At 45.1% G+C, this 115,343-nt stretch carries 101 protein-coding genes (2 of these 101 running past the window's edge); 36 read left to right on the top strand and 65 right to left on the bottom strand.

The window, feature by feature from the left end; translation table 11 throughout:
* Together G367_RS0120325 and G367_RS0120320 are read left to right on the top strand one after the other, a co-directional pair.
* Positions 1-282, top strand: the 3' end of a protein-coding gene (locus tag G367_RS0120325; protein ID WP_020415004.1) for a hypothetical protein. It extends 588 nt beyond the left edge of the window; the window shows 282 of its 870 coding nt (coding positions 589-870); the start codon falls outside the window, past its left edge; it ends in the stop codon at positions 280-282.
* A 220-nt stretch (positions 283-502) separates the two neighbouring features.
* A complete protein-coding gene (locus G367_RS0120320) occupies positions 503-991 on the top strand; it encodes an AAA family ATPase (RefSeq protein WP_020415003.1) in 489 nt (162 codons plus the stop codon).
* A 222-nt stretch (positions 992-1,213) separates the two neighbouring features.
* Here G367_RS0120320 and ahr read toward each other — a convergent pair whose 3' ends face one another.
* Positions 1,214-2,233 carry an NADPH-dependent aldehyde reductase Ahr gene (gene ahr, locus G367_RS0120315; protein ID WP_020415002.1) on the bottom strand — a complete coding sequence of 340 codons (1,020 nt, stop codon included), beginning with the start codon at positions 2,231-2,233 and terminating at the stop codon, positions 1,214-1,216.
* Positions 2,234-2,398: 165 nt separating this feature from the next.
* Positions 2,399-2,794 (bottom strand): hypothetical protein, encoded by a 396-nt coding sequence (locus G367_RS0120310; protein ID WP_020415001.1) that lies wholly within the window; start codon positions 2,792-2,794, stop codon positions 2,399-2,401.
* Between the two features lie 393 nt (positions 2,795-3,187).
* Here G367_RS0120310 and G367_RS0120305 point away from each other — a divergent pair, with 393 nt between their 5' ends.
* Positions 3,188-3,838, top strand: coding sequence for a cytochrome P460 family protein (locus tag G367_RS0120305; protein ID WP_020415000.1), 651 nt, complete (start codon positions 3,188-3,190; stop codon positions 3,836-3,838).
* Here the strand turns inward: G367_RS0120305 and G367_RS0120300 are convergent.
* The 8 genes from G367_RS0120300 to G367_RS0120265 all read right to left on the bottom strand — a co-directional run bounded on the left by G367_RS0120300 (position 3,831) and on the right by G367_RS0120265 (position 10,687).
* Positions 3,831-4,760: a LysR family transcriptional regulator gene (locus G367_RS0120300; protein WP_020414999.1), complete on the bottom strand. Its 930-nt coding sequence runs from the start codon at positions 4,758-4,760 to the stop codon at positions 3,831-3,833. The two genes, G367_RS0120305 and G367_RS0120300, sit on opposite strands and share 8 nt — an antisense overlap.
* Positions 4,761-4,871: 111 nt before the next feature.
* Positions 4,872-5,591 (bottom strand): hypothetical protein, encoded by a 720-nt coding sequence (locus G367_RS0120295; RefSeq protein ID WP_020414998.1) that lies wholly within the window; start codon positions 5,589-5,591, stop codon positions 4,872-4,874.
* Between the two features lie 56 nt (positions 5,592-5,647).
* Complete coding sequence (locus G367_RS24480; protein WP_020414997.1) at positions 5,648-6,154, bottom strand: DUF2878 domain-containing protein; 507 nt, start codon at positions 6,152-6,154, stop codon at positions 5,648-5,650.
* 1 nt (position 6,155) lies between these two features.
* The gene (locus G367_RS0120285) at positions 6,156-7,424 is read right to left on the bottom strand and encodes an SAM-dependent methyltransferase (protein ID WP_020414996.1); all 1,269 of its coding nucleotides are present in this window, start codon (positions 7,422-7,424) and stop codon (positions 6,156-6,158) included.
* Entirely contained in the window at positions 7,421-8,266 is an 846-nt protein-coding gene (locus G367_RS24475) for a DUF1365 domain-containing protein (RefSeq protein ID WP_245556726.1), read from the bottom strand. The genes G367_RS0120285 and G367_RS24475 overlap by 4 nt, the downstream gene beginning before the upstream one ends.
* Positions 8,226-9,476, bottom strand: a complete 1,251-nt coding sequence (locus G367_RS0120275) for an NAD(P)/FAD-dependent oxidoreductase (RefSeq protein ID WP_020414994.1) — start codon at positions 9,474-9,476, stop codon at positions 8,226-8,228. The genes G367_RS24475 and G367_RS0120275 overlap by 41 nt, the downstream gene beginning before the upstream one ends.
* Positions 9,476-10,252, bottom strand: a complete 777-nt coding sequence (locus G367_RS0120270; RefSeq protein WP_020414993.1) for an SDR family NAD(P)-dependent oxidoreductase — start codon at positions 10,250-10,252, stop codon at positions 9,476-9,478. Before G367_RS0120270 ends, G367_RS0120275 begins: the two co-directional genes overlap by 1 nt.
* A gap of 3 nt (positions 10,253-10,255) precedes the next feature.
* On the bottom strand, positions 10,256-10,687 hold the full coding sequence (locus tag G367_RS0120265; RefSeq protein WP_040629362.1) for a nuclear transport factor 2 family protein: 432 nt from the start codon (positions 10,685-10,687) through the stop codon (positions 10,256-10,258).
* A gap of 157 nt (positions 10,688-10,844) precedes the next feature.
* Between G367_RS0120265 and G367_RS0120260 the strand changes: the two genes are divergently transcribed.
* Together G367_RS0120260 and G367_RS25365 are read left to right on the top strand one after the other, a co-directional pair.
* Positions 10,845-11,462, top strand: coding sequence for a sigma-70 family RNA polymerase sigma factor (locus tag G367_RS0120260; RefSeq protein ID WP_020414991.1), 618 nt, complete (start codon positions 10,845-10,847; stop codon positions 11,460-11,462).
* A gap of 7 nt (positions 11,463-11,469) precedes the next feature.
* A complete protein-coding gene (locus G367_RS25365; protein ID WP_020414990.1) occupies positions 11,470-12,156 on the top strand; it encodes a ChrR family anti-sigma-E factor in 687 nt (228 codons plus the stop codon).
* A 25-nt stretch (positions 12,157-12,181) separates the two neighbouring features.
* Here G367_RS25365 and G367_RS0120250 read toward each other — a convergent pair whose 3' ends face one another.
* Positions 12,182-15,688 (bottom strand): indolepyruvate ferredoxin oxidoreductase family protein, encoded by a 3,507-nt coding sequence (locus tag G367_RS0120250; protein ID WP_020414989.1) that lies wholly within the window; start codon positions 15,686-15,688, stop codon positions 12,182-12,184.
* A 631-nt stretch (positions 15,689-16,319) separates the two neighbouring features.
* Between G367_RS0120250 and G367_RS0120245 the strand changes: the two genes are divergently transcribed.
* A complete protein-coding gene (locus G367_RS0120245; protein ID WP_020414988.1) occupies positions 16,320-16,811 on the top strand; it encodes an Lrp/AsnC family transcriptional regulator in 492 nt (163 codons plus the stop codon).
* A 416-nt stretch (positions 16,812-17,227) separates the two neighbouring features.
* On the opposite strand, the gene G367_RS26990 is transcribed toward G367_RS0120245, so the two are convergent.
* Positions 17,228-17,362 carry a hypothetical protein gene (locus tag G367_RS26990; RefSeq protein ID WP_281165951.1) on the bottom strand — a complete coding sequence of 45 codons (135 nt, stop codon included), beginning with the start codon at positions 17,360-17,362 and terminating at the stop codon, positions 17,228-17,230.
* 192 nt (positions 17,363-17,554) lie between these two features.
* Here G367_RS26990 and G367_RS0120235 point away from each other — a divergent pair, with 192 nt between their 5' ends.
* Entirely contained in the window at positions 17,555-18,379 is an 825-nt protein-coding gene (locus G367_RS0120235) for an alpha/beta fold hydrolase (protein ID WP_083922815.1), read from the top strand.
* Between the two features lie 83 nt (positions 18,380-18,462).
* Here G367_RS0120235 and G367_RS0120230 read toward each other — a convergent pair whose 3' ends face one another.
* From G367_RS0120230 to G367_RS0120215, 4 genes are all read right to left on the bottom strand, one after another.
* The gene (locus G367_RS0120230; protein ID WP_020414985.1) at positions 18,463-20,124 is read right to left on the bottom strand and encodes a D-arabinono-1,4-lactone oxidase; all 1,662 of its coding nucleotides are present in this window, start codon (positions 20,122-20,124) and stop codon (positions 18,463-18,465) included.
* A gap of 42 nt (positions 20,125-20,166) precedes the next feature.
* On the bottom strand, positions 20,167-22,035 hold the full coding sequence (locus G367_RS0120225) for a carotenoid oxygenase family protein (protein WP_020414984.1): 1,869 nt from the start codon (positions 22,033-22,035) through the stop codon (positions 20,167-20,169).
* 1,329 nt (positions 22,036-23,364) lie between these two features.
* On the bottom strand, positions 23,365-23,829 hold the full coding sequence (locus G367_RS0120220; RefSeq protein WP_020414983.1) for a GNAT family N-acetyltransferase: 465 nt from the start codon (positions 23,827-23,829) through the stop codon (positions 23,365-23,367).
* 277 nt (positions 23,830-24,106) lie between these two features.
* Complete coding sequence (locus tag G367_RS0120215; protein WP_020414982.1) at positions 24,107-24,880, bottom strand: hypothetical protein; 774 nt, start codon at positions 24,878-24,880, stop codon at positions 24,107-24,109.
* A gap of 478 nt (positions 24,881-25,358) precedes the next feature.
* Between G367_RS0120215 and G367_RS0120210 the strand changes: the two genes are divergently transcribed.
* The 4 genes from G367_RS0120210 (at position 25,359) to G367_RS0120195 (ending at position 30,602) form a co-directional block, all read left to right on the top strand.
* On the top strand, positions 25,359-26,309 hold the full coding sequence (locus tag G367_RS0120210) for an alpha/beta hydrolase (RefSeq protein WP_020414981.1): 951 nt from the start codon (positions 25,359-25,361) through the stop codon (positions 26,307-26,309).
* Positions 26,310-27,224: 915 nt separating this feature from the next.
* Complete coding sequence (locus G367_RS0120205; protein WP_157533691.1) at positions 27,225-28,145, top strand: right-handed parallel beta-helix repeat-containing protein; 921 nt, start codon at positions 27,225-27,227, stop codon at positions 28,143-28,145.
* A gap of 151 nt (positions 28,146-28,296) precedes the next feature.
* Entirely contained in the window at positions 28,297-29,061 is a 765-nt protein-coding gene (locus tag G367_RS0120200) for an amidohydrolase family protein (protein WP_020414979.1), read from the top strand.
* 629 nt (positions 29,062-29,690) lie between these two features.
* On the top strand, positions 29,691-30,602 hold the full coding sequence (locus G367_RS0120195; RefSeq protein ID WP_020414978.1) for a hypothetical protein: 912 nt from the start codon (positions 29,691-29,693) through the stop codon (positions 30,600-30,602).
* A gap of 206 nt (positions 30,603-30,808) precedes the next feature.
* Here G367_RS0120195 and G367_RS0120190 read toward each other — a convergent pair whose 3' ends face one another.
* From G367_RS0120190 to G367_RS0120175, 3 genes are all read right to left on the bottom strand, one after another.
* Complete coding sequence (locus G367_RS0120190; RefSeq protein WP_020414977.1) at positions 30,809-32,212, bottom strand: MFS transporter; 1,404 nt, start codon at positions 32,210-32,212, stop codon at positions 30,809-30,811.
* A 450-nt stretch (positions 32,213-32,662) separates the two neighbouring features.
* On the bottom strand, positions 32,663-33,736 hold the full coding sequence (locus tag G367_RS24465; protein WP_020414975.1) for a LacI family DNA-binding transcriptional regulator: 1,074 nt from the start codon (positions 33,734-33,736) through the stop codon (positions 32,663-32,665).
* A gap of 79 nt (positions 33,737-33,815) precedes the next feature.
* Positions 33,816-35,078 (bottom strand): MFS transporter, encoded by a 1,263-nt coding sequence (locus G367_RS0120175; RefSeq protein ID WP_020414974.1) that lies wholly within the window; start codon positions 35,076-35,078, stop codon positions 33,816-33,818.
* A gap of 431 nt (positions 35,079-35,509) precedes the next feature.
* Here G367_RS0120175 and G367_RS0120170 point away from each other — a divergent pair, with 431 nt between their 5' ends.
* Positions 35,510-37,861 carry a glycoside hydrolase family 65 protein gene (locus G367_RS0120170; protein ID WP_020414973.1) on the top strand — a complete coding sequence of 784 codons (2,352 nt, stop codon included), beginning with the start codon at positions 35,510-35,512 and terminating at the stop codon, positions 37,859-37,861.
* Positions 37,861-38,532, top strand: coding sequence for a beta-phosphoglucomutase (gene pgmB / locus G367_RS0120165; RefSeq protein ID WP_020414972.1), 672 nt, complete (start codon positions 37,861-37,863; stop codon positions 38,530-38,532). The genes G367_RS0120170 and pgmB overlap by 1 nt, the downstream gene beginning before the upstream one ends.
* A gap of 160 nt (positions 38,533-38,692) precedes the next feature.
* Here the strand turns inward: pgmB and G367_RS0120160 are convergent, their stop codons facing one another.
* From G367_RS0120160 to G367_RS24455, 6 genes are all read right to left on the bottom strand, one after another.
* Positions 38,693-38,977: a hypothetical protein gene (locus G367_RS0120160; protein ID WP_020414971.1), complete on the bottom strand. Its 285-nt coding sequence runs from the start codon at positions 38,975-38,977 to the stop codon at positions 38,693-38,695.
* Positions 38,978-39,019: 42 nt separating this feature from the next.
* A complete protein-coding gene (locus G367_RS0120155; RefSeq protein WP_020414970.1) occupies positions 39,020-39,478 on the bottom strand; it encodes a cupin domain-containing protein in 459 nt (152 codons plus the stop codon).
* On the bottom strand, positions 39,468-40,505 hold the full coding sequence (locus G367_RS0120150; RefSeq protein ID WP_020414969.1) for a hypothetical protein: 1,038 nt from the start codon (positions 40,503-40,505) through the stop codon (positions 39,468-39,470). Before G367_RS0120150 ends, G367_RS0120155 begins: the two co-directional genes overlap by 11 nt.
* A gap of 281 nt (positions 40,506-40,786) precedes the next feature.
* Positions 40,787-41,194: a PaaI family thioesterase gene (locus G367_RS0120140; RefSeq protein WP_020414967.1), complete on the bottom strand. Its 408-nt coding sequence runs from the start codon at positions 41,192-41,194 to the stop codon at positions 40,787-40,789.
* Positions 41,195-41,282: 88 nt separating this feature from the next.
* The gene (locus G367_RS25360; RefSeq protein WP_020414966.1) at positions 41,283-42,056 is read right to left on the bottom strand and encodes a thiaminase II/PqqC family protein; all 774 of its coding nucleotides are present in this window, start codon (positions 42,054-42,056) and stop codon (positions 41,283-41,285) included.
* Positions 42,057-42,338: 282 nt separating this feature from the next.
* Positions 42,339-42,869, bottom strand: a complete 531-nt coding sequence (locus G367_RS24455; RefSeq protein WP_020414965.1) for a P-loop NTPase family protein — start codon at positions 42,867-42,869, stop codon at positions 42,339-42,341.
* Positions 42,870-43,203: 334 nt separating this feature from the next.
* Between G367_RS24455 and G367_RS0120125 the strand changes: the two genes are divergently transcribed.
* On the top strand, positions 43,204-43,755 hold the full coding sequence (locus G367_RS0120125; RefSeq protein ID WP_040629214.1) for a peroxiredoxin-like family protein: 552 nt from the start codon (positions 43,204-43,206) through the stop codon (positions 43,753-43,755).
* Between the two features lie 132 nt (positions 43,756-43,887).
* On the opposite strand, the gene G367_RS0120120 is transcribed toward G367_RS0120125, so the two are convergent.
* From G367_RS0120120 to G367_RS0120100, 4 genes are all read right to left on the bottom strand, one after another.
* On the bottom strand, positions 43,888-44,370 hold the full coding sequence (locus G367_RS0120120; RefSeq protein WP_020414963.1) for an N-acetyltransferase: 483 nt from the start codon (positions 44,368-44,370) through the stop codon (positions 43,888-43,890).
* Between the two features lie 82 nt (positions 44,371-44,452).
* Entirely contained in the window at positions 44,453-45,061 is a 609-nt protein-coding gene (locus G367_RS0120115) for a macro domain-containing protein (RefSeq protein ID WP_020414962.1), read from the bottom strand.
* A 126-nt stretch (positions 45,062-45,187) separates the two neighbouring features.
* Positions 45,188-45,523 (bottom strand): DMT family transporter, encoded by a 336-nt coding sequence (locus G367_RS0120110; protein WP_020414961.1) that lies wholly within the window; start codon positions 45,521-45,523, stop codon positions 45,188-45,190.
* A gap of 1,082 nt (positions 45,524-46,605) precedes the next feature.
* On the bottom strand, positions 46,606-48,888 hold the full coding sequence (locus tag G367_RS0120100; RefSeq protein WP_020414959.1) for a TonB-dependent receptor: 2,283 nt from the start codon (positions 48,886-48,888) through the stop codon (positions 46,606-46,608).
* Positions 48,889-49,288: 400 nt separating this feature from the next.
* On the opposite strand from G367_RS0120100, the gene G367_RS26875 reads away from it, so the two are divergent.
* Positions 49,289-49,645 carry a hypothetical protein gene (locus G367_RS26875; protein WP_083922811.1) on the top strand — a complete coding sequence of 119 codons (357 nt, stop codon included), beginning with the start codon at positions 49,289-49,291 and terminating at the stop codon, positions 49,643-49,645.
* 287 nt (positions 49,646-49,932) lie between these two features.
* Here the strand turns inward: G367_RS26875 and G367_RS0120090 are convergent, their stop codons facing one another.
* The 8 genes from G367_RS0120090 to G367_RS0120055 form a co-directional block, all read right to left on the bottom strand.
* A complete protein-coding gene (locus G367_RS0120090; RefSeq protein ID WP_020414957.1) occupies positions 49,933-50,700 on the bottom strand; it encodes a reprolysin-like metallopeptidase in 768 nt (255 codons plus the stop codon).
* A 978-nt stretch (positions 50,701-51,678) separates the two neighbouring features.
* Positions 51,679-52,449, bottom strand: coding sequence for a M12 family metallo-peptidase (locus G367_RS0120085; RefSeq protein ID WP_020414956.1), 771 nt, complete (start codon positions 52,447-52,449; stop codon positions 51,679-51,681).
* Positions 52,450-52,685: 236 nt separating this feature from the next.
* Positions 52,686-53,363, bottom strand: coding sequence for a protease inhibitor BamI-like protein (locus G367_RS25355; RefSeq protein WP_020414955.1), 678 nt, complete (start codon positions 53,361-53,363; stop codon positions 52,686-52,688).
* 1,269 nt (positions 53,364-54,632) lie between these two features.
* A complete protein-coding gene (locus tag G367_RS0120075) occupies positions 54,633-55,457 on the bottom strand; it encodes a zinc-dependent metalloprotease family protein (protein WP_026305280.1) in 825 nt (274 codons plus the stop codon).
* A 246-nt stretch (positions 55,458-55,703) separates the two neighbouring features.
* On the bottom strand, positions 55,704-56,318 hold the full coding sequence (locus tag G367_RS0120070; protein WP_020414953.1) for a protease inhibitor BamI-like protein: 615 nt from the start codon (positions 56,316-56,318) through the stop codon (positions 55,704-55,706).
* Between the two features lie 390 nt (positions 56,319-56,708).
* On the bottom strand, positions 56,709-60,659 hold the full coding sequence (gene cobN, locus G367_RS24445; protein ID WP_211214963.1) for a cobaltochelatase subunit CobN: 3,951 nt from the start codon (positions 60,657-60,659) through the stop codon (positions 56,709-56,711).
* 2 nt (positions 60,660-60,661) lie between these two features.
* Positions 60,662-61,009, bottom strand: a complete 348-nt coding sequence (locus G367_RS0120060) for a DUF2149 domain-containing protein (protein WP_020414951.1) — start codon at positions 61,007-61,009, stop codon at positions 60,662-60,664.
* Complete coding sequence (locus G367_RS0120055) at positions 61,009-61,539, bottom strand: MotA/TolQ/ExbB proton channel family protein (RefSeq protein WP_020414950.1); 531 nt, start codon at positions 61,537-61,539, stop codon at positions 61,009-61,011. Before G367_RS0120055 ends, G367_RS0120060 begins: the two co-directional genes overlap by 1 nt.
* Before the next feature lie 229 nt (positions 61,540-61,768).
* Between G367_RS0120055 and G367_RS0120050 the strand changes: the two genes are divergently transcribed.
* Complete coding sequence (locus tag G367_RS0120050) at positions 61,769-63,940, top strand: TonB-dependent hemoglobin/transferrin/lactoferrin family receptor (protein WP_157533690.1); 2,172 nt, start codon at positions 61,769-61,771, stop codon at positions 63,938-63,940.
* Positions 63,941-64,277: 337 nt separating this feature from the next.
* Here the strand turns inward: G367_RS0120050 and G367_RS0120045 are convergent, their stop codons facing one another.
* Positions 64,278-65,198, bottom strand: coding sequence for a LysR family transcriptional regulator (locus G367_RS0120045; RefSeq protein ID WP_026305279.1), 921 nt, complete (start codon positions 65,196-65,198; stop codon positions 64,278-64,280).
* 126 nt (positions 65,199-65,324) lie between these two features.
* Here G367_RS0120045 and G367_RS0120040 point away from each other — a divergent pair, with 126 nt between their 5' ends.
* Positions 65,325-66,062 (top strand): glycine betaine ABC transporter substrate-binding protein, encoded by a 738-nt coding sequence (locus G367_RS0120040; protein WP_020414947.1) that lies wholly within the window; start codon positions 65,325-65,327, stop codon positions 66,060-66,062.
* 33 nt (positions 66,063-66,095) lie between these two features.
* Positions 66,096-67,202, top strand: a complete 1,107-nt coding sequence (locus G367_RS0120035) for an L-dopachrome tautomerase-related protein (RefSeq protein WP_020414946.1) — start codon at positions 66,096-66,098, stop codon at positions 67,200-67,202.
* A 98-nt stretch (positions 67,203-67,300) separates the two neighbouring features.
* Here the strand turns inward: G367_RS0120035 and G367_RS0120030 are convergent, their stop codons facing one another.
* Positions 67,301-67,507, bottom strand: a complete 207-nt coding sequence (locus tag G367_RS0120030; protein ID WP_020414945.1) for a DUF2905 domain-containing protein — start codon at positions 67,505-67,507, stop codon at positions 67,301-67,303.
* A 187-nt stretch (positions 67,508-67,694) separates the two neighbouring features.
* On the opposite strand from G367_RS0120030, the gene G367_RS24440 reads away from it, so the two are divergent.
* The 6 genes from G367_RS24440 (at position 67,695) to G367_RS0120000 (ending at position 74,679) form a co-directional block, all read left to right on the top strand.
* Positions 67,695-68,855 (top strand): PQQ-dependent sugar dehydrogenase, encoded by a 1,161-nt coding sequence (locus G367_RS24440; RefSeq protein WP_020414944.1) that lies wholly within the window; start codon positions 67,695-67,697, stop codon positions 68,853-68,855.
* A gap of 112 nt (positions 68,856-68,967) precedes the next feature.
* On the top strand, positions 68,968-70,620 hold the full coding sequence (locus G367_RS0120020; protein ID WP_020414943.1) for an amidohydrolase: 1,653 nt from the start codon (positions 68,968-68,970) through the stop codon (positions 70,618-70,620).
* 947 nt (positions 70,621-71,567) lie between these two features.
* Positions 71,568-72,578, top strand: a complete 1,011-nt coding sequence (locus tag G367_RS0120015; RefSeq protein WP_020414942.1) for a DUF4062 domain-containing protein — start codon at positions 71,568-71,570, stop codon at positions 72,576-72,578.
* A gap of 178 nt (positions 72,579-72,756) precedes the next feature.
* On the top strand, positions 72,757-73,449 hold the full coding sequence (locus G367_RS0120010) for an RraA family protein (protein ID WP_020414941.1): 693 nt from the start codon (positions 72,757-72,759) through the stop codon (positions 73,447-73,449).
* 2 nt (positions 73,450-73,451) lie between these two features.
* The gene (locus G367_RS24435; protein WP_245556725.1) at positions 73,452-74,048 is read left to right on the top strand and encodes a GNAT family N-acetyltransferase; all 597 of its coding nucleotides are present in this window, start codon (positions 73,452-73,454) and stop codon (positions 74,046-74,048) included.
* Positions 74,049-74,256: 208 nt separating this feature from the next.
* Positions 74,257-74,679, top strand: coding sequence for a hypothetical protein (locus G367_RS0120000; protein WP_020414939.1), 423 nt, complete (start codon positions 74,257-74,259; stop codon positions 74,677-74,679).
* Positions 74,680-75,263: 584 nt separating this feature from the next.
* On the opposite strand, the gene G367_RS0119995 is transcribed toward G367_RS0120000, so the two are convergent.
* The 3 genes from G367_RS0119995 to G367_RS0119985 form a co-directional block, all read right to left on the bottom strand.
* On the bottom strand, positions 75,264-77,462 hold the full coding sequence (locus G367_RS0119995; protein WP_020414938.1) for a M3 family metallopeptidase: 2,199 nt from the start codon (positions 77,460-77,462) through the stop codon (positions 75,264-75,266).
* Positions 77,463-78,362: 900 nt separating this feature from the next.
* Positions 78,363-79,043, bottom strand: coding sequence for a glutathione S-transferase family protein (locus tag G367_RS0119990; protein ID WP_020414937.1), 681 nt, complete (start codon positions 79,041-79,043; stop codon positions 78,363-78,365).
* Between the two features lie 52 nt (positions 79,044-79,095).
* Positions 79,096-79,890 carry a class I SAM-dependent methyltransferase gene (locus tag G367_RS0119985; RefSeq protein WP_020414936.1) on the bottom strand — a complete coding sequence of 265 codons (795 nt, stop codon included), beginning with the start codon at positions 79,888-79,890 and terminating at the stop codon, positions 79,096-79,098.
* A 456-nt stretch (positions 79,891-80,346) separates the two neighbouring features.
* Between G367_RS0119985 and G367_RS24430 the strand changes: the two genes are divergently transcribed.
* Together G367_RS24430 and G367_RS0119970 are read left to right on the top strand one after the other, a co-directional pair.
* On the top strand, positions 80,347-82,143 hold the full coding sequence (locus tag G367_RS24430) for a hypothetical protein (protein WP_020414935.1): 1,797 nt from the start codon (positions 80,347-80,349) through the stop codon (positions 82,141-82,143).
* A 956-nt stretch (positions 82,144-83,099) separates the two neighbouring features.
* Entirely contained in the window at positions 83,100-84,071 is a 972-nt protein-coding gene (locus tag G367_RS0119970) for a right-handed parallel beta-helix repeat-containing protein (RefSeq protein ID WP_169337141.1), read from the top strand.
* Positions 84,072-84,656: 585 nt separating this feature from the next.
* On the opposite strand, the gene G367_RS0119965 is transcribed toward G367_RS0119970, so the two are convergent.
* Positions 84,657-86,096, bottom strand: a complete 1,440-nt coding sequence (locus G367_RS0119965; protein ID WP_020414932.1) for a serine hydrolase domain-containing protein — start codon at positions 86,094-86,096, stop codon at positions 84,657-84,659.
* A 348-nt stretch (positions 86,097-86,444) separates the two neighbouring features.
* Between G367_RS0119965 and G367_RS0119960 the strand changes: the two genes are divergently transcribed.
* Positions 86,445-87,245 carry an IclR family transcriptional regulator gene (locus G367_RS0119960; protein ID WP_020414931.1) on the top strand — a complete coding sequence of 267 codons (801 nt, stop codon included), beginning with the start codon at positions 86,445-86,447 and terminating at the stop codon, positions 87,243-87,245.
* 76 nt (positions 87,246-87,321) lie between these two features.
* Here the strand turns inward: G367_RS0119960 and G367_RS0119955 are convergent, their stop codons facing one another.
* Both G367_RS0119955 and G367_RS0119950 read right to left on the bottom strand, forming a co-directional pair.
* Complete coding sequence (locus tag G367_RS0119955; RefSeq protein WP_020414930.1) at positions 87,322-88,449, bottom strand: acyl-CoA dehydrogenase family protein; 1,128 nt, start codon at positions 88,447-88,449, stop codon at positions 87,322-87,324.
* A gap of 27 nt (positions 88,450-88,476) precedes the next feature.
* Positions 88,477-89,676 (bottom strand): acyl-CoA dehydrogenase family protein, encoded by a 1,200-nt coding sequence (locus G367_RS0119950; RefSeq protein WP_020414929.1) that lies wholly within the window; start codon positions 89,674-89,676, stop codon positions 88,477-88,479.
* A gap of 457 nt (positions 89,677-90,133) precedes the next feature.
* On the opposite strand from G367_RS0119950, the gene G367_RS24425 reads away from it, so the two are divergent.
* The 5 genes from G367_RS24425 (at position 90,134) to G367_RS0119915 (ending at position 96,995) form a co-directional block, all read left to right on the top strand.
* Positions 90,134-92,011: an acyl-CoA synthetase gene (locus G367_RS24425; RefSeq protein WP_083922809.1), complete on the top strand. Its 1,878-nt coding sequence runs from the start codon at positions 90,134-90,136 to the stop codon at positions 92,009-92,011.
* A 56-nt stretch (positions 92,012-92,067) separates the two neighbouring features.
* Positions 92,068-93,270: a 3-oxoadipyl-CoA thiolase gene (locus G367_RS0119930; protein WP_020414925.1), complete on the top strand. Its 1,203-nt coding sequence runs from the start codon at positions 92,068-92,070 to the stop codon at positions 93,268-93,270.
* 60 nt (positions 93,271-93,330) lie between these two features.
* Positions 93,331-95,433, top strand: a complete 2,103-nt coding sequence (locus G367_RS0119925; protein ID WP_020414924.1) for a 3-hydroxyacyl-CoA dehydrogenase NAD-binding domain-containing protein — start codon at positions 93,331-93,333, stop codon at positions 95,431-95,433.
* Between the two features lie 80 nt (positions 95,434-95,513).
* A complete protein-coding gene (locus G367_RS0119920) occupies positions 95,514-96,512 on the top strand; it encodes a DMT family transporter (protein WP_157533689.1) in 999 nt (332 codons plus the stop codon).
* 21 nt (positions 96,513-96,533) lie between these two features.
* Positions 96,534-96,995: a PaaI family thioesterase gene (locus tag G367_RS0119915; protein ID WP_020414922.1), complete on the top strand. Its 462-nt coding sequence runs from the start codon at positions 96,534-96,536 to the stop codon at positions 96,993-96,995.
* A 104-nt stretch (positions 96,996-97,099) separates the two neighbouring features.
* Here the strand turns inward: G367_RS0119915 and rho are convergent, their stop codons facing one another.
* From rho to G367_RS0119895, 4 genes are all read right to left on the bottom strand, one after another.
* Positions 97,100-98,038, bottom strand: coding sequence for a transcription termination factor Rho (rho, locus tag G367_RS24420; RefSeq protein ID WP_083922871.1), 939 nt, complete (start codon positions 98,036-98,038; stop codon positions 97,100-97,102).
* Between the two features lie 145 nt (positions 98,039-98,183).
* Positions 98,184-99,074 carry an alpha/beta fold hydrolase gene (locus G367_RS0119905; protein ID WP_211214962.1) on the bottom strand — a complete coding sequence of 297 codons (891 nt, stop codon included), beginning with the start codon at positions 99,072-99,074 and terminating at the stop codon, positions 98,184-98,186.
* A 59-nt stretch (positions 99,075-99,133) separates the two neighbouring features.
* On the bottom strand, positions 99,134-99,382 hold the full coding sequence (locus G367_RS26665; RefSeq protein WP_211214961.1) for a cupin domain-containing protein: 249 nt from the start codon (positions 99,380-99,382) through the stop codon (positions 99,134-99,136).
* 261 nt (positions 99,383-99,643) lie between these two features.
* Entirely contained in the window at positions 99,644-100,531 is an 888-nt protein-coding gene (locus G367_RS0119895; protein WP_020414918.1) for a LysR family transcriptional regulator, read from the bottom strand.
* Between the two features lie 126 nt (positions 100,532-100,657).
* Here G367_RS0119895 and G367_RS0119890 point away from each other — a divergent pair, with 126 nt between their 5' ends.
* Entirely contained in the window at positions 100,658-101,266 is a 609-nt protein-coding gene (locus G367_RS0119890; RefSeq protein WP_020414917.1) for a short chain dehydrogenase, read from the top strand.
* Positions 101,267-101,595: 329 nt separating this feature from the next.
* Here the strand turns inward: G367_RS0119890 and G367_RS0119885 are convergent, their stop codons facing one another.
* The 3 genes from G367_RS0119885 to G367_RS26985 form a co-directional block, all read right to left on the bottom strand.
* On the bottom strand, positions 101,596-102,303 hold the full coding sequence (locus G367_RS0119885; protein ID WP_020414916.1) for an alpha/beta fold hydrolase: 708 nt from the start codon (positions 102,301-102,303) through the stop codon (positions 101,596-101,598).
* A 277-nt stretch (positions 102,304-102,580) separates the two neighbouring features.
* On the bottom strand, positions 102,581-102,739 hold the full coding sequence (locus tag G367_RS26260) for a hypothetical protein (RefSeq protein WP_157533687.1): 159 nt from the start codon (positions 102,737-102,739) through the stop codon (positions 102,581-102,583).
* A gap of 21 nt (positions 102,740-102,760) precedes the next feature.
* A complete protein-coding gene (locus G367_RS26985; protein ID WP_020414914.1) occupies positions 102,761-102,883 on the bottom strand; it encodes a hypothetical protein in 123 nt (40 codons plus the stop codon).
* Between the two features lie 735 nt (positions 102,884-103,618).
* Here G367_RS26985 and G367_RS0119870 point away from each other — a divergent pair.
* The 3 genes from G367_RS0119870 to G367_RS0119860 are packed head-to-tail and all read left to right on the top strand — an operon-like array spanning position 103,619 to position 106,095.
* Positions 103,619-104,419: an iron-containing redox enzyme family protein gene (locus G367_RS0119870; RefSeq protein ID WP_020414913.1), complete on the top strand. Its 801-nt coding sequence runs from the start codon at positions 103,619-103,621 to the stop codon at positions 104,417-104,419.
* Complete coding sequence (locus G367_RS0119865) at positions 104,397-105,167, top strand: class I SAM-dependent methyltransferase (RefSeq protein ID WP_020414912.1); 771 nt, start codon at positions 104,397-104,399, stop codon at positions 105,165-105,167. Before G367_RS0119870 ends, G367_RS0119865 begins: the two co-directional genes overlap by 23 nt.
* Positions 105,160-106,095: a TauD/TfdA family dioxygenase gene (locus G367_RS0119860; RefSeq protein ID WP_020414911.1), complete on the top strand. Its 936-nt coding sequence runs from the start codon at positions 105,160-105,162 to the stop codon at positions 106,093-106,095. The genes G367_RS0119865 and G367_RS0119860 overlap by 8 nt, the downstream gene beginning before the upstream one ends.
* Positions 106,096-106,323: 228 nt before the next feature.
* Here G367_RS0119860 and G367_RS0119855 read toward each other — a convergent pair whose 3' ends face one another.
* The 13 genes from G367_RS0119855 to G367_RS0119800 form a co-directional block, all read right to left on the bottom strand.
* Positions 106,324-107,277, bottom strand: coding sequence for a hypothetical protein (locus tag G367_RS0119855; RefSeq protein WP_020414910.1), 954 nt, complete (start codon positions 107,275-107,277; stop codon positions 106,324-106,326).
* A gap of 669 nt (positions 107,278-107,946) precedes the next feature.
* The gene (locus G367_RS0119850) at positions 107,947-108,132 is read right to left on the bottom strand and encodes a hypothetical protein (RefSeq protein WP_020414909.1); all 186 of its coding nucleotides are present in this window, start codon (positions 108,130-108,132) and stop codon (positions 107,947-107,949) included.
* Between the two features lie 449 nt (positions 108,133-108,581).
* The gene (locus G367_RS26870; protein WP_245556724.1) at positions 108,582-108,812 is read right to left on the bottom strand and encodes a GFA family protein; all 231 of its coding nucleotides are present in this window, start codon (positions 108,810-108,812) and stop codon (positions 108,582-108,584) included.
* 543 nt (positions 108,813-109,355) lie between these two features.
* A complete protein-coding gene (ybaK, locus tag G367_RS0119840) occupies positions 109,356-109,823 on the bottom strand; it encodes a Cys-tRNA(Pro) deacylase (RefSeq protein ID WP_020414907.1) in 468 nt (155 codons plus the stop codon).
* Between the two features lie 258 nt (positions 109,824-110,081).
* Entirely contained in the window at positions 110,082-110,693 is a 612-nt protein-coding gene (locus tag G367_RS0119835) for a LysE family translocator (RefSeq protein ID WP_020414906.1), read from the bottom strand.
* A 96-nt stretch (positions 110,694-110,789) separates the two neighbouring features.
* On the bottom strand, positions 110,790-111,257 hold the full coding sequence (locus G367_RS0119830) for a GNAT family N-acetyltransferase (RefSeq protein ID WP_026305278.1): 468 nt from the start codon (positions 111,255-111,257) through the stop codon (positions 110,790-110,792).
* A gap of 109 nt (positions 111,258-111,366) precedes the next feature.
* Entirely contained in the window at positions 111,367-111,852 is a 486-nt protein-coding gene (locus G367_RS0119825; RefSeq protein WP_020414904.1) for a CYTH domain-containing protein, read from the bottom strand.
* A gap of 306 nt (positions 111,853-112,158) precedes the next feature.
* Entirely contained in the window at positions 112,159-112,401 is a 243-nt protein-coding gene (locus G367_RS26255) for a hypothetical protein (protein ID WP_157533685.1), read from the bottom strand.
* Positions 112,402-112,575: 174 nt separating this feature from the next.
* Positions 112,576-112,932: a hypothetical protein gene (locus tag G367_RS0119820; protein ID WP_020414903.1), complete on the bottom strand. Its 357-nt coding sequence runs from the start codon at positions 112,930-112,932 to the stop codon at positions 112,576-112,578.
* 117 nt (positions 112,933-113,049) lie between these two features.
* Positions 113,050-113,361 carry a hypothetical protein gene (locus tag G367_RS0119815; protein WP_157533683.1) on the bottom strand — a complete coding sequence of 104 codons (312 nt, stop codon included), beginning with the start codon at positions 113,359-113,361 and terminating at the stop codon, positions 113,050-113,052.
* Between the two features lie 459 nt (positions 113,362-113,820).
* Positions 113,821-114,135, bottom strand: coding sequence for a hypothetical protein (locus G367_RS24405; protein ID WP_020414901.1), 315 nt, complete (start codon positions 114,133-114,135; stop codon positions 113,821-113,823).
* A 32-nt stretch (positions 114,136-114,167) separates the two neighbouring features.
* Positions 114,168-114,761, bottom strand: a complete 594-nt coding sequence (locus tag G367_RS0119805) for a 2-hydroxychromene-2-carboxylate isomerase (RefSeq protein ID WP_020414900.1) — start codon at positions 114,759-114,761, stop codon at positions 114,168-114,170.
* Positions 114,762-115,238: 477 nt separating this feature from the next.
* Positions 115,239-115,343, bottom strand: the 3' portion of a protein-coding gene (locus G367_RS0119800; RefSeq protein WP_026305277.1) for a class II 3-deoxy-7-phosphoheptulonate synthase. The gene runs 1,263 nt beyond the window's last position; only the last 105 of its 1,368 coding nucleotides appear in the window; its start codon lies beyond the right edge, outside the window; it ends in the stop codon at positions 115,239-115,241.

Genomic DNA, 115,343 nt, shown 5'->3' with positions numbered 1-115,343 from the left:
GCCGTGGGAAACACGATTATCATTGCCTGGATGTATAGTGATACACGTGATTATATGAAGTTTCAAAAAACTGGTCAGCAACTGACTGAAAACAAACAAGATCTATTAAAAGCAGCAGATAAGTTTAGTGGCGACACATCAATTTGCGACTTCTATACCTACGTACTAGTGACAGCACTTGCAGAGCATTATGGCTTCTCACCAAACAACGGAATCAACTATAATCTTCAGCATGAGCATTTAGCTATGACCAAGGGAGTTCTGGCTAGAAATACCCTATAGCAACAGTTGTACAACCATAAAGCTGATTAATTCTGGCACAGGAAAGGCAATACTTAGATATTAGCACTGGCCGATGTATAGATCGGCCAGTGCTTTATTGTTACTATCTGTGCACTTGAAAGAGCAACTACTGGTGGCCTTAATCAATACTTACTGATAGCATATACATTAAAGATCCTACCTTTTAATACCCTATTCATCACAGAGATAGAATTTTCAATTGAGCAAAATATTAATTTTTGGAAACTCTGGTTCCGGCAAATCGACCTTAGCTAAGCACCTTTCAAATAACAAAGGATTAGCTCATTTGGATTTGGATGTTTTGGCATGGCTACCCACCTCCCCTCCCCAGAGAATGCCTTTAGAAGAATCCCGAGTTAAGATAGAGGTTTTTCTAAGGGAAAATGAAAACTGGGTGGTAGAAGGATGCTACACCGATTTACTTGAACTTCTAGTAGAAGAATCCACAGAAATAATATTTATGGATCTCAGCATAGAACAGTGTATAGAAAATGCCAGGAATAGACCCTGGGAGCCACATAAGTACGAATCCAAAGAGGCACAGGATTCAAATCTTGATATGCTGACACGCTGGATCAAGGATTATAAAGCAAGATCAGACACCTTTTCTTATGAAGCTCACCTGAGATTTTACAAAACTTATCAAGGCAAAAAAGCTATTTATGCAGAGAATAAAAATATAAAATGAGCCTGCCCTAATCCCACCGTTTTCTTTACCCGCGCAAAAACCAGCAGCAGCTAATTTAGTTGCGTTAATTCTTAATTTGGACACGCGGTTTAAACAGAAGCTAGTCTACTAGGGGCTACATACCTCCATCGATGAAAAGCATCAGTAAAAAACCCCATATTTAATGGTCAATATATCGACCCACACAGAGAAAGCACTTGATTACAGCTATCCAGCTGTACTCTATCCCTCTCCAGACAACACAATCCGATACTTAGACTTGCCAGATTTCAGGTGCTTGAACGCTTCTTCAATCTGGCTCATGGGAAATATTTCCACCTGGGGCCTGATTTGATGATGAGCGACAAAGTCGAGCATGGTTTCCATGGTAGCTGGGCTACCTACCGGAGATGCGGAGATGGAGCGCTGGCCAAATATCATTGGGAAGAGTGTAAACTGTATTGGATTTACAATGGCACCGACAAAGTGTAAACGCCCCTTAGGCTTTAGCGCTTGCAAATAAAGATCCCACTCCAGATTGACATTTACTGTAGAGATAATGAAGTCAAAGCTCATTGAAGCAGACTTGATCTCATCAGGATCACGGGAGTTGAGGGTTTTATGGGCCCCCAATGATAGTGCTTCTTTTCTTTTATGCTCACTGGAGGTAAAAGCGGTTACTTCACAACCCCAGGCATTAAGGAACATGAGCGCCAAATGCCCTAGTCCACCAATGCCAATTACTGCAACTTTATCAGTAGGCTTGATGTTGAACTGCACTAATGGGTTGAATACTGTAATTCCACCACACAATAAAGGGCCCGCAGAGACATAGTCGATGTCCTCAGGAATAATCACAAGACTGCACATGTCAGCCCTGACCTTATCTGCAAAGCCGCCATTAGTCAGAATGGTAAAGCGCGCTTCAGCACAAAGGTTGTGGTTACCCAAACGGCATGAGTGGCAGGTCTCACAATAACCAGAATTCCAACCCAATCCCACTACCATGCCAGGCTTAAAATGGCTAGCTTGCCTCCCCGCCGCTACGACTCGACCAATGACTTCATGGCCCGCAACCATAGGGTATTTGGATACTCCCCATTCATCATCAATCATACTGAGGTCACTGTGGCAAACGCCACAATAGAGTACGTCCAGCTCAACTTCCGTCGCGCCCAACTCACCCAACTCTATCTGATAGGGCTGAAAGGGACCGCCGGCTTCCATTACTGCATAAGCATTGATGGTACTGTTCTCCGGCATAAGGTACTCCCGTTACTGTTAACCTGATTCAGGTTCCCACCACAGAAAACCAGTGCTCATCCAAACAAAAAAGAGCCGGGATATTCCCGGCCCAAGCCAAGTCCTGTGAGGTTGCTGAATTTCAGAGGACCTACGAGAAAACCTGGCTAATTCCTGTGATAGAACTTAGTTCAGTACGCGGTAACCTCGGCCGCGCAGACAATTCTTGATGATCTGGTCAGCCTCAGCCCCAGCACTCCCCGCACCGGAGAGACCGCCAACCAGTGCTCCGGCACCAGCTCCTGCTGCTGCGGCTCGGCTACTATCACCCACAATAGCTCCAAGCGCCCCACCTACTACTGCGCCTCCAGCGGCTCCGGCCAAGCCTCGTCGGCCCTGATCGCTATAGGTGGAGTAGGCAATCCCCTTACACTCGGAAAGATCCATTTGGTATTGATTCATGTTGACACCCCAGGTGTCGATCACAATTCCTCCAGCACCAGGCACCTGCTCCGGCTGGGCGGCACAGCCAATAAGAAGTGTTATACAGAGTCCAGCAGTGGCGGTAATACCAGTATTCATCGGATACCCCTTCCAGCTAGTGCTTAGAGACAGAGGTGCTGTCACGTATTTCTACTTTAGGTTTAGCTCTCAGTTGAAGTTGGCGCCAGCGAGGAAGCACTAAAAGAGGAGAAAAGTGTGACCCTGCAGACAGGAAAACCCGGACCTCACCTTAATTCCAGGAGCAAGCATTCGGAGGGTAGAACTTATCATACGCGGTAGACCGTCCACTTTCGTATTGGCTACATAAGAAAATACACTCAGGAAAAGTCTCTCAAACTATAAGCATCACTTATTAATACTTTTCATATGCTTATTGGGCATTTTTTAAACTCTCCCATATATTCACAGTTAATTGATGGATTCACAAAATCCATTGGTGATACACCTGAAAATGGTTGAAGGATACTAAGAATGGAATACGGCATATTGAAAAAGGTAGTCTTTGTGGCTGCGATTATTTACTCTTCAATAACTTCGGCAAGCGAGGACTATAAAAACTCCCCTGCAGTATTTGCCAATAGTTATGAGCACATTATTATTGAACCAGAGTGGGCAGATGATAATAAACTGGAGTTAATTCAACCAAAAGAGTTTCGCCGCTGGGTATTTATTGGTTCGCCAATAACCCCAAATGGACTAAACGGGGGCAATGCCAGCTTTCCAGAATACCATAATGTTTATGTCCAACCAGAAGCCTTTCAATACTATCGGGATCATGGTAAATGGCCCGAAGGAACGATCATGTTAAAAGAGCTGCAACTTACCGGAGGAAAAGCAACAGAAGCCGATGGTTCGCGTTACGAATCCTCCGGTCGCGGTTATTTTCCCGGAAAAGTTAACGGCATGGACGTGTCTGTAAAAGATTCAACAAGATTTCCAGAGTCCAGGGGATGGGGATATTTTAACTTTGGTCACCATGCTCCCCCATATGCTGCCAGTACAGAAGCAATGGATATCTCTTCCTGCGCAGGCTGCCATATGGCCAATGCCACAGAAGATATGGTCTTTATGGATCTCTATCGGCCACTGATTTCCCCACTCAAGCTGCCAGAAGCTAAGTAGTCTCAGCAGAAAGCTTCACAATATCATCTGACCACTTAGCTTCCAAAGAGCTCCAATCATACCCAGATGTAGCAGCAATAAATTTTTCAAGAGCTGGAGACAAAACAGAATTATTGGTAGTAGCAAGACCTACTGTTCTAGATAATGGTGGGTCTGTAATTGGGAGGTAGTCAAGCTCCGGCTTAATTAATGAGTAAAGAGGAATCACACTGACTCCTGCTCCCTCTCTAATCAAGCATTGAATCCAGTCCTCTCGCTCGCTACGAAATACAATATCCAACTCCAGATCCTGCTCTCTATTGAACACTTGGCCTTTCTGACGGAATTCACAATGTAAACGCTCAACATAGGGTTGATTGGCAAGATCAGAAACAGAGATAGACTTTCGGCTTAAAAAATTATGGTTTGGAGGACAAGCCAAAACCAGCGGTTCCTGAAATAATTTCAGGAAGCGTATTCGTGAATGCGCCACACTTTGCGGCAGACAAAACACTGCATCAAGATTACCTGTCAACAATAGCTCTCCCAAAGCTGGTGGTGCGACATCATGAATCACCACGGATATCTGAGGATTATTTAATCGAAATTGACCCAACATCCCCACCAGAGCTTGCGGCCCAATGGTACACATGATCCCAATATTTAGCTCACCAGATTCCCCAGCTGTAATTGCGCGGGCTGTTAAGTTGACCAATTGCCGAGTATGATCAATTTGTTCAAAATTGCTCCGTAAACTACGGCCTAGCTCTGTCAACTCAATATATCGGCCTTCACGGTGTACTAAATTCCCACCGAGTTCCTCTTCTAACTTTTTAATACCTTGGGTTAAAGCTGGCTGCGACACATGGCACTGCTCAGCGGCACGAGTAAAGTTCAGCGTATCTGCCAGCGCAAGAAAATAGCTAACCTGCTTGAAATCCATTCTCTAGCCACACTCCCTTAAACCAATAAATAGTGACACCTTAGAGCAGGGTCTACTCCAAGGATTAAGTTATATATATCATTACAGATGATTAACCCGGCTGCTTTTTACTTAGAATGATCCGCCTAATGATTGGTACTGGTAAAAGATTTTCAAGCGTTGGCTCTGTGCCCTTGAATCGAGAATATTAACTACCCCCTCAAACCTAAGCAATTTACGACTGACTTTGTCATAAACTAAGTCGAGATCGCCGGCAAACAGTCGCAACAATGGCTGGGCTACGTCCACACGGATACAGGTATTCTCCAGCTGGTTTTGATTACAGGCTACTTTGCGCGCCCTCAGCTTGATTGCCCGCCCATGCATTGGAGAGGCAAAATTGAATTTGAGGACGTCACCACGCACTAATGCCTGCCAGTGTTCACGCACATATACATCAAAGCCAGCATCTACCACATCGATACTTTCCCGCTCTCGCATTACACTCTTCCAACCTGTCTGGCCGGACTTACGGTAGCGCATCAACCATTGCCCCTGCTCCCTTCGCACTTCACGTACTTCCCCGTGGCGAAGGTCGGTTTGTATAACTTCCGGCATAGTCGTGCCACCATGAGGGTTACCGGTATGATCCAGTAATGTCTTTTTAGCAAACAATTGCCCTTGAGCTGAAAAATACAGCACCTGTACCTGGCCATTTTCAGCGGGAAGATAATATTCACAGTATTCAAGGCTGTGGCTTTCTGGATCGAATGCCAGGCCCGTTGCAGAGGTCTGGCCTTGATAGCCACAGCCTGCCATTGATATCGCCAGGGCAGCCAGCAGCTCTAACATAGTTCACCCCATAGAAATATTTGATTAGCCCGGCCATCAGTGAGGCAACAGAGTAACTATTTGGATGCCGTATTCAGAGCACGTGCCAACCGAACAAAAACCGGCAACATCACAGCCCATAGTACTGACAGCACCATAACTGACTGCCATAAGGGCCGGTGTAGTTCCACGGTACCGTTTAGTAAAGCGCCGGTATAATAACTGAAAGGTCCAAAAATCCCACCTAGTAAGGCAGGCAGCCATAAATTACGCTGCAGCACTGCCAGGCTATAACGCAGTGTCATAGCAAAGTTCAACCATAGACAAATCAGCCAGACCGGCGGCCAGGAGCTACCACTGAGATTGCGCAACACACCAATATGGAAAAGCACAGAGTCCACCCCCACACCGAAAAGAAAGATGCCCGCTAACCAAAGGGGCTCCCTGCGCAGATTTGCTATGAAAAGCAGGTGAATACTCAAATTAACCAGAGTAAAAGGCACTACAATCCAGGGGCGGGCAACAATCACACAGAGAGGCCATGCTATATCAAATAGTATGGCATTGGCGAAAAATCGCCACATTTTAAAAGCTACCGAGAAACCGCGGCTTGGCAAAAATAAACTGTGCGGCACTGATCACTCTCTGCATAAATCCACCCTCGCAATAGCATAGGTAAAATTCCCACATACGAATAAAGCGTTCATCAAAACCAAGAGCTTGCATTGCATCCACCTGCTTCAAAAAAGCCTCGCGCCAGTGGCGGATAGTATGTGCATAGTGGATGGTAATATCTTCCAGATCGACCATCTGCATATCCGTGGCTGTCGCCACATGGTGAGCAACCACCTGGTTTGATGGCAAGCAGCCACCAGGGAAGATATAGCGCTGGATAAAATCCACTTCTTTACGATATTGCTGATAACGTTGATCCTGAATGGTAATGGCCTGCATCACCATCAAACCATTATCTTTAAGCAAATGGCTGCAAGTAGAAAAAAACTTACGATGGTATTCATGCCCTACCGCTTCCACCATTTCAATAGAAACCAATTTATCGAAACTTCCCTGCAAATCACGGTAGTCTTGTAAGAGCACAGAAACTTTATCTTGCAGCCCCTCTTTTTGTACCCACTTTCGGGCATAGTCATACTGCTCTTCAGAAATAGTGGCAGTAGTTACCCGGCACCCATAGTGTTTTGCGGCAAAGATGGCCATTGCGCCCCAGCCGGTTCCTATCTCAAGTAGATGGTCATTGGCCTCTAGCTGTAATTTTTGGCAAATATGCCCCATTTTGTGTACTGAGGCATCAAATAGCGGCGTTTTCTCTGAGGGGAATATTGCCGATGAATAGAGCATGGTCTTATCGAGGAAAAGCTGAAAAAATTCGTTACCCAGATCATAGTGTGCAGCAATATTCCTACGCGAACCGTTAGGATTATTCGAGTTTAATCGATGCAGACCTCGCAGGAACATTCGTGGTAACTGACTCCAACGCCCGTCCATATCCTCAATCAGATCCATGTTATCGACCATCAAACGAATTACACTCAGAAGACACGGTGAAGTCCAGTCCCCTTGCATGTAGGCTTCACCAGAACCAATAGTGCCATTGAGTAACACCTGAACGTATGCACTGCCATCCAGTACCTTTATATGTGCACGAACACAGGCTTGATCTATAGGTTGGCCAAATCGATATTTATTAACTCCCTCCTCGATAAGCAAATGCCCCCTATCAATTACCCGCATCTTACTCAACACTAGCCTGCGGGCCAGGCGAACCATCCATGACTCTGATAGCCCCGCTAAAGAAGTACTCTCTTCCCTTTGGACCTGTTGTATGACTTTCATAGTTGCTCTTCTCCTCCCTGAGTCCCACGCTTACTACCCGGATGGGAAAAAACGGGGGTGCGCTTAATCCATAATTTCAGCGCCTGCCAATAAATTGTGGCTATTACCTTTGCGGTCATGAATGGGTACTGGATCAGGATACTATTGAGCACCGCGCTACTCACTTCACGGCGACGCAAGCTCAGTACAGCATCAAATAGAGGGCGCTCACTCTCTCCCCCGGTACTCGTGTCAAAATTCTGCAGATAAGCCGTCAGTCGATCTCCTGGAGTGATACTGCGCCACCGGTATCCCTGGGTAATCGGCATAAAAGGGGAAACGTGGAAAGCTTTGGCAAATGCCACTTTCTGTACCCGGGCACCAGAGCGGCAATCCAACACATAACTATGGCGTTCATTCCAGGGCGTATTGTGCACATCCAGTAAAAGCCAGCGTACCTTATTGCCCTCTCCGTCAAAACAGTAATAGATGGTGATTGGATTCATGTTGTAGCCAAAATAACGCCAATTAGCCAATACACGCACAGGGCCCTGCGGACGCTCTCCACAAACATCTTCCACTCTACGACGCACGGCCTCATCCAGACTTAAAACCGGATCACCAAAGAAGTCCTTCCTGCAAAAACGCGCCGGTGCCCAACCCCGCGTTGACCACCACCGCGAAAGAGAACAAAAGCTATCCAATTCCGCCAGGTCCAGATACACCATAAACACTTTATAACGAAACTGATTCTGCCTAGGTGAAAAACGGCGATGCTGTACCCAGCCCGTATAGATGGCACTCTCCACTACAATTTCCCCTTCACCAGCAAACCCCCAGGCTTTCGGCCACTCGCAAAGCACTATTTACACCATCTTCATGAAAACCATTGGCCCAATAGGCGCCGCAAAACCAAGTACGGTTTACGCCATTGATACTGGCCCACTGCTGCTGTGCCCGCGAGCCAGCAACAGAGAATTGCGGATGGGCATACTCGAAGCGTGCCAGGATTTTCTCCTGTTGAATTCGCTCTTCCGCATTCAGCGTAACGCAGTAGGTTTTTTCTGTTTGTAGTCCTTGCAGGATATTCATGTTGTAGGTGAGAACTGGCAGCTGATCCTGCTCCGCGCGTAAGCGGTAATTCCAGCTAGACCAGCTGAGCTTGTGCTTCGGCAGCAGAGCGGTATCTGTATGCAAAACTACCTTGTTACAGGCATAGGGAATTGCTGAGAGGACTTGTTGCTCACGAACCGAAGCATCATCCAGGCATCGCAAAGCCTGGTCAGAATGACAGGCAAATATCACCCCATCAAAAGAATGTTGTTCACCGGCAGAAGTTAATAACTTCACACCTTGCTCTGTACGCCGCACAGAACAAACCTTAGTGGAGAGCCGTATTCTGTCGATATAAGGTGCTGCCAGGGGATCTATATAGGAGCGTGACCCACCCTTGATCACCCGCCATTGAGGCCTGCGCACTATATTGAGCAAGCCATGGTTAAAAAAGAAGCGTACAAAAAAGCTGACTGAAAATTCCAGCATCTGCGACACGCTAGCCGACCAGATTGCAGAGCCCATAGGAACCAGGTAACGATTGGCAAACTCTGATGAATAACCATTTGCAGGAAGGTATTCGCCCAGGGTCAGGCCATCGTGCAAGCGCCCTTCTCGCCAATCACGTAACGCGCCGCGGTTAAATCGCACAATATCCCAAAGCATTCGCCAGTGGCCGGCACTGAGTATGTTGGAGCGCTGGGAAAACAGCGTATTCAGGTTATTACCAGCGTACTCAAAGCCCTCCCGATCACAGCGCACACTGAATCCCATTGAAGTTGGTTGGGATTCAACTCCGAGTTCATCCAACAAGCGAATAAAGTTCGGGTAAGTCCAGTCATTGAATACAATAAAGCCTGTATCAATTGCCAGTTGGCGCTCACCCTCCTGTATGTCGATAGTAGCGGTATGCCCGCCCAGGCGTTCCTGTTCCTCAAAGAAGGTTATGTCATATCTGCGGCTTAGTAAGTAAGCTGATGTGAGTCCGGCGATACCGCTGCCAATAATGGCAATACGCATCAATTCTTCCTTAAAGTGCGAATCCTACTTATCCTGGGTGTGCAAAAACGAAACCAAATAAAACGAAAAAAGCCAAAAAATCGTAAAGGCCAACTCAAACGTCGGGGGAAATCGATTACTGATTTTCCTTTTGAAAGGCCGCTCTCTATATATATTGCAGCCCGCTCCGGGCTGATTAGAAAAGGCATATCGAAATCGTTACGCGCCGTCAGTGGAGTGTCTACAAACCCAGGACGAATACATACAACTTTGAGGTTTGTATGGCAGGAATCGGCACGCACCGATGCCAGAAAATAATCGAGCGCAGCCTTTGAACTACCATAGGCCTCCGCACGCGGAAAAGGGACAACCGATGAAAGACTGCCGAGGGCGGCAAATATCGGGGCAGGGCTTACACTCAGCAGTGGCAGAGCGATGCGCAAGGTATTTATGACACCGAAGAAATTGGCATCAAACACCCGTCGATACATAGCACTTTCAAGCTGTAAATCATTGTCATATTCGCAGGTACCCGCACAGGCAATCACCATATCCAAGTGGTCAATAAACTCATTAAGGCGGGCGGGAACTGCCGCCATGGCATTATCATCAGCAACATCACAGTCGAGTATCTGGATGCGGCTGGGCGCGCATTTTTGCAGCTCTACCAATGTCTCACGCCGGCGAGCGGAGGCAATTACAAAGTTATTGTGCCGAGCAAGGCGCAGGGCCAGCGCACGGCCAATACCAGAGCTGGCGCCGGTTACCCATACAGTCTTATCACGAATTTCACCCACCAGTCAGCCCTGGCCCAGCCGCGACTTGATTTTTCGAATCAGGGAACCCAGCAGAGGCACCTGCTCATAGACCATTGCACCCATGTCGTAAAAATCCTCGTGATAAAATACCTTATCCGAAAATCGCACCAAGCTGCAGCCCCGCAATCGCAACGGCCGCCCCCCTTTCAAGGATTGGTGGGAGTAGTTCATATACCAGGGTAAGCAGGCACTTTCATGGGTAATGGATGCCTCTTCAAAGCGGAAGCGACACTGGGTAAGTCCCCGGCTCATTTCACCAAAGTGCGCTTTTAACGCTGATAGCCCCTCAATTCGGTATAGTGGGTCGCGAAAAACAACGTCATCGCTATATATCGCAGATAAATCCGCTGGATCTCGCATCAAAAAATCTTGGTAGTAAGTCTGAAGTTCTTTTACCAGCGTTTGACTGCTCATAGCCTCTTCCACAATATCCCGCACTTCTGTCCCTTAAATCTACGCCCAACCACTGAGGATGGATCACAAGCAAGATACAAAATAAATTTCAAAAAACCACATCCATACCTTTCCAGTGAGCGTAGTAAGTATCGACAATACAGCAAAGAGCGCTAAGATGGCGCAGATACAAAAACTCAATAGCAATGGAATTGCAGTGAGAGCCACCCAGGACTGTGCAGATGACTGGAGTACATTACTCACGCGGGTCGGTACCCAGCGTGACAGGCAGGCATTTGAACGTGTTTTTCGGCACTTCGCTCCACTGATTAAGGGCTTCCACCACAGCCGTAGCACCCAGGCACTCAATACCGAAGCAGCTGATGAATTGGTGCAAGAGGTAATGCTCAAGGTATGGCACAAGGCACCCAGCTTTGACCAGAGTAAGGCCTCTGCCAGCACCTGGATCTATACGATTATGCGCAATTGCCGTATCGATATGCTGCGCCGCAACCAGCGCCATCGGCACCGGGAAGGCGATATAGATGTCGCTGACATCTGGGATGAGGCTCTGGAAAATCAGCCCCTGCTTTTCTTGCAACATAAACGCAATGAGCGGGATATTGCCGACGGTTTAAGTGCACTGCCGGCAGAACAAAGCCATATCCTGGAAAAGGCCTACATGGAGGGAAAATCCCACAGTGAAATATCACAAGAGCTGCGCCTACCGCTGGGCACGGTGAAATCCCGCGTGCGCCTGGCAATGAAGAAATTACAAGCTCGATTTGTCAGGTGATCGCCGTATGATTCGCCACCACCCCGATAATAACTTACTGTTGGAATACGCCGCCGGCAGCCTGGCACGCGGACCTAGCCTGGTAGTCGCCGCGCACATCCAGATGTGCGCGGACTGTCGCTCACACTACCACAGCCTCAATTGCCTGGGTGGCTCCCTGCTAAACCAAAGCCCCGCTCAACCCCTGAAGTCCAAGGCTTTCGAATGCTTAATTGCACGTATCGACCAGACCCAGGAAAAGATTACCGATCTGGAAAAACCTGCTAGACAACCAGACTTATCAATCAAGCAGGTCCCGGCAATGGAACATTTACCAAAAGTATTGAACAAGTTGCTGGAAAAAAACCCCAGCAGCAAGTGGAGAAAAGCTTCTCGCAATTTAGAAGTGTGTCGGGTGAGGACCGGGCAAAGAGAGTATGAAGTCGCCTTTCACCGTCTACGCAGGGGAGCCAAGCTGCCAGAACACGACCACAGGGGGCCAGAGTTTGCAGTGGTTCTAAACGGCAGCTTCTCTGACCACAATGGGATTTATGGGCCGGGAGATTTTGTATATCGCGAACCTGGCCAGATACACCGCCCAATTGCCACCCAGGACCAGGACTGCCTGTGCTTTTCTGCAGTGGCTGCCCCGGTAGCCATCACGGGGATCAGCGGTTTATTACTCAACCGATTGATCCCCTTCCGCCCAGGTTAATATAGCCAGAGAAAGATCCGGGCTATCAGGATGCCACCATCGAAACCTGATCTCCATCCACAAACAGCCCAAACAGCTCCTGCCAACGCTCTTTTACCAAGGCAAACTTCTGCTCACGCACATGGCCATAACCACGCACCTTGAGCGGGATCTCCAGCAGCTCCTGCGCAGTGGCAATATTGTCTGCTCTGAGTTGAGCTGCTACTCCCTCTACGGCCAGGGCCACCTGGTGTGCCCAGTCGCGCTCTGCGCGACGTTCCCCAGAGTAGCCAAATATATCCATAAAGGTACCGCGCAGTACCTTGCCCCGTGCCAATAATGGCATCAACTTACCCATCCAGGGACCAAACTGCATTTTTCGCACTGTGCCACTGGCATCCGGCCTGGCCAATAATGGCGGCGCCATATGGAACTTCAGGGTGTAATCACCGGTGAAAGTCTCGCGCAGCTGCCGCTGGAAATCGTCGCCACTGTAGAGGCGCGCCACCTCGTATTCATCTTTATAGGCCATGGCCTTGTAAAGACTATTAGCCGCAGCCCGGGTCAACTCTCCGGATGTGCCCTGCAGAGACAGCTCCGCCTGATGTAACTGCTTAATACGGCGGGTGAATTGATGGGCATAAGCTGCATTTTGGTACTCACTCAATTCACCTGCCAAACGGGCGATCAGCTGCTGAACACTCTCTTGGGGCTCAATCATTTTTACTGGCTGCGCTGGAACCGCCAGTTTTTCAATTGCCCTTGGGTCAGTCGCCAGCAGGCGCCCTGCACGGAACGCCCGCAGGTTATTTTCCACCGCGACGCCGTTTAACTGGATGGCCCGCTCCAGAGCTGCTTCACCGATAGGCAGCAGGCCCTTCTGGCAGGCAAACCCCATAATCATTAGATTACTGGCAACAGTATCCCCAAAAAGGGCCTGAGCGTATTTATTTGCATCGAAGGCAAAATACTCAGCACACAGGGACTCAATACTCTCTTGGGTCGCATCCGCCGGAAATGCCAGCTCATTATTGCGGACGAAAGCCGCTACCGGCACTTCTGCAGTATTAACTAGCGCTCGCATCTTTCCGGTGGCAAATTTCGGGCGCTGGCCTGCGGCCGTCACCATATCGCAGCCGAGTAATAATTCAGCTGCGCCATCGCGAATTCGTGCAGTGGTAATTGACTCAGGGCGAGCGCCCACTTTTACATGGGCTACCACCGCACCGTTTTTCTGTGACAATCCAGTGAAATACAGGGTGGTGCTGCCTTTATCTTCAAGGTGCGCTGCCATTCCCAGTAAGGCCGCCACGGTGAGTACACCACTGCCACCAATTCCTGCAACCAGAATACTAAGTGGCTGCTGTAAATCTGCAGCTGGGGCCGCCGGTAATTCGGCGATGGCAGAATCCAGGGATTCGGCCAGCGACTGTACCGGTGGCTTTTTCAATTCACCGCCCTCTACAGTCACAAAGCTCGGACAGAAACCATCGGCACAGCGCATATCCTTGTTACAGCTGGACTGGTTAATCTGGCGCTTGCGCCCAAAAGGTGTCTCCAGTGGCTCCACTGCAATACAGCTGGATTGCACACTGCAATCCCCACAGCCCTCACACACCCGCTGGTTAATCAGCAGCCTTTGGGCAGGATCAACCATCTGCTTTTTCTTGCGGCGACGGCGTTTTTCCGCTGCACACACCTGCTCATAAATAATCGCAGTGACACCGGGAGTCTCACGAAGGCGACGTTGAACTGCATCCAGCTCTGAGCGATCCAGTACTTCTATCCGGGCCGGTAACAAGTTGCGATGCTCGTGCCAGTGGTCCGGGTTTTCGCTCAATAAAACCACTTCCCCGACGCCCTCTGCCAACAGCTGGGCAGCCAGGCTTGGCGCGTTCACCTCACCATCAGCGGGCTGGCCGCCGGTCATGGCTACCGCATCGTTGAGCAGGATTTTGTAGGTAATATTGACTTTGCTGGCCACAGCTTGACGAATAGCAAGCAAGCCGGAGTGATTGTAGGTGCCATCACCCATATTCTGGAAAATATGCTCGGCACTGGAGAAACGGTGCAGGCCCACCCAATGGGCACCCTCACCCCCCATATGGGAATAAGTATCGGTGCGCAGGCCTTTACCCAACGCCATAATGTGACATCCGATACCGGCACTACCCAGGCTGCCCTCTGGCAACTTAGTGGAAGTATTATGCGGGCAGCCAGCACAAAATATCGGTTCCCGCGCAAGCAAACCGCAGGCTTTAGTTGGTACATTCCCACCCAGCTTCTCAGCCAGAGGAATCAGTGTCTCTGCCAGATCAGTATCTGACAGCCAACGGGCAATCGCCTTGGCTACCTGATCTGGCCCAAATCCCCAAATAGCGGGCAGCAGATCATCGCCATTCAGGTCTTTCTTACCGATCACTTTCGGCCGGCGTCCATCCTCCCAGCCGTAAAGCAGGTTTTTAAGCTGGTCTTCCACCAATGGACGCTTTTCTTCGACGACCAAAAGGCGCTCCATGCCATCGGCAAACTCACCAATGCCCTTGGGCTCCAAAGGCCAGGACATTGCGACCTTAAAGATGGAAATGCCCGCTCTGTTCAAATCTTCTTCGCTCAAATTGAGCAGTTGCAGAGCTTCCAGCAAATCACCGTGGGCCTTACCGACAGTGACAATTCCGAAGCGTTTGTGTTCAGCTTTATGGGTGGTTTTGTCCAGGCGATTTGCATAGGCAAAGGCCTGGGCCGCCGGCAGACGCTCCTGCAACATACGACGTTCATACTCCAAGCGCTCCGCCGGCCAGTTGAGGTGCGGGTCATAATTCAGGCCATGCGCTGGAACAGGAAAGTCTGCGGGAGTTACAAAATGAGGCAAACCGGGCACAACCAGGGAGGCCCCAGCTTCTACGGTTTCAGTAATTGTCTTGAAGCCCACCCACAAACCGGAAAAGCGGGATAAGGCGATACCGGCAAGCCCGAGTGTCAAATATTCATCGATTGAGGCCGGAAAGATTAGCGGCATCATCACCGACTCAAAAATCTGGTCGGTATTGTGAGAGAACATGGAAGATTCAGCCGTGTGATCATCGCCACACAGGGCCAATACACCACCGAGTTTGGCCGTACCCTGAATATTTGCCTGACGGAATACGTCTGCAGTGCGATCTACGCCGTGGCCCTTGCCATACCAGATCGAAAAGACCCCATCGCGTGTTGCCTGTTTGCGGTAATGATCGACCAGCTGGGTGCCCCAGATATTAGTAGCCCCCAGATCTTCATTGATACCAGGCTCAAAATGGATATCGTGCCCTGCCAGCAGCTTCTTGTGGCGCCACAGGGCCTGATCGTAGCCGCCGAGGGGAGAACCGCGATAGCCGGAGATAAAGCCAGCGGTGTTGAGGCCGGCCAATTCATCCATGCGCTTCTGCATCAAGGGCAGGCGCACCAGTGCGTCAATACCAGTCAGAAAGACCCGGCCAGATTCACGAGTAAATGCGGCTTTAAGGGAATACTCCGTATCAAAGCCAAGCTCCTGATCGCCTTCGACCATTGCCATGGGTACCACCTGTGTATTCTTTATTGCTTTTCTCGCTACTGGGTGCTTAGGATCTGCAGGCCACTTTTTTCAACTCAGCGGACGTAAAGCAGTTTGAAGGCAAACCAGAGCTTTTGATTAGCCGCTAAAATTAACATCGGCCGCCTGGGCAGGTCATACCAAAATAGGCCTGACTAGGGCATAATACGGACACAACTCGCTAAAGATCGCCAACTGATGGCAACAAATCACTCAAAATGCCACATTTTGGAGGATCTATCGAAGAGGGAGGGCCCAGATGTGCCACCACATTTGAGCGCTGAATACCCGGGCTACTGTCCACCGATACCTCCCGAGAGCTACAGCAACCGGGTGTGTGACGAAAGTAGCTAAGTTGGTCGCTACATGGGATGTAGGTAAGAGTGAGTATTTATAACAAAGACAAAACCGTTTCACAGCAACGCTACGGCAAAGGCTTTACCACGCTTAGCTCGAAGACTGAAGCTAGCAGGTAATTCACATTATCGGTTCATAAAAACCAACCGTTTACTGGAGACATGAATAGACGGGAAGGTTACCCGGTTTGCCAGGTTGAAAGTGAGACTGCCGGAAACCCGGTATACGTTCAGAAAGATGAGATACGGAAAAAACCATGGCCTATTTACTGGATGCCATCGATAAAAAGATCCTGGAAATTCTTCAACAGGACGCCACTATTCCCAATATTGAACTGGCAGAAAAAGTCTGCCTCTCCCCTTCCCCATGCTCGCGCCGAGTCAAGAACCTGAATGAACAAGGCTTTATCAAGCGTGCCGTGACCTTACTGGAGCCGGAAAAAGTAGGACTGCCGGTGAGCGTCTTTATCCAGGTTACCCTCAACCACCAGGTCAAAAAAGAATTACAGGATTTTGAATCCGTAATAGGCCAATGGCCGGAAGTGATGGAATGCTACTTAATGACGGGAGACTTCGACTACTTGCTCCGAGTCGTGGTCCCCAATCTACAGGCCTACCAGGAGTTCTTGGACAAGAAGCTCACCGAGCTACCGGGCATTGATCATATTAAGAGTAGCTTCTCCCTCAAACAGGTACGCTACCGAACAGAACTACCACTGGATCAGTTACTGGAAAAGAAGGGACAGTAAGAGAGAATTGCTCTCCTGCGAAGCTGGCAAGTTCATATCTTACTTCGCTTTAAGCGCCTGAGGAATAACCAGGCGCTCCCCTCAAGTAAACACCTAAGTCGAATCATACCCCGGCACCCACCATTTGTAGCGACCTAGAAATCCGCTCATTCACTTACTGCCCAAACCCAGCGGGATATAAACATGTGAAAATTTAAATAGCAAAAATACCTACGACTAGAAAACTACACCTTTTATAAAACCCGCAGGATAAGACAAGTGCAAACTTTTATTAGATCGACGTTACTCATTGCCTCTATCGGAGGTGGTTTTATGGGCTGTGTCTCAGCCCTGAATTATTTCTTTGCTTTCAGTAGCTGGACTATAGGTGGGGCTATTGTGAATGGCCTGGCCCTAACTGTCTTTATATATACACTCTATGCCGGACTGCAATTTTCTAAATCCGCTTCAAATACCAAACAGCTTTCACGCGCTTTTCTCCTCCAGGTTCCATGGCTTTCCTCACCAATCTTGATGTATAAAATTGGAACAGGAATATCCCTTACTTTCATGTACTCCTCACACGGAGGTAATTACTTCTTCAGCCTGGGAGCCAATTATTCCATGGCTATTTTCAGTGATAGGCCTTGGGGTATTGGGGTAAACTTAGCAGCTATCGGGTTCCTAATGCTAATCAAGCTTTACAAAAAATAAGTTGCCTCGAAATATAAAAAGCCCCAAGGTCTATCGATGCCCTAAATGTCATGACAAACAATTCAGAAACCAATAACAATACTCAAAAAATGGATCAATCCCAGAAAAAACCTGAAGACACCTTGATACTCCTTCATGGCGCCCTTGCAGATGAGAGGATGTGGGAACCGCACATCCAGCTCCTATCCAAAGAATTCACTGTGGTTAATTTTACCCAGAGACATTTTGGTGTAAATGGACAAGATTCAAATGGCAACTTTGGAATTGATACCCATGCCGAGGATCTTAATTCATTTATTAAGGAGAAGACCAGTAAGCCCGTGCATCTTGCAGCCTGGTCTTATGGAGCCGATGTGGCCTTGAATGCTGCAATTAAGTCTCCTACCTCGTTTAAAAGCCTATTTCTCTATGAACCAGGATATCCGGGACACCTGGATAATGAAGAGATGGCTAAGTATATGCAGGATGCCGAGGCCATGTTTGGCAAGGTGTTCCAGGCCGTTTCTGATGGGAATCTCGCAGTGGCAGTAGAGTCCCTAATTGACGGGTCCGGTAATAAGGTCGGGTATTTTTCTTCCCAGTCTCAAAATCACCGCAGCCAACAACTGGAAAATACCCATACCCTACCCCTACAATTGAATCAATCTGAACAGCCCTCTCTGGATAAAACCCACCTTTCGAGAATCCAGATTCCAACCACTATTGCCTTTGGCAGCGATACCAGGTCTCTTTTTCGAATAGTATCTAAATCTGCAGCCATCCACATCTCCAGCGCCAAGCTAATTGAAGTTCTTTCAGAAAATCATATGCTACCGCTGGAAAATCCGGAGCAATTTAGCCAGCTCATAAAAGAACATATAGCCAGGGAAGAATAATCGTTAGTCGATTTGGATGATTAAAGAAAGGGGGAGCATTAAATGCTCCCCCTTAGCAATTAATACAGCCTTAGTATCAGCGGCTACTCGGCCTTACAGATACGGGCATCAGAATACCAGTTGCCCGCCTGGCAGGTTGCGCCTGACTCACAATGAGAGTCACTCGTGCAATAACATTGGCCTTCCGCATTACATTCCGGGGTCAGGTAATTTTCCAAAGGATCTTGCCCACTCACCCTCTCCCAGAAGGGATTAGTAAATACGTTGTTTGGATCCAGTTCAGCCTTGGCATCCAGGAACTGAGACCACTTGGGGAAACGCGACGGCATATTTTCGAAGATCGCCACCGAATTCTTACCCCAATGGGGTCTGGCTCCATACTTGCGCAGAGACATCTGCTCAATTTCCAGGTTTACGAAGTAGTTCTTGGGCACTGCTTCGCCACGCTGGCGCAAGGTATATTCAATACCCACAAACGCAGTATCGCGGCCGGCGCTCATGCCCAGGTAGCTATCAGAAGCCTTGCCAAAACGGAAATAGATACCATTCAACGGGAAGCAGGTTCGCTCACTGTGTGCAATAATCTGACGTACATCCGCAATCCAGTTAGGCAGCTCTTCAAAGGGAATGGCAACTTCCTGCAGGGCAATCGGTAGCTTATCCCATACGCAGTTGTTAGGCTCCTTACAAACAAAGTGCTGCATCAGATCCGCATGACCAGTCGGCTTAATAAACTTCTTAAAGCCGCTATCTACATCCCTGAAATAAGAACTGGAGCGTGCGGTATAACGCAAGGACGCTGCAAAGCACTGTAAGGCAGAGCTGTCAGCTTCATGTAAGCTGTCAAAAATAAGACCGAAAAGGTATTCAGAGAAATCAGAGACATCCGCCTGGGCATTATAGGCATTGCCTTTGGTATCCAGGGGAACTTTATTATAGGTGGTTACCGTATAACGACCGAGTCCGGGGAACCAGGCAACATTGGCTGAGTGATTATCCCGGGCCAGATCCAGTATTACACTCTCAAGGTCTTCATCATCCCGGTGCCCTTTCACCTTGGCCTGAACTTTATAACCGGGTTCAGCCTCAATAGTGACTTCCACCACTATGCCGAGGACTCCGAGGTTTACTCGGGCGGCGTTGAGCATCTCCCCACTCAATACACGCAGATCTCCCTTGCCATCGACAATTTTTAGCTCAGTGACATAGTCTGAGATCATGTTGCTTTTTTGTGTAAAAGTTGAACCGTGAGTGCCGCTACCGAGCATGCCGCCAATTGTAAATATGGCTAGTTCCGTCACCATAGGAACGCTAAGCTCATGCTCTCGCAGGTAGGCCGTCAGGTCGTTAAAGCGCATTCCTGCCTGAACGGTCACCAGGCGGTTTTCCTTATCCAGGCTAATCACCTGATCCATATTTTTTAAGGTGACCTGAACTTCACCATTTCCTGCACAGGCAGCATCAATCTGGCTGTTAAATCGGCGAGTACCCGCCATTACCTTACGCCCCTGCGCAGCGGCATTGCGTACAATATCCTGAACCTCTGCTACCGATGAGGGATCATAGATAACACCTGGAAAACAGTCCTGGGTACCCTGGTAATTCTTAATTACCTCGGGAACCTCAATGGGTGGTGGCAATTGTGCTGCTGAAGCCCCTGCAGCAATAAACAGACCTGCCGCACAAAGTAAGTTGGTGGCCCCGCGCAACAAACGACATCGCCCGGAAGAAAGTAAATGGTACATGCCTTTGTTTCCTTGTGATTGCATTTCAATTGGATGAGTGAATTAACCGAATCGGGGCAGCAGCTCCCGGTTAATAATATCTTGTACATTACCGCTATGATCTGGAGCTTTACCGCGAAGGAAGTCTCCATAACCTGAGCGGTAAGCTGCAATGGGACGTCTCCCTATTGAGGGTACCCACAGGGCATGGTTGGTGGTGGCAAACTCCAGTGAAGTACTGGCGAGAATACAAAGTGGCCCACGGCTTAAAGCAGCCGCATCAAAAATCCAGAATTCCTTGCCATTGGAAGCTGAGGTGGTGGGATTTTTCCTGACCACAGCAGCAATCAGGTAACCGTCATTCTGTGCCGTGGAGCCGGGTCTGGCCATAAATTGAGGCGTGCGCATCACACAGTCATCCGGGAACTGATAAGCATCAGCAATACGCATTTGCTTACAATCCATATGAACCAGTGCTGAAGGCCGACTTTCCTCTGGCATATCCCAGTAACCAAAGTGGCGCTCTGGATAGTTCCGGTAGGCCCAGGACACACGCATAGAAACCAGATTGGGACGATAGCCAACTGCCGCCCAATACAGGTGTTCAAAAGTCTCGGGGAACTGGAAGTGGCCTCTGTAAGCAGGGTCATTCATATCCCACAGAAGACGCTCATCACGTATAACCTGATAGTCTTCTTTAATTTCCCTCGCAGAACCGGAAGTCACCTGAATACGAGCACGGACAAGCCCACCAACATCTACCGGTGCGGCAGGATAACCAGATAGCCAAGAGGGTACCAAACCACCCTCCTGCAAAATCTCGTAGCGGAACAGTTGCTCTGACTTATCCATAGCCCCCATGTACTGGCCATAGAGGGTAATTTCACCAGCGCTATCATCGTAGTTACAAACAATATCGGAAGTATCGAAACCCAATTCCAAGTAGTCGGCAACTATATCCTCACGGCCAGTTATCATATCCGCTTTGCGCAACACCCAGCAGCGCGTGCGATGCTCTTGCGGCAGTACAATTCGTGTGCCAAGTATTCGTGTGGACTCAACCCTTGCGGCTGTCTCAAAAATCACGACGTGATTGCGTGTTACCCCCAGGGAGTGTGAGCTGGCAGCAATATAGGCATTATTCCCTTGGCGATCACGAATATTCCAGCTTTTGAAAGCTCCCTGCTGATCCCAGGAAATCAGCCGGATAAACCCAGAGCGACCTGAGTCACCCATATTGCCACCATAATTAATAGTGATGCACTCTCCGGTTTCCAAGTCAAAGAAAGGGTGCCCTGTCGTACGAATCTGGGGAAACAGCCACTTTTTAGGTGTGAGATTCTCAAGTAGTGGAGGCAGGCTGGATTCCCACTCATCCACTTCACCAATAGGCGTGATCATCTCCAGAGTGGTTGCGTCAAACTCGTACGGCATACCGCCCTCATAACTCATCGCAAAGCGATTATCCCCCATATAATTGGGAGCCGTATTGCAATAATTCATGAAGCCCAGATTTGGACTGGAATAAATAGTTCCACCCAAGAGGTTAAATTTGTCAAAGCCACTAAGATCCTGCTCTTGCATAATGGCAGAAGCAGTTCGAATCATTTTCCGGGTATAAGCAACATTGGAGTTGTTACTTCGGCCGCTAAAATCCAGTCGTGTAAGCGCTCCTTTTCCGTTTGGTGTCAGGTGATTAGGAGCGATGGGGATTCCCTCAGCCATCAATAAATGACCCGTAACATCATCTGGCAAATTCCCCTGGATTACCGATAAATGTCCAGATGAATCCTCCAGGCTGCCATACATAATGGATTCTGGAAAATCGGTATCAGTTATCTTGCTACGTGCCTGAGCTGTCATTGAGGACATACCAGCAAGTGGTAATGCAGAGATAGCCCCTGCAGCTTTCAAAAGATCGCGACGTTTCATTACTTTCCCTGAATAAACGGCCGACTGCCTTTCTGACCCAATGTTTAATGGACTATTTGAACCAGTTAACGAAAAAATTAGATCTCAGACAGCGAGAGATAATTTTATATTTCTTATTACTCAATCAAGAAATATTTACAAAAATATTATTCTGCCAAACACAATAGCGAAGCAGTTAAATATATTAAACTGGAAAAATCAAGACTGGAACTGTGACAGAAACCACCAAAAGAGAAAGTTAAAAATTAATTAAAAATGAACTATACAGTCATGCAAATGAATATTGAAAACAACTCCATTAAAGAGATCGATCCTCAACAGATATCCAATAAAATACCATTTATCTAAAGATTTTAAAGAGCAACCATTGCTTATAACATCATAACTTTCGTAAATTTGAAGAAAAGCAACTCACCCGCAAGACTTACACAAATAAGCTATTAAAGGAATTATCCGCCACCCAAAAAGAAATAAATTTGAAGCACCAGGAAGCTCAAACAGGAATCTCGACGTTGATTTTTGTGTCATTACAAAAATAGCATAATCCTTGAATAAAGCCCCTGACGATTTTAAAACCTTATCAAGCCTTCATTTCTACAAAGCAACCTCAAACAAAGATACAACCATCAAGAGAAATTTTATTCATCACAAACTTTGTGAGTAATAGATGTGCCGAGAATCTAAAAAGAGGCTTGGAAAAAGTGGAAATTTATGTGTTAATTTTTATTGACAGGAATTTCAGGCAATATACCTGATACCCTATTTGCCGATTAGCTTATTGCTAACTCGAAAGCTCAACGGCCAGCTATACCTCTATCATAGACATTAACTCCATCTGCACTATTCAGCTTCACTCAGCCATTCATCCAGAAAAAATATATTTTAGAACGACAACAAAAACGACTCGCCGTCTAAAAGTTATGCTGGCAGCTTCCTTCCTTTATACCACTTACAATTTACAGGTAGTTATATATAAATTTTGCGGTAACTATTCCACAGATCGCAAAGCTGACAACAGATAGAAATTCATTTTCAGTTGATTGGGCAAGGCAGCATGAATCAAGTAGAAAGCCTGACTATAGCTATAGCCTGAAATTTTACTCTATTGACCTCTTCTTTTTTGAATACTATAGCTCCAAAACCATATTTCAGGCTCCCCCCAAAAGAAAACTACCAATGCGGACCTCTACGTCAAAAAGTCAAATTACAACGGCAAGACCTTCAATATAGCAATAGAGGACCTCACTTTGTAGGCCAACACTTAATAGCAATAAACAGAAAGAAGATAAATAGATGATTATCCAGCACAGGCCCTGAGTTTTTCTTACTTCACAAATTTAGTTTCAGTCTTTCCCCGATGGAATTATCGACAAACCCTTCTCTTCGGTAAAAATCTATCGTCCTCTGCCAGTGCTCTTTCTCAGGTGTACTTACCTCCAGTCGCGGCCACTCCTGCTCCCTGGCAAAGCTCACAACCCTGTTGAGCAAAGCCTTGCCGATCAATCTAGAGCGGTATTCAGGTTCAACATAAAGCTCTTCAATCACACCATAGTGCCCACCAGCATAAATAGCTGCAGACTGTGACACAGTAATTACCCCAACCTCAATACCTTCAACCAGATATAGGAAAACATGGAAGCCACTACCTTCAGACAGGAGGCTCTTGGAAACAGCCGTTAACTGCTCTAAGTCAATCTCCCGCTTATGACCTACAAGAGCCTGCAACAGCTTAGCCACCAAGCTGGCAACCTTAACACTATGTTCCGCAGAGGCTTTTATAATCCCATCGAGCATCAGTCGTATTCCTTTGCCTTCTTACTATTCCTCCCCATAAACATGACTCTAGTCACATTTTTTGGGTGTATTAAAAATGTGATCACATTTTTAAATTATCAGCAGATTGGAAAAGAAGCAAGTCCCTTCGCTTAACGCAATCAAGGCGGGACTAACACCATTCTAGTTACCTAAGGGATATGAAGCGCGCGGTAAACAGGAGATAAGAAAAGAGGTTGGCAGATATAAAATTAAGGCTCCCCTGGCAAGGGAAGCCTTTTAAAGTCATAGCCTGATGCTAGTCCCAGCGATTGAAAATAACATGCATTCCATGGTTGTCATCACTTACAAAGACAAAGAAACCGCCGTTGGTATGCCTTGAAGCACACACTTTGGTGCCTTTGGAAGTCTCTGAACACGCCATCTTATAGGCCTCAACACCCACAGTGTCGTACATACACTGGCCAGGCTGAGCTGCTATGTTTTGAACCAAATCGCGAGTTGTTCGAGCTAAGACATAGCGGTAATCACCAAAGTAACGGTAATTATATGCATCCAGATAATAGGCTTGTGAATCACCTCCAGATTCTAAAAGCTCTGAATAACACAGCTCTGGCTTTGCTATCCATAGCATATCCATATCCTTGGAAGCATGGATTTGCGGCCAATTTTGCTCGTCATGTTTGGAGAGCACTACATTAGTGGAGTCTACATAATCTTTCGATATCACATAGTCTCCTGTGTCACTCTCTATACGACACACCGGTGCGCCGCCAACAAAGTTGTCACACTGGATTTCCTCAAGGGCAACCGGAGTAGTTGATCCCAGGCAGCCAGGAGCATAAGTCTCAGCCCACTCCCTCACGGCAGTAATCGCATACTCTCTTTTATCTTCTATTTCATAATAGAAATCAGAAAAAAACCGGTATACCTCACGATCGTTAGTATTACTTTGAGTTGCAACCTTTGCGCATTGGCTAAAATTTGGAAGCTCAAAGGTGGCACTTGCCTGGGTAGGAATTACGGTAGCAACAGCCAGAATTGCTGCACAAAATGTAGCGACGGTTTTCATTCAAAATCCTCCATGAAATCGCTGTATCTTAAGTCGGCGCGGATTCTAGCAAAGAGACATACGCAAATGAAACATTTTTGTAATGTGATGACAGTGGCGATTGCTTACAGTAAGCAAGTATTATTCCGGGCAAAAGATCTTCCACTCCAATAATGTTGATATTCACAGTCGAATAAGCAACAGCATCACCACCTTCCAGCTATGGCTATAATACTTTCCAGATTCTTGAAGCAACTCTCAATCTCTTATACCTCAATAAGGTAATAAACCCGAACACCTTAGTGCCTGCACGATCTCTTTCTCTATGTAAACAAAGTCGAAATACTTGTCCCGATCGGCAATCCAAAATCCGCTAAATCCTTGATCGTAATCAAGTCAATCTTATGTGGTTACCACTTGCATACCAAGCTCGGCTTAAAGCTCATCAATTGCTTAGAGTTATCTATACTTCATCAGATTAAATATAAGGATAACGATCATGGCTTTTACATTTGATCCGGAATTCGTTCAGGCGACTGCAAAATACCAAGATCTGATAGACTCAATTGAGCCGATTCCTCCAGGAGATGTCATTACAAGGCGGGAAATCGGTGAAGGGGTTTTAAGAATGGTATTTAATACCTATCCAATGCCCAATGACGTGTTAAAAGATGATTTTCTAGTCAAGGCCTCAAATGAATCAAGCCTCCTGCTACGCTGGTATCACAAAAGAGATTCCACTCCAGGCCCTGCAATCCTCTATATCCATGGGGGCGGCTTAATTTACAATGATGTGGAAATATACGATAAAGCCGTTGCCAAGTATGTTTCTGATAGTGGAGTGCCATTCCTCTCCGTCGACTACCGCAAAGCACCCGAGCACCCCTACCCCACACCTATTGAAGACTGTTACACCGCGCTCAGCTGGTTGGTTAAGCACGCTGAATCAATGGGGGTCGATTCCACTAGAATCGCGGTGATGGGAGATAGTGCGGGTGGTGGGTTGGCAGCAGCACTAGCCATTATGAGTAGAGATCGCGGTGGACCTGCCATCTCGAAACAAATCCTTATCTACCCCATGCTAGATGATCGAACCACAACATCAAACCCCAGTCTGGCTCCCTTTGTGCTTTGGACCTTTGACGACAACCTTACTGCCTGGCAAGCCTACCTTGGCAAAGACATTGGTTCCAACAAAGTGAGTCCTTATGCTGCAGCTGCACGCTTAAAGGATGCCACCAACTTACCGCCAGCCTATATCGATGTTGGAGAGCTGGATATTTTTCGAGATGAAGATATTCAGTATGCTGGACTTCTAGGTAATGCAGGGGTCAGCACAGAATTACATGTTCACCCTGGCGTAATTCATTCATGGGAAATTTTTGCCCCTGAAATCTCTGTATCAATACGCGCTCACAAAGACCGAATACGAGCGATTCAATCGATATAAAGACTAGCTATATCCCCTGATTGGCTGGACCTTCCGATCAGGGGGGCAATTAGCATTTTGCTCAACGAGTACATCCATTTCCTACCAATTATCTACATCTATCGCAGGTAAAGCAATCACAATTCACGCCACCCAGAATGTAGCTGTAAACGGCAGTATAATTTTAAGCAAGCCCATATTACTTCCTTTGCGCTCTTAACTTGATTCAGACTAGGTAAAAATCCAGCCTTTCAATTTTTACATTTTTGAGAATCGAAACAATACAACCTGGCTAAAGACAACAGTATAACCACGAGAACTCAAAATTATATTTATAGGATAAAACGGAGAGCTAACCAGATAAAAGATACCCACGCGATCAAAATAGCCTTTTGACCAGGGTAATTCTTAGCTGAAACCTAAAACAATAATTGTTTATCCATTCGGACCAACAACATAAATAAATACCATCTCAAGTGGCCTAGACCGAACAACATGACACTCTAAAGTACCAGTTTTTTTGGCTAACTTAAGAATCACCTATAGAAACTGCGGAGGCAAAGCAATGATCCTTTAAAGTCAATACGTGCTTTTAACAAAAATCAGCATCAGTCGTTCAAACACCACAATTTCATCATTATCTTAAAAAATAATTTTCATAAAGAATTTCACTATAAAGGTATTTCCCGACAGCGATACATAAGGGCTCACTTGCAAATATGACTCTACCGCTACCATCTCAATCATAGATCCAATTTACAGTGCCAAACGACCACTCTCCAGAAAAAATATTTAGACGATAACTGTATGGGAATATATAAAACTCAAACTATATCGAATAGATATTTAAAGAAAAATAGCAGCTCAACTATGATGTAAGACAAAATTGACACTCAAGTACTTCTTTCCATTTACACCTCTGAGAGGGACATCAAGGTGAAATTCAAACATTCAACATTAATCGATACTTGTAAGACATCATCTATTTTAGCTGCTGTATTTTCCATTTCGCCATTTGTCTTTGCTGTGGAATGTGGCGACGTTATAAACTCCACTACTGTACTATCTGAGCCGCTTACTTGTGAATTGACACAAGATTCGCCCTACGCACTAACTGTTTTTGGCCCAAATGGAAACTTACAAATGGTTGGAGATGGAGAAATTATATGTGATACAGCCAGCCAGCATGGTATCGCAGGCATTCTGGTTAATGGATTCTCGGGGCTTGTCTCCGGGGGGACAATTACTAACTGCCCTGACGGCTTAAATCTGGAGGGTGATGGATTTCACATAATAGAAGGTATCAAAATATTAAGTTCCCCTAGGGAAGGCATCGTTATTGATAGCGACAGCAATACCATTGTAAGAAATCATATTATTGATACTGGCAATGACGACGGAATTGATATAAGAGGCGACAAAAACAAAATACTGCAAAATTATATAGAGTCAGCTGGTGATCAGGGAATAACAATTAATGGAGAATTCACTCTAGTCAATCTCAACCACATTGTAGGAAGCATTGATGGTGCCAGTGGAATTCAAGTCAATGCAGATCACACAACAGTATCTCAAAATTTTGTTACCAACAACTATAGCAATGGAATTGAAATAACTAGTGAATCAAACAATATTGTTAGTCAGAATTTCGTCACCAAGAATGGAACTAGCGGTTCCTCAGATGTTGCCGGAATAAATATATCTGTATTCAATAGCACCAACAATCAAATATCTGGGAACACCTCACTAGATAATAATGCCTTTGATTTACAGGACCTTTCCGACACAAACTGCACAGGCAGCAATCTATGGACAGGCAATATTTTTAAAACATCAAATCCAGACTGCCTAGATTAACAATGCTAAGCAATATCAAAGCTATTGAAGTGTTTAGTCTTGCGCCCTCAGAGTTTTAAATGGAGGCCAAACTTACATATAGACAAGACCTACAAATGTAGGCAGACTAAACTTATAAAATCACCTAAATACTTAGATATTAGATGGGAATATGAAGCAAGGTAGAATTACAATTTTCGATAGTCATCTACATATTATCGCACCAGGATTCCCTCTTTATTCAAACCAGGGATTCACCCCTGAGCCATTCACTACTGCTGATTACCTAAGCAAGCTCGATAATTATGAGCTGGCTGGTGGTGCAGTTGTTTCTGGATCATTCCAGAAACAGGATCAAACTTACCTTTTGGATGCTCTGGCACGATTGGGAAAAAACTACGTTGGAGTAACTCAATTACTATCAAGTACAGACAATAATACTATTCTTCGTTTAAATAAGGCCGGTATTCGTGCGGTACGCTTTAACCTAAGGCGTGGAGGCTCAGAGGACATTTCCAAAATTACACCCTTTGCCCAAAGAATTTATGAGGTTGCTGGATGGCATGTCGAGCTATATATAGATTCACAGCAATTAGATGCACTCATTCAAACCTTGCTGGCCCTGCCCAAGGTTTCAATCGATCATCTAGGGTTACGAAAAGCAGGTTTCAAATCAGTATTACAGCTTGCTGAGCAAGGAGTAAGAGTAAAAGCGACAGGGTTTGGACGCCTGGATTTTCAACCTGCCTCGGCTATTGCTGATTTATATAAAGCAAACCCAGAATGCCTGATGTTCGGATCTGACCTCCCCTCCACCAGAGCTCCAAGACCCTTCAAGTATGGAGACATTACATTAATTCAGGATACATTGGGAGAAGCTGCATCCAGCAAAGTACTTTGGAAGAATGCCAAAGCATTCTATCTGGGGCAAGAGTAGCTAAGTAAAGCCCTGCAAGTATTAGTTTTGCCCACCCAATAATTTAAAACTATGCGACGTTGTGGACTGCAACCTTTCTTCAATTCGTAACGACCATACCTTACTTCCTCGCCCAAGGAAAAATTAAACAACAAATAGAAATTTTCCCTAGTTGCAGCATCCAAAAGACCAACAACATAAACCTCTAAAAACCATTTATCAGAAATGGCCTTCAAAGAACCTCTAAACTCTAACATTCTAAAAAATACAAAGCAGGGTTAACCCCCTAAATATTTACCTTCCTTCCCACGCCTAGATATCAAGATTTTTAGACATCAGAAAGGAAAACTGCTAAAGAAGAACAAATGTGTCTTTCGTGACAAAATACAAAATTATAAATATTAATTCTTGAGCGTGTTTCTTCTCCTTCCACCCACAAAACAAGTACGATTGTTCGACTCCTTATTGCCTGCTGCATTTATGCATGCAATATTAGGGTGGATTTTTTACCTCATGAACTCTAGCAAGGAGAATTTTTATCCAAAAAAACTACATGATAGGTTTATGTGATCTTTCTCTGCCCTATTTATCGACTAAATTCTCACCCCATTAAGAATAAATAAAAAATTTACGGTTAGAAATACAATTTTATGAAAATTAAAGTCCCGTATGGAAAAGTTCTTTTACTCATACTTATTTCCCTTTGTTTTACCTCCACAGTAAATGCTCAGTCTGGTTTTGAGGCTGTAGTGCCAGGGCCGGTTCATCTGGGTGTAAATGTCAATACTGAAGATGTTCCGTTTTGGAAAACATTGGATAATGACCATCAAGATGACTGGGATGGACGTGTACTCCATTACCCTGCCGATTGGCGAATAGCGAAAGGCAGCGATGGTCGTTGGATCACTTTTCCCCATGAGTGGGATCACCGCGAGGGTTCGGATGGCCGAATTGTTGCCTATCCCCACGGTTTTTACACACAAGAAGGAGATGATGGAAGGGTAATTTCCTATCCTTATAGTAAATGGAGGTACTTTGAAGGGGGAGATGGTCGCGGCGTGGCAATTCCAGGCGATTGGGATGTAGATGAACACGGTAACAGACTGTGGGGAAAAAATGTTAAAGCAGGCAGTGATTACCGCAAGATTGTAGTACCTCCCGGCTGGGAATCCGATCAAGGACGCGATTCAAGATTGATAGCTTATCCTGCAGGCTGGCTAACAGACTCCGGTTTTGATGAAAGGCTGGTAGCCATTCCACCACTCTCACCATGGAAGACCACCTGGGGGAGGGATGGGAGAATGATTACCTACCATGAAGGTATAACATCAAGAGTTGTTGAAGGGAATGACGATAGAAAAGTCGCAATCACCAATAACTGGTACTATCGATCAGGTCCCGACGGAAGAATCAAACAAAGGCCCAAAAGTACAATTAAAACACCTTTAACTTTTGATAATCCAGCACAAATTGCACTGATTAAGAAGCTGAAGGAAGATGCCGAATTATCAGATGAGGAGTACCATGATTATCTGCTTTACACATATCTCAATAGTGACTAGATTTCACTAATAATACATCATCGTGAAGGCCACCCTTACAGCGGGTGGCCGCATGCCACTCACCAAGGGGTAATTAATAGTTTTGGCAGGATTCAAACTATCACGTTATTTTACTTCAATACACGTCGATTATTAGCGACTTCCAATTAGACACCGCCGATAGAAAAGTAAATTAATAGTTGGCTTTGGAAGGAGTTCTACTATTGCTAAAGGATGCCTTCCTCCTCTATCTCCACTTCTATAGTTTTACCACTCACAAACAGAATACAAACTATCAATCCCGCAAGAGCCAAGTAAGCATTGACTGTAAATGCACGGTCTATACCTGTTGGTAAATCCGGTGCCATAACTACAATAGTGGTATTCATTCCCAGTCCGAGAGCACCACCAGCAATTTGGAACATATAGAGAATCGCCCCGGCCAGGCTTGACCTGGATGGATCAACAACAGTAATTGCAGCTGTGGTAATGGTTGAATAAAAGAGCCCTATACCGGCTCCCAGTATCATTAGTCCGGGAATCATACTGGAATATTGGGTGTCTTCATGTAGGTGTGATAACATAAACATTCCGGCACACATACACACCGTCCCGGCAGAAACGATTACCTTGGCCCCTAACCGCTCATACAAACTTCCTGAAACGTAAGATACCAGGCCAAATACGATCATCATCGGCAATAAGCCCATACCTGACGCCATTGCCGAGTAGCCGCGAACCTTGGTTAAAAATTGCGGTACATACAAAAGTGCAGCAAAGAAGACCACTGAAAGCAGTAGAGTAGCAATACCGGCAGCAAAGAATTTGCTGTTACTCGCCACATCCTGAGGAATCAGTGCATCCTTACCAGCGTTGCGCTCAATGATCACAAATAAGCCTATAAACAATAAAAATATCGAAAACAGCGCTACTATTAACGGGCTCTTAAAACCAAAATCCACAGCGAGATCCAGGGCAACCAGCAGTCCAAATAGGGAAACTGTAAGAGCAGTTACTCCGGCATAATCTATACGCTCACGCACCTCTTCAGGACTGTCATCAGCTACAACCCGCCAACAGACAAAGCACGCCAAGATTGCTATAGGTACATTAATAAAGAAGATCCAACGCCAACTCAGTAAATCTGTCAGTGTCCCCCCCAGCATGGGGCCAATCGCATTTGATGCTCCACACACCGCCATGATCAAGCCACCAGCAAGACCTGAGCGATCCTCGGGCATCAAACCATAAATCATTCCCAGTATCGCCGGCCACATCATTGCTCCGCCGATACCCATTAATGCTCGCGAAATCAATAGCATCCAAACATCTACAGCCAGTCCGCCCAGAAGGGAGAAAAATACAAAAATAGCGGTACCTATAAAGAATATTCGTCGGCGCCCAAACATGTCTGCCAAACGACCACCGGAAATAATTAGAACACCAAAAACCAGGGTATAACCATTGATTACCCACTGGACCGTAGTGATATCAGAATTAAACTCTTTTTCCATGGCGGGTATTGCCACAGAGAAAGCGGTGAAATCATTCGCAATTAGAAATACAGCCAGGCTTAACGCTGTCAGGCCCAAGAATTGGGTCTTTGTGAGAGGCGTTCTTTCTTCCGCCATATTAATTACCAAAGTATCAACTTGATAGGAAAGTTATCTCGAAAGTGTGGCTCAAGGAGATGATTCCCGCATCCATATTACTTATCTAATCCTGGTTGCAATTGAATCTATGTCCTTCCTTGAAATTGAAACATTGAGTTACATGCTGCTGAGGATTTTTATAAGGTGTTTTTATCAACCGCAATTTGTATAGATAAGCCGAAAATATAACGAATACTGTTAAGTACCCAACATATTTATGGGGGTACAATGTCTGCCATAGCAGCGGTGCTGGTAATCACGCCCAGCTTGTAGGCATCGGACACCAACGGCACCAAAATACGATTGGAATCCACCTAAGAGGTGATAAATGGGCTCCACCGTTTCTGCGGAGCCTCAATTGCGGGACCAAGTAGAGAAGCCTCTGAGGAGAGGGTAATAACTGGCAAAGATAAGGGACTAGAGGTTACTTTAACCATGCCCCTCTTGAAAGAACTCCTGAACCGGCTGGTATTCGGGGTTTGCACCACAGGAAGCCCGCACCACCAGCTCAGTGGGCAAAACTTCTGGCTCAGCACTTTGCCCCCCTACAAGCCGCATAACCTTCTCAACCATCAACTCGCCAGCGCGGTGAATATTCTGGCGCACTGTAGTGAGAGGTGGGGTATAGAAAGGCGCGATGGGAATATCATCAAAGCCCACCACCGCTACATCTTCTGGCACCTTATGGCCCAATGCCTGCAAGCCCTTGATTGCACCCATGGCGATGCTGTCACTGGCTGCGAACACCCCATCGAAAGTCAGCCCCTCCCGACCAATCAAATCGATAATTGTCTGGTAACCACTCTCGCTAGAGAAAGACACCGGAATCTGTCGTTCAGTTTTACCCAGCCCAGTATCAGTCAGTGCCGTGCGGTACCCCTCGTAGCGACCATTGATTTCCGGGTGAGCGGTGTCGCCCAAGAAGATCACTTTTCTGCGCCCCAGGCTAAGCAGGTGCTTAGTTGCCTGGTGCCCCCCCATCTGGTTGTCACTGCTTACAATGCAGTATTCCGAGCCCGGCTTGGTGGTGCCCCCCCAAACCACTAGGGGATCTCCCAGTTTCTGTAACTCCCGCAGCGGGTTGTCATCCACGCCCTGGCCAATCACTATGACCCCATCGGCACGACGAGAACCCATCAGGTAGGAGTGCCAATCGTCATTGCTGGCAATACTATTAGAGAACAGCAAATCGTACTTGTACTGTGCCAATTTATCGGCAATGGCACCAATCATGTCCAGCATAAAGGGATCGGAAAACGTCTGGCCACCCGCGCAACCGGTATTGATCACCACTGAAATGGTATGGCTACGCTTCAAACGCAGGTTGCGCGCGCTCTCATTAATCTTGTAATTCATGCTCCGCGCAATCTGCTGAATACGCTCACGGGTCTTTTCGTTGATCAGCGGATTATTGTTCAGAGCGCGGGAAACCGTGGATTCTGAGACTCCCGCCAACCGTGCAATATCTGACATGGATACGGGAGAGGAGGAATCCTTCGGCATGACGTACTTCACCTTGTTCACGGGAAATACGCCATCTTAGGGGTGTGGTAAATATTTGTAAAACAGGGACAAATTTCGATCAGGTCACCGGGCTGGCCGGTAGCGCCTGCTCACCAGGTACCTGCCGCTCCACTGCACGACGGAAGAAGAATAAGCTAATAAGAATCACTGAAATAGGAACCAGCGACAGATAGAAAGCCACCTGGCCATCGAATACCTCAAAAACGGTTCCTGTTATTAGTGAGCCCGTTGTCCCCCCCAATGCAGAGAAAATCACCAGTAACCCGGTCATTGCGGAGTGTTGGTGTGTGGGCAGTGAGCTCAGCATCACTGAGTTGATCGCCGGATATACGGGGGCCATAAACAAGCCTATCAATGGGAGGACAAATGCGGCTATCGGCGCATTGAGCCAGCTGATATCTGGATCTGGCTGGACATTACTCGACAATGGCAAGGTTAATACTACCAACAGCGCCATTGCCAACAGGCAGATATTGAGAACCGGGTACCAGTGCAGACGCCGCATGATAGCCCCCGCACCGAGCCGCCCTATCGCCAAGCCTGCTGCGAAAATACTGGCCGCCTGGACACTCATAGCAGCCGGCAGCTTAAGAATCTCATTGTTAAATGTAGGCAGCCAACTGCCGATTCCCTGCTCAATCAGCACATAGATAAACACAGAAATCACATAGATATATACCAGCGGTTTGGCCATTAGCTTGATCATTGCCAGGAACTCCTGACGAGGGCTGGCCCCCTCAATACGAGTCCCCGATTCATTCATTTCAGTAGTCCACAGCAGGACGAAGGCGACAGCACAAATAGCTGCCAATACCCAGTAGACGCTTAACCAGGTAGTTGAGCCAGGGTTGGCGGAATCAATGAACGCACTGAAAAGCCAATAGCCCCCCAACACACCCACCATAAAAACCCCCTCGAGGGTATTTAGCAGGCTCGCATGTTCTTTGCGATCTCTCGCAAGCAAACCAACGGTTGAATAAACAGCGACTTTGACCAAAGCGAAGGCGACACCAACAGACAGAAACAGCAGTTTGGCTGTCCAGAACCCCGGCAGTATCGGCATAGCGGTACAAGCCACAGCAACAATCGCCAGACCTATCAACATCGCTTTCTTGAATCCCAAGCGTGGCAACTGTGAAGCCACCAGGAATGAAACCACACCGATAGGGATATCCTTAAAACCCTCCAATACACTGGCGGCAGATTTACTCACACCATAAGTATTGATTACCTGCATGATTACTGTGCCCACGCTGTTTAGCAGAATGGCAAACACAAAATAAATGGCGAATAGGGAAAGCAGTATGCGCTGATTATTCATAACAAATTCTTCATCGGTCTATGGCTCAGGCGCTAAGCCGTACCAGCCTGTTATTGTACATTTTTTGATCTAATTTTGTGAGGCTAATGAAACCTGCGTGATCATCGCCTGAGGCCTCAGTATTGCTTAAAGTACCCACTTAATGCAAACGATTGCATTTCATGTGGAATATTAAGTGGATACCTTTCTTCCAATCCAGTCACAAAACCAATCAGTTCATCACTCTAATAAACTATTTTATTTTTAAATATCAATCACTTATGGATATATCTGTTTATGAGATCCAGTCGATATTCATGGTTATAACCTTTACATTTTCACAATTGCAATCGATTGCAAAATAATATCAATTGGAGATAGACTGAAACCTGCCTGCCCAAGAAAAGCAACCGCTTGGGGTGGAACCTAAATAACTGATTCTGTGATGTGGTATGAAGCAAGAACAACAAGTCAAACACGAGATTCATCCCTGGAGCCTGGTAGAAAATAGCTTCCAACCCGAGGATTATTGCCTCAACGCCACCCTCTTCTCTCTCGGTAACGGCTATATCGGTCTGCGTGGCGCATTTGAAGAGGGCTATGAACCGGAACCATTCACCGATGGTTGCTACCTCAACGGTGTCTATGCCAGTGAACCGATCAGCTACGGCGAATCCGCTTACGGCTATGCTCGCAACAACCAGCGCATGCTGACAGTTCCGGATGGCAAATCGATTCACATTTGGATTGACGGTGAGCGCTTCAGCTTGGCAGAAGGCGAGCTGATCAATTATGAGCGCCACCTGGATATCTCCACCGCCATATCCAAACGAACGCTGACCTGGCGTTCACCTCACGGCAAGACCATTGAGCTTACCGCCCAGCGACTGGTCTCCCTGAGTGAAAAACACCTGCTTATCGTCAGCCTGGAAATAACTCCCCTCGATTTTGATGGCGAAATACGCTTGCAATCTCGCTTGGACGGAGACTTGGCCCAGGCGGATCGCAGTGATGATCCCCGCATAGCCTCACCTATAGATAGTGGAGATATTGAGTGGCTTGAAAGTACTGCCGATGGCGACTATCTCGCTTTGCCATTATTCGTTAAAAGCAGCGGCTTCTCTATCTGTAGTGGGGCACTACACCACTGTGAAAGTAATAATGATTTCACCTCCAGCAATCTCCGCAGTGAAGATTGCGTCTCGGTGGATTACCGCTTTAGCGCGCACCGGAATACCCCAATTCGCCTCACAAAATATGTTGCCTACTTTGCCGAGCAGAACAAAGCACCTTTAACCGCCTCACAGGTACAAAACTACCTTCAACGTTGTGCGCGTAATAGTTTTACAGAACATGCTCAAGCTCAACACTTGGAAATGAAGAATTTTTGGCGGGAATCGGATATCCAGGTCAGCGGCAACGATGCCTTGCAACAGGGGATTCGCTTTAACCTGTTTCACTTATTCCAATCACTGGGTAGGGATGGGCGCACTAATATTGCTGCGAAAGGCCTATCCGGTGACGGCTACGACGGCCACTATTTCTGGGATACAGAAATCTATGTGTTGCCATTTTTCCTTTATACCCAGCCACAATTGGCAAAAGGACTTTTGGAATACCGGCACTCAATTCTGGAGTCTGCACGTTCCCGCGCGCGGCAGATGGCCATTCAAAAAGGTGCCCTCTTCCCATGGCGAACAATTGGTGGCGAAGAGTGTTCAGCCTACTATCCCGCCGGTACCGCCCAATACCATATCAATGCAGATATCGCCTATGCGGTACGTAACTACTGCCGGGTAACTGGCGATACTGATTTCCTACGAGATAAAGGTGCGGAAGTAGTCATTGAAGGCGCGCGGATGTGGATGGAGACCGGCCACTTCAATCCGCGTCGTAACAACCAATTCTGCATCAATGAAGTCACCGGACCAGACGAATACACCGCGTTAGTAGATAACAATTTCTACACCAACCTGATGGCTCGTGCGCATCTGGAATATGCGGAAGAGGTCTTCCAATGGCTACAATCTTTCGACCCGGAAGCCTGCCAAACTTTGGTTAAAAAAATCCAGCTGGAGTCGGAAGAACCTGCAAACTGGGCCCGCGCAGCCGAGGCCATGTACCTTCCCTTTGACAAATCTGAAGGTATCCATCCCCAGGACGATGGCTTCCTGAACAAGCCGGTATGGAATTTTGCCGAGACACCTGAAGAAAAGTACCCCTTATTGCTGAACTATCACCCGCTGGTTATCTATCGGCATCAAGTTTGTAAGCAGGCAGATGTTGTGCTTGGGCTTTTATTACAAAGTTCCGAATTTTCAGTAGAGCAAAAGCGTCGCGATTTCGATTTTTACGAGCCTCTCACCACCCACGACTCCACCTTGTCTGCATGTATACACAGCATTATTGCCAGCGAAGTCGGTTATCCGGAAAAAGCTCTCAGCTATTTTCAGCAGGTAGCGCGTATGGACCTGGATAACCATCACAATAATACCCAGCATGGTATTCATACCGCATGCATGGGCGGTACCTGGATGTGCATGGTGCAAGGTTTTGCTGGAATGCGCCTGCACGGCAACGAACTGAACTTTAATCCCTACGTGCCCGAGGGGATGGACGGCTATCGTTTCCGCCTTCAATTCCGCGGTCGTACGCTTGCCCTGGAAATCGATCGCCCTCAAGCCAGCTATACCCTGGTAAGCGGAGAGGCAATCACCCTGTATCACGGCGAAGAGGTAGTAATGCTGAGCACAGCCGGACAAAAGCAAACTTTCCAAATGGCAGCGATGGAGGAGGTATCTTGATGATCTATCGTGCGGCAATTTTTGACCTGGATGGCGTAATAGCAGATACAGCCCGATTACATTTGCAAGCCTGGCGTCAACTCGCTGAGGCCCTGCAACGCCCCTGGGCTGACGACACAGAGGAAAAACTAAAGGGACTTGAAAGAATGGCCTCTCTAGAAGTCATTCTCGGGGGGGAGAGCGGTAATTTCAGTGAGGAAACAAAGCTCGCCCTGGCCTCCCGTAAAAATAGTCGCTATCAGGAGTTGATTCGCAGCCTCTCCCCAGAAGATCTTCTGCCAGGTGCGGGTAAACTCCTGGCTTGGCTATACGAGAGAAAAATTCCCATCGCTCTGGCCTCCGCAAGTAAAAATGCTCCGGCCGTTTTGCAAGCTTTGGGAATATCAGATTTCTTCTCATACATTGCAGACCCGGAGCAATCAGCCCCCAAACCGTCTCCGGAAATTTTTCTCGCAGCCGCACAAGGCCTGCAGGTTGAAGCTGAATTCTGCATTGCCTTTGAAGATGCCGCAGCCGGTGTTACGGCTATCAAGGCCGCACAGGGAATGACTGCTGTCGGTGTAGGAAGTGAGAGTACGCTTGGAAGTGCCGACTATATTGTCGGCAGCCTAGAGATGTTCGATCCAAAAGACTTCTTTCTCTCGGCAATTAGAGCAGCTGTTGTTAGTTAACCAAGGTCCCTAGATATCGCTATACAAGCTGAGTAGCAGGTTTGGAAACTGGCTACTCAGCTTTACCGGAGCATAGTCATATTTGGTAGTCACTTCTGTGTGGAGAGGGAAAAGATCCATGTTAGGGGCAAGTACACTTCGGTAAATCTCACTTGAGCTCTTAACGAGCACTGAGGTTTCGACCAAAAACAAACCCAAAGAGCAAATGTGATATGAACAGAATAATAACCATCCAATAGGCCGGGAATAGATTCATCCACAAAGCATATATTGCATAAAAATGCAGCAAGATTAACAAGCCCCAAACACAATAGCCCAACCAGCTTACAAACTTATCATGTGCCTGCGCAAAGTTGGCAACTCCCAATCCCCAGGCAAGGAAAACCCAAATTAAAGACCAGCCAAAAAGTAAAGTTAAGGAAATATTTACTCCCAGCTCAAACATATCTATCCACTCCCTCTACATCCAGTCAGTTCATATGTATTGCTATGGCTCTATAAACTTTTGAAAACCGGAGTCTATACTTCGTAGCTTATTGGCCGTACCTGACCGTGGATCAATTATCTCAAAATCAGAGAAATCAAAGCCGGGGCCGACCGAACAACCCACCAGAACCGATTCTCCGATAGGTTCAGCTGCCTGCCAGACACCAGCAGGAATAACATCACAGAAAGTATTACATTGTGTAGAAAGCTCAGTTCGCTTAACTTCCTTACCTAACCCATCCCAGGTATAGAGATACAATCCAGCGCCTTGATACAGGTTCCATACTTCATCTGATTGCACCCTATGAAAACGACTAACCTCCCCATTATTCAATGAAAAATAAATATGTGTAAGGGCAGACCTTTTCTGCCCATCTTGATTGGTAACTACAGTATTAGACCTGAATACCTCAAGATATCTTCCACCCTCAGGATGTTCAGACAGGTTTTTAGGTTGCACTTTTATTTCCCCACATTTTAAATTTAGTCAATTCTTTACTCTTCTCTTTTGAAAGGGCTTTAGCAATATTGGTTATAGCTTCATCCATGGAGACCAAGCCATCAAGATACGGCATCCAATATTTATCAAGAAGTACCTTATAGTCCCAGTGTCCTCTATATAACCCATTTGCTTTCGCATAGGCCGTATAATTAGGCTCAACCCTTGAAACAGCCCTTCTCACAGTCTCGCCAACTGTATAAAACTGAATCGGATGCCATATCCCCTTTTTGTCAGCCACACCAAACTTGTCAAATTCTTTATCAATCAGTCTTCGGAGTGTACTTTTTCTTCCAACACTACTAACGTGAGACAGTTCATGAAAGAACATTTCCAAAGCCAACCAGCCACTATAATCTGGATAGGTGCTATTGATGATAGTTTGGTGGCGTCTTGCAGAAGTTGTCGCCCCCTGGCGCAAGCCCGGCTTGTAAGTAATATTGATCGTATGAGTATTAACTATTAAATCTTCAGCAAACAATCTCTCAAGATCTGCAGATATTTTATTGCCATACCTCTTTAGCTTAAATTGCAACTCCTGGTGCCACTCCAGATTCTTCTCTAAGTGCTTCCCCCACAGGGTTGCATTATATAATGGAGCAATCTCATTTATATGGTGACCCAACGTATTCTCTGCCTCACTATTGTCAATACCCTTACCGGTCATCAGAGCTTCAGTTAAATTTGCTATTTCAGATTCAGACCTAACAATATGAATATTATTTTCCGCCCCAAGTTTACGATAATCTTTAATCGCCTTCTCAAAGATGGAAATCTTACTAGAAGTGATGGCACCATTACTCTTGAACTCCTCCAGAGCATCCCTATCTCTTGCCAACTCATACAGGAAAAGATGTAAATTCAATAAAGGATCACTTTTGAATATGACACCTCCCCAGCTACCAATTTGATTTCGCTTCGGGTCGTCAGCAACAGTTGATAAAGAAATCAATAAGAGAGCGAGTACCAACAATAGAATTTTAATCATGAAAGAACGCCAGGGCTATATACTTGATATTAACTTCACTGGTGGTATGACTTGGGAACCCATACAAAGTTTTATAAAATATGACTAAATTAGAAAAATTCACAGCGGTACCAAATCTCACACCAGAATCATATTGGTACATAGAATAAAGCTACCTATGAGCCACAGTTAAGCCGGCTAATAGCCATGGGATTTTAAAAAAGTATTTTATCTCAGTATGCCCATGATGTAATCAATATTTCTCCATTAAGGTACTTCTCTACAATATCCTACAGATGGGACTATGGGTACAACAGCATTTGCGTACAGCGAAAGAGAGAAATTTTTTTACCAGTTTTTAGGCAAAGCACTACAGCATCCCAAACCTGAGTAGTGCGCCCTTTATGTATAGGGCTCGCGATGCACTCTACTCTTCCCTCCCGTACAGTACTTAAGTGATTCGATTTCAGTTCTATAGTAGTAAAACCCGTTGCAGTCTTTGGTAAATTTGCAATACAGCCAATACCACAAGCAGTATCTGCCAATGAAACAACACTACCGGCATGCAGGTATCCATTTGGAGCTAAATGCGACGCTGTAATATCCATTTCTGCGCATATTTTTAACTCATCCAAATTAATAATTTTTATACCAAGTAGTTCAGGCAACCTCCCAGCACACATATCATTGAAATACTTTATGTCTTTCATAAGCCAATATATTGTTTATATCAAGTTTATTATATTAGTCAATTCATCTATTCCCGATACTCTCTACCATAAAGAACCAATAAACTGGTTAATTGGAATTCCGTTTGGTATCACCAGAATTTTCCAGTGCTCGCCAGAATTCCTTTTCATAGGACTGAATAAGCCTAACACGTGTTTCGATATTTAACTCACTTATTCCTGAAGCCAAACCCTTGGCAACTATATCTATTACTTGCTCTCGAAATCCAGGGGGCAATTCTCTAAAACTGATTAAGAATGCGAGCTGGCTGTCTGACATTTTCTTATTCTGTTTAAGCGCCTTAGCCATGCGTCCAACATTTTTACCAAAACTCTGAAAATTGATCAACAATGCAGCAGCAATTTCCGCAGGCATAGCATAATTTGCCAACCACGTAGTATAAGCTGGGTATGCTTGTGCTCCGGCTAATGGTTGGTACTCGTTAATTTGTTTATCAGAGATCTCTAGGGCCTTGATAAGAGCTGGCAACTGCTCACTGGCCATAACCTCACCGGTGACCAGCCGAGTAAAGAACTGTCGAATTATTTGACTTGAGGAACCTCCAAATCGATGTAAAGATAATGCATTGCTACGAAGATCTGACTGAATGATCAAATGCTGTTCCAACGCAAATGCTTGCAATATTGAATCTGGCAATACATTGTCCTCAAGTTTTTTAATAATAATGGGCACCTCATTACTAAGGTATTTTTTTTCAAGCTGTTGGATCAAACTCTCCGCTTTATGCCGATCTTCCTTAGTCGTAAAAGCAATTGATTGAGCCGTAGTATTTAGGGCAAGTACCACAATAAGCCCAACTTTTAGAAAGATGTCTCGAGTCACCTGGCAATGCTCCGATAATAAAAACACTAAGCATAGCACCGTTAAGAGAAATTGATTGAGGTAGACAAAGGAAGAGTTTAATGCCTAAGAAAGGCCTGCAGTTATAAAACAACACCGGCTCAAACACTTAGACATTGCCCAATACCCGGGATATCAATTTGTATGCAGCAAAGAATGACAACTTATAAAATTTTACAATCAAGCAATCGAAGCAAAATTGAATATAGGCAAAACCATGTATTTTAGACATCAATACGCCTATTTATTTGATAAGTTTACCGGCTAAATATTAGTATCAGTTCTCGAAAATCGATGCGCAAAACTATTAATCTCATCTACCTTCTCAATCCTGTATATCTTTTTGTTTTCGCCTAGAGATTGTATTTTATCAAATAATTCATCACTCCAGAATCTGGGTGATAATCGCAAGTATTGCCAGCTTGCGAATGTACCTTTTAGAACGGAACTGCCCTCAGGCCAACCTACGGGCCTCACAAAACAACTTTTTAACAACCTTTTAGTAATCCACCAGTAATGAATATAATATGGCAAGTCAACAATAATGAGCGTATCGGCTGCATCAATACGTGCCCAAAACGACTCCATCGTACCCAAGCCATCAATTATCCAGTTATCAGATTCAATTAGTTTAGAGTGTTCGCCCAAAAAATCTTCAGGAGAAATACGCTCACCATTTTTATTATACTCTACCGTATCCAGTGGGAAATATTTAAGACCCGTAACAGCAGCCAGATTCATGGCAAGAGTAGACTTTCCTCCCCCAGGCTTTCCAAATATCGCTACTTTCTTCATTTTATGATGACTTCTGCTTACCCTTAATTCAAAATCGATAACGGATATTAATACTATCTCGCGTTACTGATTAAAAAAAACATCCAAAAAAGCGCCAATTTTCTTTCTACCAAACCAAATACACTTACTCTGGCTGACCGAATTTCAGCTATATTGACAGCTATGTCGACAGTATTAATTGCGCTTCACCAGAAAATAGGTAACTTGATGTATTTATGGTTATACAAAACTTCACAATCAATGAAATCACAGTGCCTGTCTAGATTCTAAACCAAACTTTTACAGTTTAAAATCTACTTGTTCAAACAGCTGCAACACATTCTACAGAATGATAATGAGAAGAAAACAAAGCGAATCCCCCCAACATCCTGTACCTAATCTGGTCGTGGAAACCTTATCATCCGGTACATTTGACTTATCTAAAGACGCCCCCGGTTATGCAACTCTGGTTGTGTTCTATCGTGGCTTTCACTGCCCTATCTGCGTTTCTTACTTGAAGGAACTTGGCCGTTTGACGCCTGAATTCCTTGCGAAAGGAGTTAAAACAATAGCAGTATCCTCAGACGACAAAAATAATGCCATAAAGATGGCTGAAAAGGTTGCTTACCCTGATTTACGTATTGGCTATAATTTGCCCCTGCAAGTCGCAAAAGAGTGGGGCCTTTACCTTTCATCAGGTCATGGAGCCACTTCTGTAGGTATCGAAGAGCCTATCCTTTTCTCTGAACCAGGTGTGTTTCTGGTTCGGAATGATAGCACGCTCTATTTTGCCATAGTGCAAACCATGCCTTTCGTGCGTCCACATTTCAAAGAAATGATCGGAGCACTCGAATTTGTCCAAGAAAACGATTATCCAGCACGTGGTGAGTACATTGGATCGGTCTAATTCTTTGAAGATAATGAGTATCTATCTTCGGCGTTGAGTGACACCACTGCTAGTATTGGCCATCTAGTTCCATCCCCCCCAATTTATAACTGTCCTTATAATCGGGCTTTCTAGGGGATACCACTCAGATTATTAAATACTATCCATAAGGCTACGCCTTACATCAATAAAATAGGTGTTAAAGCTGCGCCCCAGTTGATATGTCTTAATCACTCGACTCGCAATTTTACTCAATACTTTATAATCTGGCCTGGTATCCAACAAATGAAATAGCACTTCTTTATGTTTGAATTCATTTGCCCAACGCATCAAAATCTTGAACAAACTTATCCCTAGCCCCCAAAATTTCTGGGATAAGACAATTGCCAGCTCATAACCATGATCATCTGGCTGGATCCCACACCACCCGGCAATTTTACCCTCTATGCAGACAGCTCTAACTCGACAACCTGGAAGAGAGTCAACTATAAGTTTGGCCTCGACCCAGTGTTTCAGAGAATTGTCATCAAAGTATGCGTGATCAATCAGATGCACTCTGAGTTTATCTTCATTAAGAACAGCTAATAATTCCTTCTGGTTTATAGCGTTGAGCCTCCTGAATTCGACTGTATTCATAACTAGCTGCTCCGGAAATACTGACCATTAATATTGAACTACAAAAATCCAGTATCAACTCAATAAAATTTATCAAAAAATCTTAGTATGTTAATAGTAACTTTTTATGGGACTCATGAATCTCATTATAACTTGGAATCCTGGAAGGCTTGGACAGATAACTATAGGCCGCCCTCATATGTCCCGCACAGCGCCTAACTGATAAGTTGCCTATTCCCGTGCCCAATCCTGAACATACAATTGAATTTATCTGACAGCCATTAGGTGACAGATTGAACATCTGAACGGAATTTAGAATAGCCCTGAAAGCATGATAAGCATTTAACGTAGTGGATATATCTTCTGGTACGCGCATTGTTGGAGCAGCTATAAGGTACGGCCAACTGTCATTAGATGTTGGAACTATTATTGCCGCCCCTACAGGTAGCTCACCATGGAAATCAGACTTGATTCTTTCCTGTAACCTCTCCTCAACTTCAAAACCCAATGTATTCCGGATTGGAAGATCCAAACCTCCATCCATAATTCCAAAGCTATTGGCCGGACTCACCATGGCATCGGCGGATATCGAAAAATAATCTCCCTCTACAACTTCAAAAATATCAATTCCTTCAAAAACCTGACGCCAGGCTTCCACCAGGTCTTTTGACCTATCTATTAGATAGATTTTATTAGGTAACATTAATTCCATCCTGCATCTGTTGTTTTATCAGTAGTTTGCCATCTAAAAGGCCTGAGCTTACTGCCAGGTAATTTTAAGCCTGGGAAGTTTCGGGCAACGTAGCGATACCAAAATTGCTCATTAGTGGATAATGACCTAAGCAGACACATCCGAAGATGCAACCAACTTGAGGCCTACCACACCTAGCACTATAAGAGATATACAAGCAATACGCGCAAGCGTTATTGGCTCATTGAACCATACAACACCAAGTACTGCGACACCTACTGCTCCTATACCAACCCATATAGCATAAGATGTGCCTATTGGTATATATTTAAGCGAATATGACAGAAAGGCAAAACTAATCCACATAGCCATGACAGTAATTACGGATGGCCACAACTTGGTAAAACCTTCCGAATATTTCATACTCACAGCCCACACAATCTCAAAGAGCCCCGCTACGAACAAGCTAATCCACGCTCCCATATATTCAAAACCACCTTTAATTTTATATAAATTATTAGCTTATCAAATATAAGCCTTACCACAGTATAAATTATAATTATCCCATATAGAAAATCCACCAATCTTTAAATTCATTGTTTCACTACTAAAAACAGTATCAGCATTTAAAAATAAACTTCCAACAAAATATATTTCTATTTCAAGTCTTGAAGGCAATTTTTGAAAGTGCTTATATCAATTAAAAACCTACGCAAAATATCCCCTGCAAGGCGTAAAATTTGAACACCTACTTCAGCACTTCGCCATTAATTTTATACGCAGCTTCAGACCCTTTATTTTTCCTAGCAGCTATAAAATTCTTTAAAAAAAATATTAAAATTAATAGTAATCCAATAGAGAATAGACCCAAAGAAATATGAAGGGCTCTTTCGACAGAGAAAAATCCGGGTAGCCTGTTTGCCAGAGGGTCCAGTGATATCCCAGCTTCGATGCCAGGTTAACGTCACCACTACTAAGTACTATGAATATCTCTCCATTATCAGGGTTGATTCTCACCGCACTATGAATTGCAGGCGCATTGATACCATCGTGCTCATAAATATAACTCCCATTCTCGGTGGGAACGTATAATTTTATTTTTATTGTTTTAGCACCATGGGTGAATAACATTTAAATAGCTATCTGAAGGATAGCAACCAGCATAACAACAACCTAGTGAGGGTTCTGCTAATTGATCTGACTTGTGCATTTAAGAAGAACCCCCTCTAAGAGGCACAATTCAAGCTTTTCACCCCAGAGAAACCTCATATTTCATCACAAAAATGGACTCTATTTTTGATGATTCAATTACAGTAAATAACAAACACAGATAGTATAAGATTCCTGTCTATCTATTTCATATCCCAAAAGGGCGTGAAACTTATATTACTTTTATACAGGCGGGAAACCAATTTAGGCAAAGGCATCCAAAAAAGAGCGCGATGGCACTAGTTGTTACTTATCAGGAAGGTAAGTCGAAAGGGTGCCCGATGGAGAGATACAAAAAAGCCGCACGCTGGAGTTCGTGCGGCAAAGCTTAAAATACCTTTGGGAGAGGTATGGAATTAAAAATCGTAGGCCACGCTTAGCTTGATATTACGCGGCAAAATATAGCGAACATTGGAAGCAAGGGGATCACGGGGATCACCTTCAGTAATGCCATCCTCATCAGTCAAATTATCCACCGCCAGTTGTACGGTAATATCATTGAGATAGGCTACGGCCCCCAGGTCTACTTTCGTATAACCGGGTAGAGTTACTGAGTTTTCGCTATCGTTGAAGCGGTCACCTACCCGACTGATTCCTCCAAAAACAGCCATATCAATGTTGTTAATGGTAAAATCATAGTTCTGGCTCAGGCGAACCTGGTATTCGGGCTGGCGCATCACCTGATTACCTTTAAAGTCCCCACTGGTGATCTCCGGCTTTTGCAGGGTTGCATTCAGGCCTAATGTAAAATCACCCCAATGGGCTTTACCATCCAACTCAAGGCCTAGGGCTTCTGTTTCCAGGCGGGTACAAGTGGTACTACCAATAATGCAGTCTGGCATACCCTGGGTTTCATTGTAGAAGAGCGTGGCAAACAGCGAGTAGTCTTGGTCCTGCAATTTGTAGCCCAGCTCGTATTGGTCGATGTCGATGATTAGATCGGAACCGGCAAGGAAGCTCTCACCAAACTCGCGATAGTTATCAAAGTCCGCGAATTTAAAGCCGGAATTAATTCGGAAGAAAGTTCCCATATTTTCCGCAAAGGCCCAATCCACTGCAGCGGTGTAGGCGAATCCATCTTCATCCGCCTTGTAAGTGGTAAAGACCCCATTGCGCTCTCCATCGTCAACGGAGTAATTGGTCTCACGGTTGGCGGAACGAACCCCTAAGTCGAAAGTAAAATCACCCAGGTAGAATTCACTGGCGAGATAAAAGGCGTTTTCGCGGGCATCACCCACAGCTTCAAGGTCGTAGCTCCAGCAGAGGATGGGATCCAGTTCCTCATCATCACAGGAGATATCTTCCGCAATTTGCTCGCCATCGTGACCAAGTACATAGTAATCCTGATTTCCAAGGGACCACCACTCGTCTACTTCCCAGCTAGAGGTGTAATAGCCCGCTGTAACCTTGAAGCTGTCCCATTCTTTGGACAGGCTGATATCGTTGGTAGTTGCCTCGATATCCTTCCGCACTACCCAGGCGCCAAACTGTTGTAACAGGGTATCGTCGCTGACTTCTGCCCCAGACACTGTAGTAGCTGAAGTTACAGCTGTACCATCGGTGTATCGCAGATCACCGATTGAGACCGGACCTCCATTGGGCACAAAGCCCAGGGTGTCGGCATTGCCACTGGTAAGTCCAAATCTTTCAGTAAGACTCCATCCATTACCCAGGTCCAGCTCAAGGTAGGCACCGGCTACGCTGCCATCCCAGCCACGCCCTTCACCCATATCGAAGGTTTCCCAGCTTGTTTCTGAGCCACCATTCCCGTCGGCCTGGGAAACAGGTACTGAAACCTTGCGATTGCTGGGACCAACTTGAGTGTAATCAGTTGCCAAAAAAGAGGCATTTGGCAGGTACCAGGTGCCGGTATCTTTGGTATCGCGTATATAGAAACCGGCTTTGCCATTATCCATTTCCTTGGTGAGGTGCAAGGTAAACTGGTGGCCTTCCTCGGCATCAAAGCCAGCATCGCGAATGCCGGGAGAAGAGCTCACATAGCCGCCCATCATGAAGTACACATCTTCACTGAGCTTCCCCGTCAGGAGGGCATCCGCCCTCTGAAGATCATAATCAGAGGTGGTGTATTTAAAGCGGCCCTCGGTCTCTTCAGTACCCTCTTTCAGAATAAAGTTGGTAGTAAGACCTGGCTGGCCATTGGAATATACCGGATTGGGTCCACCGCGCAGGCCTTCTACACGCTGGATGGTCTCATCCACACGGAACAAGGAGGAGTTTTCCATGAAAGAGAGGGTCGGAGCCGGATATAACGGCAAACCATTCATAGAAACCGTAACAAACGGTGCATCGCTGCCACCAGGAAAGCCTCGAACATCAATGTTCGCACCAGACACACCACCAGAACTTTCAACCCAAAGGCCTGGGATGGACTTCAGCAAATCCGCAGTACTTGATGGGGAGGCTTTACCTATTTCGTCGTCACTCAGAGTGGTGATTGAGAAGCTGGCATCCAGCTTGCGCATACCGGTACCACCTGGGGTACCCGTAGTAATCACCTCTTCCATCACTAGATTTTCATCACTGCTTGGAGAAACAGCTTCTTGGGCGATCGCGATACTACAGAAGCCAAGTGATACTGCCGCCAGGGAGACTGCTCGCGCCAGAGGTTTCTTATTCATCAACACTTCCCTCTCATCGTCATTCTTATCTGATTTATTGGTGTTGGTGGCCGGCACAACAATGCAATCGATTGCAAAACCCGGCCAAACCTGTCCTGTGAGACGACACCGCGATGATGACTATAATCCGCCAATGCAATCGATTGCAAGCTGCATTTGAGGTCAAATCTATAACGATAGTCACACCGCTTCCTAGAGGGCTCACGTATTTGGCCAGAATGCCCAGGCAGCGCCGAGTTTAGAAAAGTAAATCAGCAACTATCCCTTTGAAAGAGATCGCCGGCATTCCTACAGTTCTTATTAAGCACCTAATGAATGGACGTGACCCGGTGGTATCCGGCTGTCTATTTAGTGAGTAGATGCTAAGAGCCCTGAGCACCATCTCATACGAGGATCTGTTATGGCCAACAACCACTGCCAGCAGGCACACAACCATTCCCACAAACACGGCCCCCACTGCGGCCATGCCGCCATCCAGCATGGCGACCACGTATGTTATGTACATGACGGGCATCTGCATCACCCTCATCAGGGTCACTACGATGAACATGTACTGGAAATAAGCAAGAGAAACCCAGATGCCTGTAATCCAGTTAAGACCGCCACTCACGCAACCCACGTGCATGGGGAGGACTGTGGGCACGAACGTATCCCCCATGGCGACCACTTTGATTACCTCGTGGAAGGGAGATTACACCATGTCCACGGGGATCACTGCGATGATCACGGGCCAGTAGATGTTGTGCACGACAAATAAGTCAGGGGATTTTTATTGTTAGTACCACCTTGATCTTTTTGGGATAGGATTTTTAGTACTGTGAGTATTTGCGTTAATTAATATTATTTTTTATTGGAGCCAATAAAGAAATAGTATCGTGCTACCCAATCAGTATTTCATTTATAAATAACTTTGTTCTTTTTTACAGCAGGAAACCAGGAGAAGATCTCCTGGCTTCCTTTTAGCCTGTGAGACTAAGTATGTTTAATCTTCTATCTTATAGATACCAGCTAAGGTATACCAATCAGATAGATATTGATAAACGATTAATAGTAACCCGCAATATCGTCTACGATGGGAGCTAGAGCACGCTGGGCATTAGAAATGTCAACGCCGTTTCTTCTTTCACCACACGGTAAATTGTTACACACAGCCCAATCAGGATTAGAAAAAATATCAAACTGTGTTGTAGTACCAAATACATGTGGATAGGCCATGATAGTTGCAAAACTATTGTCCACACCGTAGCCTAAACCATAAGAATAAACTCCCGGAGTGCTGCCTTGCTTGGTGGAATGGTTTAACCCCATATTATGGCCGAGCTCATGTACGAAGGTATTATAACCACAGTCAACACCAGTAACACTATAAGCACGCTGCTTTGCACTACTGTACATTGTGCCGTTACTGCCTTGACCAACCCATGCAATACCACAAGTACGATACCTGTCACCATTCTGGTCTACAAACTCATCGGCCTTACCCAATAAAACCACCATGTCGGCTCTCACAGAGGAGCGCCAATCATTGACGGAGCCGTGGAAGGTAATAAGATCCAAATTATCCTCAGTTACACGGAGATCATCGTGTGACGCCAGCCACGTATCTACTAAGCGAAGCTGGATATCAACACCATTCCTACTAAAAGAATTGTTCGCATAACTAATATAGTTATCAATCTTAGTTGTAATATCACCAGTGTGATCTGCAGCTGGTGTCGTGTACATGATGGCGATATCAACTGTTTCTGCTGATGCGGCACCGCAAATAGTGAGCGCTGCAATTGTCGCAGCAAGATTTTTTTTCAGGCTCATTATAGATTCCTTTTATTATTAGTTGTGCACATCCCCAACCTGAGTAATTCAAGATAAATTTTGATTACTCGGCAGGGAAAACTGCACGCTTTGAACACCCTAACTCGATTAAAAAACATCCATATTTATAATCGCCTGAAGAGCTAAACTCCCGGTATCTGCAGGATTTATACAGACCATCCTTTGCCTGACTATCGACCGGAGATAAATATCTCCAGACCAATTCACCAACTCAAAAATACCTACTTGTTAAATGATTTCCCAATCCCGAACTGGCTTCTCACATTGCAAAACCCCCTCATGTTAATTAACCGCAATAAATGTAACCGGTTACATAGCAAAACCTAAAACACCAATTCAAAAACACTTAACAAAACGGTCTTCCACTTTCACCCACGGAGAATATTTTTTGCTCGGCTCTTGAAAAATTTAAAGCATTCTTAACCAACAGTATACGGGCGCCAAGCTCTAACAAGAATTTCCATTGACCATAATAAAATAGACAGGCATCCGCAAGCATTGAAAATCTGCAAATGAAAATAATGAGAAATTATCCCTATCACACTAACCACCGGTTATAATGTTATAACGAAAGCAGCAGAAATAGAGCACAAAAGAAAACATAAACTTAGTAACACAAGCAACGTAACCTGGCTTAAGCTTTTAACCCCAATCACTAACCGTCAAAAAATAAAAGTTTTTCAGAAAATAAGAATCAAGTATCTGACTCAGAAAGCTCACACTTCTAAAGATAAACTTTATACTTACTCAAAAAATAAGAATACACAGGAGGGGGTCGATAGATTTTTTCGGAAACCTCCCTAAAAGCACTGCCATCCTAAGTAAATATATAATTCCAAGAAAAGAAAGCCAGGAGAATTCCTCCGGACTTTCTTTTAGCCTGTGAGACTAGGTAAACTTAAATTTATCTATTCGCGAAAATTTAAGTCAAACAATCAAGAAGATTGAAGCAGGCAATTAATAGTAACCGGCAATGTCATCTACGATCGGGCCAAGAGCTCGATAGGCATTGGAGATATCTCTACTGCCAGAGCGCTCACCACAGGCCAATCCACCACACTCATACCAGTCTGGGTCAGAAAACCAGTCGTACTGGGTTACATTAGAACCATATCTCCAAGGATAAGCCATAATAGTGGAGAATTTATTATCTACACCGTGCCCCATACCATAAGAGTAAACACCACCAGAAGTATCACCCTGCTTGGTAGAGTGAACCAGTCCCATGTTGTGACCAAGCTCATGAACAAAGGTGTTATAGCCGCAGTCAACGCCAGTCACGCTGTAGGCACGCTCTTTAGCACTATTGTACATGGTACCGCTATTACCCTGACCAACCCAGGCAATACCGCAGGTAATGTAGGTGCTGCCGTTTTCAACAACTTCCTCTGCTTTAGTCAGAAAAACGACCATGTCAGCTTTTTCAGAAGAACGCCAGTTGTTCACAGTACTGTGGAAAGTAATGAGGTCCAAGGTACTCTCATTTACTCGGTAGTCAGAGCTGGAGGCATTCCAGCTATCTACCAGATTCAGCTGGATATCGATGCCATTCCTTTTAAAAGAATTGTTCGCATAACTGATGTAGTTGTCGATCTTTGTGGAAATATCACCAGTATAATCCGCTGCAGGATCTGTATACATAATGGCAATATCTACAGTTTCAGCACTTGCGGCCGCAGAAATAGTTAATGCTGCAATAGCTGATGCCAGGCTTTTTTTAATATTCATTATTGACTCCTTTTATTATAAGCAGTGCACACTCTATTATTGACAGCCAGCGCAAAACCGTTAACTGCCTGATAGTGAGTTAGCAATACACTTTTAATACCCTGACTCGACTAAAAGATCTTCCATTATTTTTTAACCGCCTGTGGAGAAATACTCCCGGTATTTGCAGGATTTACTTCGGCCCTCCTTTGCCTGACCATTGATTCGGGGTTAAAAACCTCGTATCAATTTATTCCTCAATCAAAATCATTCAGTGGAACTTCATTATCGTCCCAAGTTTTCTCCCGAGGAGCCTCTGAAGACATATCATCATCATGTTTTTCAACATGGTTTTGAATAAGTGCGCCATTGGGAGCTATCCACGCAAAACCATCCTGAGCTTCTAAAGTATAGGAGCCAGAAGGGGTGTTTAACTGAGCATAAACAGAATTTTTACCCAATGTGAATGTAGCTCCATGAAGGCGGGTCATACCAGGAAAATCAAATTGAACACTTTTATTTCCACTTGCATGCTGTTCAATATCACCCACTTGAACATCATAACTTTCATCAATACCAGGAAGAGATAGATCAATATAATCCCCAACCTCTAGGCTTCTCAACATTTCAACATCAAGTTCCAGGTAAGTCTCACCATTCAGGTCAACAGGTAGGCGTCCATTTTCATGCAGGACTTTTTTAGCCAGCTCAGACTCCTCCCACAACTTTTTCTCGCCCTCCTCTTCAGCATCATAAGAGACAGGAACTTCCTCTACCACTTCTTGGGACTCTACTTTCGCAGGTACTCGATCAATAACCATTTTTGGTTCTGGAATTTTAGCAACCTGACTTTCTAGCTTAGACTGTCCTTTCGCCCAAAAGTAATAGCCAGCACCCAGTAAAATAACCAAAACAGGAAACGCCAACTTCTTCACAGTTCACCACCCAAAAATTCATCTATTAAAATAATACTCCCGAAAACTCAGGGCTTCAGAAGAAAATTTTTCTCTCAACATCAACCAGTAAATATTGCTTCTTGCTGTTCAACCTACCGACCAGATTCAGACGACGAATGGTATCAAGACCTCAAATTTTTTTTTGAAAACAATTCACAGATGAGAAAAAAATAAAAATGATCAAAATAAAATCATAAAAACCAAGCTTAAAAAACTGCAAACCGCATCGCAACCAACAAACATAGGCTCATAAAAATATTGAGAAGTTCATCCACTTAACAACCCTAAATGGTTATATATTTATAACCAAAAAAAGATCAAATTAATTACATTAAAAGATAGAAAAGGTACTTGCAAAATAAACCAGGCAGAAAAATAGAACAAAAAAAAGGAGGGCAAAGCCCTCCTTGGAATAACAGAATTAACAGTCAGTACTTTCTTAACAAATCAAGAGAGTAAAATTAGATCAACAATGGCCGTCTACATCATCAATAATTGGCTTCAATACTCTGTGAGCACCAGCTCGATTTTTTTTCGCCACACAGTAACCCTTTGCAGATTTCATCCGGGTTTAAAAATGCATCCAGTTGTTCAGCGCTTCCGTATATTGTGGATACACCATGATGGTGGAGAAGCTGTTATTTACACTGCAGCTTAGCCTCCAGCTGTAAACATAACCAATAGCATCACTTGGATGACAAGAATAAGTCAGCCCCATGTTGTAGCCCAACTCATAAATAAACGTAAGATAGGTAGCCCCACTATCAATTCAGGTCAAACTATAGACCAGGCACTTAGCGCTGGATCCACAACACCGCGACCACTCATTCCGCCTCAGGCAATTCACCACCCACGTTCACGGCACCTAACGTTCAACGCACCCAACCAGATTCAGACGAAGAATGGTATCAAGACCTCAAAATATTTTTTTGAAAACACTTCACAGATAAGAAAAATAAGCAAAATTGGAGCCGGCCACAAAATCTTAAAAAAAACTGCAAACTTTATCGCAACCAACAAATATCGCCCTTAAAAATATTGAGAAGTTCATCCACTTAACGACTTTAAATGGTTATAAAGTTATAACCAAAAAAGAAAGCCAATCAATTGCACCAAAAGATAAAAAAACACTTGTAAAACAAGCCAGACAAAAAGCAAGAGAACAAAAAAAGGGAGGGCAATGCCCTCCCCAAAACAATGGAGTCAACGGTCAATAACTTCTTAGTAGATCAAGAGAGTAAAAGTAGATTAATAATAGCCAGCTACATCATCAATAATTGGCCCCAATGCTCTGTGAGCATCAGCCCGATCCCTCTGGCCACACGGAAACCCGCTGCAGATTTTGTCTGGATCAGAAAATGTATCCAGCCTTACAGCTCCTCTTCCGAATGCTGATGGATACGCCATAATAGTGGAGAAGCTGTTATTTACACCGTAGCCAAGCCCCCAGTAGTAAACACCACCACTGGTATCACCTTGCTGGCGAGAATGAGTCAGCCCCATGTTGTGGCCCAACTCATGAATAAATGTAAGGTCAGTACCCCCACAATCAACTGCGGTCAAACTATAGGCCAAGCGTTTGGCACTAGGGTGCATAACACCGTCGCTACCTATTCCGCTCCAGGCTACTCCACAGCGGGTACCTTGAAAACGCCCATTTTCCCAAACTTCTTCTCCCTTACCTAGCAGAGCAACCATATCGGCTTCAAAAAGTTGGCGCTGCACCCCAACTGGGCCGGGAGCAACTTGCGTAATCTCATCGTAGGTCGGCGTACTATCCTGGGCAAAGTACTCAGCTAAACCAGAAAATTCATCGAGGTTGGCTCTATTAATGAGGAGATCGTCCTTGGAATACTCTCTAGAGTCTACCAATTCCAGCTGAATATCCAGACCATTATTTTCGTAAATACGGTTAGAGGTACTGATCAGATTATCGACCATTACGGAAATATCCCCGGTATGCTGAGCCGCAGGATCGGTATACCAAACCGCAATTTTTATCGTCTCCGCACTTGCCGCCCCAGAGATGGTGAGAGCCGTTATTGCGGCCGCCAAACTATTTCTTAGCTTCATAGCAGTTCCTTTTATTATTAAATTATTTACCCCAATCTTTGCAATCCGACCAATGAAACCGGTTACATTTTTAGCCGCACTGACCAGATCACAAAATTTACTTGCCCTAACTGGAAAACAGATTACTTCCTGCTCTCTTCTCCACCTGTAAAAGCAATCGCTTCTGGCAGTAACAGGTACCTCAAGCAGCACTCCCTTTGCTGCTAGCCAGGTCAGAAAACTCCTGCCCCAACATTAGATAAATTCTTACTTTAATTTTACCTCTTCCTCCAAGTGACTCCTGGTTAAATCTTTTTTCGAAGCCACCCAGGCATAATTTCCCTGCGCCTCTAGGGAGTATGAGCCTGAAGGCAATGTTAAATTGCCATATACCGAGTTTTTGCCAATTGTGAAATTTACAAAATACACGCTGCCATAACCGGGCAAGTTCATTTGCACACTTTTATTACCACTGGCATGCTCCTGGACTTTATCCACCTGGGCATCGTAGCTTCCCTCCACTCCAGGCATTTCTATATCGACATAGTCTCCAATAGATAACTTCTTTAGAGCTTCTACATCGACCTCAAGATATGTCTCTCCATTTAAATCGATCGGCAAGCGTCCTGATTCACGTAAAAACTGCCTTGCGACATCCGATTCTGCCCACATCAAGGCACTATCAGGGTTCACCTCTTGCTCATTGGCGGAAGGCATTTCTACCACTTCTTCAGTAGATTTAGTTTCAGCTGGAACAATTTTCTTGGAGGGAGGTGAGACTGGTTTTTCAGTAATTGGTTGTGGGCTATCTGTTTGACTCTTTGCCCAGAAGAAATACCCTCCCGCACAAAGGAGAGCAATCAGTGGAATTATTTTTCTCATTAGCTTCTCACTGCAAAATATTTATGTTAGTTCAGAGAAAATCCCAATAGTGCTGATTACTTAATGAGCTACACCAAAATCGAGACTTAACCTTTCTTAACATGGACCACTATGCTGAGACGCTTAATGCTAATTTCCACGCAATTAATTTTTCAGAAATATTTCACAAAAATGTCATCCACGTATGGGTAGCCTGTGAGCATTCTCTGACTTTACCTGCTGGATAGGAAAAAATATCGACAGATTCCTGAAAAATGACAACAACATTGGCTCAAAAATTTTTTTACCGAAAAAGAAAAAAGCCAGCAACACTGGTAAGAATTGCTGGCCTTAACTGATCAAAAAGTGACTTTAGGATTGGCTTTTATTGCCAAGGGTAATGCCCAATGCCTAGGCATGGGTCACTCGCTGCCCTCCCTCCTCAAAAAAGCGCTCAAAAAATACACTAATAAATCCGGTGATAACAATTGCCAACAGTAATAACCACAAGAAGTCCTGGGGCTTGTCCTGAGCTGCGGGCTCTTTTACTTCTTCTAGTTTCTGCCCACTAACTTGCTGAGACGCGGGAGCGCTGTTAGCGACATTATCTACCGTCTGGCCACTTACAAGCGGGGCAAGACCAAATCCAAGGGCCTGCTGATTCACAAAATCAGTAAATTTTTCATTGTCTGTTGCTACGTCGTGCTGGTTGGCGAGTTCGGTGTAAGTCTCAACCATTTTCCTTAGCGTTTCTGCATCGGCAGGCCAGTAACCCTTTCGCACGGCTTCCAGCATGCGCTCCAGCATTTGCGCCAAGGCTTCCGCATTGTGCTCCTCAAAGAACTCACGCATATCCATTTGGTATTTATCATCCACGTAGACTTCAAACATCTCCTGCCATTGGTCGTCGCGAATGGTTTCCGGGGTCATCACCTCCCAGCCCCACATGTTGTTCACACGATCCAGAATTGCCGTTGCGCCGGCATAGCCGGATTCCTGCATCGCCTCAATCCAGCGGGGATGGAAGTAACGGCTGCGCATTTCCTGATTGACAAACTCTCCCAGGGTCTGGGTTTTAATGTTGTCCTTACGGCGCAGATTGGATACGTACATCTCTGGCGTCTTACCGTCGAGATTGCGCACCGCTAGCCCCATACCACCAAAGTACTGGAAAGGATCGTCATTGGTCATCATCGCGTAGAGGTTGGTGGAACGTGAGAAAATGACCCCATCAGTACCGGAAAGCACCTTGCCATAAAGTGCAACATTACGCTGGTCCTCGCTCCAACGGGACTCATCCTTGCCATAGGCAAACCCCATGCGGCGCATATACAGATCGGCCAGCTTGTCGTCTGTCTCCCAGCTGTCGGAAGCCAGGCTGGCACCATTCAGGCCGGTACCGTAATTGCCACTTTCATTGGAGAAAATACGCACGGAGGAAAGATAGCGGGCATCCTCCTCGGAGCTGCCCTCTTCCTTTAGCTGTTGCAGTAAGGCCTGACTGTGGCGATAAACAAAGTTGTTCTCCTCCTTCATCTGCGCCACTTTATCGATGGCTTCCGCCAGCCACAGCATCACATTAGGGAAAGCATCGCGGTAAAGGCCCGTAGCAGAGATCACCACATCGATACGAGGGCGCTTTAACTCTGAATAGGGAATCACCTCAGTTCCAGTAACATTGCCCTGCTGATTCCATTTGGGCTTGAGACCCAGCGCATGCAGTATTTGCGCTTCCAACGCACCTTGGTGGCGCATCGTCTCCAGGGACCAAAGGGAGAATGCCAGCTTATCCGGGAAACGGCCGTGTCTTTCCCGATAGTCGGCAATGGTTTGTTCCATCAGTTGAACGCCGGCCTCATAAGCCTCCCTGGACGGCACTTTGGCAGGGTTGAATCCAATCAGGTTGCGACCGGTAGGCACTGCCTGCGGGTTGCGAATAGGGTCACCCCCATAGCTCACCGGAATGTACTCACCGTCGAGCGCCAGCATCAGGTTTTGTAGCTCAGCAATACCGGCAAAGTTATCGGCATACTCCCGGCCCTGCTGCAGGTAATTTTGCAGTTCTTCAGAAAGTTCTGGCAACTTGCGGCCAGCCAGGTAGGCATTTAACAGCTGATAACCCGGCTGTGCTTCCAAGGCGACTACATTGCGTTCATCCAGCACCTGATCCTGCGGCAAACTCAGGCCCTGGTCGCTCTCATATTGGCCGGCGGCGGAGATAAAGTTTTCACCCAGCATTTGCAGCATGGTGCTGGTGAGATGCTCTGACTTGGGCAGCTGACCAAAACGATGGATACCCAGTGGCTGGCTCATTTCAGCCAGTTGGGCCAAGTGGTCCTGAAGACGACTGAGCTGGCCACCGAAATCAGCCCGCAGGGTTTCAGCGCTGATTTCCAGATCCTTGAGCATATTCAGCTTGTCCGCCAGGGCGATAATGCGCTCCTGGGTATTCTGCCGGGTTTGCCCTTCTTCCAGAATCAGGTAATTACCAATCAACTCAGAGAGTTCGGCCACTTCGGCATAAAGACCCGCTTTAGCGAAGCCCGGTGTCAGGTGGCTGATCATAGTCGCACGTCCGCGACGCTTGGCCTGCATAGCCTCGCCTACATTATCAATAATGTAGGGATAAAATACCGGGATATTTCCCAGAGCCAAATTTGGGGCGTCGAACACAGAGAGCCCGCGCTCCTTACCGGTTAACCATTCCTGGGAACCATGTGTCCCTAAGTGAATATAGGCATCGGCCCCGAAAGTTTTACGCGCGTAGAGATAAACCGCCAGGTAGGCATGGTTTACCGGGGTTTTCATATCGTGATATAGGGATGCATGGTCTTTTGCATTATCCGCGCGCACCCCCTGCGGCAGGACAATCAGGTTACCCAATGTCATACGTGGGATCACAAACGCCCGCTCACCATTATGGTCTGCCAACATGGCATTATCTTCCGGCTTACCCCATCGCTCCACAATGGGGTCACGCACAGAGGCCGGCAAGCTATCAAACCAATCGACGTAGGTGGAAAGTGGCATCCAGTCAGCCAAACCTTTATCAATCAGCGCAGTGCTGTCTTCACGACGATAATAGGGGCGTAGCAATTGGCCGGCCCAGTCGATCAGGATCTTGGAGTCCTGCTGCTCTATTTGATAGCCACGCTCCGCCATAGATTTGGCGATAGACTCGATGGAGGAAGGTACATCGAGGAAGGCCGCGCCAATATTCTTCTCACCGGGAGGGTAGTTCCAGATAAAGGTAGCCACCTTTTTCTGGCTATTTTTTTTATAGCCAAGAGAAGCATGGCTCCACGCGCGTTCCACCAGCGCATTGAGCTGATCTGCCATCACAACCTTATTGCCATCTTCGCTTGCCGCAACAATTACCGGGTCGATACTGCCGGTATCTTCAGGCATTACCAGGAAGAATGGGGTTAATGAAGGGGAAACCCCACTATTATCAGCAAGGTAATCCGTTTCACTACCCTCGGTATAGTTCAGAGCGTGAATAACTGGAACGCCCAGCTTTTCGAACTCTGCGCGACGTTTACTCACATAATGGAGAGAGCGGTAATTGATCATCAGATCAATACGTGTTTGCCCTGCTTCGTCCTGTAATAAATCAGGGTAGGAAAGCGGCAGGTCCTCACCTTCAAAGAAAAAGGCAAAAGCCTTAGCACCTTTTTCTTCCAGGCCAGCCAAAATTGCATCTACAACCTGCTGCTGCTCGTAATCCACTACTGAGCGATGGATAGCCAGGCCTATAACCGGCTGCTCTCCTGATACCTGCAGCCACTTAAAGAAATCCCCTTCGCTGTCAGTCACCAGGTTTGGCAGGCGCGGATGATAAAAACCCACCTTGGGCACAATAATAGGATCGGCTACAGGCAGCTCGGTAAGGCCAAAGACTCCCGCGGAGAGGAACTGCATCAAATGCCGGTAGTTCTGACGCCCAGCATTATTGAAATACGCAGCGATGGATTGGTGCTGTTCAGAGGTCAGCCCCTGGTTCATGGAGGCGTTATCGGCATCCCCCAGGGAAACCACTGGCACTTTGGGGTACTGGGTTAGCAGAGGTTGGTATTTTCCAAACATAAATTGGGAGAGTGCCGGATTGATACCATCCAGCATCACCAAATTGGAGGAACCCCAAGCCTGCGCTATTTGCTCTTCGCTCTTACCTTTGCTATTAAAAATCTCCAGGGTAAACGGCTGATCTGCAGCCAAATCAGATAACAGCTCCCCTTTGGCTTTCGCTGTATGACTGGACATCATCAACAAAACTTTGGGCTTATCGCTGGCCTGCACCATCATCGCAGTGAAGGCTATTACGATGAAGCATACCAATTGCATGCACACCTTCTTCAACATGACTATTTACCCCCTACAGCCTTGTCTTTTGCGGACTCTTCTTTTCCTTCCGGCACATAAACCAGGCTGCCGTCTGCCATCTGGTAAGCAACACCCGCGCGAGTGCCCTCTCCCGATCCAATTTCGCCGGTGGATTTGTACTGCTTGATTTCTTCCCCATCTTTTACAATGACTTCCATATTGGGCTCACCGGCATTCTTGATCACCGTGACCTTTTCGTTGGAAAAAACGTTTAACGGGTTTTGTGCAATAGCGATGAGCAGTGCGGCAATAATCACCAGAAAGACATCAATCAAGTTAACCGCACTCAGAATCGGGTTAAGTTCTTCATCTTCATCCAGGAAGCGCATCAGGCGGCCTCCTTCAATTTGCGAATGTTAATCAGCTCAGCGGCAAACCAACGCTTCTTTACCGAGGCCGGCCAGAAGGTCAGAGTGGAAATCGCGAGACCCCAGATCACAGCAGCAAAAGCGATAATCAGGTTTTCACTGATACCCTGGATATTGCCATCGGCCAAGGCACGCAGCGCCGGCCCCATAGGGATCATGGTGGCAATCAAGCCCAGCATGGGCGCGATACGAGTGACCATGCGTAGCATTTCCAATTTTTTAAGTGCAAAAACTTCCAGCTCGTCATCACATGCCAAAGGATGTCGCACGTAATAATTGTGCACCTGGTAGCCTGGAAGGCCCTCTTTCCGACCTTGCTTCAGAGCCAAACTGTAAGCGACAGCATTGCGCCGGCGCAGCATCCATAGAGAGATGAAGCGTCCCGTTGCGTAAAGCGAGTAGATAAAAAGGACCAGAATCGCCAGCAATACCGGGGCCATAAATAAATCAGCCACATCGGCCATCAGGTTCTCAATTATCGAAATATTCATTGCAAGCCTCCTCAGCCCAGCACTTTCGCTCTGTATCAATGGCCGCGGAAACTAGCGGAACTACCTGTCAACGTCAAATTTAATCTAATTGATAGTGATTCGCATTTGGCTTTACATTATAAAAATCATCCCTATAATCCTCCCCCAATTGGCTCCATTGGTGAGTACCCACACCTTCACAGCCGACCAACCAGAGCAGAAGTACAGAAATTACCTCAAGGACAACACCATGAAACTTCGCCCAATTGCAGCGGCCCTACTTGGCCTGGCATCCGCCGCTAACCTGCATGCCGAAACTTCAGGTTCGGCAGCCAGCAGCGAACTGGAGCTGATCGTGGTCAGCGGCCGCGCGGAAAAGCCGCTAAAAGATGTCGCAGGAAGTGTTTCTGTTGTCACTACCGATGAAATTGAACAGCTTCAGTTGAACGATATGAATCAGCTGTTCCAATACGAGCCCGGAGTTGAAGTAACCGGCGCTGCTGGCAGTGCACAAAACATTCTGGTACGCGGCATGGGTGGCGACCGGGTACTGATTATCAAAGACGGTATGCGGGTTAACGAAGGCTATGGGGCCGATGGCCAGAATGACATCATCGGCCGCGGCTTTATCGAAATAGATACTCTCAAGCAGGTAGAAGTCGCCAAGGGTGCTGCCTCTTCCCTGTATGGCTCTGATGCGCTCGCCGGCATCGTGGTCTTCACTACCAAAGATGCCAGCGACTATCTGGAGGATGGTGAGCAATTCGGCGGCGCGATCAAAACCGGGTACACAGGTATTACCAATCAATCACACATATCACCTGCTCTTGCCTTGCGCACCGGCAATTTTGAGCAACTGCTGCATACCACCTTCCGCGAAGGAGAAGAGCAGCAAAATTTCAATGAGAGCCAGGACCCCTTCGAAATTGAGTCGAAGAGCTTGCTATACAAGGCCAAGTACAGCCTTGGTGGTGAGGACTTTATCAGCTTCAGCATCGATCACTGGAACCAGGAAAGTACCGGCGACAGCGCCGATGGCCTGCTCCACTATTTCCGCGGACTAGCTGATTACGGCTACAACATCGTCAAGGAAGAATCGGTTTCTGATAAAAAGGTCCGCGCTTACCAACTGCGTTACCACAGCGAAACCCCAAGCGCAGTCTATGACCAACTGAATATCAGCCTGTACCAAAACAAATCCGAACAGGAAGACGAACAATATGGTCAGCTGGACATCAATGCTCCTATGTTCGGTGTTTTCGAAATCCGTGATATGTGGGAGACCAGCCTTTACCGTCAAGACACCATTGGCTTCCTTTCCAATGCCAGCAAGACCCTGAGCGAAACCCACACCCTGGGATATGGCCTCGACCTGGAAAAAACCGAAAGCCGCCGCACCGTACACCAGTACCGCGAAGTGGAAGACAGCTCCACCATGGACGTGACTACTGACAAATTCCCGGAAAACGAAGTTTCCCGCGCGGGCTTATTCCTGAACGACGAAATGACTTTTGCCAATGGCCAGCTGGTTGTAACCCCCGGGATACGCTACGACTGGTACGAGATGGACCCCAACGGCGCTGAGAAAACTGACGGGACTCCTTTTGCCACAATTGAAGAAAGCAATACCTCCTTCAACCTGGGAGCCCTGTACAAACTCAACGCTCGCTTGTCTGTCTTCGCCCAGTACGGCCAGGGTTTCAAAGTGCCGGCCTACGATTTGGCCTATATCGAGCACTACCTGCAACCAACCTCTACCTATGCTTACGAGGTGCTGCCAGCTGACGACCTGTCTCCAGAAACCAGCGACTCTTTCGAGCTTGGTCTGCGTGGACATCTGGGTCCGATTGCCTTTAGCACTGCCGCTTTCTACACCGAGTACGATGACTTCCTCGAAACTGCACTTATAAACAGCGAAACTTTCTTCAACGATGATGGCAGCTTCTCTCACGTATTTGAGCAATACCAGTACCAAAACATCGACTCAGTGACGATTAAAGGGGTTGAGCTAAGTGCGAATTGGTACCTTTCTCCAGCGTTCGAGCTATTTGCGAATGCCAGCTATCAACGCGGTGAAAACGACACCACCGGCGAATACCTCACCAGTATCAGCCCGCTTTCCGGTGTCATTGGTGCCAGCTACACAGGCGCACAACTTTCCAGCCAGGTACTGGTACGCTGGGCGGACCGTATGGATCGGGTAAATGAAGGAGAAACAGAAGCTCCAGGCTATGGTTCTGTAGACTGGACGTTGGGTTATCAGTTGATGGAGCAGATGTCTCTCAACCTGGCCGTCAACAATCTACTCGACAAAGAGTATGTGCCCTACTTGAATGTAGCTGGCTGGGAGGAAGGCAGTGATATCTACGTAAACTCTGCTCCGGGCCGCACTTTTTCTGCATCCGTTAAGTACGATTTCTAAGTTATTAATCCGGCTAATTAGTGGATAGCCGGATTGATGCGGCGCAAGGAAGCGCCGTTGCTGGTCACGGCCAGCAAAGCCCCTGAAATACAAGTCACTCTGCGCTTTGCGCAATTTCGGGGGCTGTAATCAACTGGGTCACGGATGACCTTTTTTTGATTACTGGAGAAGTCTTTCTCCTACGCTCCTATAAGTCCCTTGCGGCCGCCCCCATGCGGCCTTTTTTAATTTAGATTAAAAAAATATTTTTAGCTGTTAACTGTTTTCTAAAAATATAAGTTTTTGAAATTTTCTAAATATTCAATACTCCGGCACTCCCATAAGATCCGTTCAGGAACTAAGTATTAGCGACTTCAATTGATTTAAAGCACTGCGCCAACCTATCTGCAAATTCACCCACACGTCTGGGCTGAGCGCGACTCGGTGGAAAGAGCATTTGCAGCGGTATTGCGGAGGGTGTGTACTCGCTTAACAACCTAACCAACCTCCCAGCTCGGATATCCGAGCCGACATCCAGCTCAGATTTCAAAATGATACCAAGTCCATTCAAGCACCACTGTCGAGCTAGCTCACCGTCATTGGTAATCCGGTCTCCCCGCACCGTGACCGCTCTTGAAACTTCACTTTTCTGTCCTTTAACCTCTTCTCTGAAGCGCCAGCTATTGTCCAGATTCTCCCCAAAGCGCATTACTAAGCAGTTATGGCTTGTTAAATCTTCAGGCTTTTTCGGAGAGCCATACTTTTCCAGGTAGGCCGGAGAGGCACAAACAATACGCTGCTTACTGCCTAAGGTTCTGACCCGCAGTGAACTGTCAGTGATGGATCCAAACCTCAGCGCGACATCTATACCCTGACCAACGGTATCTACATAGCCGTCGGACAGCAGCAATTCTATCGAAACCGCCGGATGGTCCTGTAAGAAACGGTCTATTTCGGGCGCAACAATTGCCCTCCCAAGGTCACAGGGTGCGCTAATCCGTATCGTTCCCGAAAGGGTTTGCGCCCCCAAGCGGATACGGGACTCCAGGTCCTCAACTTCGCCAAGAACCAACTTGGCTCCCTCAACCAGAGTTCGCCCCTCGTCGGTGAGACTGATCGCCCGCGTGGTTCGGTTTAACAAGACGACACCAAAATGAGCTTCTAGGGCCGCAAGACGCTCAGATACTGTACTGGAGGAGAGGCCCGAGTCACGTGCAGCGGATACAAGACTGCCTTTCTCGACAATCTGAAGAAACAGCGAAAGGTTAGCAAGAAGCATTGTACGTCTAAACCGGATATTCATTTCGATAAATGACAGTTTATCCGGCAAATATAGGAGACCACAATACTCCTATCAGCAGTTACTACTATCCGGTCAGCAACGCATATTGCAGGGAGATGAGATATGGATAAAAGCATTCGTATTGGTCACATCGCATTGTCATTCCATGAGGCCAGCGCTCTGGAAGTCGCCAAAATTCTTCAATCTTATGGCCACGAGGTGAGCTTCAAGTCTGCCTCTCACGAGGCCGCTTTCGACATGTTAAATAAAGGGGAAATCGATCTACTGGCTTCGGCATGGCTGCCGTCCAGCCACGAGATCTACTTAAACCCCTTCCTTGATCAGGTAGAAAAAGTGTCTGTGCTTTATGAGCCCTACTGTATTTGGGGAGTTCCTGAGTATGTGCCTGAAGAAGCGGTTTCCACTATCGAAGATCTTTTGCATGAACCGGCACTGAACCGTATGGAGCGATTGATACAAGGTATCAATCCTGGAGCCGGCATCAGCCGTTTTTCCGCAAAGATGATCCAGGCATATGGGCTCGACAAAGCCGGTTACGAATTTCGCCCTGGATCTGAGGAAGACTGCTTCGACCGGTTTGAGCAGGCAGTTGCAGAGAACCGGTGGACTGTCATTCCTCTATGGCATCCACAGTTTCTACATAACCGCTACACCATCCGTGCCCTCAAAGAACCCAAAGGGCTATTGGGCACTCAAGATGAAGCGACCCTTATCGTCCGCAAAGATGCCAAACAGAGAATTGGTGATGCTGCCATGGCAGACCTCTCACAGCTTTACATTGGCAATAGCAAATTGAGCGCTTTAGAGGACGAGCTCCGCACACGATCAAAAACCCAATAAAACCTCTCGAAATTCAAACTTGGAAAGTTAAATATGAAATCTCTGAACAGTTTAATTGCTGCATTTGCCCTACTCGGAATTGGCAGCGTTGCATCCTACTCGAGCTATGCAGTTGAGTCAGGGGCCCTGCAGACGGTTACAGAGTTTACGGACTCCCGTGCGGCGGGCGTTACAGTCACTCCCAGTGGTCGAATTCTGGTAAGCATGCACCCTTTGGATGCACCAAAATTGAAAGTGATGGAAGTAATGGCCAACGGAACCAAACAGCCATTCCCCAACCGCGATTGGGCCGATGGGCCAGAAACCGGTAAGGTCGGTTTTACTTCAGTTATTGGCATACACTCCGACAGTAAAGGGATTGTCTGGATTTTGGATATGGGTAGTGAGAATTCCCCCACTCAATTAGTTGCCTGGGATAGCGTAAATAATAAATTGCACAGGCAACTGGAAATTTCTAGATCTTCACTACTCACCAACTCTTTCCCACAAGATTTTGCCCTGGATGAGAAGCGTCAGAAAATTTATATCGCTGATATGTCTTTTGGTAACTTCAACGGCGCTACTAAACCGGCGATCATTGTAGTTGACCTTAAGACAGGGCAGTCACGACGGGTACTGGAGAGCGCCGATGCTTTTATGCCCCCCAACCAGGATGTCGTGATTGATGGCCTACTGTTATCAGCAAAAACCAAAGAAAATTCCAGTAAAAGCTTACGCTTTGGCCTGAACCCCATAGCATTGGATGATCAGGGTGAGTGGTTATATTTCGGCACCTTAAGTGGTAATACCCTATACCGCTTACCTGCAGCACTACTGGCTGACCATAGAATTTCCAATAAGAAGCTTGCCTCTAACATTGAAGAATTTGGACCAAAGAATCCAAGCGATGGCATTGTGATGGCACCGGGGAATGGGGTTCTCGTTACTGACCTGCAAAATAATGCGATAGGTTTAACCACAAAAGGCGATTATAAAATTCTGGTGCAAGACAAGCAGCTTTCATGGCCCGACAGCTTGGCAGTAAGCAACGGCTGGGTTTATATCACTCAGGATCAACTGCACCAGCACCCGGCCTTCAGTTCAGGTCTTGGTAACGCAAAACCGCCCTACAAGCTGATGCGCTTCCGCTATATGCACTAAAGCCACCCTCCCCACCAATTACTCATTTGGTGGGGACTTTCCTCTTACATTTCACTATCTACGTTCTGTCTTATCAATTACCAAGCTAAATTTGAAAACTAACGTCTAAAGAGATTCACCAGCAAACTTAACACCAAACTGATAATAATCATGGACACGATGGGAAAGTAAAATCGTGTACGTCCGGACTCAACGCGGATATCTCCTGGCAGACGCCCAAACCAGTTAAACAGCCCGGGCGCAAAATGCAACAGCACACCAAGGACCACCAAGATAAACCCTGCAACAATCATCCAGCGGGCCATTTATCCCGCCTCCTCAAGCTATTTCAATCAGTGGAAGTCTAAACCGACGTATATACATTTAAGCGTAATACTGAGGGCGCTACTCATACAACCCTGCCGCATCTATTGGAAGCCTCACCGCTGATATACTTCAAGAGTTTCCGCCCACCGACTACCCCACTTCCAGAAACATTTTTCAGGAGGCAAAGTGAGAAGGATCTCAATCGCGACAACAGTTGTACTTATTTACGCAATTATCGCAAGTAACTGTTTTGCTGATACACGCATATCCCGCGGTGCGATTCCTGTCATTGATAATGTAAAGCTGAGCCAGGTAGCTGGCCCTATCGAATATCCCTGGGGTATTGCACTGCTGCCGGATGGCGCTTTATTGATCACTCAGCGTAATGGAAAAATACGCACCATAAAAGATGGCAACCTCTCAGATCCCGTAGACTTTCCCGTTCAGGTTTACTTTGAGGGCCAAGGCGGCCTCCTGGATGTGGCAGCCAGTCCCAACTTTGCAAAGGATAATTTGCTCTTTTTCAGTTACTCAATCGGCAATACGCAAGACAACCGTCTTGCCATCGGCCGAGGCAAGTGGCAGAACGACACTCTACAAGACTTTGAGGAAATATTTAAAGCCGCCCAGGGGAAAACAAATGACCGGCATTTCGGTTCACGATTTGCATTCCTACCCGATGGTACTCTGTTGGCGACCATCGGCGATGGAGGAAATCCCCCGCAGGCATACCTGGATATATTTGCACGCGAACAGGGGCAAAACCTACATACGCATTTTGGCTCTGTAATTCGTATCAAGCCTGACGGCTCAGTACCTGACGACAACCCCTTTATTGATATGAAAGGCGCCCAACCGGAAATCTGGAGCTTTGGCCATCGTAACCCCCAAGGGCTCGCCATTGATCCAGAGACTAAAGTGGTATGGTCGAATGAACATGGCCCCGCCGCGGGCGATGAACTGAATCGACTTGAAAAAGGAGCCAACTTCGGCTGGCCACGGGTCACTTTTGGCAGGGACTACCGCGATGGCTCAAATATCTCCTTCAAAATTGCCGATCCGGAATTTGTATCCCCTATTCTTGCCTGGATAGATACCCATGCCCCTGGCGGCCTCACCGTATATACAGGCAAAGCCTTCCCTCAATGGCGTGGACACCTGCTTTCAGCAGGATTAGTCACTCAAGACTTAAGAGTCATTGACCCCGAGGGCGATGCGCTTACCGGTGAACAACGCATCGTGATTGGCGAGAGAGTCCGCGACTCTGAAATCGGGGCAGATGGTACCCTCTATGTGATCACCGATGGCCCTCAAGGCAGGTTACTGCGTATCGACCCCGATCAATAAGAGAGCTGGCAATCACCAACGGGAAGTAAATTCCGCTTCCCGTGTTTGCCTTTCCATAAGAGCTAAAGCCGCCATAGAATAGCTGACAATTAAAACAAAAAGGCTATCAACTATGCGACTTTCCCGCGTTCTGGCTGTAGCACTCCTCGCCGCTTCGTCTGTCAGCGCCCAAGCTGTAACAGTGATACACAATTTTTCAGGCTATCAAACCACCGATAAAGCCCTGATCCAGTTCAGCGCCATGGCCTTCGATCAAGGGAAGGTATTGGAAACTGGCAGCATTACCGAGCTGAATAAGAAGTATCCTGATGCAGACAAGATTGATGCCAATGGCAAAACTCTACTACCCGGTTTAATTGATGCCCACGGCCATATGTTGGGCCTGGGCCAGCTCAATACTATGCTGGACCTGCGCGACCAATCACTGGAGGAAGCCCTGAAGTCCATCAAGCGCCACGCCGAACACTTGGCGCCCAATGAGTGGCTCCTAGGAAGAGGCTGGAATCAGGTCACCTGGCCAGGCAAACAATTTCCCACGAGCGACCAATTGGATGCCCTGGAAATTGATCATCCGATCTGGCTACGGCGGGTAGATGGCCATGCCGGTTGGGCCAACGCCAAAGCGCTGCGTCTCGCCGGCGTAGATAAAAATACCCAATCGCCGGAAGGCGGTGAGATTCTGCGGAATAGCAAAGGCGAACCTTCAGGCATCTTGATTGATAATGCAATGGGTCTTTTACAAAAGGCCATTCCAGCCCCCACTCTCACCCAAGAAAAGAAATCCCTACAGAATGCCTTCGCCAAGGCGCTCTCTCTGGGCCTTACCAGCGTGCATGATGCAGGTATTAACGAGAAAACTCTTAACGCCTATAGAGAACTATCTAAAGAAGGTGCTATCCCCATGCGGATGTACCCTATGTTGTCAGTAGACAGCCACAACTATGCCAAATTGCTAAAAGCCGGCCATATCGGCGGCCCCGAAGATCGACTGTATATGCGCAGTATTAAGTTATCGGCCGATGGTGCCTTGGGCAGTCGTGGTGCAGCGCTACTGGAACCCTATCACGATCGTCCATCGGAAAAAGGGCTTCTACTCTACCCAGAAACCAAAATGCTCTCTCTGCTTAAATTAGCTACCGATAACGATTTTCAAGTGAATGTCCATGCCATCGGCGATAGAGCCAACCATATCGTACTCAATCACCTGGAGACACTGGATAAGGCTGAAAGCCAGAAACAGCTTCGCCACCGTGTGGAGCACGCACAGGTCATAGAAGTGAAGGATATTCCTCGCTTTACCCAGCTTAATCTGATTGCCTCGATGCAGCCCACCCATGCCACCAGTGATAAAAACATGGCTGGTGACCGTTTGGGAGAGAAACGCCTGATCGGTGCTTACGCCTGGCAAACCCTATTAGATCAAGGTACACCAATCGCTGCCGGCTCCGATTTCCCTGTAGAGCCCGCCAATCCCCTTTTCGGACTCCATGCAGCAGTAACCCGCCGTGATCGCCAGGGAAATCCCACTGATGGTTGGCGCACCGAGGAAGCAATGACCCTGGAGCAGGCGCTACGTGCATTCACCCTTCACGCAGCCTATGCCAGCCACCAGGAGAAAATGATTGGCAGCCTTGAAGCCGGAAAATTCGCAGACTTTATTTTACTGGACAAGAATATCTTTGAGATAGACCCTCAAGAAATCTGGAAAGCAAAAGTAATGGAAACCTGGGTTGAGGGGGAAAGGGTTTATAAAACCACTTTCTGATAAGAATAATGGGCTTTTCTTAACAGCAGTGGCTTAAAGTACTTTTTTGAAGAACTACCTTTGCAATAAGTTACAGTAAGCACTCAAGAATTTTAGGAAGAGCCCGCAAACGACCTAAAAAAGCCAAATGCTATAGCGTAATGAGCAAACTTGTTTTCATGTATAATCTTAGGTGCTCTAAATTCGAATACCCAGGTCATTTCTACTTCAGGTTCCAGGCTTACCTAGTCTTTGACTCAGCGGCCAGGCCATCTCATAAAAGCCTACCTGGATTGTATAAAACCAAAAGTATCAAAATCCACTTTAATCCCCCCCCAAAAAATAAATCTAATTATTAAAAACAGAATTTAAAGGTAAGTGATCAACAACTAACTTTATCAAATATCAGATCTAGATATTACTTTGGACATATTGCAGATAGCAACCATCTTGCCATACATCAAAAAGCTCAATAACAGTTTGTCTGTAAGAAAAAGCTGACTTACCACCTTCAAAAGATTATCAACAGATGAAAATAGCCCACCAGATTACAGGATATTCAGATGGGACCTTTTAACAAATGGCTGACAGTGATAGAGTTTGCTGGTCTCCAAATGATTTCCATTTGATGATAAAATCTGGGGGATACATTGAACCCCTTAATATGTTCAATGTAAGTACACAAGGAAGAAAAAATCGTGCTAAATGCCACAACCGCTTTTTACTCCCTCAAGAATTGCAATAAAACTGCAGTGTGTTCTTTGAATATAAAGCCAGTGATCAGCCACGATATTAAATATCTTTACTACCACCAACCGATCCTACACTCTAAAAACAGTGCAATTCTAAGCAACAAATTTCGGTTCTTATAAAATATTCATACATTTGCAAAATGTTTACATCCTTTTTTACAGTCGTTAATCAGAAATCTATTTAAACATCTTTCAAAAGCCTGAGTACACTAAAGTATGGATAAAAGATATCAAGTTTTTGTCAGCTCAACCTATGTTGATTTAAAAGAAGAGAGACAGAAAGTTCTTCAGACCCTAATGGAAATGGATTGTATCCCTGCTGGAATGGAGCTATTTCCTGCAGCAGACGAAGAACAATGGGAGTTCATTCAGAGAGTTATAGATGATTGTGACTATTACCTGCTTATAATTGGTGGTCGCTATGGATCAATAGCCGATAACGGTCTTAGCTATACTGAGAAAGAATTTGACTATGCTGTTAGCAAAGGAATCAAAGTTATTGCTCTATTACATGACTCCCCTGAATTACTACCCAGAGCAAAGACTGAAAAAAGTGAAGAGCTTGAGAGAAAGCTAAATAAATTTAGAGAAAAAGTTAGTAGTGGGAGACTGGTTCGATTTTGGTCAGACCCAAGGCAGTTACCAGGCGAAGTCGCCCTTAGCTTAAATAAAACAATAAAAATATTCCCCTCTACAGGATGGGTTAGAGCTAATTTAACAGCCTCACCAGATTTACTTATAGAACTCAACAATTTAAGAAAGCTAAATGATTCACTCAAATTGCAACTCGAAAACCTAAATAGAAGCTCGTTTATTATTCCATTATCCGACTTAGCAGATTGGCATGACTCTATTAATATAACAGGAACTTACTCTGTTAACGCAAGTAGTATCAATTATGAAATACTTGATAAAACCTGGAAAACAGAGACTACATGGAGTAAATTATTCTCAATCATCTCACCATACTTGACGCGCTCACCACATGAAAATTTAGTAAGCAATTTCATTGCAACTGAATTTAATAGATCCACATCAAGTAAACTGAATGCCTCAGATTTCAAAGTAGATCAACAAGTATTATTCTCTATACGAGTTCAATTTATAGCGTTAAGCTTGATATCTATTGATAGAGATGGAAACTGGCTTTTGACTGAAGCCGGAAATAATAAGATGATCGAATCCAGAGTTTCTCGAAGAGTGCATCCAGAAGAGCTAAGTACTTGATAAGCATATTAGCTTTACTCCCAATTATTAATCACAGATCCAATGCTTCACACTGCCAACCCTTTACGATGCTACTACTAGCTTTCCCAGGGGTGGAAGGAACAAATTAAGTAATTTGACACTTTGGTATTGATGTACTTATATCTTTGCTTATCAATCCTAAATAGCTGCGTTTTCCATGATAGAAGACAGCCCAACCCTCAAGCTACACCGTAACTTTACCCGCCCATCTCAGGCCGACATAAATGTGTTACGCAATACGCCAACAGAATTTATTGTCGACTGTATGGATGGTCGCGGATCTCTACACCATGCTATTAAACCGATATTACCAATGGACTCCTCAATAGTCGGTATAGCGGTCACCTGCGAATGTGGCCCTGCGGACAATCTTGGTGTTCTGGGAGCGCTCGACGTAGCGCAACCTGGTGACATAGTGGTTGCCTCAACAGATTCATTTACTCAAACAGCGGTAATCGGCGATTTAGTACTGGGCATGATGAAAAACAAAGGGGTGATAGGATTTGTCACCGATGGGTTGGTTCGAGATTTAGAAGGAATAGAACGTCTTTCACTTCCTGTGTTTTGCAAAGGGGTTACACCGAATTCACCAGCTAGAAACGGCCCGGCATCAGCTGGCCTCCCTGTAAATCTTGATTCAACCCATATCTGCTCAGGTGACATTATTATTGCAGACCGAGCTGGAGTTATTGTCGTACCCTTACAGCAATTGAACGCCATAAGCAGTAAACTCCAAAAAGTAAAAAATGACGAAGCAGCTTTGCAGCAAGCTGTAGAAACTGGCCTAACCCTACCCCCCTTTTATAAGGAAATCGTTAATGCTGGCAAAGTTGTCGAACTTGATAAGTAACTTTGCCAAAAAAAGATCCAGCAAAAAAAATTACTGGGAAAGGGGAGCCTCTTCAAGCATTGACAACGATAACATACCCTAGCGCACGATATGACAATATGCAGTATCAAAATACGATTGAATATACTCAAATACCAGAAAAGGATGCCCCCCTCTCACTTTTACTTGAGGCCGACCCATCCAAAAAACATATACGCTCCTATCTGCCAGGTTCCTGGTGCTTTGCAGCCATTGACACTAACCATATTAAAGGCATTTGCGTTGCAAATAGAGTTGATAAATTCATTGCAGAGATTTTCAATATTTCTATTTCCCCAGAGAAACAAAAACAAGGAATTGGCACTAAGCTCCTGGAATTCTCACTTTCGGAACTAACCTCAAAAGGAATCCATAGAGTTGAACTCGGCACAGGCACTTTTGGCTATCAGTTAACTTTCTATCAGCGCCACGGCTTTAGAGTGGAAGCTGTCATCAGGGATTATTTCCTAAATAATTATGATCAGCCAATTTTTGAAAATGACTTGCAACACAAGGACATGCTTAAGCTCTATATAGAATTAAACAGCCAAGTTGAAACCCATACCATCAGAAAACCATAGATTCAAGGTCTTTTTCACTGGAAGAGCTCAAGCCAATATCGTTGACATCAAGAATATATATTTTTACTAAAAAGTGTGGAATTAAGGATAGTTTATCTATTTTACTTCAGAAGAAACGTTTTCAAATTGAACCAGATAAAACTATTGCTCAAACAAGCATTCAATAATATAGTTTCTCTTTAAGAATCCTGCGATATAATAGCACACAATGCGTCAAGCCATGTTCCTCATTAAAGCCACTACTGCTTGGATTGTCATGGTTATGGCTGCAATTGCAAATGGATTCTTTAGGGAGAGTATTTTAAACCCATATTTGGGAGAGAAACTATCTTTACCAATAAGTGGATTGACTCTATCAGCGCTTGTATTTGCAATAGCCTACAAGACTGTAAAATATTTCCAATTAGACTCTATAATTACCTGCTTGATACTTGGTTCACTTTGGGCTTTTCTCACATTTTTGTTTGAGTATGGTTTTGGTTACTACATACAAAACATGACCATCGATGAAATCAATCAAGTTTTCAATATTATGAGCGGCAATCTATTTATTTTTGTTATTATTACAGCCTTGATATCACCGGTTGTACTTGCAGCTCGAAAGAAGGGATCAAAGGAAACTCCGAGCTAAGCCGGATATATTTTATCCTAGCCATATTTTTCATCTGCCATTTCCAGCAGCATTAGCTTTCGCTTCAACAATATTAGTTAAATTCATGACAACAGAAGCATCTAAATTACAATAGATATAATACCTCTCCTGCTATTTATACAATCAACTTATAAAACAACCTGGATGCTGGCAGCTGACAGCTGGCCTGAAACTCTGGTCAGCTGGAAAGATTGGCCCTATAGCAGCAGGACGCATATGATCCAATACAATCGGGATTATTGCCGACCTACTTGTTATACCCTGGCCATACGTTTGGTCAACTTATATTGTTAAAACAAAATTATTTCACCATGGCTCAACTCATGGCTCAACTACTATAGGAGCACAAGTGCTAGATTCACAGAGCCTGCTGGAGGGCCCGAAAAAACTGCTGCTTAACTCCTGAATTTTAATATCCCGTTCAGGCTTGCATATAAACTCACGCCCCCCTTATTGGCTTACGAATTATTTATTTGCGAGTCAAATATTTCCATATGCCACATATAAAAAAGCCGCATCAAAAGATGCGGCTTTTTCGTGAACGAGCTATTGAAACTAAGTTCTCAGCCTTCCTTTTTCTTTGGTACCGGGAAACCACGATCACGCATCAACGCTTCGATATTGGCGTCACGGCCACGGAAAGCGCGATAAGCATCTGCGGGGTCCACAGCGTTACGCGGTGCAAACAGGTGTTCAACCAGCTTGGCAGCAACGCCCTTGTCGTAAAAACCACCTTTAGATTCAGCAAACGCCTCAGACGCATCAGAGGTCAGTACATCAGCCCACATGTAGCCATAGTAACCGGCGGAGTAACCCTCACCAGAGAAGATATGACCAAAGTGCGGCGTGCGGTGGCGCATTACCAGCTCCTTCGGCATACCCAGTTTGTCCAGTGTTTCACGCTCAAACTTGTCGGGGTCGATACCTTCAGGATTAGCGGTGTGGAACTTCATATCAATCAAGGCAGAAGCCAGGTACTCAGTAGTGGCGAAGCCCTGGTTGAATTTGGCTGCTTTCTTGATCTTGGCTACCAGATCAGCAGGGATCGGCTCGCCAGTTTTGTAGTGCACCAGGTAGTTGTCGATTACCGCATCGGTGGACAGCCAGCGCTCCAACAGCTGAGACTGGAACTCGGTGTAGTCACGTACACCGCTGTTCAAGGTTGGGTAGGTCACATTGGATGCGAGGAAGTGCAGCGCGTGGCCAAACTCATGGAAGAACGTCTCTGCATCATCCCAACTTACCAGTACAGGCTCGCCGGGTGCGCCTTTGATAAAGTTGGAGTTGTTGGACGACAGTACATTCTTCTTGCCATCAAAGGTGGAGTGGTCACGATACATAGTAGCCCAGGCACCGGAGCGCTTACCTGCGCGAGCGAATGGGTCCAGATACCAGAGGCCGATATGCTCGCCACTGGTCTTATCGTTCACTTCCCAGACTTTAACGTCTTCATGGAATACCGGCACTGAGCCTTCTTTTACCGGGGTGAATTTGAAGTTAAACAACTCACCAGCCACGTAGAACATAGCTTCGCGCAAGTTGTCCAGTTGCAGGTACTGCTTCACTTCATCAGAGTTCAGGTCATACTTGGCTTTACGAACCTTCTCCGCGTAGTAGCGGTAGTCCCAGGGCTCAATGGTGATATTGGCTTTTTCGGCATCGGCTACGGCCTGCATATCAGCCACTTCTTCTTTCACTCGGGCAACTGCTGCTGGCCATACTGCCTCCATCAGCTCCATAGCGCGCTCAGGAGTCTTCGCCATACGGTCCTGCAGACGCCATTGAGCGTAGTTATCGAAGCCCTGCAGGCCTACTCGCTCATCACGCAGCTTCAGGATTTCAGCGATGATGGCGTTGTTATCGTGCTGATCGCCATTGTCGCCACGGCTGTAGTAGTTGGTCCATACTTGCTTTCGCAGCTCGCGATCATCGGAGTAAGTCAGGAATGGGTCCATAGAGGAGCGGGAATTGGTAATAGCGTACTTACCCTTCTCGCCTTTCTCTTCTGCCAGCGCTGCGGCAGCTGCAACAAAGGACTCCGGCAGGCCGGCCAACTGATCTTTGGTCAGGAAGATATCGTAGCCTTCCTCATCCGCCAGCACGTTGTTGGAAAACTTGGTGTAAAGCTCGGCCAGGCGCTTATTGATCTCAGCATAGCGCTCCTTGGCTTCACCTTGCACCGTGGCACCGTTAGTAGAGAACTGGGTATAGATCAGCTCAACAACACGTTTTTGTTCAGCATCCAGATCCATCGAGTTACGCTGGTCGTAGATGGCCTTGATACGATTAAACAGAGCTTCATTCTGGTAAATTTTGGACTCGTAATCAGCCCACAGAGGTGCCAACTCCTGTTGGACCTTACGAAACTCTGGAGAGGACATATTAGCTGCCCAGATTCCGTAGTAAGCAGTAGCACGGCCCAATTCGGCGCCGCCGCGCTCCATCGGCACGATAGTATTGGCAAAGGTGGGCTTGGCTGGGTTGGCAGCAATGGCCTCAAGTTCAGCCAAATTGATCTCAATGCCCTTCTCAATCGCGGGCTTGAGATCTTTCAGGTTCATCTTGTCAAACGCAGGTACACCACCGTAGGGACCAGTCCACTCAGCAAGAAGCATGTTACTGGCGTGCTCTGGAGTTACAGCCATGGACTCTTCAGCTTTCACAGTGTCTTTAGCTACCTCAGCCTGCTTTGCCTTTTCACCACAACCGCCCACAACCGCCAGGGATGCGGCTACGGCTAGTGCGATCATTGTCTGACGCATTTGCTATCTCCTCTAAGATAGAGTTTTGTAATAGTTTTAAGGTCGAGAGTTTAACCCCAGATGCCCCACCCAGGCCAACTTTACCGCCTCAGATGCCTGAAGCTGCGGTAAACAGAGAGATTTCCACGACAACCTCCAACACCTGATCAACCTATGAAACGCCGCCCAGGCAAGTACTCCGTCTGCTTTCTTGATAACGACTTTTTAAGTGAATAGTTTATAATGCATCAAAAGTATGACTTTATGGTCAGATAGCTGATCCGTTATCTACCAAAGAAGCCTCAGGCCTTCTTTGTACCCATCAAATGTCAGTACAAAGCCTCAGCTCCCTCTCAAAGAAGGAAGAAGCAGGCCTGATATCTCCTGATTACACAGCGAATCGCACCCCCGGGCCTTAGAGAGGTTAATTCAAGAAGATTTATACACACTGTACATAACACACTGTTAAAGAAGTTACTTCCGCCATTAAAGTGCAGGGTCTTAATATTTATTAAAAGTGAAGAAGCCTTACCAGGCAAAACAATCCCAGTTCAAAGATTCAATGATCGATATAAGTGAATGAATTAAAAATCGAGCATTAAATCTCAAATCAACATTTAAATAACTCTAAAAAGAAAAACTAAATATCCCACAATTTTTCATCGGAATAAGGAGCCACTGATAATAAAAATGTAGTGCTAGCTCATACCATCTTTGATCTTTATGACCCATTCGAATCAGAGGTATGAGATTCTTCAAACAACTGGGCGAATAATGTGTTTCTCACCCGAAGCCCCAAATGCGTAAAACAACCACGAAAAAGACTTTCTATTTGAGTAAAAAAACTTCCTTAACAGTCACAAACGCGACTTTAGCTGTAATCACGCTTGTGACATGCTACATCAATATTAAAAATAACTATTAGCTACGCAAGTCCTCAATCACAACACCCATATTTCGAGCCTCTTCCTCATGCAGCATTTCTCTCCAGGGCTCCTGCAGCGCATCTGAGATCCATTTTTTCATAGAAGGTAAACTTAGCAACTGATCAATATACTGTTTAGCTGCATTACTAAATGGCAACCCATAGTTCTGTGCGCGGATAGCAACTGGCGCAAAGAAGGCGTCCACCGCTGTAAATTCTCCCCCGGTAAGGAAAGGCCCACCAAATCGCTGCAAGCCTTCCTGCCAAAGCTCATCAATGCGACTAATATCTTTCTGTAGTTGCGGTGGAATCTCAACCAGCTCCACAATCAAACCACAATTCATAGCGCAGATGTTCCTTAAAACCGAAAAACCAGAGTGCATCTCAGCGCAAGCACTCCGTGCCCAGCTTCTTGCCAGTCTATCGATGGGCCAAACCTGCGGAAAATCTTCTGCAACATACTCCACTATGGCAAAGGAATCCCAAACGGTAATATCGCCATCAATCAAACAGGGCACCAATCCAGTAGGGGAAAAACTATGGAATTTCTCCCAGCTTCCCCCCTCTTCAAAAGTCGCCAACTGCTCATTAAAGGGAATTTCCAGGTGGTGCATTAACAACCAGGGCCGCAGTGACCATGATGAATAGTTTTTATTTGCTATAAACAACTGATACATTCGCTTTCCTTAGTAATTAACAATAAGGCTCCAATAGCCACGGTTTTGTCATTTAGAATTGCTTCTGCCAGCTGGCCAGCATTGCCATAGGCGGCACAAACTCAGATTCCTCTAGATCTCCACACCAATTCCCAATATTCTTACCCAGCTCTATATAGTTTTTCAATGATAGATTACAAGCAATTGCTGCCATCAGCACATCGGCCAATGTATGGTGAAAATTATAATTTTCTTTTGCCTGATACTTCCTACCACTAAAATAATCCAACCCTTGATCATCCCGCTGTGGCTCTCGATTAAAGTATGACATCGCAATTTGTGAAGGGTTACCTTCTTCATACATATTCAAAACAGGATGAATCTCCTCCATCAAAAGATAGCCGCCTGGCTTCAGCAGCGAAGCACAAATACGCATAAATCGCTTTAGGTCCGGCATCCAGTTGAGTACGCCAATGGTAATAACTGCAAAGTCAAATTGACCAATATGCTTTTCTGGTAACTCGTAGATGTTAGAACATACAATCTCCATACCTGGATATCCCGCGGCTTTTGCCAGAAGCTTGGCTTGATCGACAAAGGCTTGAGATCCATCAATACCGACGCAGCGGCCAGCTCCTTTCTTTTTTATGGATATCAGATCTTTTGCATTGTTGCAGCAAATTTGTACCACTGATTTTCCGCAAATATCATAACCACTTACTAATGTATCGAAATCCTTCTCCAAAGCATTAAATTTAGAGTCTGAGACTTGTTCGAGCAGCTGCTTATTGACTTCCCAATGAATGGAGCCGGCCTCATCCCAAGAAGCCAGCGATTTGCCTACAAAGAATGCAGTTTCTTCTTTCATTTTATCTAGTGGAAACCAGTTTTTAGATGGATTAAAAATATACTAAGAATTTAAGGGGCAGCCAATACCATACCTCTTACTCTTCCCGTTACGCCAAATTAAATTTATAAAGCATCTAATACAACCTTCCCCATTTGATAACACACCAACCTATTGTACTAGCCGCCTTAAGAAGGGTCGGCAAGCCCCACACTAGAATTGGCGATCACCTCATTAAGTAACAAAATTTTAACAAGCGCATCATCGCTATAGTATCCTGCTATCTCAAATATCAATCTGACTGGTACTATTGAGGACGAAATAATCTAGCCAATATTCTTGCCTCTAGTGACATCCTAATCTCTACTTTTTAGGGAATATTACTCTCCCATGTGGATTGGCATATTCTACTCAAACCTGCCTTTTGACCCGTAGTATCACACGCCATAGCGGTCTGTAGTAGAGGAAGGGATGCTTATGAAAGTCACATCTTGTTTTGCACTCTCAATATTTCTGGCGACACTGGTTGCACCCAGTGCCAACGCACAATGGAGCGGAAACGGCGAAGAATCCTTGGGGCACCCTGGCAAGCATTGTAAAAGGGTTAAACCCCGGTTCGATAAGCTGTTCAAAGCCCCAGTGGATGAGTGCTTTAATGGCGTTGGTGAACCCTACCCCGAGCTGGTTGATGGCGTCTGCTCCGCGGGTGAACCAAAACGCAACGGCGCCCAGATCTGGGGTATGGCTGAGTCACCCCGTTTCCTCTATTGGGGCACAGGAGCAAATGTCCCTTGTACTGCACAGGCCTCTCCAAATGCCGTATTGACGCCTATCTTTGCTCCCAACCAGGGCTGGGTTTGTGAGTTTGCAGAGGGAATACTCGCCCAAGAGAATCCGAATCTTAAAAATCTTGGTGATTGGCGTGCTCCAATGGCCTATCGCATGGATACCTGTACGCTTGAGGTAACGGAAATAACCCCTACTTACGATCCCCTGCTACAGGATACGCTGGGCTTCCGCTCCGGCGGTTATGCCGATGACGTAGTATTTCTCGCCGGTCCCGGTGGGGTTCAGGAGGGAATCGCCGGTGAAGGCGGCGGCAACAGCATCATCATGATGGCCTGGCAGGCGAGCACGGGACGCTACCTTGGCTCCAAGCGGTTCCCCCAATACTCCAATATCCGCAAGTTCCTTAACTATGAGGGCGTTCTATATACCGGTGTGGCTGTGCAAGAATCTCTCGGTGGTACAGGGGAGGTTTTACGCTGGATGGGCAATATCCATCATCCATTCAGGTTTGAGGTCGTGGGTACAATGCAAAGCAATCCGGCTAATTTCACCGTACATGATGGTCGCCTGTTTTTCTCTACCTGGCCAACTGGCGACGCTCAGACGGGACAAATCCGTGCCTACTCCGGCATTGTAATGAGCCCCAAAATTCCGGAGGGTGGATTCCTGCCGGAAAATGCCAAAGAGTGGAAGGAAGTCTGGAACATTACCGAGTACGAACCAGACCTTGTTTCCGCAGGTGTGTATGCTGGCGGTGATATTACCTCCTGGCGCGGCAAGCTCTACTGGGGCACGATTAATATCCCGCTGGGAGGCTTTAGGGCGCATGTCCTCGCTTACGGGGAAACCTGGAACAATCCAATTGGAGAGCTGGAAACTATCATCGCAACCCATAGGGCAACAACGGTATTCCGCGGAGATCGATTTGGTAAAAAGAAACGGAAACCAAAAATTGAAGTGCTCTACGGATACAAGGATGTTCAGGTTTGGGATCCAGACAGGAATATGTTTGTTGACAAGAATACTCTGGCAGGCCTGCCCCAATTAGGCAGAGCCGGTTTGGGGTGGCCATTTAATGTCTATACTTGGCGCCTTGGGGTAACGGGCAGCGATATGTATCTGGGAACCCTGGATGTGAGTCGGCAGTTTGCTGGCCTGATTGAAAGTGGAACCGATCCTGCCAATGAGCTTCCCGCGGAGCTACTCATGTTCTTGGAAGATGCGCTATCAAATCCCAAGACTTCTGGCGGCAAGCTCTACCGCTTCTTTTCACCAAATCGTAGAGCTATTCCAGCCACCTTTAATGGCGTTGGCAATTCCGGGAACTCTGGTTTCCGCACAATGATCAATCACCCCAGGTTTATGTGGCTCGGCACTGCAAACCCATTTAATTTGGACCCAAGGGGTGGCTGGGAGTTATATAGATTTGCCCCTATAGCTCCCGGAAACCCCAAGTGGGTGAACGATTCTGAGTCAGCGCAATAAGTCAGAAAACTTAGCCTACTGATATTCACTTTTCGGAAGCTACTTATCTAATCAGGTAAGTAGCTTCTTTATTAGGATACCTTCAGTAATGAGATATTACTGCTAATGAATTATTTAAGATAGTTTTTATCAGCTCCACCTAGAATCACACGCACTTATTTACATTAAAACCAATGAATAAATTGGCCAAGTGAAGTGCATTTAGTACTGAAATATTACTGAAATCTTCATAACAAAGCTAAATATATCCAATCAATTTTACCTGTCATTAATTCTAATCAATCAAAATTAGAATTGAGTTAGTTTCAACATAGACCATACATCAATCAATTGATAACCACTCCTCAAAGGATAACTTTCGCCGAGAAGCCTACAAAAATTAATCACTCAAAAAATAGATACTTAATTTGAACCAACAGCATCACAACCGAATCCAGCACCAAATTCAACCATTCAGAACAGGCCATGCTATTAAACAGTCGAATCACTTCAATTTTATATTAAGAAAAATATACAAAAGAGTTTAAGATCTACAGTTAAACGCTGAAAGAAAACTTCACTTAACCCAAGTGTAATGTATAAATTTCCAGGGCGCACTATCAGCTGGACTAACAAAGAGACTTTAGAAGATGTCTAGAACCTGATTATTCAATAACGAACCTTAATGGAGGCCCACATTAGAACATAAGCAAAAATAAACATCTTAAACCCGGTAAAAAATTGAGTGTTAATATGACAAATTAATATGCAAAGGGGAATATCTTTTTTCAAGATTTTCTCAACCACCGATCACAACCTATAACGTGGGCATTTCCCTAAAAAAACCTTGCAAAAGTGATTTTTCGCCAAATTTTTAAACATTTCACAAAACGGCAGATTTAAATGAGGCAGTTTTTAGCGAAAACTGAAAATATCATTATTTATTTAACACTAAATAGATTTTTAAAGGCACCATGATGAATAGATTGACCCTCTTAAAGCGCACTTTAACTTTTGTAGCTTTCATTTTTAGTATATTTATTTCTTTTAATTCTTTAGCGGTAGAATGTGGCGACATCATATCAACACCGAAGTTTCTTCTGCAGGACCTGAATTGTCATTTATCACCCGAAAAACCAGTAGCGTTAACTATTGAAGGGCCTTCAGGCAGCTTGACAATGGGAAACAAACAACTTACCTGCTCCTTTAATGCCGGTGAGGGGGAAGTGGGAATCGCTCTTGAAGGTTTTGCCGCACGTTTAGTAGGTGGGCAGATTAATGATTGCCCAAACGGCGTGATTGCGAGAGGTAGAGGATCTCACTCCATCATAGAGACGGAAATTCATGCCGCTTTATTTGAAGGTGTTACTTTGGAAAGTAACAACAACATTGTTTCCAGATCAGTAGTCTTGGGGCTAGGGGTTACTCAAGGAGAGGGAATCTCTCTAGATGGAAAAAACAATACGGCCACAGAAAATAGAGTAATTGGTGTAGGGGATGAGGGAATTGAAATTGATGGCGATTTTGCAACAGTAAACTTTAATTATGTTGATGGAAATGGAGATGATGGCATTGATATAGAGGCACTAAATGCGATAATTACCGCAAATTTTGTGAGAGGCAATGATGAGGGTATTAGTATCGAGGATGATAATGCTGTGGTTAACTCCAATACTGTTACAGAAAATGGTCGCAACGGTATAGAAATCTTTGGGGCATCAAATAACCTTGTATCTAATAATTTAGTGACAAAAAATGGATTTGTAATTCCTGGAAGTGCAGGCATAGTAATACTGCTGGAATCTGATGAAAACAACGAAATTGTTGGTAACACATCACTTGGCAACAGTGAAGTTGATCTAAAGGATGTCTTTGACCCTGATTGCACTGGCAGTAATGTCTGGCTGGATAATATCTTTGAAACGGCTGATCCAACTTGCTTGAAATGAGATGATAACTGACTAAAAATATTACTTCTTGGATTAGTTCAGACTAAATTTAACACATTGGTATTGAAATAAAAGAGGCGCCAGGTCTGAACTAATTCAATCGAGCTATATTCCCCACCTCTTCAAAGATCACTACTAATCACTATAGAGCGTTATTTTTAGTAGATCACGAATCTCTATTAGAGTATGCATATTTTAAGTGCCTTGATTGAACAGATCAAGGAAGCATCCTACTCTTAGCCAAGAGGATAAAATCAGTTACTTTCTTTCCTCTAAGACATTTACTTGGATCCAAGGGATAGCTGGGTATTATATCGTTTCGCACCTATTGCACCAGGAAAGCCGAAGTGGATTGAAGGTGCATAGATCAACAATTAGATTTTCTAGTCTTGGAACGATTTTCATCTGGCTGGGCGATAAGCTAATTTGTTTTATCAATGACTTCCACAATCAAAATATGTACTTACCCACTATTAAGAGATTAAAACTTTTCTCAACTTCTTCCCAGTCTGCACTTTTAGCAACCCTAAATACCACACAGGGATATTCAACAACATCAAAGAATATTTCTCTCGTGAACCTCGCCTATTTTTTAATAAATTCGATAGATCCATTCTGAGAATTGACAGCGCCTCCATCCTGAATATAAAAAGAAATACCTCTATGAAGAGCCCCTAAATGTGCCCTATACTTTTTACCATCTTTCAATAAAGGTCCGTTAAGAACCCCCCAATCTACCATTACTTTACCATTGTCAATATAGAGTTTTTGCTCCGGCCAACCGCTACTATTGGAAAAAGTGCCAAGCAAGTTATCTGGAAAATCATCGGAGCTGACAATCAAGGCAGAATCTGGAGCTTCCAATAGCTCACGTCGAACAGACTTCTTCAGTCGATTCATCTCTTGCTCAAATAATGTATTCCTATTTCTCTTATTTAAAATTGAGTTATAAGTATAGTTTGCCATTACATGGGGTAAGATATAAGCCACATCCTGATTAGTGAATGTAATTACACCAATCTCTCTTTCTGGCATAAATGATACATGAATGCTATATCCACCATAGTTTCCAAACCTCGTCAAAAGCGTCTCTTGATTATACTCAGCCAAATCCCACCCCAAAGTGTATCCAGATCGCTCATAGGTGAAATAGGTTTTAGATTGGCCTACCTGCTTTTCATGAAGTTCATCAAAGATATCACTTTTAGATAAATTTAACTTATCTTTGTTTATGTTTACCTGAAGCCATACCGCCAAATCATTTACTGTCGAAATCAACCCTCCTGAGGGATGCATCGTAAGGTCAGACTTGAAATGCCCTGAGCTAAAGATATTGCCATCGCTAGATGTGATGAAAGATGGGAGAATTGCCCTCGCCTTGGATATGTTGTTCGTTGTCGCATTCATATCCAGCGGGTCGGCAATATACTCCTTTATTAGCTCTCCCCAAGTTTTTCCAGTGACATTCTCTGCAATCATCGAGGCGACTATCGGGCCCGTATTTGAATACCTAAAATTATAATCTGGCGCTATCAGTAGATTCTCACTTAATGAGTGAACTAGCTCCTCTGGACCGGAATAACCTAAAAAAGCTGACTTAAAGGTATGTTGAATACTTGTAAATCCTGCCGTATGGGTCAGTAAATCCCGAATACTGACCTTATTGGTATCAACTTTTCCCTCAAGCCCCAACTGGAGCTTATAAGATGATATGGGTTTATCTAAATCCAACTTGCCCGAGCTATGCAGGATAGCCATCAAAGTACTGGTAAAAGACTTTGTGTGACTTGCAATTAAGATAGGCGTGTTTTCTGTAACTTTAGGGCCATCTTCAGAATAGGAATAAAAGAAATCAAGCCCGCTCTTATCAACTACTGCAACAAAATGTGAGCCAATTAAGCCGTTACTATTAGACAGCTCCACCAGAGCTGATTTTATTTCTTTTTCAATACTATCATCTATGGCATAACAATTATTGCTGGCAATCAAAGCCGTTACGATACCAACAAGAAGCCTTATTATCATATCTAAAATTCTTTTTTAAATGGGATCGAAATTGGAAAAGTTAACTGGTAACGAATTCAAACACTAATTTCATCTTTGAAGCAAGCAGCAACTATGCAAAATACGATAAATAGAATGTATATATAGGTATTCCGCAAAAAAAATACAATTAAACTATATCGGTATTACAGAATACTCTTGATCTTGACTCATTGTTGGGCCCCCAAGTACAACCACAATTTTCGTTACCGCTCATTATTATCCAAACACCCTTCACAGGCCTAAATTTCTCTTCGAGGCTAAGTATCTAACTTCAGATCCAGGAGTAAAATTTGTATACTTGCTACTATAGAAGCAGGATTTAAGACCATGGCTCCGTTGAGTGATCTTCCAAGAAAGAAAAGCGCAGAACCCGATCGCAAGTTTATTGAAGCCCTCGCCCGAGGACTGGATGTACTGCGGGCATTTCAACCTGGTGATGGCTTTCTGGGTAACCTTGAAATCGCCCAACGCACCGGCTTGCCTCGCTCCAGTATTTCACGGCTAACCTACACTCTGACAAAATTAGGTTATTTGACCTACTCGGATCGACTGGAAAAATACCAATTAGGAAGCGGCGTACTAGCACTTGGTTACTCTTTCGTCTCTAATCTGGCTATTCGCCAGGTTGCCAAGCCCCTTATGCAAGACCTTGCAAACTCCACAGGAACTGCGGTAGGACTGTCTGACCGTGATCGACTCGATATGATATTTGTCGAGTTTTGTGCAGCTGCTAATGTTACGACTTTTCGCTACGAAATAGGTAACCGTGTACCTCTAGCTACTAGTGGTTCAGGACGGGCTTTCCTGGCAGCACTACCACAAGAGGAGCGCGAGTACTTTTATGGACACCTGGAGAAAAGGAATAGCGAGCGCTGGCCGAAAATCAAGGTTGGAATTGAAGAAGCGGTAGCAAGCTATAAGCAGCGCGGCTTTTGTTGCTCCTTTGGCGACTGGAACCGCGATGTTAATGGTATTGCTGTCCCCCTACAATTAAGCCAGGGGCGCATTTATACATTTAACGCTGGCGGACCTGCTTACCGCCTGAGTCCAGAATTCCTGAAAGAAGAAGTCGCCCCCTTATTGAAGAATATGGTCGGTAATATAGAGGCCATGCTGATCCGCTACTAGATAACTTGACCCCAGGTTAGTAGCGCAATGCAACCAACCTGGGGAACAACTCATCACCTCACAGCTGCCTGCCTCGCTAGTGCCCGGCAAATCGGCGGGTATGATAATCTGTACTACCGAACAAATACTGGATTGTGGTTAAACGTTTAAAGTAGTGGCTTACATCCAACTCCTCTGTAACCCCTATACCGCCATGTAACTGAATTGCTTCCTGGCCTACTAACCGGGCAGCTTTTCCAATGCGGCTTTTTGCTGCAGAAATTGCCTTAGGGGCAACGCCATTATTCACATCCAACTGTAACGCTGCCATTAATAGAATAGAGCGGGCCTGCTCATATTCGGTAAACATATCCACCATCCGGTGTTGCAAGGCCTGGAACTTGCCAATGGCAAGGCCAAACTGCTCCCGGGTCTTTGTGTATTCCACGGTCTTTTTATAAATTTTCTCCATGGCCCCTACTGCCTCGGCACACAGCGCCAGTGTGGCCCGATCAATTGTCTGTTCCATTACTGGCAAAGCGGCCCCTTCCTCTCCGACCCGGTTTGCCACAGGAACCATGACGTTATTAAACTTTACCTCAGCCGCACGGTGCCCATCCACAGTGGCATACCCCTGGCGGTGAACACCCTCAGTGTTGGCATCTATCAATAATAAAGTGATACCTTCACAATCATGTTGGCCGCCGCTAGTACGTACTGCCACCAATAGTTTATCTGCGGCTGAACCGTTCAGAACAACGGCTTTGTGGCCATTCACTACGTAGCTGTCTCCGTTCCTTACAGCTTTGGTGGTAATATCAGAAAGATTGAAACGGCTCTGGGGCTCAGCAAATGCAAATGCCAGCTGCAACTGGCCTTCCATCAACAAGCTTATTAGCTCTCGCTTCTGCGCCTCGTTGGCACCGTTTGCTATTAGCCCACCACTTAAAACTGCACTTGCCAGGAAGGGTTCCACCACCAGACCACGACCAAACTCTTCCATCACCACCATCAGATCAACAGCAGAACCACCCAGACCACCGTCTTCTGCACTAAATGGAACCATTAGCCAGCCCAACTCGGCAAATAACTTCCAGTTATCCTCACTAAACCCAGTATCACTGTCTATTAACTTACTGCGACGATCAAAGTCATAATCCTGTTGAATAAATTTGCACACACTGCTTTGCAACATCTGCTGCTCTTCGCTATAGGAAAAATCCATCGTTCCAATCCTCATTAAACGTCGCGTTTACAGGCCAAGTACCCACTTGCTGATAATATTTTTCTGAATTTCGTTACTGCCGCCATAAATCGAGGATTTACGATTATTTAAGTAACGGGGCACGCTGCTGGTAATAACTCCAGGGCCTACGTGCTCGCCATCAAATTCGCTTTTAAATTGCTCCCGGACAAATGGCATTCCGTAATAACCCGCAGTTTCCATGTAAAGTTCATCAATAAGCTGGGCGATTTCAGTTCCTTTAATTTTCAAAATGGAGGATTCCGGCCCCGGTGCATTACCGGTACTCACTGCCGCAAGTGCTCTTAGCTCGGTAAACTCCAGAGCTAAAAGATCTATTTCAACCTCTGCCAGCTTTTGCGCAAAGGCTGGATTTTCCAGGAGGCTGGTGTCACCATCACAAGTATCACCTGCCAGCTTTTTTAAAGTCTGTAAACGTTTTTTGGAAGTGGCAACCCGTGCAATGCCCGTGCGTTCATGGGTCAACAGTACCTTGGCATAGGTCCAGCCGTGACCTTCCTCGCCAATACGGTTGGCCACTGGTACCCGTACATTATCAAAATGCACTTCATTCACTTCATGATGGCCACCCAAAGTCATAATGGGCGATACAGTAATGCCCGGGTGGTTCATTTCAATTAACAGGAAAGTGATTGCGGCCTGGTTTTTGACTTCGGGGCCTCCGGTACGAACCAGGCAGAAAATCCAATCGGCCCAGTGTCCCAGAGTCGTCCAGGTTTTGGTACCATTAACGATATACTCATCGCCATCTCGCACTGCTGTGGTTTTTAACGACGCCAAATCAGAGCCCGCATTTGGCTCCGAATATCCTTGGCACCACCAAACATTACTTGCCAAGATATCCGGCAAAAACCGCTGCTTTTGCTCTTCACTACCATAAGTGAAGATAACCGGTGCAACCATTTTAAAACCGAAAGGAATTACATCTGGCGCGCCGAAGTTGGCACACTCATTGGCCCAAATGTATTTTTGTGTTGGCGTCCAACCGGTACCCCCATATTCAACTGGCCAGTTAGTCGCAGCCCAACCCTGTTCGTACAGGATCTTTTGCCAGCGTTCATAGTCCTCTTTTCCCAGGGGAATTTCATCCAGTGTCCTCTCACTGATATCCGCCGGAAGCTTCTCTTGCAGGAATTGCTTAACTTCCTGCTGAAAAGCTAATTCTTCTGGGGAAAAATCTATATTCATTCGCTTGCTCCTGTTTATATGGGTGCAATTGGCAGAGATTTTTCAGCTAACTTCCTTCACCAACTTGCACAATCAACATGTACTAAATTCGGAAGTTCCCTTATACAAGCGGAATAAATTCACTTTCGATCTGGCTCGGCGGGCCCTACTCTTTGTCTTAAGTAAACCTATCTACAAACAATTTCAGGCTGATATTGATATCTGAGCATCGCCATTCTGACTTTTTCCGACTCACGGAAGTAAGTCCTCGGTTAACGAGCCAACTCTATTGGCGCAACTTTCTACTTAATGGCGTATTTACATAGCAGGTGTATATATTTACCCGCCATTTTCCATCAATTAGCTTTTAAATCACCACTCGACGCACAAAACATTACCATTGAATTCCGCAGAGTGGAATGCTCATTTCACTTTTGATATTGTCATCAGCATAATAACCATAGTGAGAGAAGCCCCCATGTCTATCACGTCCACTTCCACTGGCAGTCCCATGCTGCAATCTCTTGCAGAAATCCAGGAATATGAAAAAGTTCCTTTGTTACAACGTTACCCCTGGGAAAACACCTACGATTTAATTCGGCAGGCCGCCCGTCTTTACCAACAAGATGCAGCCATCGAATTTCTTCCCACCGCTGTACCAGTTGAAGAAAGTGTGACAGTGAGCTACTCACAGCTATCCGAGAGAGTTCACCAAACTGCCAATCTACTCCATTCTCTCGGCATAAATTCGACAGATACGGTTTCATTACTATTACCCAATCTTCCAGAAACGCATTTCGCACTCTGGGGAGGACAAGCCGCAGGAATCGCCAGTCCTATTAATCCATTGCTGGAACCGGAGCATATCGCCGAGATCATGAATGCCACCAAAGCCAAGGTATTAGTCAGCCTTGGGCAGGATCTCAGTGAGGAGATTTGGGAAAAGGTTGCGCAGGTCATTGAGCAGGTTCCAACCTTGAAGGCACTGCTACTAATCAGTAAAAAACCGGTTAGTACCCTATCCATGCCTTCCGGCATTAAGGTAGAGAATTTTGTATTGGCAATTGCCCAACAGCCAAATGACCGCTTAATTAGTGGGCGAACTATTCAAGGCGATGAAATTGCCAGTTACTTCCACACCGGAGGGACAACCGGGCGACCTAAAATTGCACGCCTGACCCACAGCAATATTGCGTTTGTCGCACAACTGAGTGTGGACACAACATCCAGTAAGGGGCGATTTGCTACCCTCAGTGGCCTTCCTCTGTTTCACATTTTCGGCACTGTGGTCGCCGGCATTGGCACTCTGCTCGCCGGCCGCACGATTGTTATAATGACCCCATCAGGTTTTCGCTCCCCCAATGTGCTCCCCAACTGGTGGCATCACGTCGCCCGCTTCCGGGTGCAGGGCTTTGGTGCCGTGCCCACTATTCTCGGCATCTTGATGCAAATCCCTGTGGGCGACAATGACATCAGCTGCCTGACAGATGTTGGCTGCGGGGCCTCGCCATTACCCGCAGCGCTTAAGAGTGCGTTTGAGGAAAAATTCAATGTGACGGTAAGCAACGGCTATGGCATGACAGAGTCCAGCTGCCTGCTGGCCCGCCCCCCAACAGATATGCAAGCACCCGAAGGCAGCGTCGGCCGCCGCCTCCCCTACATGGAAATGAAAATTGCCGAAGTGGATGGAAACCGGCTAGTGAGAACCTGTAACACCGGTGAAGTAGGTATTGTGCTAGCACGGGGGCCACATATTTTTTCAGGCTATCTCTCCGAAGAGGATAACGCCAAGGCTTGGGTTGACCACAGTTGGTTTAATACTGGCGATATGGGATATGTCGATGGCGATGGCAATCTTTATCTGACCGGGCGAGCCAAGGATTTAATCATTCGTGGCGGCCACAATATAGATCCGGCCTTGATTGAAGAGCCACTAAGCCGTCACCCCGCCGTGGCTATGGCCGTTGCCGTGGGACAGCCCGATGCCTATGCCGGTGAGGTTCCGGTGGCCTATGTCACTCTATATCCGTCCGAAAATCCTCCCACGGAAGCGCAGCTTATCGACTACTGCCGCACCCAGATTTCTGAACGTGCAGCGATACCCAAGCGGATAGAGATCATTGATGAAATCCCCTTAACTGCAGTAGCCAAGGTATTCAAACCCGCTTTGCGTAATCGCGCTACCGAATATGTTATTGGCCAGGCACTTCAGGAAAAAAATATATCTGCAGAGTTTTCTGCCCGTTTTGATAGTGCCCTGGGCCAGGTTGCAAAAGTTCGTCTGGAAAAACCTTCGGCTAAAACGGTAGCAGAGGAGGCATTGGAAAATATTCCGGTAGCGCTGGAGTTTGATTAAGCCCGGACATTTACTACTACTCACAAAACAATAATCAGTCATTGGGAAAACTGACAATGCCACAAGCTTATATCTATGATGGCGGCCGAAGTGCTTTTGGTCGCCATGGAGGTAGCCTTTCCAGTATCAGGCCAGACAATATGCTCGCGCATGTCATTAAAACCCTGGTTGAGCGTAATAATTTCGATCACAAGCAATTTGAGGATGTGATTGCCGGAAATACCAATCAGGCCGGTGAGGACAGTCGTAATATCGCCCGCTTTGCCGGGCTAATTGCAGGACTGCCGATCTCCACCGGTGGTATTACGGTAAACCGCTTATGTGGTTCAGGCTTATCTGCCGTTGCCGATGCAGCCCGCTGCATCAGGGCCTCGGAAGGTGATTTGTTCATTGCCGGTGGTGTTGAATCCATGAGCCGCGCCCCTTTGGTCCTCTCCAAAGCAAGCAGCCCGTTCGATCGCACCCAGCAACTGGCGGATACCACTTTGGGTCCGCGCTTCACCAATCCCGATATTGTTGCAGAATTTGGCAGCCATACCATGCCGCAAACTGCAGACAATATCGCCGCAGACCTGAATATTCAGCGGGAAGAGTGCGATATCTTTGCGTTAGCTTCACAAGCAAAATATGAAAGCGCGCGTTTTGATGGCTTTTTTATCGATGAAATTATTCCTATTGAAGTGCCACAGGACCGAAAGCAACCACCCCGCCTTGTCGATACTGATGAGCATCCCCGCCCCGATACCAGCCTGGAGCGCCTGCAAACGCTACGCCCGCTATTTGAAGGCGGCGTAGTAACTGCTGGAAATGCTTCTGGAATCAACGATGGTGCCGCAGCACTCATTATTGGCAGCCAGGAGGCTGGGCAGGCCGTAGATCTCAAGCCCCGCGCACGTATTCTCGCCAGTGCTATTGCGGGAGTGGAGCCAAGAGTAATGGGGTTAGGCCCGGTCCCGGCTACCCGTAAGGCATTGGCTCGTGCAGGCTTGAGCCTGGCAGATATGGATGTCATGGAGTTTAACGAGGCTTTTGCTGTACAGGCCATGGGCTGCCTGAAAATGCTCGAGATTGATTACGAGGACTCCAGGGTAAACCCCAATGGTGGTTCAATTGCAGTTGGGCATCCGCTCGGCGCCAGCGGAGCCCGCATTCTACTCACAGCATTACGTCAGCTGGAGCGTAGCGGTGGGCGCTACGGGTTAGCCACCATGTGTATTGGTATTGGCCAGGGAATCGCAGTGATTATAGAGCGTATATAAAAACCGGCGAGACCCTCTAGGAGAAACAATCTAATAGTCATTTAAGATCTGGAGATAACAATGTCTACCGTAAATTATGAACTTATTGGCGATATTGGTGTTATTCGACTTAACAACCCCCCTGTCAACGCGCTTTCCCACGGGCTGCGCGAAGGCATTTGGGGAGCGATCAAGAGTGCCCAGGAAGATACCTCTCAGGCACTGGTTTTAATATGTGAAGGCCGCACTTTTATTGCTGGTGCAGACATCACAGAATTTAGTAAGCCTCCACAGGCACCTGCCTTATCTGAGGTGATTACAGAAATCGAAAACTCTCGTAAACCGGTGATTGCCGCTATTCACGGTACCGCATTGGGCGGGGGCTTTGAGGTGGCACTGGCTTGTCACTATCGTTGCGCCCAGACTTCTGCCAAAGTCGGCCTGCCTGAAGTTAAATTGGGGTTATTGCCTGGGGCCGGTGGTACTCAGCGCACGCCACGTCTGGCCGGCGTTGCGGCTGCACTAGAAATGATCACCAAAGGTGCCCCAATCCTGGCCGCGAAAGCCAAAAGCATGAAGCTGATCGATCACGTGGTTGATGATGATCTATTCGAAGGGGCCCTCGCCTTTGCTCGTGAGCTAATTGACCAGAAAGCCCCACCACGCAGAGTCCGGGACATCACAATAGATCCTGCCAGTATTCCAGAGGGCCTGTTCGACGATTTCCGCCAGCGACTGGAAAAAAGAGCACCTGGTCAACTGGCCCCACAGAACATTGTCTCCTGTGTGGAGGCAGCAGTTAAACTGCCATTCGATAAAGGGCTGGCTAAAGAACTGGATCTATTTATCGAATGTCTGCTCTCAAGTCAGTCCGCCGCCCTGAGGCATATGTTCTTTGCCGAGCGACGTGCGACAAAAGTTCAGAATCTCTCCAAAGATACCCCTATCAGAGAAATAAACAGTATTGGCATTATTGGCGGCGGCACTATGGGGGGAGGTATCGCCATGAATTTTGCCAATGCCGGTATCCCAGTCAAGCTGCTGGATATCGATCAAGCTGCCGTAGAACGTGGCCGAGCAGTAATCGACAAGAACTACAGTATCAGTATGAAAAAGGGGAAGATTACAGAGCCCCAAAAAACACACTGCCTCTCACTAATCCAGGGCACCACTGACTATTCCGACCTGGTAGAGGTAGACCTCGTTATCGAAGCTGTGTTTGAGAATGTAACGCTTAAAAAGGAAATTTTTTCCAAGCTGGACCAATACTGTAAACCCGGCACCATTCTCGCAACAAACACTTCCTACCAGGATATCGACCAGATCGCCGCTGCTACCAATCGGCCAGAAGATGTTATCGGGTTACACTTTTTCAGCCCCGCCAACGTTATGAAACTTCTGGAAGTCGTTCGTGGCTCAAAGAGCGCCGACGATGTTATTGCTACCGCAATGCGGTTGGCAAAAACTATCAAGAAAGTTCCCGTGCTGGCCGGAAACTGTTATGGGTTTATTGGCAACCGGATGCTGCGGCCCTATGCCCGTGAAGCGCAACTCTGTTTAATAGAAGGAGCCACCGCGGAGCAAATAGATACCGTAATGCAATCCTGGGGCATGGCCATGGGACCCATAGCGGTTGGAGATTTGGCCGGTCTCGATATTGGCCAAAAAGCCCGCGAGGGCCTGAGCGAAGCAGAAAAAGGCGACCCCAAAACCTACTGCATTGCGGATGCTTTAGTAGAGATGGGACGCCTGGGCCAAAAGAGTGGAGCCGGTTATTACCGCTATGACCCAGAAACTCGCGCTCGCACCAGTGACCCCGAAATCCAAGCAATTATAGAGGCTCAAGCCAAAGCTCATGGGATAGAGCGGCGAGAAATCTCCGATAAAGAAATTCTTAATCGCCTTACTTTCGCCTTAATTAATGAGGGAGCCAGAATTCTGGAAGAAGGGATAGCCCAACGCCCCAGTGATATTGATGTTGTGTATGTTTATGGCTATGGTTTCCCTCCCCATCGCGGCGGCCCCATGTTTTACGCAGATAGCATCGGCCTGAAAAAGATCTACGATACTATTTGCACATTCCGTGACCAACATGGCGAAGCCAATTGGACTCCCGCACCATTGCTCGTCCAACTGGTAAAAGAAGGTAAAACATTTGCGAAATGGGCAGACGATCAGCGATAGTATTCGCTTCTCAAGGGTAACCGGTAAAAGTACCGGTTACCCTTTTTGCCAAAGTTGAGAGATTTTTAATTGGCAACACAATGACAAGGCCTGATACCTTAATAGAATCGAAACTACGACCGAGCCAGATGCGGTTTAATGAGCTGCAGCTCGAACAGTCACCAGAACCGTTAGATCACCACAAGGCGATCCAAGCCAGGGTTAAGAGAAACAATTGGAAAGGCATAGGTTACGCACTGGCCACCGCCATGGTTGCCAGTACAGCCGCCGCAGCCAGTAAATGGATATCACCCGCCGTACCAGTACCTTTAATAGTTCTCAGCCAATACAGCATCTGCTTACTATTACTTATTCCCTGGCTGGTGCGCCAGTCACCCCAACAGCTCATAACACAACACTGGAAAACCCATTTACTGCGAGGCTTTGCAGGCTGGCTCTGCTTCTTTTCCTACTTTTATGCACTCAGCCGTATTTCATTGATGGAGGCAGGCTTACTACGCAATGCCGCCCCTATTTTTGTTCCACTTGTAGCCTGGCTTTGGGCGCGTGCACAGATTCCCGCCACAAGCTGGCTACCCATTGTGCTTGGACTACTTGGTATCGCACTGATTCTTCAACCTGATATCCATGGTATCAGCAGTGGCCACGCCTTCGGCTTACTGTCAGGTATTACTCTAGCTGTCTCTATGGTGGGCACACGTGTTCTGTCTCGTACTGATAGGTCGAGCCTTATTTTGTTTTACTACGTCCTTATCTCATTTATGTGTAGCCTGCCCCTGGGTATCTACTACTGGCAGTCAATACCTACCTGGACTATTCCCTACCTGGCTTTTAATGGGGTTTCTGTTTTATTAGCGATATGGCTCTATACCAAAGCTTATAGTTATGCAAAACCCAGTGTAGTTTCACCAATCAGTTATTTTGGAGTAGTTATTGCCGGCATTTTTGGCTGGCTGATATGGCAGCATCTGCCTAACACAATTGCGCTGATAGGAATTCTTATAGTGGTCACAGCGGGTCTGCTCACAGTGTATTTCTCCACCCTGCACGCTGCCCGAACGCACCCTGTTCTGAACTAATTTCCCAAAAGGTAAGTCCAAATGAGCTGGCAAAATAAAAAACAACCACCGTTCAATGATCATTTGGGTGTGAAAATTGATGAGTGGCAGGAAGGCCGTGTAGTGATCAGCGTAACCGTACTCCCTGAGCATTTGAATAGCCACGGAGTACCCCATGGGGGGTTTATTACAACGTTAATTGATATTGCCGGATCCTACTGTGGTCTCTACTGCCCGTACCCAAATCGTCGACGTAAATCCCTCACGCTATCATTAACAACCAATTTCACCGGTCGAGCCAAAACCAACCAGTTAACCGCCATAGGTAAGTTGACCAGCTCGGGGCATAAAATCTTTTATTCCTATACCGAAGTTTATGACAGTGTAGGAACTCTGCTTGCAACTGGCCAGATGACAATGCGTTACCAAACTGGTAGTGAAATACTAGAGGGGGAAGCCATTGAAGAGTATCCTGCAAAAACACACCATAGAATTGACGTGTGAAGCCCCCGACTGACTAACAGTTGTCATAATAAGGTCTCGGGCGTTCAGTAACTAACTCCTAAAATGCTAAGCGGCTAAATACTCCCCCTAAACTTAACTAAAAATTAATGGTCAAGTAACTCCGCATTAGTCGGGTACTTTTTAAGGAGTTCAATAAGTTTTTTAGTGCCATCTACAGGCTTAAGGCCGGCAAGCGTTCTTCGTAAAGCTCTTATCGTTGCAATATCTTTCGAGTTAAACAGGACTTCCTCACGGCGAGTACTGCTTTTAGCAATATCCAAGGCAGGGTAAATTCGCTGTCTCGCAACTTCCTTTGACAATACTACCTCCATATTTCCCGTACCCTTAAACTCCTCAAATATCACCTGGTCCATTCGGCTTCCGGTATCCACGAGTATCGTTGCCAGAATCGTAAGTGATCCACCACCTTCAATCTTTCTCGCAGCGCCAAACAGCTTTCTGGGTATCTCCATAGCCCTGGCATCTATCCCACCTGACATTGTACGCCCCCTACCACTCTGCTGCGCATTATGCACCCGTGATAGCCTTGTCAACGAGTCAACCACGATCATTACATCCTGGCCTTCACCGGCTTCCTTACAAGCCCTATCAAGGAGTTCTTTAGCTACCCGCACATGCTCTTTATAGCTATGATCAGAGGAGGAAGCATACACTTCTGCCGGTACACTTCGCTTAAAGTCAGTAACCTCCTCTGGCCTTTCATCAATAAGCAAAGCGTACAGCTTTATTTCGGGGTAAGCCTTCCCCACTGCTTGGCAGATATGCTTGAGGATAGTGGTTTTGCCACAGCCCGGAGGGGCCACAATCAAGCCTCGTTGACCCTTGCCAATTGGCGTAATCAAATCCATCGCCCGTACCGTAAGTTGCTGAGAACCTGACTCAAGGCGAATAGGCTCAGATGGATTAATAGCTACGCCATTTAAGAACCGCTTCTTTGGATCAGAAGTATCCTCTTGCTTTTTATCAGCCTTCTTAGGCTCCGTATTTCTTTTTACCTTTAAGGATAATATTTTTCTAGACATAATATGCGCTTTACAAATCATTCCCCATTGGGGAGCACTTTAACTTTTAAAACAAAACTACAGAGAACCAGATTTTCTTGATCCTCTGTGTTTATCACCACGAAACCACTCTATACATAAGTTAAGTAAAGCAGGGGCTTATATATTATTTATCATTCTCCATGGCAGAAAGAAACTGATCGAGTACCTGATTAAACTCTCTGGGTCTCTCCCAAAACATCATGTGTTTTCCCATATAAACAGCAGTGGCAGACGGTGTATTGGCCTTGATCCATTTATCCGCAACACTTTTAACTTCCTCTCTCACAACATACAGTAGGGGCAATTTACCTTCCAATGCTACAAGATCATCACTATAGTCCAGGTAAAATCCGGTCGCGTTGGTAATTGAAGCGACACTACTAGAGGTCTGATTAGCAATTTGGGTAACCCAGGCAATATTTTCCTTTGAAGGGTTTTCAAGCATCCATTTCACAAATTCACTAATTACATTATCTCGATCCTCTATAATGCCCTCAGTAAATGAGCGTGAATAGCCGTCCGAATCATCATTTAGATACCAAACCCACTCATCACGGCTTGCTCCCGCTATATCTGGTCCAGTATCAATCATGATCATCGCTTTCAGTTTATCGGAACCAAACTGATTCAAATATGCCAATTGCTCCGTTACGCCATATGACCAACCTGCCAAGATCACCTTGTCTATATCCAATGTCCCTATTAACTTAGCCAGGTCTCTAGCATGTTGTTGATAGGTGTGCCCTTCGACGGGCTTTGATGATTTGCCCTGCCCACGGGGATCATATGCCAGCGCGCGGTACTTTTTAGAATCTTTAAAGTGGGCAAGTTGGTGCTCAAAAACGTCTGCCGACATCATCCAGCCAGGAATAAAAATAATGGCAGTATCACCACTCCCCGATTGTTCATAATAAATAGTGAGGTCTTTATCTATCTCGACTTCTTCTGCAGCTACATTGACCACAGATAAACCAATCCCGATAATTACCATTCTTAAGAAGTTTCGCATTTTCATAACTCTTACCCACTCCCAATCATGTTGTTAAATCGTCACTCCAATGAAAATCAAGGCATTCAAGCCTGGTAACTTTCTACCGTCAAATTAACTGACTTATTAAGCTGGTACCACTTCAAACTGGCTTGAATAATTAACAATTCCATCTCTTTCGATAAGTCATTAACTAACCCATGGGTTCCAGCTATTTTATTTAAAATTACACCTTCAGCGGAAGCTCGTGTCTTCTCGTCCTCGATAGTCAAAGTGCCTTTAGCTTTTAAAATGATATACATCTCCTCAATATCACAATGGGCAAGCTCACCCACAGAGCTAAACCGTGGCATCACAACAGGAATAGCAAAATCTCATGCTCTATTAAAATCTCTGCATTTAAGGGCTTGATATATTTCTATGCCACCCTCTCCACCGCGCCTCGCCTGTTCAACTTTTTATTGCACGAATGAAAATCAAGAATCATTTATTTTCCCGATAAAATTGCGTTTCTAAAGATCTCATTTACTCAGTAACTCCTGAATCCCCTATGCCACTCTCGCACCTTTATGTACTTTAATATCAACTAAAGAATACTAGACACACTCTCTCAACAAGTTTACAACCCAATTATGTAAAGCATCATGATCTGAACGAGGGTGCCATGCGGCTATAACATCAAACTCTACCGGCTTGTTTTTCAGATTAAGAATGGCAAGGTTTGAATCACTCGCTACCCGGTTAGGTAAAAAAGCAAGCATATCTGTTTTTTTGAGATATTGTGGAACCGTGGTAAAACATGGCGTAGACATAACAACATTTCTACGCAAACGGTGCCTTGCAAACCAACCATCAATAATTCCTGCCGTACCGGACTTAAGCGGAGATGCCATAAGATGCGGCTCAGAAGCTATTTCCTCCAAACCCAGCTTCTTCTTTACCAGAGGCGAACTCTTTGCCGCAACGCAGACATAGTAATCAGTAAATAATGTGATAGAAGAGTACAGGTCAGAATTTATATCCGAATCTGCAACTATTAAATCCACCTTGGCTTCACTCATTAACTCTTCCAGTCTGTCTGTAGCAATATCCCGTATTACCACTTTCAAGTTGGGAGCTAGCGCTCTGAGTTTAGGCAATAAGCCGGGAAGCACCACTTGTTGGGAGTAATCTGTCGCAGCGATGGTATAGGTTTGTGCTATTTTAGATGGCTCAAAAACTGCTGGCTCCAACAATTTATCTAACCCTTGGAGGATCGCATCAACCTTTTTCCCTAAGTTTATTGCTGTCGGCGTTGGAATTAGTCCATTGCTTTTCCGGAGAAAAAGTTCATCACTAAAAATATCTCTCAACTTTTTTAAATGTTCACTAACAGCTTGCTGAGTAAGGCCGACCTGACTTGCGACACGAGATACACTTCTTTCAGATATTAATGCCTGGAATATTCGGAGCTGCTTGACCTCCAATCGATTTATTTGGTTCACACTTGTATCTCTTACAAATAAATACTGTTTAACATTGTATCACAATAAAACTAGCATTCTCCTAGTAATTGAGCAGCATCGCATTGCGGCAAATAGTAAATTCTTCATATAAAACAGGTACTTAGAGTGAAAAACGTTATCCTTATTGGCGCACAAGGTAAAATGGGACAGGCCGCTTTAACAGGGTTAAGCAGCCACAAGGTTATCACAGCGAGTCGCTCGGGAAAGGGATGTGACCATCAGGTTGATATTACTGATGAAGACTCTATCAGGCGACTGTTTAAGACGGTGGGCGACTTCGATGCTGTCGTAAACACCGTTGGCTTCTGTGAATACGCAAACTTTGTCGATATGACTGAGCGACAGTGGATGACAACAGTAATGAGCAAGATGATGGGACAAATCAATCTTGTAAGAGTCGGTCAAGAGTACATCGCCGATAAAGGATCCTTTACGCTAATATCCGGTATTCTAAACATCAGACCGATCCCTATGGCAATTGCCGATGCAACAACCAGTGGAGCAATTGATACCTTTGTCAAATGTGTTGCTTATGAACTCCCCAGGGATATTCGAATCAATGTGGTTAATCCAACGGTATTGGAAGAAGCCTGGGATGTCTACGGTGATATGATGCCTGGTTTCGAGCCCGTGCCGGGGCACCAGGTCGGAAAAGCTTTTGAACGTTCAGTCGATGGATTTATAACTGGTGAAATAATCTTTGTCGATGCCTAGCCTGGAGTGTTCAGCCCCCCTCCCCTGCGGGGGGGGGGCGCGTGGGAAACTAAAGTATGAACTAAAGCTATTACTTAGTTTGTAATAAGAACAATAGATCAAACTCGCACTAACCGAATACTTTATAGAAAGACTTACTGAACAGATCAAAGACTTGCGTCTTGTTTGACCGCCTACCGAGTGCAAATAGAGCCCAGCCATACAGAAAGGTTAATAGACCAAAGGATGCTCCGAAGAAAGACCAATAAACAGCAATTAATTTTATTCTGAACTTTTAATTAATTATCGCTTGATTTTTCCATACCTCTATCACGATATGATAGCGACAATCAAGTCGAACGAATCAACACCTGAGTCAACTCCTTGGGCATATCTATCATCACATAATGACCACATGAAAGGGTCATAGCCTGCCAATCAATGTCCAGCTCAGCCCTGTCGAAAAAAGGCTTGCCGATACCTGGGCTCCAACCTGTAGCATAAATATAAAGGCACCCAGGCACTTGTTTCCATAAGCCGTTCAGGCGTATAGGTTGCTCAAAGGTCTTTAATGGATGATCAACATTACGCCGATCTACCCAGGCTTGATCTTCAGCATTAACCCCAAAAACTTCTGCTGGGCTAGGTGCCACTCGAAAACCCTGACCTTTAGTTCTAGCGCTTTCCTTGAAACTGGAGGCATCGTCGCTGGGAAGGAGGTCCAGGACACTCTGCCCATCTTCTGGCACTAAAGCATCGAGATAAACCAGGGAAGATATAGCTTGGGGTACTTTATCAGCAACACCTGTTATAACCATACCCCCATAACTATGCCCGCATAAAACAATATCAGACAACTCCTCACACCGAAGAACTCCCAAAACATCCTGAATATGGGTTTCCAGGTCAATCCTATCGTTCAAGAGGTGCGAGCGCTCCCCAAGCCCTGTGAGGGTGGGTGTGAAAACGTCATGACCTGCCTTGCGCAGAAGTGCTGAAACCCGCTTCCAGCACCACCCTCCCTGCCAAGCTCCATGCACCAAAACAAAAGTTGTCACAAATCACTCCTTACTCACCTAATTTTTTCGCTTCAAAGAAAGGTAAATTAGCTTGATCATAGGTCAAGATATCAAATAACGGAGGAGTTGGTTGTTGAATTTATAGCTGGAATCCAGGTACATATTTCGCGGCGATTCGGTCTACAAATTGAATAGGTAGCCCTCCAAGTAAGTTTGTGAGAACGACAATAGATAGTTCGTCCTCAGGGTAGTGAATCACAGTTCCCGCATTGGCACCACTTGCACTAAGAGCCCTATGTCGCCCTCTATCAATAACTTACCACCCCATCGCATACCTATTCTCGATATCGTTAAACCCTCTGGTTTTCCCATCTTCAAGAATGACTGGTGTCCATAGCAAACTGAGGTCTTTAACTAACTTACCCGACTGTAAAGCGATAAGATAAATTGCCATCTCAGTTGCAGTTGTACTCATACCCGCCACAGTTCGCATGATCTAAGAAAATTCACCATAAAAATTTACGTGCTCACCCTTACCGGAATCATTCGCATACTGCCTGGCATGATTGGCTGTTGGGCGTACCATATCTTCAAAGCCAGTATTAGTGGTTAACTCCATCCCGACAACCTTCAATTGGTTATCGATTATAAACTTAGGTAAACCACCCTTAACCTATTTATCGATAATTTCTTCAACAATGACATACCTGTTTGGTTGTACCTGAACTGGCTGTTTTTCTCAAAAAACACAGGCAATGTCTTCGCCATTATTAACGGAACAGGTTAGAAATTAGTTCATTAGTAATTTGTCGTGGCACCAAGATCATCACACTAAAGAGACAGGTAATTTCTAATCAGATAACACCTTATATAAGAACTGCTAATAAATGCACATAGTCAAAACAGAGAACTGCGCCAGAATGAATACTCCGCCTATCGGCCTTTTCCTCCCATGCAATACGGCTATTGCGGCTGATCGGCAGCGTCATATTTTACTACAAGCTATTAATCAATAAGCATATTTTATTTCGTAATTTAAATGCTATTTTGATAGCCAATTTTTATAGTGTCCCCTGTAATATTTTTTAGGGCATTTGCGACTGATCTTTAAATGACACCTATTGAGATTGAGGGGCATCTTATGTTCGAAGTTACTGATTTTCCCTGATGAATAGCATGCACAAGCCAACTTTTAGCGACAGCATGAATGTGACAGATAGTAATTTGAGCTTGTAAAGAAAATAGGAGGATTACGGGATGCCCTATCTCAACAACATTATTAAGTTATAAATTTATATGTTTTATTTTTACAGAAACATCAATCACTGCATCAGTAATTAATCAGGGAATTCACATGAGCTTTCAAAAAACAGCTTGGTTAAAACAACTCTCCGAAGAGGCCCTTTCACATAGGGCTGTGCACCATCCGTATCTTTTACGGTTTGCCAATGGAGACTTACCAAACTTTAAACACGCCGTTGGGGATTTTGCTCAGCAGTATGGATTTTATTCCTCGCGATTCATCAATATGTTGGCCGCTGTAATTTCGCGCCTAACGCTAAAAAGACATCGGAGTGTCCTTCTCGAAAACCTCAAAGAGGAATCTGGACATTATGAGGAGTCCGAACTCAGAGAACTGGAACAATATGGAATTAAGAAAAACTGGGTGGACAATATATCACATACGGAATTATTCGAAAGATTTAAGTCGCACGTGACACAAGATATCCCAGAAAGCTGCCAGTCGGAAGGCATAGTTTGGTATGAAATGTTATCTGATGTACTGCTTCATGGTTCCACAGAAGAGGCGATTGGGGCTATAGGCATGGGAACTGAGCATATTGTTAGTTCAATTTATCCATATATAGAGAAAGGGTTGAAGAATTTGCAGAGTTTAAAATTAGAAGAATACTGCTTTTTCCCGGTACACACGCTTGTTGATGACAGCCATACAGAGAATCTTAATCAAGTTGCTTTGGATTTTGCTGACACAGAGGAGGGGCGAAGGCATCTTCGCCATGGGGCGATAAAAGCACTAAATCTTAGAGCGGCGTTTTGGGATGGCTTACTAGATAGAGCCATGAAAAGTTCTGAGTATATTTCCATGGACAATGTACAAAAAGGGATGAACAATGAATCATATTATATCAACTGAGTCAATTTACAATGATCAGGCAGAAAACTGGTTACGGTCTGAGAAAATATTACTGAGTGACTACACAGCAAGACCTATTGTTCTACAGGAATTGGGTAGTGTTACAGGCCAACATCTTTTAGATGTAGGATGTGGCGAGGGCTATGTTTCTAGAATAATTTTGGACGCCGGTGCAGCTTCGGTATTTGGAGTCGACTCTTCTTCTGAAATGATTTCTCAAGCGAAATCTGTTGCAGCTGAGCTTGGTTTACATAAAGCAATTTACGAAGTGTCAGATGCTGTTACCTTTAATAGGTACCCCAGGACTCAATTCGATCAAGTAATTGCCATTTTTCTATTCAACTATTTGACAGTTAAGGAAATGACACAGGTGATGACCAATGTAAAGTCACTACTTAGCCCTAATGGAATATTTATATTCACAGTGCCGCATCCTTGCTTACCTTTTATGCGCAATCAATCACCTCCATTTTACTTCAAGTTTGGTGATAAAAATTACTTTGAGGGCGTAGATGTTACTTTTGAAGGTAGAATTTGGCGTAGAGATGGAATTACTGTACCAGTACGCTGTGTGCACAAGACATTCACCCATTATTTTGAAGCACTTCAATCTGCTGGATTTAAAAAGATGCCTTCCATAAGGGAGCTGGCGGTAACTGAAGAGCATCTAACTCTAGATCCGGAATTTTTTGGTCCGCTAAAGGGCTATCCTCTACATCTTTTATTTAAGGTTCAAGCAAATGGCTGAGATAGCTCCCCCTGATCTGGCTGACGCTCAAGCTTGGAGCGCTGTAGATCTGGAAAGAAAAACTGGCTGGAAATTCACATGGCCAGAAGGCTGGAACACTGAGTTCAGATCACTGGTTGATTGGGCTTCGAAAAGGAAAGATCCAATTGAAGACCTAGGCGCCGAATCCGTACTGACACCACGTTTCGATAAGCTCTCCTATCATGTTAAACAAGAACTTCTTCAAGGAAGTGGAGTAGCATGGATTAGAGGCATTAACGGCCTTGATCATAAATCACTTAATCTTCTTTTCCTAAATTTTAGTTTAGCACTAGGTGTCACCATTAATACCTACGGTAGGCTTTATAGAGTTCAGAATACTGGCAGGAGTTACAGGGATGAGTCGATTCCAGTTTCACAAACCAAAGCAGCTACTGGCCCACATACAGACAGTTCGCAAAAATTGATTCAGCCAAGAATAATTGGACTTTGCTGTATTACTCCAGCTGCTCTTGGAGGTAGGACGAAAATAGTATCTGCTGCAAAGGTACATGAAAACATAAGAAAAGTAGCTCCAGACAAACTGAAAATCCTATATAAAAGTTACATTCGAGACCTTGTTACTCCAGGCAGTGATGGAAGTACCAAGAGTTTACTTAGCAACAAATTCCCTATTTTTAGCTATATTGAAGAAAAGCTATCTATCCGCTACATGCGTTACTGGATTGAAAGAGGGCACGAGAAGGTCGGGAGATTGCTAACTGAAGATGACCTTTTAGCCTTTGATTTATTAGACAATGAGTTAAATAGCAATAAGAATAATATTTGTTTTTCTATGAAATCGGGAGATATGTTGTTTCTCGACAATACCAGAGTTCTTCATGATAGAGAGGAATTTACAGATAAACCTAGTCAAAAACGTCTTTATACTCGTGTGTGGATTGAATAATTGCTTTTAAAAGCAAGGAGTAGCTAATCGAAATACAGGGGGTAGCTTTAAGTTTAGCAGTTTAGATTAGGGGCTTCTCAGAGCAACTTAGCCCCATCGAAATACAGACTATATAGCGCCGACAACCGCATTATGAATGCCCTATTTACATAGCACTAAATACTATATTAAAAGCACTACAACACAATTTATCTATGCGCTACCAAATTGTCATAAGTCCAACATGCACTACTGCCCAGAGACTTGTAGCGCATTCTTTTTCACAAAAGTCAGGAACTCTCGATGCACATCACCATTAGTACCGTGGCCCACCCCTTCAAAGGTGCGAAAGATTACACGAGCTTTACTTTCTAAATAAATTCTCTGGCTATTATTCCAGCGTTCGGGCTGGATTTCCTTTCCAGTAGTTTTGTATATGATCACTCTCTCTTCTTCTGAATATGCATCATCATATGCAACGGCATCATTCGTATCATTTTCACCCATAAACAAAAATTGCTTAATTTTAAGCCATTGACTTAAATTAAACTCTTTGCCTGTTACCTGCTTAAAATCGCTAATTCCCAATGGATATTTGAGGTTGTGCTCACCCATAGATCCAATAGGTAACATTAATGTGCCGTTCAGACCACCTGCTACAACAATTTCAGTAGTTTCAGGATGTAATAGCGAGAACCGATTTGCAAACGTACCGGAGGCAGAGAACCCCGCTAGAATAATCTTCTGCTGAAGATCCAAAGAGCGTTCTGCCAAGACCCTCTTAGCATCTTCGATCATGGCTATAAGTTGAAGATCCAATCTTTCATATGGCAGTGACTCTACTTGCATGGAATCTCTATCAAGGGCATGGGTATAAACCTGCCATTGGGATTCGGGCCTAGGGAAAACTGGCATCAAAATTGGATAGGATAACTTTTTAGAAAGCCAGGGGCCAACAGCATTACCTACAATTGTCTTTTTTGCTGACTCATAATGAATGGAGAAATCATCTGAAACTTTTCCAGTATTATTTGATTCAACAATCAAGTATAACTTCTTATCCTCTGGAACTGTTTCAGGTATTTTGATTAGATATGGATACCTAAAACCTTTTTCTGGATTTGCAGGTATTTCTAGTACTTCATCAGAAAAACATGTATTTGCACATACAGAAAGTAAAAACACCAACACTATTCTTTTCATTTTGACCCTTATCGATGTGACCTAGATATCTAAAAATTAAAAAGTTGGTAGCCTAATATCCAGAGACGCAGCTATTATATACAAACCGATTTTCAACCATCTAAATAGCCTTTACCATACCTAAGCAGCTATTATCAATTGGCAATCCTGGAGCCATTCTCAATACCATATAATTGAGACAACAGTACAGATAGCGTGCGCTTCTATCATTGTTACTTCATTTTCCTCCCTCTATTAGATAGATCACTTCTAGACAAGAAATACGACCACATGTTCCATTTTTTTGCACCATATTTTTTAGTCCTTGCACAAAGATCAATATCAGCATTTTAGAATTTATTTGAACAGTATTGACTGTCCTGAAAACAACATCTTTATACTTAATCAGAATCACATGTCACCCTATTTATAAAAAATACTTCAACTCTTATTTGAGATCATATTGAAGCAAAACTACCGATGTAGAGGAGCGAGTAGCATGTATATACCAAAAGGAATTGACACGTAAACTTAGCATGACCTCTTCGACATTGATCATAGGGCCATTAACTTTTTCAACTGAATTGGTGGTACATTCGCTACTGATATTTATTATCCATTAAATACAGCCTGATTTAACCCAAAGGCCATTGTTCAATAGCTTGTTAAGAGCACCAACACAATTGGGCTTCATAGTAGATGGTCTACCTCTATATAGGCGTCTTCTGAACCTCTAGGGACAAGAGCTAATTCAATGAAGACTTTGCCCTTATCTGAATCAAACTTCCAGTGTTCGAATTGATCTAAGTCCGTATCAGCAAATCGCCTGATAAGACAAAACATTTGCTTGAGCTCTTCTTGAGACAGCTTTTCCATATATAATCCTTATCTGTTCAGACTAACTACCGCCTTAAGAGCAATCCGGTAATATAACCTAGCAACCGATACAATTACATTTATAACAAATATTAGTAAGCAGCCCTATATAGGACTTCCATGAGAAAATCATTGGCTTATTTAATATGATCTGTTCAACGACTATGATCCTGGATACATAAATTCAGTTTTCAGGCCTCAGTAACAACCCTCATTTTGACTAAAGAAAAAATTTTTTAAATCCATATATTACCAGTATTTTTTGTATCGGTTACTCTAGATCCGCCGGGTGATTGATACCATCATAGGTTGGAATACCCTCTACTTTTAAGGGATTTATACCCTCCAAGCACCCCACGTTGAATCCAAACTCTCTCGGATTAGAACGCCTCTGGTGATGCGTATAAATACCACATTTCTCACAAAAGTAATGCATCGCCATTCTTGTATTAAACTGATAAAGTCTTAAATGCTGCTCCCCCTTTTAAGATTTTAATACCATTTAAAGATACGGAAGCAGCAACCGCTCCTCTCCTACGGCACATAGAACAATCACAGCGGCGAAGCTCTACAAGTCCCTCCGGTAAGTACAGCTCTATTTCTACAGAACCGCTATGACATGAGGCTCTATGCTTAAGTTGGATTTTTACTCCATCAACTTCCTTGATATTTACGCTCATGGTTACTTCCTTTGATTCATATAACACTTGGTTTAGCGACTTATGATATAGTAGACATTCCTATTTAACCATTTGTTATATGCCGATTGAATATTTTTTCCAAATTCCCTGTAGTGAAGGTCGGTTTTTGTACCACCTTTACAAATGGCAAAACTGAGAAGCCCTTCGTTTCTAGCATCGGGATAGAAACTCTTATTCCCAACAGAAAACTGTATTGTGCCTTCTTTCATCTCCAACTCAGAATTTTTCCAGTGTTCAGGGACATTAATTCTTGTTTGAATCTATCCAAAATGACCTGGAGTTAGACGCTGGCTGATTTCTCGCATCAAGCCAATATCAATCAGCTTATTCACCTGCTTTAATTCATAAATTATTTTGTCATGCTCCCACGCAGACTCTGCTCTAGCACCAAAAAACAGGAAAAAAAGAACAAGCTATATGGTCCGTTTCATGTATGCTCTTAACGCTATGAAGACATATAATACTTGCAGTGTGAATGCAACGCCTTTTCGTGCCCCATTTCTGTAATTGTCATAAATGAATCTATTGACATATTTTAGAGAAGACTCCGTTGACAAGACTTACTAGATCATTAGGCGCCAGCTCAATTTCAAGCCCTCTGCGGCCAGCACTCACATAAACCGTCGCGTAATTTTTAGCCGATGAGTCAATAATAGTTTTAAGTCTCTTTTTTTGCCCTAGCGGGCTAACGCCACCTAGCACATAGCCAGTGGATCGCTCCACATCAGATTTAGCAGCCATTGTAGCTTTCTTTGCTCCAGCTGCTTTAGCTATGCGTTTCATGTTTAGCATTGATGAAACAGGTACTATTCCTACTGCTAGCTCTTTATTATCAAGAATAACTACTAGTGTTTTAAAAATCTTAGCTTCGGCCACTCCCAGCTTTTCTGCAGCCTCTAACCCGTATGATTCACTCGATGAGTTATGTGTGTATTCGTACACTTTGAAGGTAATTTTCGCTTTTTTAGCTGCATTAATTGCCGGGGTCATTCTACTCTCAGGCTTCCAACACTTTTTGTTTAGAGAAGGATCGACAGGTGCAAATTTTCCAATTTTACTATAGCGATCATATAAAACTTTTACTATTTATTACGTCTCGATTAACTATTTATTAATATTCCGTATCATGCCATATTAAACACCAACCCATGGTTTTATTGAAAACTATACTTCTGATTTAAACCTATTAGGGTTTATTTGACATTTACATTTATCTGAATGTCTCACGATAATTGTCTTACTGTGCTTTTACTTGCTAGCTGACGCAAGACCAACACCAAAACACATAAATGTACCCCCACCTACCCGATTAACCATACGCCCTCCTTTTTCAGAAGAAAGCCAACCACGTGCCGACTTAGCAAGGTGTGCGTATAAGGCATGAATTATAATAACTAAGCCACTATAGGTTACAACTAGCAGGAAAAATTGACCTACAAAATTTGAATTGTAATTAACAAACTGGGGGAATATCGACATGAAAAAGAATACAGCTTTTGGATTGGTAAGCTGTAGCGTCAGGCCCTCAGCAAACTGAAGCTTTCTGTTTTTTGTACCTCCAAGGCTGGCTTCGACTTGTTTGGTCGGCGAGCGCCATAACTTTATGCCTAAATAGATTAAATAAGCAGCGCCAATATATTTCATAATACTGAAGGCCACTGCGGATGTAGCTAAGATAACACCAAGGCTAGTTGCCGAAACGCCTGCAACTATAAAGGTACCGAATGCGATTCCAAGAATGCCTCCTATCGCACCTGAAGTACCGTAACGAATGGCATTCGTGAGTGTCAGGATAACACCCGGACCTGGGCTTAAAATTGTTGCCACAGCGATTATAAAGAATAAGATATAACTTTCCATACATACTCCCTAAAGCTGGAAAGGTTCTAAAAATTATGTTTTCATTGATAACTGGCTAAAAGAGCAATGAAAAACCAGTCTGGCAGCATGCGCTTGCTATGTACATTCTTCATCAAGACTAAGCCTCATTTCCAGCAATGATGGTTTGAAACCAACTTTTTCGTACGCCCTGATAGCTGGGTCATTTTCAGAATACACATCTAGATAAAAATCGATAATACCTCGCCCCTTGCTCCAATCAATTAGTTTGTTAATTAGTTTCGCATTAACGCCTTTTCTCCTGTGGTAAGGAGATACATACATAAAACCAAGATAAGAATGCCGTTTATGCTCTAATGATTGCTTTGAATCTCTGATTTGGGCATAACCTGTACCAATAATTTCACTATCAACCTCAGCAACCAAAAGATAGGATTCAGGACATGTAATTAGTTTTTTAATATCGTAGTAGAATGCTGATTTCCTCTTCAATAAAGAGTTAAATGGTCTCTCCGCATCAATGACACACTGTTCAAGTTCCAATAATCGAGGAAAATCACTCATTTCGGCTTTTCTAATATTCAAACTCTAATTCCTATTCATTGGGTGGAGAACACATAATGCAACCCATAGCGATGAATTGTCTTTAACGGCACAGCCGCGTCAATTTTCCCGGCCAGTGAAGCAGACGGTACTACAGGAACTTCTTATCTTCTGTCCATTCCGAATAAGGCTCGTTCAACAAAGAAGAGTTGAAGTATTGAACCTGCCCAGTAACCTCTTCAGTTACCCAGGCCGGAATATCCACAACTTCAGCCTCACTGGACAATTCCACTTCTGCAATAATCAGGCCCTCATTCTTGCCATGAAATACATCCACCTCCCACAAGTGCTTGCCGTGCTGAATCTCATATCTTGTTTTAAAGATGGTATTACCTCGACATAACTCATCGATGATACACCTAGCATCTTCCATCGGAATTTCATACTCAAACTCCGAACAAGTCATCCCTCTGAGCTCACCTTTTAGGGTCAGGTACGCTACATCATCTTTGACTCTGGCTCGTACTACAGTTTTATCAGCGGTATTAACATACCCCTGAGAGATACGTACTCCACCGGTCAAACCGGAAACAATTCGATGATCAACTAGAAATTTTCTTTCTATCTCTATGGCCATTTCTATCTTCTTGCTAGCACATAAAATCTCTATGACTGCCACGTATAGCTGATACGTCCGGCTCCGACAGGTATGTAGTTGATTGGCTTGTTAGCTGTTTTTGACCCACATACCGCACTTTGACTGAATAATTTATAGTAATAGTTTTCTTCGGTACCTCGCCTAGACTGGATGTAACATACGTGTGCCTATCTTTATCTGATGATCTTAAGAAGTACGTTTCTCCAGACACCTTACTAAGGCTCTTGTAGTTACTTATTGTTTTTTCCGTAACAAACCGATCGCAACCAGGCAAGCTAAACTCTATTAATCCATACTCAAATGTATTAATGTAGCTTTTTGCGAAAAAAACTTATTTTCTTGGCCTACTTCTCTATATGCCCATGAGTTGCCGCTGGTGCTGCATTGGCTATCGTAATAGCGTTCACATTCAATCTTTCTGGTGATTATTTCCTGTCTTGGATATTCAAGAATCACCTCATAGTACCCTTTGAATTTTTCACTATTTCTCGGAATCTCGGCATCTATACACATTGCAGTATGAATCACAAGCATACATCCAGTTAAAACACACCAAGTAAGAAACACAATATAAATCTCATTTTGGCACTCTGACAGCTGGCGCTCGTGTAAGTAGCACTAAATGGTGCTTAATCCATATTTTCTTCTGGGTACACCGACAGAGCGTTGCTATAGTGGTCTTCCTCGATGCACTTATTATGCCTAACTAGTACATTTGTGGTATTGGAACATTCCATTTTTTGTTCTGCGGGTGAGGACCTGAGAGCTGGCATCCAGGTAATATACTTCTTCTGACAACCATTCTTCCCCCTCACCCACCATGTGCAATGTTAATTCTAGTTCATCATTCTCAAACATAATTAATTTGGGCTTTCCAGAAGACTCCCAAAATATGATCCGCTTTTCTTCAATACTAAGCACATCAAGTGGAAACTGTGCAGAACAAGAATCTTTGCTACCACCCCACTTACCTAAGAACGACTCTGGAATGCCAAGCATACCCTCAGCCATAGTAAAATTAGCGAAAATTATAAATACCACAACTAAAAAGTGTTTCATATTCACCTAAAAAGTGTAACGACGTCATTTACAGCAAACCTCACACTGCAAAATTTATAGCCTATTCGGCCCAGCTTGCTGAGCGTAAAACTAAGCTTTGTTGCCAATAGTCGGGCGCTATTGCCATCCTTGATATTTACTTTTTGGCTTTTTATCAAAAATTCGGCTAAAAACCTTGGACAAAACACCTGAAATAATATCTTCTTTATTAACGGAATCGTTTTTTCGTAATTCTTCCGCCTTATTTTCCAATTCTGCAGCTCCAGAATAATCATTGATTACTCTTGCTTCTTCTGCCTGAACTTGAAGTTCATTAGCTCTAACGTTTTTTTCAAATACATTCATGGACGTTGCACATCCAGAAATAGTTAAAATTGACAATATTAAAATAACTCTTCTCATACCTGATTCAGTAATTTGGGTACTCATAAAATACGCATTTGTTGTAGCTGGTTCGTAGCACTATTTACCTGGCCTTATTCGCCTGTTCACTATTTGGTACATTATTTAGCCGCTGCTTTCATCATCGACAGAGTCCTCCAATGAACATTCACAGGATATCCTTTTACACAAGTAGTAATATCAGTAGTGAACCTGTCAGAGAATGAGTAAAAAAATGATATTCCAGCCCAAAACCTAAGAAAATTATTGGCGCTCGCCATCTAATTTCCTCGCCTGCTTTTAATTGCTCTACGAGATCTATTATGCCAAACAAAAAAAGGACAAAGCCAGTATAAAGAATATACCTTTAGTTGCTGATTGCATACTTAATTCCTAGTGCATTAATGCTCAATGCAAGCGTTCAACATACAATATGTGCTGTGTAGACTATCTTGCCGAGTTCCGAGAGAGCTGTGTACCCTGCTTTCCTTTGTTACAACCGGAGCACTAGACTTGTACTTCCACGCTTTTTGGGTTCAGAGCCAATGCTAGCTCTTGAAATATACGCTCTTCCACTTGTGAAATGCCGCCTTCAACCATCTCTTTAGGCTCTACAATTACCTTCGGTTTTCGCTTAAAGAGCCCTTTTATAGGTAACTTTTTCTCGGCACTAATGATGCATCTCCACGCTGTATCAAAGTTTCCAACCAAAAGTCTTTGTGTTGTGAACGGCTCCGTTGGAGATTCAGAGATAACTTTAGGAGAGCCAGAGTTATTTCCGAATATATAATAGAGTTTGATATAGAAAGTACAGCTGGCCATACTTTACATAACGGAACAAGTATACTAAGCATTTACTGGTTGTTTTTTGCCCACTGTATAGCAGCATGCAACCTATCGCCACCCCAAAACTTTTCATCTCCAACCATAAACGTTGGAGCTCCAAAAATACCTTTTTTCTTCGCTTGATCTGTGTTTTCTTTTAGCATTTGCTTTGCCAGTGAAGTATTTGCACGTTTAATTTTTGTAAATGACTCTTCATCTGAAAAAGGCAAACATTTTTTCAATATTTCTTCAAGTGAGATGTCAAGATCAAGCTCAAAATTAGCAGCGTATACAGAACGGATAAATTCAGGCACCCACTTTTCACCAGAAAATAAGCAAGCTATTCTTGCAGCTTTTAACCCGTTGCGAGGAAAACTGGTTGGCTTTTTATAGTTCAGGCCATCAGCTTCACATATTCTCTCTAGATCTCTCCACATGTATTTGCCTTTCTCAGGATAAATATTGAAAGGAGAATCATGCCAGCCTTGATTACTGAATATCGGCCCGAGTAAAAAAGGCTTCCACTCCAAGTGCCCACCTTGCTCGGTCACCATTTTTTCAATCTTCATAGCTACGGGGTAAGAATATGTGCTTCCAAATTCGAACCAGAAATCAATCTTCATAGTTACCTGGCTTACCAATTAAACACAATGCCCAGTACACGGGCGACCGAAGCAGGATCTGGACAATTCCGCCTGCGCTTCTTGCCGATAAGCATACTGCTGTTTGCCAAAGATATGTTGCATGATTTTATCGCCGCCCCCTGTTTCTACGGCACCATTAATGGGGTATAAGTCTTGGCTGGAGCTACATCACTGGTTTTATAGTTTTGAGCGCTCTCTATTGTACTAGAAAAGTATAGGACTATTAGAGCCCCAATTACCGGAATAGCCCACACGATTAACAACTGAATAAGCTTTTGAAGAGCCCGTTAATACTAATGGTTCAACTGGGTAAACAGTCATCAAGATTATTATTACAAAGCCTCTTACAACTCCCCATCTATTGAATTAAAAGACTTTTTGAACAAGAAGAGAAAACCCCTTAGCCAAGCCCAAAGCCTGAATAAGGGGTTTTATATTTGCTTTTTAGCCAAGCTGTTAAGCGATTCGCCCTGCGCGCAGCCATTCGGCCACACAGAAAGCCAGCTCCAATACCTGATCAGCATTTAAGCGGGGATCACACTGTGTGCGATAACAGCTGGC

Source organism: Microbulbifer variabilis ATCC 700307 (assembly GCF_000380565.1).
GTDB classification, from domain to species: domain Bacteria; phylum Pseudomonadota; class Gammaproteobacteria; order Pseudomonadales; family Cellvibrionaceae; genus Microbulbifer; species Microbulbifer variabilis.
This window is presented reverse-complemented; position numbering and strand designations above follow the sequence as displayed.

What these genes read in the sequence shown, in the direction of transcription:
- G367_RS24465 (WP_020414975.1), bottom strand. Translation starts at nt 33,736, where the DNA reads ATGCCGAAGGATTCCTCCTCTCCCGTATCCATGTCAGATATTGCACGG.
- G367_RS0119865 (WP_020414912.1), top strand. Translation starts at nt 104,397, where the DNA reads ATGAATCATATTATATCAACTGAGTCAATTTACAATGATCAGGCAGAA.
- G367_RS0120140 (WP_020414967.1), bottom strand. Translation starts at nt 41,194, where the DNA reads ATGAAAGACATAAAGTATTTCAATGATATGTGTGCTGGGAGGTTGCCT.
- G367_RS0120070 (WP_020414953.1), bottom strand. Translation starts at nt 56,318, where the DNA reads ATGAGAAAAATAATTCCACTGATTGCTCTCCTTTGTGCGGGAGGGTAT.
- G367_RS0120195 (WP_020414978.1), top strand. Translation starts at nt 29,691, where the DNA reads ATGAAAATTAAAGTCCCGTATGGAAAAGTTCTTTTACTCATACTTATT.
- G367_RS0120125 (WP_040629214.1), top strand. Translation starts at nt 43,204, where the DNA reads ATGAGAAGAAAACAAAGCGAATCCCCCCAACATCCTGTACCTAATCTG.
- G367_RS0120295 (WP_020414998.1), bottom strand. Translation starts at nt 5,591, where the DNA reads ATGTTAGAGCTGCTGGCTGCCCTGGCGATATCAATGGCAGGCTGTGGC.
- ahr (WP_020415002.1), bottom strand. Translation starts at nt 2,233, where the DNA reads ATGCCGGAGAACAGTACCATCAATGCTTATGCAGTAATGGAAGCCGGC.
- G367_RS0119920 (WP_157533689.1), top strand. Translation starts at nt 95,514, where the DNA reads ATGACAAGGCCTGATACCTTAATAGAATCGAAACTACGACCGAGCCAG.
- G367_RS0120235 (WP_083922815.1), top strand. Translation starts at nt 17,555, where the DNA reads ATGACAAACAATTCAGAAACCAATAACAATACTCAAAAAATGGATCAA.
- G367_RS0120265 (WP_040629362.1), bottom strand. Translation starts at nt 10,687, where the DNA reads ATGAGCAGTCAAACGCTGGTAAAAGAACTTCAGACTTACTACCAAGAT.
- G367_RS0120215 (WP_020414982.1), bottom strand. Translation starts at nt 24,880, where the DNA reads ATGAAAACCGTCGCTACATTTTGTGCAGCAATTCTGGCTGTTGCTACC.
- G367_RS0120225 (WP_020414984.1), bottom strand. Translation starts at nt 22,035, where the DNA reads ATGAAACGTCGCGATCTTTTGAAAGCTGCAGGGGCTATCTCTGCATTA.
- G367_RS0120275 (WP_020414994.1), bottom strand. Translation starts at nt 9,476, where the DNA reads ATGCGTATTGCCATTATTGGCAGCGGTATCGCCGGACTCACATCAGCT.
- G367_RS0119925 (WP_020414924.1), top strand. Translation starts at nt 93,331, where the DNA reads ATGTCTACCGTAAATTATGAACTTATTGGCGATATTGGTGTTATTCGA.
- G367_RS0120060 (WP_020414951.1), bottom strand. Translation starts at nt 61,009, where the DNA reads ATGCGCTTCCTGGATGAAGATGAAGAACTTAACCCGATTCTGAGTGCG.
- G367_RS0120010 (WP_020414941.1), top strand. Translation starts at nt 72,757, where the DNA reads ATGATAGAAGACAGCCCAACCCTCAAGCTACACCGTAACTTTACCCGC.
- G367_RS0120115 (WP_020414962.1), bottom strand. Translation starts at nt 45,061, where the DNA reads ATGGAATTAATGTTACCTAATAAAATCTATCTAATAGATAGGTCAAAA.
- G367_RS0119820 (WP_020414903.1), bottom strand. Translation starts at nt 112,932, where the DNA reads ATGAAACACTTTTTAGTTGTGGTATTTATAATTTTCGCTAATTTTACT.
- G367_RS0119960 (WP_020414931.1), top strand. Translation starts at nt 86,445, where the DNA reads ATGGCTCCGTTGAGTGATCTTCCAAGAAAGAAAAGCGCAGAACCCGAT.
- G367_RS26990 (WP_281165951.1), bottom strand. Translation starts at nt 17,362, where the DNA reads ATGAAAGTAAGGGATATTCCTGTTCCAATTTTATACATCAAGATTGGT.
- cobN (WP_211214963.1), bottom strand. Translation starts at nt 60,659, where the DNA reads ATGTTGAAGAAGGTGTGCATGCAATTGGTATGCTTCATCGTAATAGCC.
- G367_RS0120300 (WP_020414999.1), bottom strand. Translation starts at nt 4,760, where the DNA reads ATGGATTTCAAGCAGGTTAGCTATTTTCTTGCGCTGGCAGATACGCTG.
- G367_RS0120090 (WP_020414957.1), bottom strand. Translation starts at nt 50,700, where the DNA reads ATGAGCCTGAAAAAAAATCTTGCTGCGACAATTGCAGCGCTCACTATT.
- rho (WP_083922871.1), bottom strand. Translation starts at nt 98,038, where the DNA reads ATGTCTAGAAAAATATTATCCTTAAAGGTAAAAAGAAATACGGAGCCT.
- G367_RS0120310 (WP_020415001.1), bottom strand. Translation starts at nt 2,794, where the DNA reads ATGAATACTGGTATTACCGCCACTGCTGGACTCTGTATAACACTTCTT.
- G367_RS0120040 (WP_020414947.1), top strand. Translation starts at nt 65,325, where the DNA reads ATGGATAAAAGCATTCGTATTGGTCACATCGCATTGTCATTCCATGAG.
- G367_RS0120120 (WP_020414963.1), bottom strand. Translation starts at nt 44,370, where the DNA reads ATGAATACAGTCGAATTCAGGAGGCTCAACGCTATAAACCAGAAGGAA.
- G367_RS0120260 (WP_020414991.1), top strand. Translation starts at nt 10,845, where the DNA reads ATGGCGCAGATACAAAAACTCAATAGCAATGGAATTGCAGTGAGAGCC.
- G367_RS0119860 (WP_020414911.1), top strand. Translation starts at nt 105,160, where the DNA reads ATGGCTGAGATAGCTCCCCCTGATCTGGCTGACGCTCAAGCTTGGAGC.
- G367_RS0120160 (WP_020414971.1), bottom strand. Translation starts at nt 38,977, where the DNA reads ATGTTTGAGCTGGGAGTAAATATTTCCTTAACTTTACTTTTTGGCTGG.
- G367_RS0119835 (WP_020414906.1), bottom strand. Translation starts at nt 110,693, where the DNA reads ATGGAAAGTTATATCTTATTCTTTATAATCGCTGTGGCAACAATTTTA.
- G367_RS0120045 (WP_026305279.1), bottom strand. Translation starts at nt 65,198, where the DNA reads ATGCTTCTTGCTAACCTTTCGCTGTTTCTTCAGATTGTCGAGAAAGGC.
- G367_RS0120245 (WP_020414988.1), top strand. Translation starts at nt 16,320, where the DNA reads ATGGCCTATTTACTGGATGCCATCGATAAAAAGATCCTGGAAATTCTT.
- G367_RS0119905 (WP_211214962.1), bottom strand. Translation starts at nt 99,074, where the DNA reads ATGAAAATGCGAAACTTCTTAAGAATGGTAATTATCGGGATTGGTTTA.
- G367_RS0120035 (WP_020414946.1), top strand. Translation starts at nt 66,096, where the DNA reads ATGAAATCTCTGAACAGTTTAATTGCTGCATTTGCCCTACTCGGAATT.
- G367_RS0120190 (WP_020414977.1), bottom strand. Translation starts at nt 32,212, where the DNA reads ATGGCGGAAGAAAGAACGCCTCTCACAAAGACCCAATTCTTGGGCCTG.
- G367_RS0120230 (WP_020414985.1), bottom strand. Translation starts at nt 20,124, where the DNA reads ATGTACCATTTACTTTCTTCCGGGCGATGTCGTTTGTTGCGCGGGGCC.
- G367_RS0119915 (WP_020414922.1), top strand. Translation starts at nt 96,534, where the DNA reads ATGAGCTGGCAAAATAAAAAACAACCACCGTTCAATGATCATTTGGGT.
- G367_RS24405 (WP_020414901.1), bottom strand. Translation starts at nt 114,135, where the DNA reads ATGGCCAGCTGTACTTTCTATATCAAACTCTATTATATATTCGGAAAT.
- G367_RS0119815 (WP_157533683.1), bottom strand. Translation starts at nt 113,361, where the DNA reads ATGAGTACCCAAATTACTGAATCAGGTATGAGAAGAGTTATTTTAATA.
- G367_RS0119995 (WP_020414938.1), bottom strand. Translation starts at nt 77,462, where the DNA reads ATGCGTCAGACAATGATCGCACTAGCCGTAGCCGCATCCCTGGCGGTT.
- G367_RS0119855 (WP_020414910.1), bottom strand. Translation starts at nt 107,277, where the DNA reads ATGAAAAGAATAGTGTTGGTGTTTTTACTTTCTGTATGTGCAAATACA.
- G367_RS24430 (WP_020414935.1), top strand. Translation starts at nt 80,347, where the DNA reads ATGAAAGTCACATCTTGTTTTGCACTCTCAATATTTCTGGCGACACTG.
- G367_RS0119930 (WP_020414925.1), top strand. Translation starts at nt 92,068, where the DNA reads ATGCCACAAGCTTATATCTATGATGGCGGCCGAAGTGCTTTTGGTCGC.
- G367_RS0120170 (WP_020414973.1), top strand. Translation starts at nt 35,510, where the DNA reads ATGAAGCAAGAACAACAAGTCAAACACGAGATTCATCCCTGGAGCCTG.
- G367_RS0119805 (WP_020414900.1), bottom strand. Translation starts at nt 114,761, where the DNA reads ATGAAGATTGATTTCTGGTTCGAATTTGGAAGCACATATTCTTACCCC.
- G367_RS25365 (WP_020414990.1), top strand. Translation starts at nt 11,470, where the DNA reads ATGATTCGCCACCACCCCGATAATAACTTACTGTTGGAATACGCCGCC.
- G367_RS0120210 (WP_020414981.1), top strand. Translation starts at nt 25,359, where the DNA reads ATGGCTTTTACATTTGATCCGGAATTCGTTCAGGCGACTGCAAAATAC.
- ybaK (WP_020414907.1), bottom strand. Translation starts at nt 109,823, where the DNA reads ATGACCCCGGCAATTAATGCAGCTAAAAAAGCGAAAATTACCTTCAAA.
- G367_RS0120020 (WP_020414943.1), top strand. Translation starts at nt 68,968, where the DNA reads ATGCGACTTTCCCGCGTTCTGGCTGTAGCACTCCTCGCCGCTTCGTCT.
- G367_RS0120200 (WP_020414979.1), top strand. Translation starts at nt 28,297, where the DNA reads ATGAAGCAAGGTAGAATTACAATTTTCGATAGTCATCTACATATTATC.
- G367_RS0120015 (WP_020414942.1), top strand. Translation starts at nt 71,568, where the DNA reads ATGGATAAAAGATATCAAGTTTTTGTCAGCTCAACCTATGTTGATTTA.
- G367_RS0120305 (WP_020415000.1), top strand. Translation starts at nt 3,188, where the DNA reads ATGGAATACGGCATATTGAAAAAGGTAGTCTTTGTGGCTGCGATTATT.
- G367_RS26985 (WP_020414914.1), bottom strand. Translation starts at nt 102,883, where the DNA reads ATGGAGTTAACCACTAATACTGGCTTTGAAGATATGGTACGCCCAACA.
- G367_RS0120030 (WP_020414945.1), bottom strand. Translation starts at nt 67,507, where the DNA reads ATGGCCCGCTGGATGATTGTTGCAGGGTTTATCTTGGTGGTCCTTGGT.
- G367_RS26870 (WP_245556724.1), bottom strand. Translation starts at nt 108,812, where the DNA reads ATGAGCGTAAATATCAAGGAAGTTGATGGAGTAAAAATCCAACTTAAG.
- G367_RS0120220 (WP_020414983.1), bottom strand. Translation starts at nt 23,829, where the DNA reads ATGCTCGATGGGATTATAAAAGCCTCTGCGGAACATAGTGTTAAGGTT.
- G367_RS0119985 (WP_020414936.1), bottom strand. Translation starts at nt 79,890, where the DNA reads ATGAAAGAAGAAACTGCATTCTTTGTAGGCAAATCGCTGGCTTCTTGG.
- G367_RS0119990 (WP_020414937.1), bottom strand. Translation starts at nt 79,043, where the DNA reads ATGTATCAGTTGTTTATAGCAAATAAAAACTATTCATCATGGTCACTG.
- G367_RS24455 (WP_020414965.1), bottom strand. Translation starts at nt 42,869, where the DNA reads ATGAAGAAAGTAGCGATATTTGGAAAGCCTGGGGGAGGAAAGTCTACT.
- G367_RS0120050 (WP_157533690.1), top strand. Translation starts at nt 61,769, where the DNA reads ATGAAACTTCGCCCAATTGCAGCGGCCCTACTTGGCCTGGCATCCGCC.
- G367_RS0120150 (WP_020414969.1), bottom strand. Translation starts at nt 40,505, where the DNA reads ATGATTAAAATTCTATTGTTGGTACTCGCTCTCTTATTGATTTCTTTA.
- G367_RS26260 (WP_157533687.1), bottom strand. Translation starts at nt 102,739, where the DNA reads ATGAGTACAACTGCAACTGAGATGGCAATTTATCTTATCGCTTTACAG.
- G367_RS0120055 (WP_020414950.1), bottom strand. Translation starts at nt 61,539, where the DNA reads ATGAATATTTCGATAATTGAGAACCTGATGGCCGATGTGGCTGATTTA.
- G367_RS0120250 (WP_020414989.1), bottom strand. Translation starts at nt 15,688, where the DNA reads ATGGCAATGGTCGAAGGCGATCAGGAGCTTGGCTTTGATACGGAGTAT.
- G367_RS0119965 (WP_020414932.1), bottom strand. Translation starts at nt 86,096, where the DNA reads ATGATAATAAGGCTTCTTGTTGGTATCGTAACGGCTTTGATTGCCAGC.
- G367_RS0119825 (WP_020414904.1), bottom strand. Translation starts at nt 111,852, where the DNA reads ATGGCCATAGAGATAGAAAGAAAATTTCTAGTTGATCATCGAATTGTT.
- G367_RS0119850 (WP_020414909.1), bottom strand. Translation starts at nt 108,132, where the DNA reads ATGGAAAAGCTGTCTCAAGAAGAGCTCAAGCAAATGTTTTGTCTTATC.
- G367_RS0119870 (WP_020414913.1), top strand. Translation starts at nt 103,619, where the DNA reads ATGAGCTTTCAAAAAACAGCTTGGTTAAAACAACTCTCCGAAGAGGCC.
- G367_RS0119950 (WP_020414929.1), bottom strand. Translation starts at nt 89,676, where the DNA reads ATGAATATAGATTTTTCCCCAGAAGAATTAGCTTTTCAGCAGGAAGTT.
- G367_RS24480 (WP_020414997.1), bottom strand. Translation starts at nt 6,154, where the DNA reads ATGTGGCGATTTTTCGCCAATGCCATACTATTTGATATAGCATGGCCT.
- G367_RS0119955 (WP_020414930.1), bottom strand. Translation starts at nt 88,449, where the DNA reads ATGGATTTTTCCTATAGCGAAGAGCAGCAGATGTTGCAAAGCAGTGTG.
- G367_RS24425 (WP_083922809.1), top strand. Translation starts at nt 90,134, where the DNA reads ATGTCTATCACGTCCACTTCCACTGGCAGTCCCATGCTGCAATCTCTT.
- G367_RS0120285 (WP_020414996.1), bottom strand. Translation starts at nt 7,424, where the DNA reads ATGAAAGTCATACAACAGGTCCAAAGGGAAGAGAGTACTTCTTTAGCG.
- pgmB (WP_020414972.1), top strand. Translation starts at nt 37,861, where the DNA reads ATGATCTATCGTGCGGCAATTTTTGACCTGGATGGCGTAATAGCAGAT.
- G367_RS0120000 (WP_020414939.1), top strand. Translation starts at nt 74,257, where the DNA reads ATGCGTCAAGCCATGTTCCTCATTAAAGCCACTACTGCTTGGATTGTC.
- G367_RS0120085 (WP_020414956.1), bottom strand. Translation starts at nt 52,449, where the DNA reads ATGAATATTAAAAAAAGCCTGGCATCAGCTATTGCAGCATTAACTATT.
- G367_RS0119970 (WP_169337141.1), top strand. Translation starts at nt 83,100, where the DNA reads ATGAATAGATTGACCCTCTTAAAGCGCACTTTAACTTTTGTAGCTTTC.
- G367_RS26875 (WP_083922811.1), top strand. Translation starts at nt 49,289, where the DNA reads ATGGCCAACAACCACTGCCAGCAGGCACACAACCATTCCCACAAACAC.
- G367_RS0120075 (WP_026305280.1), bottom strand. Translation starts at nt 55,457, where the DNA reads ATGAAGCTAAGAAATAGTTTGGCGGCCGCAATAACGGCTCTCACCATC.
- G367_RS0120175 (WP_020414974.1), bottom strand. Translation starts at nt 35,078, where the DNA reads ATGAATAATCAGCGCATACTGCTTTCCCTATTCGCCATTTATTTTGTG.
- G367_RS0120100 (WP_020414959.1), bottom strand. Translation starts at nt 48,888, where the DNA reads ATGAATAAGAAACCTCTGGCGCGAGCAGTCTCCCTGGCGGCAGTATCA.
- G367_RS0120110 (WP_020414961.1), bottom strand. Translation starts at nt 45,523, where the DNA reads ATGGGAGCGTGGATTAGCTTGTTCGTAGCGGGGCTCTTTGAGATTGTG.